This is a genomic window from Streptomyces kryoterrae (assembly GCF_054072135.1).
Genome location: NZ_CM133358.1, coordinates 9,990,950 through 10,071,720, shown reverse-complemented (window position 1 = coordinate 10,071,720; position 80,771 = coordinate 9,990,950). Strand labels below are relative to the sequence as shown.

Sequence of the window (80,771 nt, the reverse complement as noted above, 5' to 3'; positions counted from 1 at the left end):
AGAGTCGTCGGCCGGCTGGAGTGCGCCGAGCGCGGAAGCGTCGAGGAGCAGCGCGGTGCTGCTGCCGGGCAGCGGGGGAAGGTCTCCCTGTTGCCGTGCGGTGGGCAGTTGGCCGAGCGCCAGGAGCACCGGCCGGTCCGCACGGGGAAGGCGCTGCAGGTCGTCCTCCAGTTCGCGCTGGTCGGATGTGGTGCGCAGGTAGATGAACCGGCGCGGTGTGCGGGGTCTGCCGGGCCATTCGAGGACCATGTCGGGGACATGGGTGTGGTTGAAGAACTCGGTCTTGGTGACGGTGGCGCCGGGGTCCATGCGGCGCAGGTGCCGGGCGACGATGTCTTTGAGCCGGGTGAACATCATCCGGTCGTCGGGCTCGTCCATGGCCTGGGAGATCGACTGTTCGACGATGTTCACCACGAGCCCTCTCTGCGGGTGAGTTCGGCGGCGACGATGGCTGCCCAGTCCTTGAGCGGCAGGAGAGTTTCCTGCTTGTCCGAGAGCACGATCAGCCACAGGCGTGCGGCGACCGACTGGGCGAGGTCAACGTCCAGGAGTTTTCGGGCTTCCTCGGGGTCGCTGGTGCCGAAAACGCGGCTGCTGTGCTGAAGGACCGCGGTCTCCACCTGGCCGGGTGAGTTGAGGGTGGACCAGGAGTTCGCGCGGAAGGGTGCCCAGGTGATCCACATGAAGTGGTCGCTGAGGTGGTGCTGGGCCTGGGCAGCTACGTAGCACTTGGCGAGGAACTCGTCGAACTGGGTTCCCTGGTCGCTGGGTTGCGCGTAGTTCTTGACCTCCGCGCAGAACATGTCGTTCTGGTAGGGGTCACCGCGCATGGCGCCCCCCAGATCGAAGGAGAACGTCCGGCCTCCGTATGGCCAGGACAGAGTCAGCCGGCGACCGCAGGACTCCGAGTCCGTGTTCGCGTACGCGCCGAAGATGCGCATCGTGCCCTCGAGCCACTGCTTGGCTCTGCGGGCCCCCGAGAAGCCCTTCACCTGAGCATCTTCGCCAACCACCACAGGCGTAGCTTAGTGCGATCGGATCATCACGATGCGCTCGAACGGGCCAATCCCCGCCACAGCAACGTCCGCAGGCTCCAGAAAAGGGACACCCACGGCCTGGAGAAGCAGCAGACGACGGGCCCAGGACTGGACGGCTACTGCGAAAACACCCGCCCGGATCGGCGAACACGAGACCGTGGTGGAGTGACCCATCGAGGCGCCAGACCCAGGTGAATGCCGAGCTTGGTGTGCCAGACCAGATTCGCCACGCGTCCTCCCCCTCAAAGGACATGCTCGTTTCTCACGGTAAGGCCCGGCACAGATAATCCGGCAGACCGCGCCACGAGATCGGCGTGCGGAAATGATGGCCGACAGATGACCGCGCCCTGGCCCGGAACCGCTTCAGCTGCCTACAGAGGCGGTGCGCGGGTGGGGAAGACACCGGCGGCCGAGGCGCCATCGCACGGAGGTACAACACAGGGCCGTGAGTACGACGAAGGCCGGCGCCCGTGAGAGGGCGCCGGCCTGGTGCGGGCAGCTCACGCGCCAACGTGGATCTGCCGGGTGTCCCTGCCGCGTCGGTTGCAGCCAGTAGCAGTTCAAGGACGTTCGCGGGCCGGATAGAACCGGCCTCGTCGCGTTCTGTGGCCCACCATCACTCATAGACAGGAGCCGCGGCAAGCCGAGCATGGACATGGATGAACCATCCCGGCGCCTGAGGCGAGCGGCCAGGGCGGTGGCGTCGCCGCAGCGCTGTTCAGGCACCGGCACGACACCGGGGCGGGGCCCGAGGGGCAAGACCGCTCCTTTGGACACCACCGAGCCAAAAAACAGTCATTTCACCAGTACGGGGCATTGCGGTCGGCGATCACTCTGCGGGAACAGGCCCGGGACTGAAATGATGGAGGCATGCCCGGCACGGACGACGACGCCAATCGCCCCTGTGCTTACGGGACTTGCAGCCAGTAGCACTTCACCCCGCCCCGGTCCACCGCGCCTTGGCGCCGGGGCGCACCGAGAGGACTTCGCATGCCGACCGACACTGCCCCCGCGCCCCGCACCGAGCCCGGCCAGACGGACCCCCCGCTCCGGTTCGGCGCGCCGCAGGCGTTCACCGCCGTCTCCTTTCCCGTCCTGGGCGTTGCCCTGCACGTCACCGGGATGCCCGTACAGGACATCTTCGTCCTGCTGGGAGGCTGCGGCGCCCTGGGTGCCGCAGCGGTCATGGCCGCCGGTGGAGGCCGCCGCCGCATGGCCTCGCTGGCCGGCGCGATGCTGCGCGCCACCGCCGGGAAGTAGGCGAGGCTCCGCATGGGACGCAAGGACAAGCCCGTCGACCACAGCCGGCCCGCGCGCGGACGGCTGGCCGAACACCTGCGCAGTTGGCGGGAGGCGGCCGCAATCACCTACACGACACTGGCCAGCCGCACCGGGCTGTCGCCGGCCACACTGAAGCGGGCGGCCTCCGGGACCGTGGTGGCCAAGCGCGCCACGGTCGAGGCTTATGTCACGGGCTGCGGCGGCAGCCAGGAAGCCGTGGAGGCGGCGGACGAGTGGTGGCGCCGTGCCCGTGTCGAGGAACGTGGCCGTCTGGCTCAGCTGCATGCCCCGCGGCCCGAACTCATCGCGGACGCGGCCGACTTGAGCAGAGCGCTGGAGGCGGTGTGGGAACAGGCCGGAGTGCCGAGCCTGCGGGAGATCCGGGAGCGCTCGGGCAACCCGCTCGCACTGCCGGTCAGCAGCGCGGCCCGCATCGTCAAGCGTCACGCCATTCCCGCCGATGAACAGCAGCTCCAGGCGTTCCTGACCGGTTGCGGCATCCCGCCCCAGCGGCACATGCCATGGCTGACTGCCTTCAACAAGATCATCAATCTCTCCCCCGCCGCCACGGTGCAGGAACTGGTGGACACCTCGACCGCACGGCAGCAGGCCATCCGCCGGCGGCAGCGCAGCCTGGAAGCGGTGCATGCTGCACGCCAGATGCAGGGGCAGGAACAGGCACTGGCCGATCAAGTCGGCAGCACCTCTTGGAGGCGGCTTCTCGAGCTGCTGCCGGACGCGACCACCGAGCAGATCATCGCGAGCGGATTTCGGGACCATCTGGCAGCAGAAGCCGCCCGCAACGGCACGAGCGCACAAGGCTTCAAGTCCTGGCAGCCGGACTTCTTCCTGGAGCACGACGGCAAGCACGTGGTGTTTGAGCTGAAGAGTACGTCCAGCCCCAACAAGCCGGGGCCGCAAGCCGGCGGAGCGGTGAAGGCACCGCGCGGGCCGTCGGGCGACGGCAGCCACCCCACCGTGCGCAGGGAACCAGGCCGCGGCCCCGGGCTGCCCGCCGGGTCCCGCGGCCACGCGGCCCCCTCCACGCAGAATGCGGCCGCGGACCTGGGCGGGGCGGCGCCGGATCCTGCGGCCACCTGGTGCCTTCTGTGCCAGGAGCATGCCCACGCCGCACGCCGTGCTGCCTGAGCCAGCCAGTGGCCAGCCCGCCCCATCGCCACCGGAAGACCGAGGCCGAAGTGGTCAGCTCACGCCTGTACAACGCTCCCCGTCCATCGGGGATCTTCCGTGTCGCCCCCTTCGAGAGGGAGACGACATCCTCACTAATGGGGCGCGTCGCACATCGCTACGGGCTGCGGGCCAAGGACCTGCGGTCGTGCTGGCAGTGGCGGAACTACCCGCCCACGTACGACGGCGGGGGCGCGCGGGCCGACGCCGAGGTGCTGCTGAACACGCCCGGAGGACAGCTACTGGCGAGCCTGTGCGGCGTCACCGAAGAGGTCCTGGCGCGGGCGTTGCCGTCCTGGCACCAGGAGGACGCCAAGTTGTCGGCCGGAAGGGACGGGGTGCCGGCGGCGGCGTGGCGGACCGGCGGCGCGGTCGCCGGGCCGGTGGCGTTCGGCTGCCGCCTGTGCGCGGCCCGGCGCACGGGGACGGTCGTGCGGGTGGTGCGGTACACGCCGCGCTGGGAGCGGGTGTGTGTCGGGCACGGGCGGTGGCTGATGGACGCGGACGCCGACCAGCCTCTTGAGTATCTGGACGTGCGGGGCGTGCCGGAAGTGACTGCGGCGCAGCGGCGGTGGACGGGTGTGGCGCGGCGGGCGGTACGCGCTGGTGCGGAGCCGGAGAGGGTGTTCGCGCTGGCTTATGCGGTGGTGGCCCGGTGGTGGGAGCAGGCTCTGCACTGGGAGCGGGAGACCATCTGGCCGGGGCGGCTGCACCAGGTCGCGGGTGGCAACGCCGGGACGGAGCTGGAGCGGTGGCGGATCGTGGGCCGGGACGCGGTCGTCTTCCCCGAGGTGGTGGCCGTCGCCGACGCACTGCTGGACCCCGCCATGGCCCAGCTGGTGTGGACGGACAGCGGGGCCGGGCGGCCACGGGCGCTGCCCGCCGACGGAATGTTCTGCCGCCGACTCGGCGAGCGGGTCGGGCGGGAGTGGCTGGGACCTGTGGCCGCCACCGACTACGGCGGCCCGCTGACCTCCTGGATGGGCGCCGTCATCCGTATCCGCCGCGGCGCCGGCGGACCACCCGGATACGACAACGACCCCTGGTGGCTGCGCCAGGAACACCAGCCCGCCACCATGGCCGGACAGCTGCGGGTGCTGGGCAAGGAGAAGAAGGCACCCGGCTCGGGAAGGATGTGGCGCGCGGTGGTGCCCGCCGAACAGCGCACGCTGATCACCCGGGCCATCGAGAGCGCCGAGGAGCAACTGCTCCAACTGCGCGGAGTACAGACCGGACCGACCGCCGACGTCGCCCAGCAGCTCCTGCGCACCCTCCGCCACAGCGCCGCCCTCATCGACAACGCCTGGAAGCGGACCGCCCTGGTGGCGGCGAACGCCGGGATGCCCCTGGAAGAAATCGCCCAGTGGGCGGGAATGCCCGCCGACACCCTGATGGACATGCTCGCGGCCGGCCAGGACGACGACGGCTGACGGATCGGCGGCAGCGTGCGGGCGGCCTCCGAGAGGGCTCGTCAACCGTTAGCGCACGCGGTACCCGTTCGTGGCAGGAATCCCGGAAAACACCCTGCCTGCACGCGGATACGGATTGTCTGAAGCAGGTGATCAACGGTGGTGCAACCGGGCCCGGGGGCCGGGCGAAGCGAGTGAAGGCGGATCGGGGCGCGGGGTACGAGGCGGTCTTCCTCGACCCGGTAGGGCAGGTGGTCCAGCAGCGGTGGGCGGACGCGGCCTTGGCGGTGGCCTTCGAGGACCTGCCGCCCGTCTCCGCGTTCCCGGCAGTGCCGGGGCGGCGGTGGGGGCCTGGGCTGTGGTGGTCGGCGACGACCGGACGGCACGTATCTGCCGGATCGAACGCGATGCGCATCCAGTTGATGGCCCTGGACCGCGACCCGGATGTGACCGCCCTGGCCGGGCGGCCGGTGCGGCTGCTGTGGCGCACCCCCCGCGGGCAGGTCCGCTCCTGGGTGCCGCAGCTCTTCGCCCGCTACACCGACGGCACCGCCCTGCTGGCCGACTGTCCCAGCCACCCCGACGCCGGCGGCGAACGCGCCCTGGGCGCCGCCCAGGCGGTAGCCGAGGCGTGCGCGCACATCGGCTGGACCTACCGGCGCCTGACACCGCTCGACGACGTCCTGGCCGCCAATCTGAAATGGCTGGCCGGCTACCGCCACCCCCGCAACCAGGGCAGGCCCGGTCTGATGACGGCATTCCTTGAGGCCTTCGCGCGGCCGCGGCCGCTGATCGAAGGCGCCCAAGCAGCCGGCGACCCGATCGAGGTCCTCCCCGCCGTCTTCCACGCCCTGTGGCACAGACAGCTGACGACCAACCTGGATACGCCGCTGCACGAACGCGTCCTGGTCAGCCCGTGCGGCTGGAGCGGCCTGGACAAGACGGACGGCGCCGGGTGAGCGCGCGGCGCAATGCCCGGCCTGCGGTGAAGGTCGGGGCGCATGTCCGCTTCCGTGGCGTGAAATGGCAGGTGGTCGCTCTGGCCGGGCAGGACATCCACCTTCTCGGTCCGGACGGCGGCGGTGAGGCCGTGCTCGCCGGGCACCTGTTCGCCGACCCCGGCTTCACCGTCATCGGGGCCGACGTGCCCCAGGCGGCCCCGCAGTGGGGGCTGTTCGAGAGCGCCCCCGCCGCGGCGCGCGAGAAGGCGCTGGCCTGGCAGCGGCACGTCAGGGAAGTCGAATGCGGCCTTGCCGGCGGGCCCGGCAGCGAAGGGGCGGTGCGGCCGCAGTACGACCCCGAGCAGCACACGCTGGCCGAGCGGGAGCAGGCCAAGGCCCAGGAGCTGACCGCGCTCGGCTTCGGCCGCGTCTCGCGCACCACGGTCCAGCGCATGCGGCTCGCCTACCGCAAACAAGGCCTGTGGGGGCTCCTCGACCACCGCAGCACCCGTGCCCCCAGCCCCACCGGGCGGGCCGACGAACGGGTCGTCGCCGCCGTCCGCGAGGCGCTGCGCCGACGGCGCGGCCGCTCCAGGGGCACCATCAACGGCCTGTTCCCCCTGGTCAACCAGATCCTTCAGGACCGGCACGGCCCCAACGCCGTGCCGACGCCGTCCCAGGCCACGCTGTACCGGCTCGTCACCACCCTCGCCCGCCCCGGCGAACTGCCCAGTGGCCCCGTCCGACAGACCTCCGCCAGCTTCGACGGACGCGCCTTCACCCCCACCACGGCACTGCGGCCCGGCGAGCAGGTCCAGGTCGACACCACTCGCCTGGACGTCCTGGCCCTCTTCGACGACGGCACCCTCGCCCGCCCCGAACTCACCATCGCCATCGACGTCGCCACCCGCGCCATCCTCGCCGCCGTGCTGTGCCCCAGCGCGACCAAAGCCGTCGACGCCGCCCTGCTGCTGGCGGAGATGGCCGTCCCGCACCCCGCCCGCCCCACCTGGCCCGACATCCTGCGCATGGACCACGACCGGGCACTCCCCCACCAGCTGCTGGCCACGCTGGATGAGCGTCTGGCCAGTGCGGCGGCCCGGCCGGTCGTCCTGCCCGAGACGATCGTCGTCGACCGGGGCAAGGTCTTCGTCTCCCGGGCGTTCACCGCCGCCTGCGAAACCCTCGGCATCAGCGTCCAGCCCGCCCCGCCGTTCGCCCCCACCGCCAAAGGCATCGTCGAGCGCGCCTTCGGCACCATCAACCACCTGTTCTGCCAGCACCTGCCCGGCTACACCGGATCCGACGTCACCCGCCGCGGCCCCGACGCCGAACAAGAGGCCTGCTACAGCGTCCCCCACCTGCAAGACCTCCTCGACGAATGGCTCGTGCATTACCACCACCGCCCCCACGAAGGCCTGCGCCACCCAATGATGCCCCGCAAAGCCCTCACCCCCAACCAGATGTGGGCCGCGCTGATCGCCGTCGCCGGATACGTCCCCGTCCCGCTGACCGGCCACGACTACCTCGAGCTGCTGCCCGTGCGCTGGCAGGCCATCACCGCCTCCGGCATCCGCATCCACCACCGCACCTACGACGCGGACCTCCTCGCCCCCCACCGCGGCCAGCCCTCCCCGGTCGCCGGCCGAGGCGGGAAATGGGAGATCCACCACAACCCCCACGACGTCCGCCAGATCTGGGTGCGTCTACCCGACGGCGAACTCACCGAAATCCCGTGGATCCACCGCGACCACGTCCACCAGCCGTTCAACGACCGCACCTGGCAGCACATCAGAACCCTCGCCCTGCACGGCAACCACGGCGATACAGAGCAGTACGAGGCCGACCTCGCCGACGCCCTCGACCAGCTCATGCGCCGCGTCCACAGCGGCCACGCCACCAAGACCGAACAGGCACTCGTGGCCCGCACCACCGCCACTGCCCTGCCCTCAGCCCGCCGACCAGACCACGACACCAGCCAGGGCGCCGACGACCCAGCGTGGGACGAGGACGACAGCATCGACGACCTCGACGACCTCCCCGACGACGACACCCCTCCCGCCGCGGCCACCGGATTCGGGCTCTACGACGCACACGAGGAAGCCGACAAATGGTGAACACCAGCCCACACCCCACGGGGCAGGACCCGACCAGCACACCAGCCGGCACGCGCCACGACAGTGCCGACAGCGGCGGGGCGGCCGCACCGCCGTGGCCCCTGACGACCTGGCAGGGCTGGCACCGCTTCGCCACCACCGACCCGCCCGCCCCGCCCCAACCCGGCCAGCCGCCCCGCAGCACCGACGAACGCCTCGCCTACCACTCCGCGTTCGTCACCATCCGCACCCCCGCGATCAGCGAACTCGCCACCCAGGTCCGCACCCTGATGATCCTGGGCCGCCACCAACAGGCCACCGCACGGCCCTCACTGATCGTCACCGGACCCGCCGCAGCCGGCAAAACCACCGCCCTCCTCCACGTCGGCCGCGCCTGCCACCTCGCCCACACCCGCAAAAACCCCACCCCGCCCGGATCAGCACACGCGGCGGTACCCGTCGCGTACGTCCTCGTCCCGCCCGGCGCCACCGCGAAAACCCTCATCACCGAATTCGCCCGCTACCTCGGCATCCCCACCACCACCCGCATGACCCAGACCCAGATCACCGACGCCGTCTGCCACACCTACACCGCCGCCGGCATCCAACTCGTCCTCATCGACGAAATCCACCGCCTCAACCCCCGCACCACCACCGGCGCCCAAACCGCCGACCTCCTCAAAGACCTCACCGAACGCCTCCGGGCCACGTTCGTCTACGCCGGCATCAACCTCCCCGACACACCCCTCTTCACCGGCGTGAGAGGCGCCCAACTCGCCGGACGCGCCACCCTCATCACCTGCGGCCCCCTCCCCGCCCGCCACGGCCAACACCAACCCTTCCGCGACGTCATCACCGACATCGAAAACAACCTCGACCTCCACCACCACAAACCCGGTACCCTCCCCCGCCACACCCCCTACCTCCACCAACGCACCGCCGGCCGCATCGGATCCCTCACACGACTCATCCGCCAAGCCGCCATCACCGCCATCCACGACGGCACCGAACGCATCACCAAGCAATCACTCGACACCATCCGCCTCGACCACCTCGCCGAGCAACACCACCGCCCCACCCGAAGCCGCTAACACCCCACCCATCAGCCAGTACCAGCCCTGACCAGCACAAACCCAAGCCGGGCCTTTTCACGCTAGAGCTACCTTCAACGAACCCAGCCCCGCTCAGCACACAAGACACAACCCCAGCTCACACACCCAAGCCTCCCCACCGAAGCCGCCCACCTCGCCTCTCAGCAAACCAGCAACACACCAGGCCAGCCGCCACTCCGTACACCAACCAGCCCCCCTCCAAGCGTCAGCTGCTCGTGGTTCCCGCCGCGTGGGTCCATGGCATCTCCCGCGTGTCCGGTCAGGTGTGCGGGCTCGTGGTCAGGCGTCCGGGGCGATGATCTTGATCCCGCTGCTGAGGTGCGGGCGGACCGTGTACTCGCCATCCGGAGACGGCCGGTGCGGTCCCCCGTCCTCGGTCTCGCTCACGCCGATGACGGGCCAGAAGATGCCTTCCCCGTCCATGACCCAAGCGGCAATGGGCGCGGTGTACGGCGCGAAGGGCCCGAACGATCGGCCTGCACCTGCCGCCGGATGGCCTCCACTGCGGGCAGGATTCGCCTGGGATGGTCACGCAAGGCGATGTCGAGACGAAGCAGTGCCCGTCGGATGGGATCGGGCTGCCGTGCGAAGGGCGCGGTGCGCGCGACGGAGGGGGTGACGGTCACGATCGCCCGCTCCACCGAAGCGGTCACCTGCTGCGCCGCAGGGGCCGACGTGCGGACGGCGACGGGCTGGTCGTGTGAAGCAGGCTCTCGGGGGTCAGGACGACGTCGTCCAGGCTTCCCCAGGTGGTGCCCTCGCCGGGGAGCTCGGTGCCGAACCGCATGGTGCGGCCGCCCCCGGGGCGGTCGTCGAAGCGGATCCGGTGAACGTAGCCGCGCTGGGCAAGCGCCCCCGGGGTCATGAGTACGCCGGGCCCCAGGATGGTCTCCCATGCGTCATTGTCCCGGGCGACGGGCCGGTTACGGTCGAGGTGGACCAGGAGTGACCGCCCGTCCTCCAAGCCGATCATCACAGCGGACCCGAGAGGCTCGGGGTAGGTGAACTCGGCAGCGATGCCGAGCTCTCGCAGCCAGGACGCCAAGTGGGCCTTGGAGAAGAGACGGTCGGCGCTGTCCTTGCCGCGTTCCCTGCGCCCGCACCTATGGTCGCAGTCGACGCTTCGGTGTGGGCGAAGTGGCAGATCTTGCCGGTGCACCGCCTGGTCATGAGCTGACGGCCACAGCCGCCCTCGAACATGGTGCCGCACCAGATGGTGACGTTCTCGTGCTCACGCCAGAAGGCATCCAACTCCTCAGGAGTTTCGGGACACAGAGCCGGCTCGTCAGAGTCCGGGCTGCCGACATCCGACCTGTCCAAGGATGCTGGTCAGACCGATCAGGATTCACCCGCCTCGCCTGGCCGGCCGTCTGGGCCTTGTACGGCCCGCCTCACCGGGACGCGGGTCGTACAAGGCCCTGCCTCCCGGGCCGAACCGCCCCAACTCGGTCTGCAGAGAGACGCCGGTGTCGATCTCATCCGGCGTCCAGCCGGTGACTTTCAGGAGAAGCCCGTCCAGCGGCCCACCCGTCAGCTCCACATAGACCTGCCCCGGCCGCGCAGCAACTGCTCATCGTCGCCGTTCATCCGCTCACCCTCCCAGCCGTCACTGACAGTGCGTCCCGAGGGGACTGGGTGGCCGCTCTCCGGCCGCCGCACCGGCGGGCGGCCCCGGCGCGGCGGCCCCGCCCGGCGCGCAACTGGCGAGCGCGCCCCGATCCCCGGCAGCGTCCGCCCATCCCGCCCTCCCTCACTCCTCAACTCCAGCCAGGGACAGGGGCAAAGCGGCCGCAACGGGGACGTCAGGGCCCCAACCACACCCGCACGATGGGGCTGACCTGCACAGACGCGGCAACGTCGGGACACCGCGCGCAAGAGAAGACGCAAGAGATCGTGCAGGAGAAGGCGCACGGGTGGGTGCACGAGATGGTGCCGCGCGGCAGACCGGAGCGCGGTTCGAACAGCAGTACCTTTGGCTCGTGGCAGCCTCGTACGACTTCCCCCAGGACCTGACCGACGCGCAGGACGACCTCCGTCAGGTCCGCGCCGAACTGCACACCCTCTACCAGCGGGTGCAGTGGTCGGCCGAACCGCTGGACGCCTGGGAGACGCACGAGAACGCCTGGCGTCCGGCGTCCCGCCCCGCCTCCCTCGGCTGGGACACTCAGGACGCGGCGGAGATGGCCCGGCTACGGGCGCGGAAACTCGAACGCGCCACGGCGATCGTCACGCACGCGTACTGGAGCGAGTTCACCGCGGCCGACGTCCTCGCGGCCCGTACCGCGCTCAAGCATCACACGCCCGAGACGGCCGACGCCGCCAACTAAGCCGCCGACCGCTCGCTCAGCCGGTCGGCCGTCGCGCGCACGACCAGGTCCAGGACGTCGTCCAGGGCCAGGCGCAGGGCCCGCCCGTCCTCGGACACCGCGCGACTGGGGGAATCCCGCACGGCCGCGCACCGCGCCCCGACCACAGCGAGCCGCACGCGCACGATCCCGGGCCGGCCACGCGCAGCCCGGTGAGGACGACCAGGACCTGCGCCCAGTCCTGGGGATCAGGCGCGGGTGGCGGGGGTGGCCGGCAGCAGCGCCGCAGCAGCCCGGACGGTAGCGTGCAGCGAGTCGTGGACGGTCACGTCCGGGCGGGCGAGCCGCAGTTGCTCGACAACGTCCAGGAGGCGCGGGTAGTCCGGGTGCGCGCCGACCGCCAGGCGGGTACCGCGGGCGGCATGCGACCCCAGCTCGTACAGGGCGATGGGCTGGATGGCCTCCGCGCAGAACCAGAAGAGGATCACGTCGGCGACCCGCAGGTGCTCGTACTCCCACGTGGTCTGCTCCCGTGTGGCTTCGGCCTCGCCGACGGGGAACACGGCGCGTCGGGGGTTGATGACGACTGCCGGTGAGCCGATCGCGTCCAGCTGCAGGACGGCCCGGCACTGCCAGTCGGGGCATCCGGTGATCCCACCGCCCAGGAAGACCGACGGGGCGTCCCCGCTGTAGGGGGCGGGGGCCTCGATGTAGCGCAGGGAGCGGGGCGGCAGCAGCGGGAACCCGTCGACGGCGATCGCGTCCAGCAGTTCCCGTATGAGCGTCTGGGCATCGGGACTGCCGGAAGGGTAGGCGCGCAGCGCGGGGGCCAGCCTCCAGGCACCGAGCTCCGGGTGCGGGCGCAGCATCTGCTCGATGGACTCGGCACTCAGGACGCCGCCGGCGGCCAGTCCGTCCGGGCCTCCGTCGGTGCTCGCCTGCGCGGACAGGATCCGTGCCCGGTGTTCCTCGGTCGCCCCCGGCTTCCACCGGCCGTGCACGTAGTCGGCGGTCAAGGCGTCGGCCAGGAACTGCAGTTCATCCGTCACACCGGTCAGCGTACGAAATGGCGCACCCTGCGGATGGCGTTCGATGACGTGCTGCGCCGGATCGGGCGCTGCCCGGCCTGATGAGCCAGCGGTGCCTGGACGTCCGCCCTGCCCTGCCACTTCCAGCCGTGGAGGTCAGGAAGGTGATCAGGGACTGTCGCCGCCCCAGTCCCAGCGGGCCGGGTCGCCGGGGCGCGGGTCGTACAACGCCCTCCCACCAGGGCCGAAGTGCCCCAGCTCGGTCTGGAGGGAGACACCGGTGTCGATCTCGTCCTGCCTCCAGCCGGTGATGTCGAGCAGCAGCCCGTCCAGCGGCCCGCCGACCAGTTCGGCGTAGGCGCGGCCGGGGCGGGGACCTGGGTGAGGGTCGTCTGTGTCGTGACCGTAGACCCGGCCTCGCAGCAGCTGCTCGTCATCGCTGTCCATACCGTTCAGCCTTGCAGCCGCCACTGACAACGCGGGCTTGTCCAAGCGGTCCTGGGCAAGCCCGACGCTACCGGTGTGGCCCGGGTCAGGTCCGGAAGCGGGAGAACCAGCCGCCGGCCTTCTGGTCGGCGTGCGCCGCCTCCGTCCCCTGGCGCTCCTGCTCCTGGCACTCGCGTTCATCCGAGCGTGCCTGCTGCTCCGCTTCGAGTGTCCGGTACCTGCAGTTGTCGCACAGATGCGGGTGGCTGTCCCCGTGATCCCATTCGACCGCGGTGATGGCCTTCCACCGGTCATCGGTGAACTTCTGCCCGCAGTCCCCGCACACCGGGCGCTGCGCCTCACGTTCGGCGGCTTCCTGCGCTAGGCGGCGCCGCGCGTCTTCGGCGCGGCGGGCGAGGAAGGCATCCCGGCGGGGGTTGCCGATCGCGTCCCAGAGGTTCTGGTAGCCCTCGCGGCCGAAGCGCTGGAACGCGGGCCCGGCAGGGCGGTGCTCGCGCAGCAGCTCCAGCGTGGTCGCCACGATCGGCATCTTCCCGTCGTAGATGCGGAAGCCGCCTTCGGCCCACTGGCCCTGCCAGTGCTCGCGGGTGAGGTCGGCGACCCGCTCCATCTGCTACAGCGCGGACCGCTTGCCGACCTGGTGGAAGACGACCAGGACCGGCGGGTGCGTCGCGTCCCCCCACCCGAGATCGGGCGCGGACCATCGGGTGCGCCACATCGGCTTCTCGTGGCCGTCGGTGTCCTTCGCCCTGCGGTGGAAATGGCGCAGGTACTTGTCGAACTTGACCGCGATGACCGGGGCTTCCCCGGTGCAGTCGCCGGCCATGATGAACAGCAGCGACAGCCCGGCCTCCGGGGCAGTGAGGACGACGTCGGCCCACACGCCTCCCACGCCGGGGTTCTTCCACGTGCCCGTCGACGGGAGGGCGACCTCGGTGGCGTAGAAGGTGATGGTGCCGATCCCGTCAGGCGCATCAACGGCTGCCCGGGCGGCGACGGCTCCGGCCGGCTCACCGGCCACCAGGTCCAGATCGGGCTTCGGACGGATCATCGCGATCACCGTCTCGTTAACCGTCATCGCATGCGACGCACCCGAGCAGCCCGCGCTCTTGAGCATGCCGCCCATCTCCTCCAGCCCCCAGTCCAACTCAAGCCCGGCGGCGGACGCGAATCCGGGCCGGAGGCGCTGCAGGCGTACAGGAGGACCAAGTCGGTCGTCATCTCCCTCGGGTGCGGCCGCCATCGACGGACAGACCGTGCCTGCGCAGGTCGTTGAGCGCACCGCGATGAGAGGCGGTGCGCGCCTCCTGCCGTACGGCCGCCGTCTTCTTCGTGGTGTGCCGGTAAATCAGGTGCGGTGAGGACAGCCGCTGGATCTGATCCGCCGTCGCGGCCTTGAGCACCCCGAGCGCACGCAGCACATCGGCGCGCAGGCCGGTCGACGATCCCGCCTCGTTCGTCTTGCGCTTCGCCATCAGCCCCGCCCTCCCCTACGTCGCGACCGGCCACCAGCCGGGCGCCGCCCCCGCCCGGCCGCAGAGGGCACCAGGCGCGCCCTGAACCCGATGATCGCCTCCACCACTGACACCCCACCCCCACCTATTTCCCAGGGCCTGGTCAGTGAGAGGAGGCGAGAAGAGGGTCGTGACGACGCGTCGCCGCACCGAAAAGCCGTCGTGTACTGGGGAAATGTCATGATCGCCGGTGCCGGGCACGGAAGTGGGTACGGCAGTGGGATCGCAAGCGCCGACGGCAGGAGACTGCGGCGACTTGCCCGGCCGACCAACCTTCCCGGCGCTGGGCACGCGGTTCCCCGGTCGGCGGTGCGGTCAGGGTACGGCGGGCGCCTGATGTCGGTCATCATCCCCGGTCTCCTCCTTGTGCGTTGGCGTCCTACACCGGCCTGTGAGGCCAGTGGGGCACCCACGCCGAAGAGAGCGCCGATGGCTCGGTGGCTGCTGCATGCCCCTCCTGCGGGCGCGTGGCGGCCATCGTGCACACCCACCCCCTGTCCGCGACCTGTTCGTGGCTGGCAGCGACGGTGGTCAAGGAGAAACACCCGCCCCGGCAGCCCGTGTCCACTCGCCAGGGGGTCGTGGTCGGGCCGACCACGACCCCCTGGCGAGTGGTTCATCCGTAAGAAACCGCCCTGGGCGCGTGTTGTGCGTCCCGCGCCCGGAACAGACCGTCACGATTCAGCTCCGCCAGATATGCAGCCGGTGCCGAGCTGTCACCATCAGCTGCTATGACCACACCCGTAGCGCCATCCCCCATCGCCCCCGATACCTGCCTTTTAGGCACCGACGGCGTCGACTGGAACCCCATAGCCTCCGCAGAGTCGATGAGCGCCTTCTGTGGCATCCTGGCCGGCTTCGTCTTCGCCGGCCTGGTCACCGTCATCGGTCAGAAGAACCCAAGCAGCGGAGACGGCCACGCCTCACGGGGCCTGAAGCTCCTTCTCTCCTGTTTCATCGGCCTTGCCATGGCGTCGTACCTGTACGCCATCACGTCCGGGGAGTTGGTGTGCACCCGCGCCATCACGGAACAGTTGTTCGCCGGGGCCATCCTCGCCGCGGGCGCTCTGATGGTGATCGTCGCGCTTGCCTGGCTTCTGCCGGCCTACGATCGCAACAAGAACGGCGAAGTCCGCTACTTCCGGGGGCTGATCCAGTTGTCGGCCCAGTTCTCGATGCTGATGCTCATCGTGTCTACCAACGCATTCAACAACTCCGTGCTCCAACGACACGTTCCCGGATGGGCCACCACGCTCGTCATCGTCGGCGGCGTCGCCCTCATGGCGGCCGTCTCCTTCTTCTGGTGGAAGCCCCTTCCTCAAACACCGCCACCACCCGACCCGCTGCCCGGCGGAGTCATCGAGGCCGAATGGCCTGCGTACTGGCGGGACGAAATCGTGCTGGATCGCCGGGTGCGTCGCGCGTCCAAGACAGCCGTGACGGTAGGCGGTCTCCTGGCAGTGGCAGGCGGGTGGAGTGTCGGCGTTGCCTGGGAGCACTGGACGTCGATGCCACCCTGGGAGGCCTACACCCTGAGTGGACTCTCGCTCGTGCTTCCCTCACTCGTCATCATCACCACGGTGCGGTGCGCTCCACGAGCCTGACGGGGCTGCGCCCGACGACTGCACCAGATCAACTTCTGACACTGATGCGGCCAGTCCACGTTGGCAGGGATGGTGTTGGCGACTCCCGAGTGTCCAATCCGGAAACGGGTCTTCGGACGACTCGGGGAATGTCGAGACCAGCGCGTAGACGAACGAATCCCCCACCCAGGCCGGGGCCACGGGTGTGTCCTGCTGGCCGCGCTGGAGGAGTGGACGCGTGGGTGCGTCCCCAGCGCCATCTGGGCATCGCCAACACCATCATCCGGTTCACCAAGAACCGTCCTCCGGCAGGAAGCCGATGACAGCGCGACATCCTGAAGGCGACGCGCACTGAGTTACCTGGAGCGCGCCCTCACGGCGCACTCAGCCGTCGGTGTGCGACATCGGCGCGGGCGCACCGCCGGTCCCAGCCCTGCGCATCGTGGTGCGCTCGATGTGCCGTGCCGGTGCGGTACACATCCACCGCACCGGCCCTGCGCATCGTCAGTCCGCGCACGAATGGATCAGCGCGCAACCCGTTCTCGGTGATTGCGTCGCGAAGAGGGCATACCGCGACTCCCCCCACGGGTAGAAAGCCGGAAATGCCAACCGGGGGGAACATGGCAGACATCTGGACGATCGTCGCAGTCGCATCAGGAGTGGCCGGCAACGCCACCGCCGTCTTCGTGTCCATCGCGAGCCTCCGGCGAGCCGACTCCGCACTCACCCAGACCCGCGAAATCGCCGATCGACATCTTGCTGCAGAAGGCGACTACACCGGCGCGGCCACCAACATCGCCTGGCGCGAACAGATCATCAGCCTTCACGATCGAGGACTAAACCCCGACCAGATCCGGCGCATCATGCACCTCGAAGCCGGTGGCGAAACCTGGGAAGAGTCCGTCGGGCACATCGACGACATCCTCCGCGACATCCCACGCCACTCACACGGCGCCTGAGTCTGCGACCAGTCGCCGGAACCACTCGAGACCGTCCCGCAGGACATCCTCGGGACCCGAGTGGGCGGATCTTCTCACGCCCGCCGACCGGCGCGACCTAACCCCGCTGTTCTGGTCCCACGTCCAGATAAGAAGATGTGCGGAGAAGTGAACCTCGACATGGGTGCACGCCTGAGCCTCACCGCGGTCCACCGTGCCGGGTTCCCGGACGCCGCCGGACGAGGCGCTGCCTTCGCCGGTTGGGCAAAGCGGTAGCGTCGCTGCACGCTCTCGCAGAGTGAGCTCCGGATCCAGGATTGGCGCGCCACCCTGGCCCTTGATGGGCCGATCGATACAGATGGGGCGGTTTGCCTTGCTCGATGGGGTCATGGAGGTTGCGCGCGCCAGGGCGAGAAGCCGTTCCCGGGCGGTCTCCGCAAGCCGCGGCCGGGACTCCTTGCGTCGCGCAGATAGGCAAGGACGTGCTGGCCGTTCCCGGCAACACGGTCGAGGCAAAAGCCTCTGAAGGCAGTCGTGACGCTCGCGGGCCTGCCGCGACCGTGCCGTCGCAGTCCGCGCCTGGCGATCGGACTGCTTCGGGCCGGGGCGGGCACTAGACCCACCACCGCCCGTCCGGTTCCGCCCCGGTCGCGCGCAACCGCTTCGGGAGTCCCCTTGCCGATCAGCCTGTTCGTCGCCCGCCGTCTCCGCAGAGCCGCACGGGTGGCCTTCGGATGGGACGAGTTGCGTCCCGGCCAGCTCACCGCGATGAAAGCGGTCATGCGCCGCAGAGACGCCATGGTGGTGATGCCGACCGGCTCGGGCAAGTCGGCGGTCTACCAGGTGCCGGGCATGCTGCTCCCCGGTCCGACGCTCGTCGTGTCACCGCTGATCGCCCTCCAGCGGGACCAGATCGCCGGACTGCTGCGCAACAGCGGCCAGAGAGCCGTCGCCGTCAACTCATCGATGTCCAGGGCGCAGAACGAGCAGGCATGGGAGAGCGTGCGCGACCAAACGGCCCGGTTTCTCTTCCTCGCCCCGGAACAACTCGCCAAGCAGGACGTACTGGAGCGGCTGGCCGCGCTGAGACCGTCCCTCTTCGTCGTGGACGAGGCGCAGTGCGTGTCCTCCTGGGGCCACGACTTCCGGCCGGACTACCTCAGGCTCCGACAGGCCGCCGAGAGCATCGGGCGCCCTCCCATCCTCGCCCTCACCGCCAGCGCCGCCGCACCGGTGCGAGCCGACATCATCGAGCAGCTCGGCATGCGCAAGGCCCACGAGGTCGTGGCCGGGTTCGACCGGCCCAACATCCGCCTGGAGGTCACACACTTCCTGGACAACACGGCCAAACGGCGCGCCGTGGTGGAGCGGGCGGCGGCCGAGCCCAAGCCGGGCATCGTCTACGTCGCCACCCGCAAGGACGCCGATGCGTACGCCGCCGAGCTGAGCGAACTCGGCCTGAGCGCCGCCGCCTACCACGCGGGCAGCCGTTCGGCCGACCGCAGCGCGGTCCACGACCAGTTCCTCGGGGGCGAGTTGGACGTGGTGGTGGCCACCTCGGCATTCGGCATGGGCATCGACAAGCCCGACGTACGGTTCGTGCTGCACGCCTCGGTGCCCGGGTCCCTCGACGCCTACTACCAGGAGATAGGCCGGGCGGGCAGGGACGGCGAGCCGTCCCGGGCCATCCTGCACTACCGCGTCGAGGACCTGGGCCTGCAGAGGTTCTTCTCCACCGGCCGCCCGGACGCGGACACCATCGCCGACGTCTCCCGCCTCGTACGGGACCGTGCGACCCCGGTGACACCGACGGAACTCCAGGAGGAGACCGGCCTGTCCGCCGGCCGGCTGACCGCCGTCCTCAACCTCCTGGAGAGTGCCGGAGCCCTCACCACGGAACGCGGAAAGGTGGCCCCGGTCCCCGGCGCCGATGCGGAGGAAACCGCCACGCGGGCCGTAAAGTTGGGCCTCGCGCACGAGAGCATGGAACGCTCCCGGGTCGACATGATGCGCGGCCTGGCCGAGACCACCGGCTGCCGACGGCGTTTCCTGCTCGGCTACTTCGGCGAGCGCCTCAACTCCCCCTGCGGCAACTGCGACCGATGCGAACAGCGGCCCACCGGCGCCGAATCCGCAGTCGGCGGCGCCGTCCCTGGCCTGTCCCGCCCCCGGACCGCCTCACCCACGCGCCACGACCACCCGTTTGTGCCCGGCACCGCGGTCCACCACCCGCAGTGGGGTGACGGTGAGGTCCTCAGCGAGGAGGAGAACCGGATCACCGTCCTGTTCGCCTCGGTCGGCTACCGAACCCTGTCACTGCCGGTGATCCTGGAGAAGAACCTCCTCACAGCCGCTTCCTAGACGTAGGCCCGGCCGGCCCGCCGCAACACCGCATACAGCCCCGCGCTCACCACGAACCCGACGGACCAGGCAGGTCACATCCCCGAACAACGGCCACTGCTCGCGCACCCGCCCCACGTACTTCTCCTGGTTCGAGAACAGTGGGACCGATACAACGATGCCCGCCAACAGGGCCGGACCATCCCCACACCCTGTCCACGATCGCCAGGCTCGCCGACAATCTCGGCAAGCAGCAAAGCTGGACGGAAGCCGACGAACTCTCCCGCACGGCCGACGAACACGCGACCACCGCCCTGGGCGCCGAGCACGAAACCGCCCTGAGCTGCCGCCTCACCCCGAGCTGGACGACCATGTCGAGGAGCGCCGCGGACCTCGACTCCGTCCAGCGTCTGCCAGGGGAACTGGTGGCTGAGGCTCGTTGCGGATGAAGGCCGTGAGGCTGAGTGCCCTGGACGACGTAATCAGCGCTCCAGTGCCTGGTGTATCTGTCTGTGCGTCACCTTGTGCCGGACACAGGTGGACAGGCGCTGCAGTTCAGGGAGGCCCAGGTGGTGCGGGAGGCGAGCCAGGGCGCGTACGGCAGTGCCGGTCAACGGGGTTCTCAGGGGTGGGCGTTCGACCAGGGCGCCAAGGGTGCGGATCGACGCGGGGTGCGGCGGGAGCAGGGAGAGCAGCCAGGTGAGGCCGGCGAGGGCGGGCAGGTTGTACGGGTCGTAGTCGCCGTCGCTGGCGCCTCCGCCATCGGCGGCGAGCTCCAGCCAGGGTGTCACCATGTGACGGACCTGCTCAAGGCCGAGAGGGCCGGCCAGGGCGAGCGCGCGACGGTCCCAGATGCGGGTGGGACGCCCCATCGGCGCGTGCAGAGCGTGCTCCACGAGGGCGTGCCAGGGCTTGCCCAGCGTGGGCAGTTCGGTGAGGACGTGGTCGGCCCAGGGGTCACCGGGGCTGAGCACGGGCCCGCGAAGGCGGCTGAGTACGGGCTCCATGCACTCCGGCCGCCAGCACTCCTTCGCGGAGCGGCGCAGCAGACCGATCACCGCGCCGGGCAGGTGCCGGCTCGCGTCCAGCAGGGCGTGGCTGCATGTCCACATTTCGTCGTCCGTCTGCGAGTACCAGAGCCGACGTGCCTTGTCCCTCAGCAGAGCCTCCCACGCCTCGCACCAGGAAGCGTCGGCGAAGCCGCTCGCGACGGCGGCGAGCAGCACCAGCCCGCGCTTCTGGGCATCGGGGCCGCCCTGCGTCGTCGTGTCCTCGACGAACGACCGGGCCAGCGCCTTGCGGTCGGCCTCCGGCAGGCCGCGCAGAACGGTCATCACGCCGAAGCCCTCGTCCTGCCGGCCTTCGGGGAAGAGCAGTGCGCGTGACAGCACGGTCAGGTCGCCCCTGCCGGCCAGCTCCCGGATGTACTCCACTCGTTCACGTGGCTCCCACGGTGACGTCTCCAGATCCATGGCACCGACCGTAAGCGCCGCCACTGACAAGACGGGAAGTACAGCCCGAAAGCATCCAACGAATCGCGCCCGCTTGCCTGTGTGATGACGTGGACGTGCTGGACAGCTACCTGCCGCCACGTGTGGAACTCTGAGTGGATGACTGCGCGCACCACCCGCCCGGAGCGTGGGCGGTAGTCAGGGCGGAGGTCTGACGTGGGTGCCAGCCGGTCCAGGGTGTGGTTGCGCGTCGGGGAGCGCCGGGTGCGGGGTGACCGGATCGTCGGTGTGGACGCCGGTGCCGGGGTGCTGGTGCTGCGAGTGACGGGCATGCGTGAGCCGCTGGAACTGGTGGTGGAACCGACCCCGCCAGCACCGGGCGCAGCATCCGGGCCGGGGGCCTGTGGACGGGACTGGGCCGATGAGCTGCTGCGGGTAATCGAGCGCGCGGCCGCCTGGGACACCGGAACCCTGATCGAGTTCGAGGGCTCCGACCGGCACTTCGCCGCAGGACACTGCTGAGGGTTCGGCCGGGTGTCGCCGGTACGGCAGCAGCGAGCGCTGGACCAGCGGTCGTCGGTCAGGGACTGAGCGGTTCCGCTACCTCGACACGATCTGGTCGGCGATGCAACACGGCCCCGTGCTGCTGCTCGCCGATGTTCCCGACGCCGCTCTCCTGCCGCCGGAGGCGCCCGGCGAAGCCGACTGGCTGCTCGCCGAACAGCAACTCGCCTGGTTCTTCACCACCTGGACCCAGCTCACGCCGACCACGCCGCTGGTGCTCACCGCCCGCCTGCGGTTCGCACTTCCCGGTACCCCCCGAATGCACCGGCATCAAGTCGGGCCTCTGCACCCCGTCGAGGCGCGCCTGCTCGCCCGACGGTTGTCCATGCTGGACGCGAACGCACAGACCCGAGTCCTGCAGGCGGTCGGCGGCCATCCGGGCATCTACCATCAGGTCGCGGTGCGGGCCGGTCAGGCACTGCCAGCCGGGAACGGCGAGGTGGATCGACTCGTTGAGGCTGCCATCGACGAAGCAGCGGACGCCGCTGGCCTGACGCAGCTCGCTATGGACGCTGACTGGCGGCTACTGCTCGATGTGGCGGTGTTCAAGGTGCCGGTCGGCGTCGACACGTTCGATGGACCGAACTCCCGTGGGCAGATTGACACCGCGCTAGTAGGAATCCGTCAGGTTGTTCTGGTTCTTGGGTTTGGGCTGGTGATGGGTGTTCTGGGCAGGGGCGGTGGCAGGTGATGCAGGTGCCGGTCCAGCAGGTCAGCAGGTCCTGGATGGTGTCGAGGATCTGGTAGAGGGTGAGTCCGCTGTATCGGCTTTTGGGGCCAGGCGCTGGCAGGTTCGGCCCGGTGGCCCGACGGCGCTGCTGTGGTTCGCGACGGCGGGCGCCGGGGCGGCTGTGCCGTCCACACACCGGGTGAGCAGCTTCTTTGCGCCGCAGGCGATTTCAGGTCGCCTTACTGGGCATGGCTACGCTTGGTGATGGCACAGGATGCGAACCGCATGCTTCGGTGGAACTCTCGAACTCATGAACAACACGCGACTGGTTCCCCTCCGAGGCAGTGAGCGCAGCGCCCACGCGGATGCGCGCTCGACCGGAGCGGTAAGCGATTCAGAACGCATCGAGGTCACCCTGGTCCTGCGCCGTCGCACCGAGATCCCAGATGAGTTGGTCGAGGGACCCGAGACGATCACGCGTGAGGAACTGGCGGCCCGTTACGGCGCCGACCCGGCCGACATCGACATGGTGAAGCGGTCAGCGGAGCAGCACGGGCTGACGGTGACGCAAACGGATCCGGCCTCACGGCAGGTCAAGATCTCCGGAATGCTCGGCCAGCTCCGGTCCGTAGTGCAGGCCGATTCACTGACCATGGTCACGACCCCGGACCCGGCGGACGAAGCACGCATGGTAGAGCACCGGCAGCGGACCGGCGACCTGCGCATCCTGCCCGAGTGGGACGGCGTGGTGATCGGCGTGACGGGCTTGGACAACCGACCGCAGGCCCGCCCGCACATCCAGCGCATGAAGGCCCATGCCGCCCAGACGTCGTACTCGCCCGTTGACCTCGGCAGGATCTACCGCTTCCCCCAGGGCACGGACGGCAGCGGTCACACGATCGCCGTCCTCCAACTCGGCGGCGGGATCCCGCCAGGCGACCTGGACGCGTACTTCGCCAAGCTGGGCATCCCCACGCCGCGCGTGGACGTCGTCGAGGTGGGCAACGGCAGTAACAGCCCGGGCGACCCGGCCGACGGAGAGGTGATGCTCGACAGCCAGGTGATCGGCGCGCTGGCGCCCGGTGCGCGCCAAGTCGTGTACTTCGCGGAGAACAGCGCGCAGGGCTTCGCAGACGCCATCAGCACCGCGGTGTTCGCCGATCCCACGCCCACAGCAGTGAGCATCAGTTGGGGCCAGCGCGAGGACCTCTGGACCGCCCAAGGCCGCGCGATCCTCGACGCCGCGCTAGCCGACGCCGCTGCCATGGGCGTCACCGTCTGCGTGGCTTCCGGTGACAACGGCAGCAGCGACGGCGACCCGACGGGCAACCGGCACACCGACTTCCCCGCCTCGAGCCCCCGCGCCCTCGCCTGCGGCGGTACGCACCTGGAAGCCGACCCGGCCACCAGCACCGTCAACTCCGAGACCGTGTGGAACAACGGCAACGGGTCCGCCTCCGGCGGCGGCGTCAGCCGCAAGTTCAACCAGCCCAGCTGGCAGGCGAACGTCGGCGTACCCAACGGCAATGGCCAGGACCCCCGACGCGGCGTGCCCGATGTGGCCGCTGACGCCGACCCAAAGACTGGATACAGAGTACTCATCCACGGCCGGGACGAGATCATCGGCGGCACCAGCGCTGTGGCCCCGCTATGGGCCGCGTTGACCGTCCGTCTCGCCGAGGCACTCGGACACCCGCTTGGCATGCTCCAGCCCGTGCTGTACGAGGGTGCGGCACCGGGGGTGAGCCCGGCCGGCTTCCGTGACATCACCCTGGGCGACATCGGCGACTTCGCGGCCACGCCCGGTTGGGACGCCTGCACAGGACTCGGTGTACCGGACGGTCAGGCGCTGCTGGCCCGCCTCGCCTCGGTCTGACAGCTCACACGCGGCGTGCCGTCCACCAGGAAGCCTCTGGTGGACGGCACGGCGAACCCGGGTGTGACACGCCTCGGCGAGTCAGGCGTACGGAGCGCATCAGGACGCGATGGCCATCCGGCCGCGAGTGGAGGGACCAACGCCATGACTTCAGCGGGTAGCCGTTGCCTTGCCGCCGCCACGCTGGTCGCCGCGCTGACGACGACGAGCGGCTGCAAGGAGGATTCTGCTTCGAGCGGAGGAACCGTACATGAGACCAGCGGTCAGGAGACTGGGAACGGCATGGAGACGCCGGACGCGGCAGAGACGCTCGCCTCAGTCTTCCCGGGCAGTGACGACGAGGGTGGCTCCGGGCCTACGATCCACATGTCGCAGGTGAGGGTGAACGAGCCGGCCACAGGCAACGTGGCGATCAACGCCCCGGGTCAACAGCAGCCCAAACCGGAGCAGAACATCGTCTACCGTTCCAACGGCAACGGGCAGGGCGAGGTCAAGGGCACCGACTGCCTTGGTCCGCAGCCACCGAACCCGTGCACGGTGGCCATCGAGCACACACCGACGCAGCCGGGGCAGTACTCCGGAGAACTCGTCGTCACGACCGCGGACGGCGCCACCACGACCTACCCCGTGGTCGGGTTCGCGGTCGGTGACACGACCCCGACCACGCAGCCCCCCACTCCTGAGACCCCCACGACGACGCCGCCCACCCCCTCCGAACCCACGACCCCGCCGTCTCTCACCGAGGACGGCACACCGACGCCGTAGGCCCTCACATCACGCCGCGGATCTCCACCCACACGGTGCCGTCATCGGGCAGCGCGAGGACGACGCGGTCCTTCCATCGGGATGTGTGGGAGACCAGGTAGAAGCGGTTCGGCGCCTTCGCAATGATGCGGAAGCCCTGGTACTCGTAGCGATAGGGGCTGAATCCGGGGCCACGGTCCAAGGGGGTGATGCCCGGTGCCCAGTAGGCCAGGGGCACCCGCGAATGGACCACCACCCACTGGGTACCCTGGTAGCCCTCGTCGATTTCCGACCTCCCGTCGCCGCGGCCGACCGCCCCCACGTACTGCGACATGTCGTAGAACAGGCTGAGCGTCAACAGGGCGAAGAGGAGCGTGCCGCCGGCCAGCCACAACCGGTCGCCATGCGGGAGCCGCCGGTTCTGGGCACCCGCGTGCGCGGCCAGGCGCAGATGGACGGCGAAGACGGCCAGTGTCGCCCCCACGGCCACTGTCAGGGCCGGCAGGAACTGCTGCGCCCGTTGCGTCGGCAGGACCTCCAAGCCGAAGGCCACGCAACCCAACAGCACCACCCCCACCCCGAGGGTGAGCAGCCAGCTGATCGCCGCACGGCGACGAGCAGCACGCCTGGGTCCGTCCAGCCACTGTGCCAGCCAGCCAAGCACCAGAAACGAGATCAGGCCACCGATCAGGAACAGACACACGGGCAAGAAGACCACGCTCGTGCTGTCGGCGACGGTGCCCTGGATCGAGAACCCGAGATCCTCGGCGAAGACGCCGAGGGTGGTGTAGTACTGCTTGTTGTAGACGCTGCCGAAGTAGTAAAGCAACGCGAAGACGATGGTCCCCGGGGCGGCAATGAACGCCGTCTTCCGCAGGAGAGACGCCGCTGGCGATGAGCGCACGGGCTCCGGGCTGGGTGGAGGCTCTGGCGGAGTGACCATGCCCCTAAGTCTCACCGTCACTGGCCTCCACTGCACCCGATGGCGTGCCGCTCGGGTATACGAGGCGGGCTTGCCCGCGCTGTGCGAGTGCCTGGCACTAGGAGCTGTTCGGGGTTCGGATCATGTGGTCGACGTGAGGTGCTTCAGCCACATGATCGAGCCTCGGAGGTGGAGTCCGGCTCGAAGCTGTCCGGGCTCTTGTCGTAGCGGGTGCCCCCCGCGCCAGGTCTTGACCTCCTGAAAGCGGCGTTCGACGGTGTTTCTCTCCTTGTAGAGGTCGGTGTCGTGGCTGACGGGCCGGCCGCCCTTGCTGCCCTTCCTCTTGCGGTTGGCGGCCTGGTCCCTCTTCTCCGGGATGACGGCCTTGATGCCACGCTTGCGCAGGTACGCCCGGTTGCCCTTGGAGGAGTACGCCTTGTCGGCGGCGACCGCGTCCGGTCGGGTGCGCGGGCGGCCGACCGGCCCCGGGACCCTGATCTTCTCCAGCACGGCCTTGAACTGCGGGCAGTCCGCTGCCTGACCAGGTGTCAGGACGAAGGCCAGCGGCAGCCCGGCCGAGTCGACCGCGGCATGGACCTTGCTGCTCACTCCGCCCCGGGACCTACCGAGTCCGGCAGCCTTCGCACGGGCCCTGCGACGCCGCCGCTTCGTGGCACGATCCGCACCCGCCCGGTGTGCACCGGCCGCGTCCGCCTCGGCTTGCGTCGCACCACCCGCCACACCGGCAGCTGGCACGCCAGCGGAACCCCCTTTTCCTCGGTCAGCGCTTGCTCCAGGGCGTCCAGGGTCTCCCCGGCGACGGCCAGCCCTGCAGAGTCCTGGTGCGCGCGCACCACCGTGGAGTCCACGCTCACCAACTCCAGACCGACCAGCCCACGCCCGGCCGCCTCCGCGATCAACGCGTCCATCAGCCCTTGGAACACCCCGGCCCTGGCCCAACCGCTGAACCGGGAGTACACCGTGGACCAGGGACCGTACCGCTCAGGGACATCACGCCAGCCCGACCCGGTACGAAAACGCCAGATCACCCCGTTGAACTGGTCCCGCACCCGCCGGGGCAACGGCCCCGTGGCCGCCACCGGCAAAAGCGGCTCGATCAGAGCCCACTCGGCATCCGTCACATCAAAACGCGCCACACCCGAGTTCTACCAGCACCCAACGCGACAAAGAGATCCGAACCCCGAACAGCTCCTAGAAGCCCGCGCCGCCCGCCGTACCCTGGAGGCCAGTGAGCACGACCATGCCCAGCAGCTCATCGAGAGCGGACCGCACCGCATGCTTGTCTTCCGCGTCCGTCAGGCTCATGGCGTCCAGCACGTAGCCGCTGCGAGTGACACGAGTGCGTCAGTGGTAGCTGGCCCTTCGCGCAGCGAGTGGCCACAAGGCGCCTGCCAGTGCGGCGCACGTGAACTCCCCGTGCAGTCCGCAACGACTCAGCACGTTTCGATGGTGTTCGAAAGGATGGCTGGTGTCCGTGGGAGGCGCCTACGGTGTGGCGCAAAGAGGTCGACTGCGGCGCGTTGCTTCGGTCGACCGAGTGGCAGTCCTCACGGGCGCCTGTTCGAACTGGTGTCACAGTGGGGACCGAGGCAGGGGGAATTCCGGATGCAGTTGCTCAAAAAGTATGTGACCCGTACAGCTGTGGCTCTCGCCCTTGGGGCTGGCACGCTCATCGGCGGCTCCAGCGCCGCTTCAGCTGTCGACGTCCATCCCCAGTACAAGAGCTACAAGTGCGATGACGGGCGAGCCTGCGTATATGACACTTTGGGACAAGTCTGGAACTTGGAACACTGTGGAAATAACTATATCTACGGCCGCTTCAACTATGCCAAGGCCCACGGCAACACCTTCAGGGTGTGGTATTCGAACGACGCGTGGGATTTGGTCCCGGCATGGAGTGAGCGGACCCTGGACGGCGGTAACAGGGTCGTGGAAGTGGACGTGTACTGCTGAGCGCTGACGACAAAAGCAGCCGTCCGTGCTCGCCCGGCCTTCTGCCTGCACCTCCACGGTGAGCACCCGCTCGTACTCATCTGGATCCCACTCGCCGGTGTCGAGATCCTCTCGGAGCTCTGCGATCGCGGCCAGCACCGCCCCAGTCATCGCCATGACCCCAGCCCTACTCGGTCGGGTGAACACACCGGGTGGGAAGAACTTCTACGGGCTACGGAACATAGTGCTGTGCATGAGGCAGATCTATGACGCGCAGGTGGCACGGCGGGTCTAGCTGTGGTGGAGGTTGCGGCCGCCGATGACGAGACCGCGTTCCTGGTCCAGGAACTGCTCGCCACGCACTACGCCATCTCGTCGGCGGACCGTACGACACGGGAATCTGGCGAGCCGGGCGTGCGGCTGCGCTGCTCCCTGGACCTGCGACAGCAACCTGACGCATAGGACCATTGGGCAGTTTCGGTCAGCGGCGGCGGAGTTCCTCAAACCAGTCCCGGAGCTGGTCTTCGAGGGTGAGGTTGTCGCCGCGGGCCACGGTCTGGAGCAGCTGGGCGCACACGGTCGCTTCGACGGCGAGGCCGGCCTGGCTGCCCAGGATGGGGAAAGCGTCGCGGACGCGGGTGGCGACGTCCTCCTGGAGCAGCGTGTAGGCGTAGAGCATGGCGGCGTCGAATCCCTCTGGAGCCTGGCCCCAGCCCTCCCAGTCCAGCAGCCGCAGGGGCGAGGTGAGGTTCGCCCAGTGCAGGTCGGCGTGGGCGGTGGTCCAGCAGGTCACGGCCGGGGCTGGGATGCCCACGAACTCGGGGATGGCCCGGTCCATGGACTGCTGACGTACGGCGACTCGGTCGGTGACAATTGCCGACACCTTCTCCAGCGCCTCCGCCAGGTCGGTCCACCAGGAGCCGGGCAGTTGGAGGTCGTGCTGGAGGATCGGGTCGTCGGACAGGACCGGCTGGTCGACGCGGGCCGACAGCTCCGCCCAGTGGGCGGTGTCGTCGTCGAAGGCGTCGTGCACGGCCAAGAGCGCAGGCCGGTGTCCGTCAAGGTCGCCGAAGGCGTGCTGTGCGTCCGGGCGCCGTCCCACAAGTTCCCCGACGCCTTGACCTCCGGAGCGGACACCAGCCGCAGCCACACGGACGCACCCGTAGCGGTGCGTGCCGGGGCTCCCAGGGTGCGCCCGGCCCAACCCCAGAACTCCCCGCCCGGCTCGGCTCGTACGTCCAGGGCCTGCGGGGCGCGGGTGTGGTGGGCGCGCATGCGCTGTTCGGTACCGGGGTCAGGGGGAGGCGCGCACACCAGTGATCTCCCGCAACTTGGCGGCGGTCAGCGAGGGTTGGGCGACGGCGTCGGCCGCCTGCCTCCAGTGTGGCGCAGCGGAGGCGGCCAGAAGGACGTCCGCCACTCCTGGGCATGACGCTACCGCGAGAACGCACGCCTGTGCGGGGGGGCCCGGCCGGATGAGGTCGGCGAGCTCCTGGTCGACCATGCCGGGCAGTTCACCGCCGTGCAGCGGCGCGGAGGCCATCACCCGCAGACCAGCGCCGGCGGCGGTCGGGAGCGGGCCCCGGCCGTGAAGGGCCTGGACGATCGGCGTCATCATCACCAGGCTCACCGTTATCTGGACCGCGACCAGGTGGTGCCGGCCGCCCGCGGCTTCGGCGGCCAGGGCGAGCAGCTCCCTCACCGTGAACGCTTCCTCTTCCAGGCCAGCCCACGTGGCGATGCCGTACCCGGCCACGTTCCCGGCTGCCACGGCTTCCTCGAGAACAGCGAAGGCGTCCCGGATCGCGCGGTGCAGTGCGGGGCGGTCGCCAGGGTGGGCGCGCTCGGGGTTGTGCAGCAGCACCAGGTCCGGCGCTCCCACCCGAGCTGCCCGCAGTTGCGGCGGATCTGCCAACGCACGTACTCCGGGGCGAGGCTCTGCCGGGTCACCGCTTGGTCCTCGGTCAGGACACCGGCGTTCACGGCGTCGGCACCGGTGGCCACGGTGAAGTAGCCGGCCTGCTTCGCGATCCGCAGGGATGGGCGGGCGGCCAGGGCCGGGGCCAGCAACTCCTGGGCGCGGCCGGTGGCGTAGTTGGGCACGGTGTCGATCCACTACGCGCCGGAGGCGGCTGCCCGTGCAGCCGCCTCCGGGATCGCCCGGCACTGGTAGGTGCCCCAGAGCGAGCTGTGCCGTCACAGGAGGCTCCCCACCGTCGCGGCCTGCCCGGCAATGAGCTCCTGGACCAGCCCGATGACGTCCTCCAGGGCGAGGCCGGCCGTGTAGGCGAGCGTGGCCAAGTCAACGGTGCGGCCGTCGACCAGCGGGCGCAGTACCGCTTCCGCTGCCGGGGCGAACTCGAACGTGCTCCCGGCGGCGGAGAGCGTCACCGTGTCCTCGCCGACGTCCAGCACCGCGCGAGCGGTCGTCAGCCGGACCCGTAGGCCGCCGTCGGCGGGGACGGTGTCGATGTACGGCAGGCTCGGCGCCATCCGGCCGACGGCCTGGCCGTCCATCACGGCCCGGCAGCGGGCGAGCAGCGCCGGGTCGTCCAGCAGTTCGGCGAGCCGCTTGCGCATCCCGTCCACGGCGTCGGCCTGGACGTCCGATGCGGCGAGCAGCGGCAGGTCGCGCCGCCAGTCCTCGTGCCTGAGCAGCTGCTCGGACACCCACGCCATCAGGTCGGTGGTGGTGTGGGTCTGCAGGCTGGTCCACGACGCGTACAGGTTCGCCTGCACGCGGATACGCAGGTCGCGCTCGATCGCTTCGCAGAGGCGGGCGAGGGACGGGTGGAGTTCGTCGACGCTGTCCAGCGCGAGGGAAGCGCCCTCCGTGAAGCGGGCGTGCAGTTCGGCCGGGTGCAGGCGGTGCCACACCGTGTGGCGGCGCGTGGCCACCGGAGGGGTGTAGCCGCCGACCAGCAGCGTCTCGCCGTCGCGGGACAGCCGCATGCGCGGCGGCTGAAGCCGGTGAGTGGCGAGGATCTGGTTGAGGTCGTCCCAGGTCATCATTCCGGCGACATCGAGCGCGCCTGGTACGTGGCGGTATTCGCGGTGCAGTGCCTGGGCGAGGAAGTCCTCGCCCAGGCACGCCGCGATGAACATGCGCGTCATCGCGTCAGGGCTCCCGGTCCGTCAGTCGTTGCCGTCGCTCTTGCCGGTGCCGCCGCCGTACGAAGGGATGGCGTTGCGGCCCCGGGCGGCGACGATCGCCCGGCGGGAGCGGACCAGGCCGCCGGTCGACGGCCCGGACGTGGCGGGCGGGGGCGTAGCGGGACTCTGCATGAGGACCCTCCTCCTGACCGTTCGGCCGGGCCCTGGACGGCACGGCCGCGAACACCGCCAGGACAGCCGCGAACGGCACCGGTCGCCATGGCCCACGACGCGGGGATCTCCTTCAACCGGATCGCCGAAGCGTGCGCGCTCAAAACCGAGCGGGTCAGCCAGATCGCCCGGGGCACCACATCTGTCACCGCCCTCACGACTGTCGAGCGAATCGCTGGCGGACTGCGCATTCCCGGTGCCCTACTGGGGCTTGCTGCGCAACTCTGGGAGGACACCGCCGTTCTCAGCACGGAGTCCGACCATGGAGAAGATCCGATGAAGCGCCGCAACCTGCTGCGCGGCACGCTGGCCGCCAGCCTCACCGCCCCGGCCCTCGCCGCACTCACAGCCGCCCAGCGCGCCCTGCCGCGACCCACCGCACCCGCTCAGCCGCGCGTGGTCCCGTTCCGCAGGAGGACCTCAGCCGTGACGTTCGAAGCCAGTCGAATCACGCTGCCGTCGTGGAGCGGCCTCGTCCGCCCCCGTGGGACCGGGACTTCGTCGGCCCAGGTGCCGTTGGCGGAGCCCTCGTCGCGGAGCCAGACCGCCCCGTCGGAGGTCACGCCGACGGTCGCGTGGGTGCGGGAGATGTTGTCGAAACCGGCCAGTTGCGGGGCGCTGGCCGTGTGCTGGGCGGCGCGTCCCAGTGTGACCTCCTGTCCGGCCCGTACCTCCACCACTCCTCCGGACTTGAACCTCAACTGCACTGCCGCCACCGGGCGTTCGAGGGTGGTGCGGAGTGCCGCGTCAGGAAGGGGCGCGCCGGTCCGGTCGGACGGCCGCAGCTCGCGCAGGCAGCCCATGCAGACGAGATCCGCCGCGTCGACGCTCACCCCGCAGTGCGGGCAGGCCGTACGGTCGGCGGGCACCGTGACAGTGACGGCGGCCTGGGACGGAGCGGGAACCGGCTCGGCCGCGCCGGCCAGCACCGCGCCGTCAGTGGTGAGCACGGCCCGGCACTCCGGGCAGACCACCTCGTCGGCGCCCACCTCCGTATCGCAGGCGGTGCAGGTCAGGCGGTCCATGTGGCACTCTCCCAGTTCACGCCCCCGGCCTCGGAGGCTGTCTGCCATCGGTCCAGTTCCGCCCGGTGCGGGATTCCGATGACGCGCAGTTCGGTGCCGTCCGTCATCACTTGCACGCGACGCTCCGGGTATCCGGCGAGCGCCTCTTCGCCGTAGCGTTCATGCCCCAACTCCGTGAGGGGTACGACTTGTTGGTTGTCGGATCCCCGCAGCGGGGTGCCGGTGTTGCGGCGTGCCACGTAGGGGCCGGCGACTACCGCGTCACACAGGGACAGTGCCCTCCGGTACGGTTCCCCGTCGCGCAGCCGGGGCCAAGCGTAGCCGGAGAACACCAGCAGGTCGCAGGGCGTCCGGGTGGTCGCCCCGAACTCCCGCAGCGAGTGCAGGAGTTCAGCCAGTGCGTGGGGCTGTTGGAAGGGTTCTCCGCCCGAGACGGTGATGCCGTTCAGCGGGCCGGGGAGCCGGCGGACCCACTCGACCACGGCCTCTATGTCCACCTCCGTGCCGGGGCGCTGTTCCCAGGTGTCCCTCGACATGCATCCCGGGCAGGCCAGGGTGCATCCCTGGACCCAGATGCCGGCTCGGACTCCGTGGCCGAGCACGTTGACGGGGTAGTGCAGCCGGTTGACCGCGAGTTGTGTCATGTCACTGCCCCAACTGCCCGGCCTGCGAGCCGCTTTCGGAGCGGTACCGCTCCTCGTCCCTGGTGCGTCCGGTATGCGCGACGGGGGTCGGACGGGCGCCGGGGGCGGTCAGCGAGTGGACGTCCACCTGGACGCCCTCGTCGGCCAGTTGGGCCCGAAGGTCCTCCAGAGTCCCGCACCACTGCTCCTCGCGCTCCACATCGGCCCGCCGGCCCGCCATGCCCTGTGCTCCGTCGGTGCGAACGACCACGGCACGCAGCTCCCGCTCAGCGTCGTCGAAGACCAGGCGTACCTCGTGCTCCCGCCAGGAGGCGTGCGTGACGGCGAAGGCGCCCTGCTCGACCGTGACCGTGGAGAAGTCCCCGCACAGCTCGTACCCCATGTCCTCCAACGACTTGAGCAGTACTTCCCGGACGTGATGCCGTTCCGACGCGTCGCGCACGGTCTCCGCCCAGCGCACCGCCTCGGCCCGCAGCCGCGGTTCGAGGGGGCTCTGCGCCCTGACGACGGCCCGTAGTTGCTCACGCAGCGGCTCGGCCGTCTTGTCCTGGACGTGCCCGAGCACCTGAAGGAAGGCCGCGGCGGCCCGGGCGTCGGCCATGCGGTGCTCGGCCGTGGCGCGGGCGCCCTCGACGCGGGAGCGCAGATCGTCCAGTCGGTTGCGGGCCTCGGTCGGGGAGGCGGCGGCGCTGACGCGCGCCGCGGCCGCCGTGATCTGCAGGCGTTCGTCGTGGGAGACGGCCGGGGTCAGACGGCTCAACACCCGTTCCGCCGCCTCCCGTTCGGCGATCAGGCGGTCCGCAGCCGACACCCGTACGGACTCGCCGTGCGCGGCGGGCGGCGCACCGGGGGTCGCCCGGTCGGGGTGGCGGCCGAGCGGCGGTCCGGAGGCCAGCCAGGCCGCCGCGCGCTGTGCGTCCTGGTCCAGCAGGGATCCATCGGCCTGCGCGAGGGACCGGTCCGCGGCGGCGCACCACGCCTTCAGTTCCTCGACGCTCTGCCGGAACAACACCAGCGGGTCCGGCAGCCCGTCCGCCGTGCGGCCGTACGCGCCGAGCGCGGCCCTGGTCACCTCGATCCGGGCGTTGCGGGCGAGCACCTCGGCAGCGGCCCGCTCCCACACCGCTTCGGCACACCGCTCGCGCTCCCAGTGCTCGCGGCGCTGTTCGAGGACTGTGCCGACCGAGGTGAGGCCAGCGGACACGGCGATGGACACGGCCGCCCCGGCGGCGTACCCGAGGACGGCGCCGACCGCGAGCGGTGCCGCGATCCCGATGGCGGAACCCCCGCTCACTGTCCGTTCACCACCCTCGTGTGGGCGGCGGCGTACTGGTTGGTCCACAACTTCCGCCGGTGGGAGACGGACCGCAGGTGGAGGAGCAGAAACGGCACGTAGGCGAGCGCCGGAAGGCCCACGAGGGCGCTCAGGACGCACGGTGCGGCAAGGATCAGCAGGCAGCCGAACCCCGCGCCCCGGGGGCGGCCCGCCCTGAGGAATCCGGCGCCGGCCTGGCTGAACAGGGTGTACCCGCGGCCGTATTCGGCGCCGACCTGTTGGGCGAACCCGATCTCCAGCCAGAACTGGACCACCAGGCAGATGAAACCGACGACCAGGCACGCCACCGCGGACGCCACCAAGTCGAAGACCCCGCCACCGAGCACGGCGAGGAAGACCATGATCAGCCCGTAGCCCGTCAACGGGCCGAGCGCGCTTCTGGTGGCCGCCGCCACCGCGCCCGGCGAGACGCGTTGCGCCTCCATGTGCTGCCAGCGGACGATCCGTTCCTGGTGGGCCGCCTGGGCGGCCGCGTTCTGGCGGTCGGTCTGCTCGGCCTGGGCGAGCGCCGCGGGGACCAGTTTGCGTACCGTCGCCAGCGCGGCCGGGTCGCGGCCGGCCTGGTGACGCGCCATGGCGAACCAGGGCACGGTGGTGGCGGTCCGTGCGGACACCTGATCCAGCTGACCCACCAGCCGTGCGGTGTCCACCTCGGTGCCGAGGAGCAGGCTCAGCAGCGGAGCGATCGCCGGTCCTGCGTCGGCGCCCGCGGACAGGCCCTGCTGGGCGGTGGCGGGGAGCTGTGGCCACAGCCAGGCCAGGATCTCGCGGCTGCGGGATTCGGCCGCGCGCCAGCTCGCGTCGATGTCCCGCAGCTCCGCTGCCCCTTGATATTGGGCCAGCTCCGTCAGCAACTGCTGCTGCCAGAGCGCTTCCACGAGCCGTACGTTCTCGTCGTCGAGGCGCTGCGCGGCGGCGGCCCGCCTGGCGATGGCGAGGAGGTTCTCCCGGTCGATGGTCAACCCCCGGCACTGGGGCGGTGTTCGGGGGTTCAGCACGCGCAGGAGGCGTATCAGTCGGGCGTCGGGGCCGAGCGCGGGGTCGTGCAGTTCGTGGTCGACCAGCTCCTGCAGGGCCTCGATGTCGTAGGTGTCCGGTTCGTCGAACTGCCTGAGCCACTTGCGCAGGGTGCGCCATCCCTCGGACGGCTGGTGGGCGGGCCCCATGTCGGTGAAGAACCTGCGGGCCGCGGCCTCCCAGACGCCGGGCCGGGTGAGGGCGGCGGCGAGGTCCGAGGGTTCGGTGTAGCGGACCGAGAGCAGCACCAGGGGCTGGATGGGCTTGGTCCGCGTGGGCGGCGCGGGCAGGGCGACGGGGACGGCGACCGCGGGGCTGCCCCCGGCGAGCCAGCTCGTCACCTGGGACGCGCCCCACCGGTCCTCCGGGTCCCGGGTGAGCAGGCCCGCGCACAGCATGCGCAGGCGCGGGTCGGCCACTCCGTCCAGGTCGATGTCACGCAGCATGACGGCCGCGTCGATGGCCGGCTGTCCCATGTCCTCGAAAGGCCTTTGGCCCAGCAGGAGTTCGCGGGCCATCATGCCCAGCGCCCACCAGTCCCTGGCCCGGGAGGTCTGGCCGCCGCTGCTCAGCAGCAGCTCGGGCGCCAGGTAGGCGAGGGTGCCGGCCGCGGTGGCGGCGGCACGGGTCTGGTCCAGGACGCGGCTGACGCCGAAGTCGGTGAGGGCGAGGTCGAGCGGATCGGTCGAACGGACCAGGACGTTCTCGGGTTTGAGGTCCTGGTGGATGATGCCGACCTCGTGCAGCGCGGACAGCGCGGAGGCGATCTGCCGTACCATCTCGGTGACCATGGCCTCGGTGCCGGCGGTCCGTAGCCCGACGAACCGGGCGAGGTTGCCGCCGGGGACGTACTCCATGAGTTCGTAGTCCCGCTGTCCGGCTTCGCCGGTCTCCAGGATCCGGACGACGTACCGATGGTTCAACTGCGGGATTTTCGCCCACACTTCGCGGGAGGCCTGGCGGCCCGCTCGGCGGTAGATCTTCGCGACGAGTTGCCGGGAGTTCTCGTCGGCGACGATCAGCAGGTTGGCCTCCGCGCCCGCGGCGGGGAGTTCCTCCAAAAGCTGGAAACGGGCGGCCAGTTGTCTGGGCAGGACGGTCAGCATCTCCTGCCGCTGCGCTGCCTCCTCCTCCCGCACGGGCGGTGTCCGCGGGGCGGGTTCCGATTCGAGACGGGTGCGCAGGGCTTCCGCGGGGGCCGTGACGGTCGATGGGTCGTGTTCGAGCCGGGTCCGCAGGGAGTCGGCGGGTTGTTCCAGGCGCGTGCGGAGCGGGTCGGTGGCGTCTTCGGGCCTCATCGCAGGGTCACCTGCCAGCCTGTCGCCGCGTGCGTGACCTCGCTGATGCGCTGCTGGGACGCGGGCTGGTAGCCCTGGGCGAACAGCGCGCGGGCCAGCGGGTTGATCAGCGTCGTCTCCAGGATCGATCCGATGCCACGACCGCCGAAGGTGATGTCGGCGGTCGCCGCCTTCCGCAGGGTCTCGCGGGCCTCGGGGGCGATGGTCAGGGTGACCTTCCGCTCCTTGGCGACCAGGCCGAGGATGCGCCCCAGCAGAATGTCGAAGATCTCGTCGGCGGCGGACGGCCTGATGAAGTTGAAGACGACGATGTTGTCGCCGAGCCGGTTGAGCAGTTCCGGCCGGTCGAGTTCCTCCGCGATGTGTTTGCGTACGGCCATGGAGACCAGGCTGACGAGTTCGTCCCGCGAGTTGTCGGGGGTGACGTTCTGCACGAGCATGCCGCGTTCGTCGAGCACCGACATCCCGAGGTTCGAGGTGAAGACGAGGACGGCCTCGGAGAAGTAGACGGTGGAGCCGGTGCTGTCGGTGAGCCGGCCGTCGTCGAGGATCTGCAGGAACTTGTCCAGGATCTGCGGGTGCGCCTTCTCGATCTCGTCGAACAGGATGAGGCTGAAGGGCCTTTCCCGTACGGAGTTGGTGAGTTCACCGCCTGCGTCGTGTCCGATGTAGCCGGGAGGCGCGCCGATCAGCCGGGCCGCCGAGTGCTCCGCGGAGAACTCCGTCATGTCGAAGCGGATGTACGCCCGTTCGTCGCCGAAGATCAACTCGGTCAGCGACTTGGCCAGTTCGGTCTTGCCCACCCCGGTGGGTCCGGCGAAGAACAGCACTCCGCGTGGCCGGGAGGCGTTGGACGCGGCCTGTGCGCCGGACAGGCCCATGACGGAGCGGATGATGATGTCGACGGACTGCTCGATGGCCTCGTCCTGGCCGCGCACGCGCTCACGGATCCGCTCGGCCGCGGTGGTGAGACGTTCCCGGAGGAAGGGTTTGCTCCACGGGTTGTCGGAGATGCCGACCCGGTAGCAGCGGGCGGCCGCCTCGATCGAGTCGACGGAGCCCTCACGCGTGCGGGCGAGCCGGATGATCTCCATCATGCTGCGTACCGTCAGCGATTCGGTCTGTTCCGCGAACTGGTAGGCGATGTCGTCCTGTTCGTCCCCGCCGAGCAACTGCACGGAGAGGCCCTGGGAGAGCAGTTCGGCGGCCACCTTGCGGTCACCGAGGTCCGGCAGCGGAATGGCGATCCGTCTCACGGCCATGGAGTCCGCGGTGAACCAGGCCGGAATGTCACGGTCGTTGTTGGCCACCCACAGCACGGGGTTGTAGCGCGGGGTCGTCCCCCGGTCGCGTACCGGTTTGGAGGTGTGGGACAGCTTCTCGCAGGCGGAGAAGAAGTAGTGCTCCTCGGGCGAGAGTTGGCGGACGTCGCGGACCAGCCGGGACGCGTAGTCCACCATGACCGCGGCCTTGACGTCACGGCTGCCGGCCACGGCGCGCAGGACTCCCAGCAGGGCGTCGAGGCTCAGTGGCCGCCCGTTGCCGACCGGCACGGAGGTGAGCGCGGCGACTCTTTCGAGGACCTCCTCGTCGTGCGCGGGCAGCACATGGAGTCCGTCGACGGGGTCGGCCACGAGCAGGAACGAGTAGCCCAGCGGCTTCATGAGCCACCACAAGGCCTCCCGGATGTCGGGCAGTTGCCACGACTCCCCCTGGGGGACCAGATAGCTGTCCCGGATGTTTCCGTACAACACGAGCTGGGGGTTGGTCAGAAAGCAGGTGCCTGTCTCGCGGAGCCATGCGGGAACGTGTCGGCCCTCGTAGGCGTCGGCGGGGTCCACCTGGGCGGCGGCGTGCGCGCCGGTGGGCTTGTGGAACGAGGGCAGTTCGGGAGCGGTGCTCATTCGTCCGCTCCTTGGTCGTCGGTGCCGTCCTGGACCGCGGGCGCGGGCACGGCGGCTGAATCGGTGATCGTCATGGACGACGGCGGCGCGGGCAGGTCTGTGGCCAACGACCCCTTCGCCATGTATCCCCCTCGCCGACGCACGGTGCGTCGACGCCGGACCGGCGGAACCTCAGCCTGCGGTGCCCCCTCCGGCTGTTCCCTCCCCTGCTGTTTCTTGCCCTGTTGTGCTTTCTCCTGCGTGCGCCCGGCTTCCGCCGTCTCGTCGCTCATCTCTTACTCCCCCTCGACGGACATGACTTCGGCGTACGCGATTTCCTCCCACCGCATCAGTACGCCGACCCCCCTGAACTGCGGCCGCCCCTCCACCATGCGGATCCGGCCCGACGCCGGATCGACCTCCACCGTCTCCGCCAGATAGATGTCCTGGTCGTGCGGGAACCCGGAGGCGTACGAGTGTGGGCCCCTGCGCGCCGGTGCGAAGGCGCCGGCGAACCAGCCGTTGTCCCCGCCGCTGGGATCCTTCAGCCGGATCCGCAGCCATATGCTGCCCTCGTGCGAGAAGACCTGGTCCCAGGCCCGGGGCGCGGGCGCCGGGCCGGTCAGCCAGCGGGTCCACGGGCGCCGGCGTCGGGTCGCGACACCGACCGCGTGGCCGAGCGCGGCGGGCACGAGTGCGTAGACCGCGACGACCGGCCATATCAACCACGGCGATACGTCGGTCCGCAACACCCCGTGTCGGCTCTGCTGCACCAGCCACCAGGTGACCGGCGCGAACGCCAGGTGGAAGAGGACCGAGACACCCAGGAAGCGCAGCACCCGGTCCGAAAGGTTCACGCCCCAGGCGCCCGCCTGCTTCTCCAACTCCCAGGTGTACAGCGCGCCGGGCACCACACCGAGCAGAGTGGCGAGCAGCGCCTCGAACGAGCCCATGGCCGCCCCCTCAGATCCCCATGCAGCTGAACGCCGCCCACACCAGCGGACTGCTGTGGTCGCGCCGGCCGGCCCACTCGGGATCGTCGCCCGACCCGATGTCCACGGATTCTTCGGGGGCGAAGTCGGCGAGCTCGGGGAACGCCACGTGCTTCTGCTCGTTCGTGCTGTCCCTGAGCCATGCCATGGCCGCACCGACCGCGGCCGGCAGGTTCATCCCCTCGCCGAGCCAGTGCCGGTAGGTCTCCGCCATCTGCGCGGCGGCGGGCGCGTCCTCGACCGGCCACTGCGAGGCGATCACCGCCCCGAACCCGGCCTGCATGAACCCGGTGGCGAGTCCGACGACCTCGTCGGGCAGGCTCTCGTCCACGTGGCCGCTGTCGCATGCCGACAGCACGGCGAGCCGGGCCGTCACGGCAGGCCTGGCGAACATGTCCCGCACGGTGAGCCGTTCGCCGCCGGCGAGGCTGAGTCCGGCGTCGAGCGGACGATCGGGCTGCACCTGGGCATGGCAGGCGAAGTGGCAGATGTCGGCGTCCTCCAGGGCCAGTTGGACGTCCTGCCGGGTGGCGGTCACGCCATGCAGCTCACGGACCCGCATCTCGGGCGGCAACACCCCGCGCACACGCTGGATCTCGGCCACGGCGCCCGGCAGCGGCGGCCCGTCGAAGGGCTCCGGGTCGCGCACCGCGAGCAGACGGTTCACCGGTGTGTGGTGGGTACGGGCGACCGCAACGCTCAGGGTGCGGGCGCTGGGCGCGGTCGCGATCGGTACGTCGTCGATGACGTAGCGGCGTCCGGTCGGCGCCTGCGGATCGGGGCGCGCGGCGGCGTGCAGCGGAACCATGCCGAGGAGACCGTCGGGTATGAGGATCGCCGAGGTCCCGGTCCCGACGGCGCCGACCACGGCCGACATCACCGACTTCCAGAGCCCACGGACGAGTTCGTCCATGCGGCGCTCCGCTTCGTCCAGGTCGCGGTGTGTGACGGCACCATGCAGAGCGGCCAAGGCTCTCCGCTCGAACTCCGGGGTGAGTTCCGGCAGTTCGACCGCGCGCACCGACCGGTTGTCGGCGTCGCCCGCGCTGCCCGAGGTCCCGGGAACGAGCACCGCGATCCCACCCCGCTCTGTCGCCGCCAGGTAGACCAGAGTGCTGCGGCAGGCGTTCGCCGGTTCCGACAGATCCGCCACCGAGGGCGGACGCAGGAACGTCGTGAACCCCGGCAGTTTGCGGATGTCCCGGACGACGTCGTCCCATGTGCGCAGTCGTTCCCGGTACGCCTCCCGCAGGCCGTCGACCACCGACATGCCCTGCGGCCCCGCGAGCAACTGCCGCTCCAGTTCTCCCAGTTGTTGCGAGGCGATACGGAAGCGCGCCGACAGATTGCGGTACTCGCTCGACAGCAGCCTCAGCAGATCGGGATGCTCGCGCTGCATGACCTCGGCGAGCATCACCGCCCGCCCGGTCTCCAGCACGGTGGCGGCCGATTCCGCGTCCCCCGTCGCCACTAGTGCGAACGCGGTTCGCGCGGCCAATCCTTCGGCTTGTCGCAGCGCAACGGCCTTGTCCTCCCTGCCCAGTTGGAGAGCCGCGATGTCGTGGAGCTGCCGGAGTGCGATCCGGCCCGCCTCGGCGACTTCGTCCAGTCGGCCGCGCCGCCACGTCGACCCGAACCAGCCGCGTGCCGCGAGGAACACGGCCGTACGGTCGGAGTCCTCGGAGTCGCGGCAGATCTGCCGGCACAGCTCGGAGGCCTCCCGCTGGTGCTCGGCCATCTCGGTCGTCTCGGCGCGCACCAGCAGGATGTCCGCCAGGGTGCCCAGCGCCGCAGCACGCAACGGCGACCCGGCGGGTATCTCCTCGACGGCACAACGTGCCGTGTCCGCAGCCGAGTTGAGGGCGGTCGGGTCGCCCGTCGACCGGCCGTTGATCAACTGACAGTAGGCGAGCCGCAGTCGCACGCCGATCCTGGACCGGTAGTCCAGACCCACGTCGTCGAGGGCATCGTGCATGAGCCGTTCGGCCGCGGCGGGATCCTCGCCGTGCCGAACCGGGTCCGCCACATAGCGGTCCAGCAGCAGCATCCCGCTGAGCGCGATCGCCGCCGCCCGATGCTGCGCGGGGGCGCTCTCACCGGTCTGCTCCCGCAAGAGGCCCAGGGCACGGGTCAGATCGGCCGTCCCGGCTTCGGACACCGACTCGAATACGGCCATGGGTCCGGCCTCGGATCCGGCTGGACCGTCCGGACGGACTCCGTCCCGGCGAGCGTGATGCCGGGCCGCCAGAGTGAGCGCCAGATTGATCACAAGCATGCCGCGCAGCATGACGTCGTCACCGCACTGGTCGAGCGCCTTCTGCTGATCACGGATCGCCTGATCGACATCCGCCTGGCGCGCGTCGGACAGATATCCGAACAGTGCGACGGTGGCCTGGACGTCCGAGCCGATCGCCGCTGCCGCCCCCATCCGAGAACCCGGCGCGACGAATTTTCCGACCGCCCCACCGCCCGCTCCCTCAAGCCCCGCAACTGAACTGTCGGGCACTTTTCCGAGCGCGGAGGCCCGGGCCAGATCGGCGGGATCTCCACGATCCATATGGCGCAGGACCAGAGCCTGCGAGAGATGCGTGGCGGCCCATTCCGCCCGTTCGACAGGTCCGGAATCCGAGGTGCGCCGCAGGAGGTCGTCGAGAATGGCGATGGACTCGTCGAGCCCGTTCGGGTCGGGCCGTACGACCTGGTGCCGGGTCATCAGCAGCACCGCACGGTTGCCCAGGAGAGTGTCCTCGAAGCCGGCGGGAGCGCTGGTCGACCGCGCGCCGCGCACGGAAGGCAGCGCCCACACGGCCTGTTCCAGCAGCGCGTCCGCTTCCTGCAACAGCTCAGCCTGACCGCTCAGGGTAAACAACTCGTAGAGACCTTGGCCGAGTTGACCGGCCGACACAGCCCAGTCCGCGGTACCGGGCCGCGCCCGGGCGAGTCCCGTGCGCCACAGCGTCACAGCGGCGTCCAGGTCCTCGCGGGTCCGGCGCGCCGCCAGCATCATCGCCAGGTTCGCCCGCGCGGTCCCCTGCTCCGGATGCCCCGTCGGCAGCAGCCGCAACACCGTGCGCAGGTGCTCGATCGCGGCGTCGAGATCCAGCTGATCGCCCCGGCATCGATGCCGGGAGTAAAGGGATATCGCGAGATTACCGAGGGCCGTGCAACGCGATTGGAGGTCGTTGCCGGCGAGACGCAAGGTGCGTAAGTCCGCGGCGACTTCACGTTCCACCTCATTGCAGGGAACGAAGTCGTCACGCGGACGTATCTCACCGAATGCGCGCACGCCATGTCCCCCGATTTCTTCATGACCAAGCGACGACCAGGCAAGAATTCAGGCTACTGACCTATTCAGGGCCCGGGAACAGTAAGTCCGTTCATGACCGCTTTTGCCGCAAAGAGGCCACAATTAGGACGCCGATGACCGCCGCTTCGGTGTGGTCGCCGTCCACCTGACCGACGTCACGGAGTGTGCCTTTGTCAGTCAGCGCCCGTCGCTCGCTGTGGTCGCGACGCTTGCACTGCGGCCCGTGTGTTCCCCAAGTCCGGGCAGGCTTAGGGCTCGCAGAGAATCAACATGCGGGTTTGATCTCCTTCAGGGAGTGGGTTCCGTACTGGTCGAGGTGGGCGGCCACGTCAGTCGGGGTGCGGAATCTGGCGGTTGAGGGGTGGATGGCGTGATCGTGCTCGGCCAGTAGCGGGCGTGCTTCCTGGACGGCCCGTGTGAGAGTGCTTCCGGTGACGCCGAAGAGCCGGGCGAGCAGGTCATGGGTGCCGATCTTGCGGAGGCAGAGCACGGTGGCCAGGATGCGGTCTGCGTCGGAGAGCTTGTCCTTGGCGCCGGCACCTCGCCTCCGCCGGCGCTCGCCGCCCCGGTGCTCGTGGCGGGTTTGCTCGCGTCGTTGCGCGAGCGCGGGGAGCAACGCATGCACCAGAGAGTCGAGTTGGGCAGCGGTCATGCCGGTCAGCTCCGGGTCGCGGAGAGATTCGGCGTCAACGCCGTCCGGGGGCGCGGCCGGGCGGGCGGTTGGGGCGATGGCGGCATCCGGTTCTGTCTCATGGCGTGGGGCTGGGAGAGAACCGGCGGGGCGGAGCGTGTAGTTCCAGTCGCCGTGGAAGCGGTGTCGGCTCATTGCCAGTGCGTCGATCTCGGCGTCGGTGACCTTCACGCCGGTGTCGTAGGTGCCGGCGTCGAGCTCGGCTTCGACTTTCAGACCGGTGCGGGTGGTGGTCGCCGCGATGCTGTCCACGATGACTTCATGGCTGGTCAGCGGTCTGCCGCGCCAGTTCATGGTGATGTGGGAGAACAGCCGGTGCTCGATCTTGTTCCACTTCGAGGTCCCGGGCGGTAGGTGACAGACAGTGATCTGCAGGCCCGTCCCGGAGGCGAGAGCGGCCAGTTCACTCTTCCAGGCCCGGGTGCGGTAGCCGTTGGAGCCGCCCGCGTCCGCGGTGATCAGAACACGGGTGGCGTGCGGGTAGTCGTGTCGGCCACGAGCCTGCCACCAGCGCCGGATCGAGGCGACAGCGAATTCGGCGGTGTCGTGGTCGGTGCCGACGTTGACCCAGCCGGTGTTCGCCGCGAGGTCGTAGATGCCGTAGGGGATCGCCTTGCCCGGTCCCTGCCGGTCCAGGAAGTCATGCGTTTTGACCAGCACGGGTTCGCCCGCGGGCCGCCACTGACGCCCGGCGTTCTTGTAGTCGCCGACCAACTCCTTCTTCTTGGTGTCCACGCTGATCACCGGGTCCCCGGCACGCATGTGTTCCCGGGCCTGGTCGTTGATGTAGCGGAACTGGGCATCACCGTCCGGGTGTTGTGCGCCCTCGATGGTCTTCGCGTTGGCCTGCAGGCTGAAGCCCTCCTCCCGGAGCAGGTCCCCGACCGTGTCCGCGCTCACCTTGTGCCCCTGGCGGGTGAGTTCGGCGGCAAGGTTCCTCGTCGACTTGGTTGTCCAGCGCAGTGGCGATATCGGATCCCCGCGTACGTCCGGCTCGACCAGTGCGAGCAGGGCCGGCCGCAGCCCCGGGTCCACCTCGGCGGCCTTCTTGCGCCCGCCGCCGGGACGGCGAACCCGCCCCAGCGGTCCCTCACCCGCCTCCAACTCGTCCACGCCCTTGCGAACCGTGGTCTCGCTGACCTGAGCCGCCTGCGCGACCACTCGGACACCACCGTGCCCCAGGACCCGGGCCTCGGCTCCCATCAGCAGCCGGCGCTGCCGCTCGTCGAGATGCGGGAACAACACCCTGAACTTGACAGCCAGTTGATCACGCGTCGCGTCAGGGATGCCCATACCAGGTGAACGAGCCCGGATGCGTGAAGCAACACGTTGAATTCTCTGCGAGCCCTAAAGAGGGCACGGCCGTGGACCGCGCCCGAGACCGCCGTCTTCCGCCGCGACCTCGCCCGCACCGACCGGCGTGTGCACACCGAACTGGGCGGCGGGGACCGGCGCCTGGCTGTACAGCGCGACAGCGAACGCGCGGCCGCCTGATCCGAACCGGTCCGCCGCATCGCCCCTAGGCTCGTCATCACCGCTCATCGACGCACAACCTCAGCCAGTTCATGACTCCGCACCCCGGGGACGTCATCAACACCGGCACGCCGGCGGGTGTCGCGCTGGGGCGGCCCGAGCCGAAGCCGTTTCTGCGGGCCGGGGACGTCGTAGAGCTGTAGATCTCCGGACTCGGGCGGCAGCGGCAGGAGTTGAAGGACGCGTAGCGAACGGGAGAGGTGTGGCGTGAATCACTGAAACACCCGCTGTCCTGCGGACAGTTCCAGGCATGACGCACCCTCCCACGACCGACGGGCCGCCCCGGGACACGGCGCCCGCCCGGCGGCCTGACGGATCACCACCTGACGGGCGCCGCCTCACCGCGAGGCGGCCCGTCCGTTCGTCGAAGCCGCCCCTCCGGCCCGACATCCAGGGCCTGCGCGGCCTGGCGGTCACGCTCGTCGTGCTGGCGCACGCCGGAGTCCCGTATCTCGTCGGCGGCTACGTCGGGGTCGACGTCTTCTTCGTGATCTCCGGATTCCTCATCACCACGGGCCTGCTCCGGGAGGCCGACCACGCCGGATCGCTCTCCCTGCGGCGCTTCTACGCCCGTCGTGCCGTGCGCATCCTCCCGCTGGCCACCCTGGTGTCGCTGGTCACCATCGCGGGCTGCCGGCTCTTCGCCTCGAAGATCCGCTACGCCGAGTTCATGCACGACGCGATGGCTGGCGCCCTGTACTTCGTGAACTTCACCCTGGCGCGGTCGGGCACCGACTATCTCCGCGAGGGAAGCTCGCCGTCGCCCTTCCGGCACCTCTGGTCACTGTCCGTGGAGGAGCAGTTCTACCTCCTGTGGCCCGTACTCCTGCTCGTCAGCTGGAAGTTGATACGCCGTCCATGGCTACGGGTTCTGCCGTTGGGCGTGTTGTGCCTGGTGTCGTACGTCCTGGGTGTCCGGGCGACCGGAACCTCGCCCTCCTGGGCGTACTTCGGTCCGCACACCCGGCTGTGGGAGTTGGGCGTCGGAGCCCTGCTGGCCTTCGGCGCCGGGGCACTTGACCGCCTGCCGCGTCAACTGGCCACCGCGAGCGGGTGGTTGGGGCTGGTCGGCATCGCCGCGGCGGCGACCCTGTACGACGCCGACACTCCCTTTCCCGGCCACTTCGCACTGCTACCCGTCCTCGGCGCGGCCCTGGTGATCGCGGGCGGCTGCCGGGCCGCGTCCCCCTCCACCACCTCCCGGCTGGTCGGTCTGCGTCCCGTGGCCTGGCTGGGCGACCTGTCGTACGGCTGGTACCTGTGGCACTGGCCGCTGCTGGTGATCGGCCCCGCGGCCCTGGGACGCGCGGCCGGGCTCCGGTTGAACCTCGCGCTGTGCGCGGCGGCCCTGGTCCTGGCCTGGGCGAGCCTGCACCTGGTGGAGAACCCGATCCGGTTCAGCGCCTCGCTGCGTCGCAGACCTACGACGGCGGTGGCCCTCGGCCTCGGACTGTCGGCGACCGTCGTGTCCGTCGCCCTCGTCTCGACGTCCTTCCCGCCACCGATCAGTTCCACCGTCCGCGTGCCCGGGCTGGCCGAGGCCCTGTCGACGGCACCGGACCCCGAGTCCCGGCTCGCCGACCTCATCGCCGGGGCCGCGACCGGGCTGCCGCGCAACCTGTCACCGTCGCTCGCCGCCATCAAGACGAAGCGCTCGGCCGTCTACCGCGACAACTGTCACGTCGACTACACCGGTACCCGCTCGCCCGCCTGCGTCTACGGCGACTCTTCCGCCACCAAGGTCGTCGTCCTCTATGGCGATTCTCATGCCGCGCAGTGGTTCCCGGCGCTGGAGCAGCTGAGCCGCCGGTACGGCTGGAAGCTGGTGTCGCTGACCAAGTCGTCCTGCAAGACGGCCGACATCACGACCGTCAACGGCCATGGCCCGTACACCTCGTGCGACACCTGGCGAAAGGATGCGCTGGCGCGGATCGCGAGGTTGCACCCGATGCTGGTCGTGGCCTCCTCCTCCGAAGCGGCCACGCCGCTGAAGCCGATGCGGAACCCGCTGCGGGACTGGACGGCGGGCTACGCACGCGTCTACGAGCGGCTGGCCCGCGCCGCGGACCACTTGGCCGTCCTGCTCGACACCCCGTGGCCGAACGGCGACCCCGTCGAGTGCGCTGCGACGCATCCCCTGCGCCTGGAGGAGTGCGAGCCGGACCAGCGCGACGCGATCAAGGACCCCACCCTCCGGGAGGCCAACCGGCAGGGCGCACTCCGTGCCGGTGCCACCGTGATCGACCCCAAGCCCTGGCTGTGCCCCCGCTCGGGATACTGCCCAGTGGTCGTCGGCGACACGTTCGTCTACCGCGACGAGAGCCACATGGCGGAGACCTTTGCCGGGGCGCTGGCCCCGGTGTTGCAGCAGGAGTTGGGGAAGGTAGGGCTCGTCGGAGGGTGACCCCGGTTCAGCCCAGCAGTGAGGCCCTGAAGTCATGGGTCAGTCCCACCAGAGCACGAGGAGAAGGTGCCGTTGGGATGCAGCAAGGTAGAACTCGCGCAGGGCGTTGACGTGCCCCAGCGGGTAATTCCTCGGGCCACCGACGGTCTTGTCTGCTCCATGACCGATCAAGGAAGCGGCCTCGCTGTCTTCGGTCGGCAGGCCGGCCAGAATGCCCAGAAAGTCGATTTGACCGAGCAGTTCCGAGACGCGGGCCACTTGAGCCGCGGAAAGGGCGGTGGGAGGCGGTCCGAAGGGACCAATGGCATGCGGGTGCGTGTCGAGGAAGCCCAGATCGATGACCGAGTCCCCCTCGGTGGCCTGCCGAAGAGCATTCAGGTGGACGCTGTCGAGACCTGCCCGCTCGCAAACCCGTTCCAACACGGTCAGCGCCCAGTCCAGGTCCAGGACGTCCGCCGACGGCGGATCCCCGTTGGGATCTCCATCGGTTGATGTTCCGGCTGACTGGCGGCAGGCGGCGAGGCAACAGGGCGTCATCCCGCACAAGCCGAGGCGCGGCAGGTCAGCACCACGGTGCCTCAACTCATCTGGGGCTTGGCAATCGCTATTGCCTGTGGAAAGGCGATGTTCCGGAGGTTCACAAGTACTGCTGGAGCCAATACAGGATGAGTCCGGCCGTGCCCCAGCTATGCACCCGACCTCAATCCGGCCGAGTTCATCTGGTCGTTGCTCCGGCGTGGCACTACCGCCAACGTAGTCTGCCTCGACCGCGACCACCTTTGTCCAAGCAGTCCGCAGCGGCCTGTGCCGCATCCAACGACGCACCGACCTCATCGAGGGTTGCCTCGCCGAAACCGGCCTCTCGCTCAACGCGACAACTGAACAGAAAGGTCAATTGGACCAGTTACCCGAGTGGGCTTTCTGCGTCCTGGTCGAGCAGGGCAGCAGCCCGTGTCAGGGCCTGCCGCCGGTGCTGCCAGACCTCTTCCAGGCGGGCCCGCGTCTGTGCGGGCTGGTGTCGCAGGAAGGCGTCGCGTTGCGTGACGCCCGTACGGCGCAAGTCGCTTTCCGCGTCGCAGCGTTGATCGGCCGCAGCGGCAGCGCGCTGCTCGTGCGCCAGCATCGAGGCGCTCGCACCCTTCACGGCCTCGGCCTGAAGGCCCTGAATCAGCGCGGCGGGCGTCTTCGCTGCCCGGCCGGCGTCGGCCATGCAGCGCTGCCATCGCCTCAGGGCCGTCTGGTACGAGGGGGCGGTGGCCAAGTACCGCTCGAGGAGCTGGTCGACGTCCTGCGGTACGAGCGTGTCTTCGAGCGCGGCCCGTACGGTGCCGTACAGCCGGGCCCGAGCCCGGGCCACGCAGCCGCCTGTGGCGTAGGACCCACTCGCACCGCTGGGCAGGGTCAGCGCTGCCACCTGTTCGGCGGGGCCGTCGAGTGCGGCCGTGTAGCGGGCCTGGTCTGTGGCGGACAGGGAACGGACGTATCGGTCCTGGGCCGTGGGGCCGTTGTTTATGCGGTGCAGCGCTGTGGAGATGCCGTAGCCGGGCGCGGATCGGGAACCGATCGACTCGGCGGTGGTCGCCCCGGCCGGTGGCTGCGGGCCCACGCTCGTGACCAGGTAGCTCACTCCCCGGTCGCGCATGCAGCGCTGGGTGAGGATCTGCAAGGCGCCGAAGAGCTGCCAGCGTTGGCGCTGGGCGGTGGCGTCGTTGGTGAGGACGGCAGCGGACTGACCGAACTCCCGCGCCGACGGCGCCGCCTTGGCAGGTGCCGCCGTGCCCGTTGCGGTGCACGCGGTCGCGGCGACGCAGACCAGGCCCACCACAAGGACCAGCAGGGCCGGCAGGCGTGTCGGTGTGCGCCCGACGCAGCGGCGCGAGAGCTCTGTCATGGGTGATCGCCTGTCATCCAGTGACCGGAGAGTGCCCGGTCAGCAGGCCGAGGTCCAGTAGTTGCTGCTGATCGAGTCGTTGAAGCTGGTCGAGGTTCCCGGCCAGACGAGGTTCGCGAAGTTGCTGTTGGACCAGTCCTTGGGCAGGCAGGCGGAAAGCCCGGTGTAGCCCGTGCCGCTCCACACCTCGACGCCCAGGCCGCTCGAGCCGTGGTTGTAGCCCGAGGAGGCGCAGTCGCTCCAGGTCCCGTTGGCGCAGGCGGAGTGGGCGTAGGCGCCCCAATTGGTGTTGCTGCCCGAGAACTTGCCCGGCCCGCCGCTGTAGCCGGAGTTGACCCAGAAACAGAAGTAGGTGCTCGGGCAGTCCCCGATGGCCTGCGGGGAGAGCGCGGCGGAAGCGGTCCCCTGTACCGCTTGCGGAGCGGCGGCGGCCAGCTTGCCGGCGTGGGTGGTGTGCGCGTCGGCGGCGAGGGCGTTACCGGGGAGGGCGAGGCCGAGGAGAGCGGCCAGGGCGGTGGCGGCGAGTGCCGCTGCCAAGCGGAAGGATCTCATGCGGTTTCCCTCTTTCTCGGACTTTTCGTACGTGGATTTTATTTATGCGTTGCCATCCTGTTGCCCTTGCGTGGCATTACGGGAAGACGATCTCGCCTCTCTACTCGCTGCGCCTTTTGAGAGATGGCGAAATTTACTTCCCTGAGCTCGTGGGGCGATTGCAACGCCGGTGAGCGATATTGCCAACCGGGGCTTGAGTTGGCCATCATGTTTCACCGGGATGAAAAGCCCCAGGTGCAGAGGGGGAACCAGGTGCTCCGCATTCACTTCACCGACGTGGACCTGGCGAGAACGACGGTCGCCGCGCGGTGCGACCCCCTCTGGGAAGTCGCCATGAGCCTGCACCGGTTCCAGACGCGGTCCGGCCGCTGGGCCTACGCGGACTGGTACCGCGCCACCCGCCTCCGGCTCGGCGAACAGCAACTCGGCCACCTTGTCCGCGAGATCCTGGTGCCGCTCTTTCCGCGTGCCGCCTACTTTCCGGACTTCCTCACGCCCCGGACGGCGGTGAGCGACTGCCTCGATGCCGGACTCGATAATGTCATGGCCACGCCACGTCAGCGGGTGCTTGACGAACTCGCTCTGCTCGACCGGGTCGCGGGTGCTCCCCCGTGGGCGTGGCGGCTGGCCGGAACGCGGGAGCGCGGAGAGTTCGTGGAGGCGGTTCGCGTGTACTACGCCGCCGCCGTCGCCCCGGTGACCGATCTGATGCAGAAACGTGCGCAGGCTGAACGATCGGCACGCACCCGTGACCTGCTGGACGGCGGGGTCCAAGGGATGCTTGCCGGGCTCGGGCCCCCTATGCTCTGGCAGCCGCCGGTCCTGACGGTCCACTACCCGGCCGAGGACCGGGACCTCTACCTGGGCGGCCGAGGCCTGCGTCTCGTTCCATCCCACTTCTGCTGGCAGAGTCCCGTCGCCCTCGCCGACCCAGAACTGCCGCCGACCCTGGTCTACCCCATGCTGCACGAACCGACGGCTCCGACCTCGACCGCCCCGCTGAGCGCCCTGCTCGGGCGCACCCGGGCGACCGTCCTGTGGGTCACGGCCGTGGGAGCGGGCGCCACCACCTCCGAGATCGCCCGCGCGGTGGGGATCTCCGCGCCCTCGGCCAGTAAACACGCGGCGGTGTTGCGAGAGGCCGGGCTGCTCGTCAGCAACCGCCATGCCGTGCACGTCCTGCACACGCTCACCCCGGCGGGCGCGTCACTGCTACGTGCGAGCCGGGGGCGCCAAGAAGGGCGCCCCACACAATTGCCATAGGCGACATGTGCATTTCCGTCGAATCGAAGGACGCGGCGGGGCTCCGCCGTCGTACAGGGTGGGGCCGGTTGCTTTCCCGGCTATTTGGGTGGCGGATTCGCCGGGATCGGGTGGTCGAGAATTCCCCATGCCCCGGTAAAATCGGCTAGTAACCCTGCCTCGCGGGCTGGCGATGCGTCCCCCGGTGCTCCCAGTGAGCCTGGCGGTGACCTTCCTTCGCGGTATGCCCAAAAATTGACCAAGGGCCGGAACGAACCGCACTGACAGGACGCTGAACTCCCGCATGAACGGGGTCTGTTCCCGCGGCCACGTCAGGTTCCGGCGAGTGAAGTTCACCTATTCCGTGATCGGCATTGGCGCTGCCCGAAACCGCGCACGCCCGAGTCCGCGGACCGGTGGACCTGGCTCGTCATCGCTGCCCACACCCAGCTCCGGCTCCTCCGCGCAGCTGCCAATCTGTACTGGCCGGCCTGGACGCCGACAGCCCGGTGGAGCTTCACCGCCAGGTCCGCGCCCTGGACCGGCTGCCGTGAACCCGGGCCTGGCGGCCGATCGGGGAACGCCGATGGAGCGGACGCCGTCAGTCCTGCTCGCCGCTGCGCAGATCACCTCTTTGGCGGGAGTTTGCGAAGACGGCTGTACTCCTTGGCCAGCTCGCCTCGTGAAGGGTGCGCCGCCCGGGCTCTCGCCGGGTGCGTCGTAGCCCCATGCCACAGTCCGGGCAGGTCACCTCGCGCACGCGCCACGGTGGAAGCGCTCCTCCGCCGAGCCGGGCTGGCGGTCAGATGCGCCAGGAGCGGATCCGGTCAGCCATGTCGTACCCGTTGGCGTGGCCGGTGTCGATGTCGCGGGCGAGGTCGATCAGCGAGCCGTACGGCCCTGTCCTCCTATGACTACGGCGAACGGACATGTAGCGCTGTGTGACGCTCGGAGCTGGATCTGGCGCGAGCGGCGACGGTACAGCGGTTGGCGATAGCGCCAGATCCGCTCCGAGGTCGGCTTATCAGACTTCTGTCACCTGACGGCCCACCAGGGTGGTGCCGCAGTAAGAGCCGGATTTACTGCGGCAAAGCCCCTACGGTGATCACCGCGACCTGCGGCGGGCTGTCCGGCCGCCGGGGCGAGGTGTACGCATTTACTGCGGCAGTGTCGGAAGAGCAGGGTGTGGGCATGACGGGGCCTTGACCCATTTCGAGAAACGCTCTGCCGTGCCTCCTGCCACCAGCTTCGGTGGTCGAGCCAGCAACGGCCAGAAGATGCTCAAAATATCGCAAGGTGGAATGATTTACCCATGATAGGTACGCGTGCCCCGGCGTACCCCACTGACCATGAAAAGGCAGATCGAACCATGTCGAAGAAATCACGTTCGTCCGAGCCACCGCATGGAAAGGGCCCCGGTCGTCATCATGGCCCCGGGGAGCACGGCTGGTCGCCAGACGTGGATGAGACACGTCAGCAGGACAACCCGAGCGCCCACCGCTCCTTCCATCCGGCTGAGCACGCCGACGAAAGAGGCCGGGGCCGGACGAAGTCCCCGGAGGAGTCGAAGTCCGTTCCAGGCGACACAGCCAAGAGTCTCGGTACAAGGGGCGAGAAGTACGGCGACACGGACGAGAAGGGCAGACACGACACCGGACGCAAGGGCCGCTCCCAGCGCCCGAGCGGCACCAAGGACGCTTCTGCCACAACCGGCGTGGACCCACAGGACCCGCCGTCCGGGCGTTGATCGACCCGATAGGTCCTGTCCGGCGGATCATGCCGGAGACCCGGCGGCCTGGCGCGCCGACCTGCGGCGTTCTCATCTATTGCCCGCACCGCGTCGCCGCCACGCTCGAAGCAACCTCGTGCAGGGGCACCCTCATGCCCCGAGCGGGGGCGCCGCCACGCCCCCGCTCGCCTCTACTGAAGAGGCACCGCGGGTCTCCTCCGACCTGATCCGCCGGACAGGCCGTGGCTGTCCGATCGTCGCCTGTACGGCCGCCTCTTCGACGCGCCAGGCCCGTGTCAGCAGATCCGCGGCAGTTGCTCCCCGATCGGCAGATCGACCACCCGAGTTCCCCCCAGGCCGGTCCGGGCCACGACCATGCCGGGATGCGCCTCGACGGCCTCACCGATGATCACGGAGTCCGCGCCCAGTGGGTGAGCTCGCATCGCCTCCAGGACGGCGTCGGCGTTCTCGCGGGGGACGAAGGCCACCAGCTTGCCCTCGTTGGCGATGTACATGGGGTCCAGTCCGAGAATGGCACAGGCATTGGCCACGGCCGGCGGGACCGGAACGTCGCGCTCCCGGATGACCACCCCTGTGCCGGAGGCCTCCGCGATCTCGTTGAGCGTGGCCGCCAGGCCGCCTCGGGTGGGATCGCGCAGTACGTGCAGATCCGGGGTGACGGCGAGCATGGCGTCGACCAGCCCGCCGAGCGCCGCACAGTCGCTCTTGATCTCCACTCCGAATTCCAGGCCCTCGCGAACACTCATTACCGCCACCCCGTGGACACCGATCGCGCCGCTGACAATCACGACGTCGCCAGGGACGACCCGCTGAGGACGCAGATCGACACCCGCGGGGACGAGACCGATGCCCGCGGTGTTGATGTAGATCCCGTCGCCGTGACCGGCCTCGACCACCTTGGTGTCGCCGGTGGCCACCTCCACACCGGCGGTGCGCGCGGCCGCGCCCAGCGCCTCGGACACCCGTGTGACCACGTCCAGCTCGATGCCCTCCTCCAGGATGAATCCGCAGGAGAGGTAGGCGGCACGGGCGCCGCTCATGGCGAGGTCGTTGACGGTGCCGTTGACCGCCAGATCGCCGATGCTGCCACCGGGAAAGAACAACGGCCGCACCACGTAGGAGTCGGTGGAGAACGCAAGCCGGGCACCGCCGAGGGAGAGGACGGCGGCATCACCCATCTGGGCCAGCACCTCGCCCCCGAAGGAGGGCGCGAAGATCTGCTGGACCAGTTCGGCGGAGAGGACTCCACCGCCGCCGTGGCCCATGACGACGCGGGGCAGGTCGCGTACCGGTGCCGGGCACGTCCACCCTTCGAGGTCCAGGGCGGGGACGGGGAGATCGGTGGTGTCAGACAACGGGGCTCGCCTCCCGAACCGTCGTGGTGGTGGGCATGTCCAGACGCCGGTAGAGGTAGTACGCCGCGCAGGCGCCCTCGCTGGAGACCATGGTTGCCCCCAGCGGAGTGCGGGGGGTGCACAGGGTGCCGAAGGCCTCGCACTCGTGCGGTTTGAGCAGCCCCTGCAGGACCTCTCCGGCGCGGCACTCGGCGGGTTCGGCCGTCCGGATTCCGCTGACCGAGAAGCGGTGCTCGGCGTCGTGGTCCCGGTACTTCGACGACAGCCGCCAGCCGCTGTCGGGGATCACCCCGATACCGCGCCAGGCACGATCGGTGACCTCGAAGACGTCCTCCAGCATGGCCCGGGCGGCCGCGTTGCCCTCCGGGCGGACGGCACGGGCGTAGGCGTTGTCGACGGTGTGTTCACCGTGTTCCAGTTGACGGACCGCCCGGCGTACGCCTTCGAGGATGTCCAGTGGCTCGAAGCCCGTCACGACGATCGGGACACGGAAGCGCTCCGCCAGTTCCGGGTACTCCCCCACGCCCATCACGCTGCAGACGTGCCCGGCCGCGAGGAAGGCCTGTACCCGGCAGCTCGGCGACGACATGATCGCCTCGATGGCTGGGGGTACGCGGACATGGGACACCAGCATGCTGAAGTTCTGGATGCCCAGTTTCCGGGCCTGATGGACCGTCATGGCGTTGGGGGGTGCCGTCGTCTCGAAGCCGATCCCGAAGAACACCACCTCGTGGTCCGGGTTCTGCTGCGCGATCCGCAGCGCGTCGAGCGGCGAGTAGACGACGCGCACGTCACCGCCTTCCGCGCGGACCTGGAACAGGTCCCGTCCCGTGCCCGGCACGCGCAGCATGTCACCGAAGGAGCAGAAGATCACCTCCGGCCGGGAGGCGATCTCCAGTGCCTTGTCGATGACCTCCAGCGGGGTCACGCACACGGGGCATCCCGGCCCGTGGATCAACTCGACCTCCTTCGGGAGGAGTTGGTCGATGCCGTGCCGGATGATGCTGTGCGTCTGTCCTCCGCACACCTCCATCAGGGCCCACGGCCTGGTCACCGTGGCGTGGATGTCGTCGAGGAGCCGTCGCGCCAACTCGGGGTCCTGGAACTCGTCGATGTACTTCACTGGTTGCGCACCTCTTCCACCGGGTCCACGCCCGCCTCCGCCGCCGCCGTCTCCCAGGGGTCGCCGAACTCCTCCTGCAACAGGCCGAGTTCGGCGAAGAGTTCAAGCGTCTGGCGCGCCGACTCCTCGTCCAGCCGTTGCAGGGCGAACCCGACGTGGACGATGGCGTACTCGCCGACCTGAAGGTCGGGCAGGTACTCCAGGCACACCTCCTTGACCACGCCGCCGAAGTCGACGGTGGCCATCCGGGTGCCGTCCCGTTCCTCGATGTCCAGCACTCTGCCGGGTACCGCCAGGCACATGAGCCTCTCCTCGCTATGGGTCGCGCGTTGCTCAATCGGTGGGAGTGGCGCGGGCGGCCACCATCAGCTGGCCCAGCGCCAGGCCGCCGTCGTTGGGCGGCACCAGGTGGTGCCGCAGGACCGTGAAGCCGTCGTCGCGCAGGACGGCGGCGCAGGCCGCGGAGAGCAGCGTGTTGGCGAACACGCCTCCCGTCAGGGCGACCGTGTCCAGTCCGTGCCGCTCTCGCGCGAGCGCGCAGATGCCGTGCACCAGGCCGGTCACTCCACGGTGGAAGCGAGCCGCGATGAGGGCCGGCTCGACACCCGCGCGCAGGTCGCCGACGATCGCCGCGAGCACGGGCGCCGGATCGGCCCGTACGACGCGGCCCCGGCTCTCCTCCGACTCGTGCAGGGCGAAGGCGTACCCGGTGGTGTCCTCGGCGGGTGCGAGCAGAGCCGCGCTCTCCAGCTCGACGGCGGCCTGTGCCTCGTATCCGGCCTGATGGCACACACCGGCGAGAGAGGACACGGCATCGAAGAGCCGACCCATGCTGGACGTGGGGACGCAGTGCAGGTTGCGCTCCAACTGCCTTTGCAGGAGCAGGAGTTCGTCGGGCGGGCAGGCGGCCGTGCAGGCGAGGTCGTCGGACCAGTCGATCCGCGCTGCCCTCAGATGGGCCAGCGCCATCCGGTACGGTCGGCGCACCGCGGCGTCACCACCGGGCAGCGGGACGTACGCGAGGTGCCCGAACCGGGTGAAGCCGTCATAGTCCGCGAGCAGGAACTCCCCGCCCCACACGGCGCCGTCGTCGCCGTGACCCGTGCCGTCGAAGGCGACACCGATCACCGGCCGGGTGCCGTCCAGCCCGTGTTCGGCCATCGCGGCGGCGACGTGCGCGTGATGGTGCTGGACGCGTACGACAGGCCGGTGCGCCGCGTTCCGGTCGGCCCATCGGGCGGAGCGGTAGCCGGGATGCCGGTCGGACACCAGGGTCTCGGGCCGCACCCCCGTGATGGACTCCAGCTGCGCCGCCGCGCGGCCGAAGGCCCGCTGCGTGCCGACGTCGTCCATGTCGCCGATGTGCGCCGACAGCCAGGCGCGGCGACCCGACCCCAGGCAGAAGGCGTTCTTCAGGTCTCCGCCGACGGCGAGGGCCGAGCGCACGGGCAGCGGGAGGGAGAGCGGCAACGGGGCGTAGCCACGCGAGCGGCGGATCACCAGCGGCTCCCCGTCGCAGACCCGGACCACGGAGTCGTCGCACGGGACGTGGATCGGCCGGTCGTGCGTGAGCCAGGCGTCGGCCAGGTGCGCGAGCCGCTCCAGCGCCTCGGTGTCGTCGGTGACGATCGGCTCACCCGACACGTTGCCGCTGGTCATGACGAGCAGCCGGGGGCCGTCCGCGTCGCCGGGCAGACCGAGCAGCAGATGGTGCACGGGCGTGTACGGCAGCATCACACCGAGGTCGGGGCTGCCGGGCGCGACGGCCACGGCGGGCCAAGGATCCCCGGCCGCGTGGGAGGGGTGCGGACGCCTTCTCACCAGGACGACCGGCCGGGCCCGGCCTTCGAGCAGGCTCCGGTCCTCGGGGCTCAGCCGGACGAGGTGACGGATGTCGTCCGCGGTCCTGGCCATGACGGCGAACGGCTTGTCCCCGCGCGCCTTGCGCCGGCGCAGGCGGGCGACCGCTCCCTCGTTCGCGGCGTCGCAGGCCAGGTGGTAGCCGCCCAGGCCCTTCACGGCGAGGATCGCGCCGTCCGACAGCAGTGCGCGGGCCTCGGTGACAGGGTCCGCCCCGGTGACCTCCTCGGACCCCGGGACCAGCAGCCGCAGCCGTGGCCCGCAGGCCGGGCAGGCGACCGGCTGCGCGTGGAAACGGCGGTCGGCCGGATCCGCGTACTCTCGGGCACAGTCGGAGCACATCGCGAAGGCGGCCATGGTGGTGTTGGCCCGGTCGTACGGCACGCCGGTGACGATCGTGAAGCGCGGGCCGCAGTGGGTGCAGTTGACGAACGGGTGGCGGTACCGGCGGTCCGTCGGGTCGGCCAGCTCGGTGAGGCAGTCGGCGCAGGTGGCGGAGTCCGGGGAGACCAGGGTGCGGGCCGGGCCGTCGGTGCGGGAGGTGAGGATGGTGAACGCGGTGCCGCCGGCGGGAGGCATTTCGCGATGGTGGACGGACTCGACGCGGGCCAGCGGGGGTGCCTGTGCGGCGATCCGGTCGCAGAACCGGGCCACGGCCGAGGCGGCGCCCTCGACCTCCACGACGACGCCCTCCGGGGTGTTGGTCACGTGTCCGGCCAGGGCGAGTTCGGTGGCGAGCCCGTACACATAGGGCCGGAAGCCCACGCCCTGCACCACGCCCCGGACGGTGACCCGGCGGCGTCGCTGCGTGTCCTCGGCAACGGCGGCCTGTACCCGAGGACCGCTCACGATTCGGTGTGGGCCATCATGCCGGTGGCCTCCGGGTGCGCGTGTGTGTGACCGTCGTCCGCGTGCGTGTGACCGTGGTGACGGGGCTGCCGGGCCATGACCGGCGCGTGGACGGGCTCGCCGTCCGCGGCTGCCATCGCCCGGTCGAGCAGCACGCCGACTCCCTGCCCCCGGCGTGCCGAGGTCAGGACCACCTCGACCCCCGGGTTGACCTGCTCCACATTCGCGCGGAACGCGGCCTCGTCGAACTCGACGGCCTCCGCGATGTCGGTCTTGGTGACCACGACCAGGTGTGCGAGGCCGAAGGCGGTGGGGTACTTGAGCGGCTTGTCCTCGCCTTCCGTCACGGAGGCGAGGGTGACCCTCAGCGTCTCCCCCAGGTCGTAGGAGGCCGGGCAGACCAGGTTGCCGACGTTCTCCACGAACAGCAGCCGGGTGTCGTCGGGCAGCCACCCGTCCAGGTGCCCGGCGAGCATCCCCGATTCCAGATGACACAGTCCGTCGGTGAGCACCTGCTTGACCGGGACACCGGAACGCGCCAGGCGTGCCGCGTCGTTCTCGGTGGCCAGGTCGGCGGTCAGCGCAGCGACGGGAACCGACCGCTCCCGTGCGGCCAGCAGTTCGCGTTCCAGCAGCGCGGTCTTGCCACTGCCCGGACTGGACAGCAGGTTGACGACAGCGGTGCCTCGCGCCGCGAGGTGTGCGCGCAGTTCATGGGCGCTCGCGTCGTTCTTCGCGAGTACGGCCTGGCGCAGGTCGACGACACGACACATGATTCAGCGCTCCTCGGAGATCGGTTCGCGGGTGGGCGCGTGCCGGGGGCCGCCGTCCTCCCAGTACACGTCGACGATCTGCAGCTCCCGGCCCGCGAGCAGATCGGTACACGCCCTGCCGCACTCGGGGCAGGTCAGCCGGGGTGGCATACCGACGGCCCATTCGAGCGCGCAGGGCGTGCAGCGGGCCCGTCCCGGCACCTCTTCGGTGATCAGTTCGGCGCCTTCCAGCAGGGTTCCGGCGCAGGCCAGTTCGAAGCAGAAGGCGAGGGAATCGGGTACGACACCGGCCAGTTCGCCCACCTGGAGCCGTACCGACCGCACCGCCGTGACGTCACCGGCCCGCGTGGCGGCCTCGGCCACCTGGTCGACGACGGCCAGCGCGACGGACATCTCGTGCATGGGTCTCCGTCCTTCTGCGGCCTGCCTCTGCTCGGCCTCATTAGAGGTGCGCGCACCCGGATCGCGCGGCCCGGCACGCCGTCACCGGCCGGCAGGTACGCCGTTCGACGCAATCGCACGGCACACCGAGTGGCTCCCACGGTTCACATCCGTCGGATCCGCAGATAGCGCCTGACGTCGGGAAGCACCCCGGCAACGAGGGCGCCCAGGGCGGCCAGGGCCGCTCCGCCGATGACGATCTTCTTCATCGCGTCTCTCCTCATGTCGAGATCCCACGGGCCGTGGCCCGCGGCGCGGACTCTCCCGGCTCCCCGTTGTGCAACAGCTCTTCGATCAGCCGGACAGCCTCCGGTACGGCGTCGGAGACCGGCGCGCTGAGACCGATGCCCTCGTCCACCGAGGCCGGTTCGCATCCGACGACCAGGACGCGGCGTGGTGGTTCGCCGCCGGTCCCGGCACAGAGGATGCCCAGCAGCGCCAGAACGGCATCGGGGGTCATCCGGTGGCCGTCCAGCGCGGGGGTGCCGGGCGAGGTGCTTCCGCCGCCGACGTCGTGTTCGATCACGTACAGCGTGCCGGGAGCCTCGCCACGTGCCGTGGCGTCCACGATGACGAGCGTGTCGTAGCCGTCCAGGAGCTGGTAGGCGAGGTGCACCCCGCGCACCCCGATGTCCACGACCTCGATGTGGCCGGGCAGGTCGCGCTCGGCCAGCCGGCGCGCTGTCTCCACGCCGAAACCGTCGTCGCCGAGGAAGATGTTGCCGATGCCCGCCACGAGAGTCCGTGGGCCTGCCGGTGGGGGAAGATTCATGCGCCGCCCTCCAGCGGTGTGATCTCGTCGGGCTGGAAGTACAGGAACCGTCCCTGCTCGCGGCGGATGTCGGCGCCCGGGTCACCCTCGACCGTGACCGCCAGGTGCACCCCGCCGTCGACGTCGTGCAGCACCGCCTCGACCTTCGCGGTGCGGCCCCGCAGGAAGATGTCCTGGGCGTCGGTGCGCCGCAGGCCAGGGTGCAGCTCGACGCAGCTGCCCCTGCCCACCGACCGGCCGTCCACGACGACACGGTCCCGCTCCGGATCGAAACCCGCCTCGCTCGCGGGGTCCCACCAGGGGGTGTCCGGACGCTGCACCCCGTACTCGTCGGGGAAGCCGCCGTCCGAGGCGGCGGGGCCCGGACCGGTGACCTCGCGCAGACTCCTCACCGCCCCGTGCAGACGCTCCAGAACCTCGGCCGGCATCGAGTCCGCCAGCTCGATCACTGCGGCCGCCCGCTCGTCGGTGCCCCGGGCCTCGCGCTTCTCCTCGTCGGTGAGGGCCGCTGTGCGCAGCGCGAGGATCTCGTCGATCTCGGTGGCGTCGTAGAGCGCGCCGGGGCTCTCCGGCGCGATGGCCGGATGGTCCTCCAGGATGATCGGCGAGGACAGCACGAGGTCGGCGCTGCCGGGTTCGCCGGCGAGTACGGGCCAGGTGTGCAGGTTGCGGCAGGCGGCGACCGCGCCCTTCGCCCACTCGGGGGGATCGGTCATCGACAGGAACGATCCGGCGCTGAGGGCCATGAGGAGGTGGGTGGCCACCAGGGAATGCGGCAGCGCCGCGTCCCGGTCGCCGGCGCGGCCCTCGGGCGGTGTCCAGTCGCTGGTGTTCTCGACGACGGCGGTCAGCCGCATGGCCCGGTACGGGCCGTCGAGCTCGCGGGCGGACAGCCGGACCGTGCCGCTGATCTCCGCACACCGCCGCACCAGCCGGCCGACGGTTCGGCCGGCCGCGTCCAGGACCGGTGCGGTGTCCTCCCGGGCGGGGAGTCGGAAGGGACGGGTGACGCCGTCGCCGAGGAGCTCGTCCACCGACGCGACCACCTCGACCCGCTCCTCGCCGCCCTCGTCCCAGGGCACCAGCACCCGGTCGTCGAGGCGGAGCTCGGCGACCGTGTCGAAGCCGCCGTCCGGGCGGGCGCGTTGGACCGTGCGCCGTCGGGCGTGCAGGAAGCGCACCTCGACCGAGAGGGTCGCACCCTCCTTCGGTTCCATCAGGCATTCGGTGTGCTGGAAGTCGTGCTCCTCGCACTCTGCGCCCCAGCCTGGCGGCACGAGCACCCCGAACTGCCAGCGCATCCGGTTCTTGGCCGCCGAGGCGCGGTACGGGTAGAGCACGTAGCCCTCGAAGAGGACGGCGTCAGCGACCTGCCGGGCGAGAGTGAACCTCTCCTCCGTCTCGGGGACGAACGCGGTCACGGTCACGGATCCGTCCTTCCGGTGGTGCCGGTGAGCGCGCGGAACGGATCGTTCCGGGGTGGGTCCGCGGCGCCGTCGGCGTCGAGCAGGGCCTTGAGGGTCGCCTCCCAGGAGGGCAGCGCGCGTCGGGAACGGTAGGCGAGGAGGGCGTCCATGGTGTCGCCCGGCAGCCGAATCCAGCCGCACCCGGGGAAGTGCTGCTCGACCATCTCCCGCCAGGTGGCGACCGGCATCCGGAAGGCCGCCTCCCGGTCCCACGGGACCGGCTCGACCTGGAAACCGCCTGCTCCGGTGAACGCCGTACCGGAGAAGAGCATCAGAAGGGGGACCTCGCCGTCGGTGAGGGCGGTGAGGTAGCGGGTCGCAGCGATCTCCATGTCGTAGGTGCAGGGCACGACGAGGTCGGTTTCGATCTCTCCGGTGAAGCTCGGGACCATGACCGGGACCTGGGCGAACTGAACCGGTTGGAGCGTGCTGCCCCAGCGGGAACGCTCACCGAAGAGGTCCGCCAGGCCGTCGGCCTCGGCGGGCTCGTAGCCGCGGCGGGCGGGTTCGATGCGGATCTGGCAGCGCAGCGCGAGGGCGTGCACGCGTGCGTTGTCGGCGACGGTGACGCGCAGCCGGAAGACGAGGGTCGGTCCGGCGGCGTACCGGTCGGCGCGGACGCCGGTGCAGGCGAAGGCGAACTCCGTCATGGCCGCACCGCCTCGCCCACGGGCCGGGCGCGTCGCGAGACGTCCGCGAAGAACGCGTCCAGCGCGGCGCGGGCCTCGGCCCCACCGTCGAAACCCTTCCACAACAGGCGCATGCGGCCGACGAGTTCGTAGCAGATGTCGATCGGTACGAGGTGGCACTCGCAGTGGCCGTCGGTGCGGCGCAGCAGCAGCGCCTCCACGTCGGGTTCGAGCAGTTCGGCGAGGCGGCTGCCGCCGAGGACGTCCGTCCACGTGGCCGGTTCGAGTTCGCTCTCGGTGGCTCCGGCCGGGCTCGGGTAGAGGGCGACCAGCCGGTCGAGCGCCGCGTTGCGGAAGAGGAAGGCGACGCCGACCGGGATCTGCAACGCGTCCCACGCACTCTCGTCGAGACGATGTGCGGGGTCGGTGAGATAGCGGGCCGGGACCGTGCGGAAGCGGCCCGCGGCGGCGCCCGGCTGTGTCATCAGCAGCGCGCAGGGGGCGCAGGCGCAGGCCAGGGCGCGTTTCTCGGTGTCGACGAGATGACGGTGGTCCGCCTCGACGGCCACGGCGCACAGCTCGCACCGCTCGGGCTGCGGAGGTCTCTCGCCGAGGAACCTCCGCAGGCCGGGTGTGCGCGTCGCCGGGGACGTCGTCATCGGGCCCCCGTCGGTGCCGTGCTGATCTGGAGGAGCGTGGGCCCCGGGGGCGGGGTCTGTACGTCGACGGCCCTGACCTCCGGTGCGAAGCACGCGAGCGCCGCCTCAGCGGCCTCCTGGGCGCCCGCGCCGGAGCCGCAGCCGCAGCCGCCGGCCTCCCTGGCCCGCAGCGTCAGGGTGCCGCTCTTCTCGTCGAAGTCCACGACGTCCAAGGTGTGTTCCCTGACGCTGTCGAGGGCCCGGGCGATGCGGGTGTCGCGGTCCTCGGGGTGCAGGTCGTGCAGGACGAGCAGGCTCGCGACCAGTTCGTCACCGAGCAGTCCTGCCGACGGTTCGCCGGGAGCGGAGGACAGCAGGCGGAGGATGCGGGCCAGGCCGGCACCGTAGAAGTCCATGAGGGACCGGACGAGTTCCTCCGCCGCCGCGGCGGCGGCCGGGTCGCCGCTCGCGGCCAGACGCTCCAGCACCTCCTCGACACGGCGTCCGGTCTGTTCCGCGTTCGCCGGCGCTGCCGCCGTCGCCGCGCTCATCCGCCCAGTCCGCTCAGTCCGGTGGGCACGTGCATCGACTTCACCGTCTTGCCGCCCCCGACGTACATGTGGACACCGCAGGGCAGACAGGGGTCGAAGCTGCGGACGGCCCGCATGATGTCGATGCCCTTGAAGTTCTCCGGGGTGTTCTCCTCGAAGATGGGGGTGTTCTGCACGGCGTCCTCGTACGGGCCGGGCGTGCCGAAGGTGTCCCTGGTGCTGGCGTTCCAGGGGGTGGGCGGGTACGGGTGGTAGTTGGCGATCTTGCCGTCGCGGATCACCATGTGGTGGGAGAGGACACCGCGGACCGCCTCGGTGAAGCCGACGCCGAGCCCCTCGTCCGGGACCTCGAACTTCTCCCAGGTCTGGGTGCGTCCGGCCCGGACCTCTGCCAGGCCCTTCTCCGCGAAGTGCAGGGCGACGGCGGCGGCGTACGCCTGGAAGTAGGTGCGGGCGCGGTTGCGCTCCAGCGCGTTGGACCACTTCGGGATCTTCCACTCGAAGGTGGTCTCCGGCTTGGTCATGGTGCGGGGCAGGTTGATGACCACGCTGTGACCGGTGGCCTTGACGTACCCGATGTCGACGAGACCGGACAGGGCGGTGGACCACAGCCGGGCGATGGGGCCGCCGCCGGTGTCCAGGGCGAGGTGGTCCTTGCCGTCGAACCAGCGGGGCGACATGACCCAGCTGTACTTGTCGTCGAAGTTCCGCTTCTGCGGGGCGGGGATGGTGTGCTGGTTCCACGGGTGGCGCGGGTCCACCGGGTTGCCGAGCGGGTCGTGGGTGACGAACTGTTCCTGGCCCTGCCAGTCCTCGTAGTAGGAGCTGCCCAGCAGAATGCGGATGCCGAGGTTGATCTCGGTGAGGTCGTTGGTGACGAGCTTGCCGTCGACGACGATGCCGGGCGTGACGAACATGCGCCGGCCCCAGTCGGTCATGTTGGCGTACGTGAAGTCGCAGTACTCGGGGTCGTTCAGCGCCCCCCAGCAGCCGAGCAGGACCCGCCGGCGGCCCACTTCCTCGTACCCGGGCAGCGCCTCGTAGAAGAAGTCGAACAGGTCGTCGTGCAGGGGTACGACGCGCTTCATGAACTCCACGTAGCGCATCAGACGGCTGAGGTAGTCCGTGAAGAGCTGTACGGAGGCGATGGTGCCGACGCCGCCCGGGTAGAGCGTGGAGGGGTGCACATGGCGACCCTCCATGAGGCAGAACATCTCGCGCGTGTAGCGGCTGACCTGGAGGGCCTCGCGGTAGAACTCGCCCTCCAGGGGGTTGAGCGAGCGCATGATGTCGGCGATCGTGCGGTAGCCGTGCTCCGCGGCGTGCGGGGCCTCGGTGCGCTCGGCGAGTTCGAGGACGCCGGGGTTGGTCTCCCTGACCATCTTCTCGCAGTAGTCGACCCCTACCAGGTTCTCCTGGAAGATGTTGTGATCGAACATGTACTCCGCGGACTCGCCGAGGTTGATGATCCACTCAGCGAGGTGCGGGGGCTTCACGCCGTACGCCATGTTCTGTGCGTACACCGAGCAGGTGGCGTGGTTGTCGCCGCAGATCCCGCAGATGCGGCTGGTGATGAAGTGGGCGTCGCGGGGGTCCTTGCCGCGCATGAAGACGCTGTAGCCGCGGAAGACCGACGACGTGCTGTAGCACTCCGCGACCCGCTTCTGCTTGAAGTCGATCTTCGTGTGGATGCCCAGGCTGCCCACGATCCGGGTGATTGGGTCCCAGGCCATCTCCACCAGGCCGCTGCCGTCGCCGGCCGCCTTCGTGTTCGGTGCCATCTGTGTGCCGTGCCCTTCGTTGCGCGGGAGGTTCGTGTGGGGGGTGCACGAAGCGGGGAGCGGACTACTCGCGGCGGATGCTCACCACGGGGGTCGGTAGCCGGTAGTGATCCTGTCTCCGGTGCGGCGCCACTTGGGCTCCTTGTCCACCGTCCTGGCCGTGATCGACCGCAGCTTGCGGACCACGGCGCCGTACGCTCCGCTGGCGTTGCTGGACAGCTTGGCGCCGGGGGGCTCATCCATGAACGGCATGAACTTGTCGGGGAACCCGGGCATGGTGCAGGCGATGCAGATGCCGCCGACGTTGGGGCAGCCGCCGATCCCGTTCATCCAGCCGCGCTTGGGCACGTTGCACTTGACGACCGGGCCCCAGCAGCCGAGCTTGACCAGGCACGTCGGCGAGTCGTACGACAGGGCGAACTGGCCCTGTTCGTAGTAGCCCGCGCGGTCGCAGCCCTCGTGGACGGTGGCCCCGAACAGCCAGGTGGGACGCAGCTTGTCGTCGAGCGGGATCATCGGGGCGGAGCCGGCCGCCTGGTAGAGCAGATAGGTGAGCGTCTCGGAGAAGTTGTCGGGCTGGATCGGACAGCCCGGGACGCACACGATGGGGATGCCGGCGTGGGACTTCCAGTCCCAGCCGAGGTAGTCCGGCACGCCCATCGCGCCGGTCGGGTTGCCCGCCATGGCGTGGATGCCGCCGTAGGTGGCGCAGGTGCCGATGGCGACGACCGCCAGTGCCTTCGGGGCGAGCCGGTCGATCCACTCGCTGGTGGTGATCGGCTGGCCGGTCTCCGGGTTGTCGCCGAAGCCGCACCAGTAGCCCTCGGGTTTGATCGCCTCGTTGGGGATGGAGCCCTCGACGACCAGGACGAACGGGTCGATCTCGCCCCGCTCCCCCTTGAAGAACCACTCGATGAAGGTGTCCGAGCCGCCGATCGGACCGCACTCGAAGTCGATGAGCGGCCAGTGGACGGCGATCTTCGGAAGCCCCGGCAGCACACCGAGCACGATCTCCTCGATGCTGGGCTGCATGGCCGCCGTCAACGCGACCGAGTCGCCGTCGCAGCTCAGGCCTGCGTTGATCCAGAGGATGTGGATCGTGGGTGTCTCGTCGGCGGACGCTTCGTTGGCGTCCGGAGCGACGGCTGTGCCCGGCGTCGCCTCAGTCATGGGACCGCCTCCTGGGGAGGTAAGGGATGAAGGCCGGTATTTCGGCCGTCGCTTTTCTTCGTATCAGGCGTTCGGCCAGGATGAGATGCCATCGAGGGCCGTTCCGGTGACATCCGCGGCGGAGGGGATCGGAGCGGTTTGCGCAACCGCGGCCGGACCGAGGTGCGGCGGGGTGCACGCCGGTCGCTCCTTGTGGACGAAAGAACGACGCAGTGCGTGATACGGGGCGTCCGGGTCGTCGAAGGTCCGGCGCATCCGGGCCAGCTCCCGCTCACGGAAGCCCGCCAGCGGAGTCGTGCTCTCCAGCAGGTCCAGCTCCGTCTTCTTCGCGGTGATCCGTGCCGCCGTCGCCGGAAGTGACGCCAGCCGGGCCGCCAGGCCGCCGACCTCCCGCGCGAACTCGTCGGGACCGCGGTCGATCACCCGGTCGACGAGCCCCAGGCGCAGTGCGCTCGCCGAACTCACCGGAAGAGCCTCACGCATGAGCCGTTCGGCCGTCGCGGGACCCACCCTGCGCGGCAGGGTGTGCGTCCAGTACTCCGAGCCGTACAGGCCCATCAGACGGTAGTGGGCGTTCAGCACGGCGCCCGAGCGGCACCACACCTCGTCGGCCGCCAGGGCGAGCATCGCTCCGCCCGCCGCGGCGTTGCCCGCGACCGCCGAGACCACCAGGCGGTCCGTCGTCGTCAGGACCGCCTCGACCAGATCGTCGATGGCGTTGATGTTCGCCCAGGACTCGCCGGCGGGGTCGGCGGCGGCCTCGATGACGTTGAGGTGGATCCCGTTGGAGAAGAAGTCCCGTTCGCCGCCCAGCACCAGCACCGACGTGGGCCGCGCGCACGCTTCCCGGTAGGCGTCCAGCAGACGTCGGCACTGCTCCGTGCTCATGGCGCCGCCGGGGAAGGAGAACGAGAGGAAGCCCACGTTCCCGTCCTCCCGGTAGCGGATGTCGGTCCAGGTACCGTGCCGCACCTCGGGCAACAGGGGCAGGGCGTGCTCGGGCAGCGGCGGCAGCAGGTCGCCCAGGGCCCGCACGGCAGGCAGTTTGAAGGTGGGCTGCCGGCCGGGTCCACGCCTGGGCCGCAGTTCGGGGATCCACACGGCGCCGTCCTTGGTGGCCCGGCAGAGCGCCCCGGCCCGGGTGGCCAGCAGGTCGCCCGGGTGGCCGCGCAACACGCTCTCGGGATGACCGCCGTGCAGATACCACTCGCCTCCGAGCAGCACGTCCAGCACACCGGGCTGCGAGTCCGCCGCTCTCAGCTTGCGCAGGACCTCCTGTGTGGAATCCTCGGCCCAGTCGATCCGCCGGACGCTCTGGTCGAGGTACGGACGGGGGCGCGCACGAGCGTCGGCCGTGCATGCCGTGTCCTGCTTGCGCGGTACGTGGTTCCCCCCGGCGAAGCGCTCCACCGCGAGCATCACGGCCTCCAGCGCGGCGTCTGCGATCTCCCCCCGGTACAGCTCGCTCTTGGAGACGGGAGGGACCCGGCACGGTACGGAGGCCCACACGTCACCGGCGTCCAGCTCCTCGTCGGCCTGCAGGACGGTGACGCCCCACCGGTCGACGCCCTCGTGAATCGCCCAGTCCAGGGAGGACGGTCCTCGGTCGCCCACGGGCCCCGGATGGACGACGAGGCACGTGTGCGCCGCCCACACCTCCTCGGGAATCGCCGTCTTCAGCATCGGCGCCACGATGAGATCCGGTGCATGCCGCCGCACCGCTTCCGCCAACGGGCTGCCGGGCAGGGCGAGTTCGACCGCCACGGTGTGGCCGCGGTCGCGCAGTTCGACGTAGGAGCGCTGGGTGAGGCTGTTGAACGCGCTGGCCAGGATCAGGATGTGCACGGCTGCCTCCGGGCGGACGAACGGCAGGCAGGGATGGCCGCCGACCGCGATCCTCGGCCAATGCGGCCTGCCGTTCCCGGCGACAGACGGTGAGGTCACCCGAAAGCGGGCGCCGATCCGCCGTCCGGCCTCATCGGCCATCGCCCGCGTCGGCACCGGCGACCACGCTCACCGAGTCAGCCGTTGTCGACGGTCACTGTCGTCGCAGGCCGCTGGTCATGCGCTCCCACGGAGAGCGGGTGGCACCGAAACGGGTCTCGTGTGTCCAGATGTGGGTGCACGACCGGCACTGCAGGTGGAGCAGGCTACCGACGTTGGAGAGCAGGTAGCGCCAGTGCTCGGAGCAGGTGCGCCCCTGCTCACAGGTGCCGCACCCGCGACGGTCGTCACAGTTCGGGCAGGCCACCCAGGCGCGCCGCCCGATGTCGGCCTGCGGGTCAAGCGGCAGCATGGCCGTCCCCCCTCCGCGGAAGCACACCGGCCGAGACCAGCTCGTCGTACACGCGCTGCTGCTCCGCGTCGAGGCCGGAATAGAGCAGCTCGTACGCCGCTTCCTCGCCGCGCAGTGCGGCGACGGGGTCCCAGTCGGAGCCGAGAGCGTCCAGAACATGAGCGCGCCGGAGAAGTTCGTGCGAGGTCAGATCGACGTCCAGGTGGACCAAGGGGAGGGCGCCAGGCCGATCCGCCGCGGGCCTGCTCGCCTCAGCGGGTTCGTCCGGTTCGCCGGGAAGGGTGCGGCCATGGGAGGACATGCGACCGAACGTAGGTAAACGTTCCTCGCCCCGGCAAGAGCAGGTGGGAGAAGTCACAGCAGGTCCGCGACCCCGGGGCGCCCAGAGGCGGACCCCACATCGGCCGGGTGAAGCTGGCCGATATTCCTCGCACAGCACGGCTGCGTCCCCGGGAGAAGGCCCGCAGCGAGCCTCGGCCCGGACCCCGTAGTAATCGCGGAAAAAACAACGGATATCAGACACCCAAGTTGATGGGTGAGCTTGACGGCCCGCCGAGCGTGGCGAGCCCGAACAGACCCCCGGCCACGGCCGGAACGCCCCCTCCGCAGCCCCTCCATCACCCCCTCCGCGCCCCGACGCCAAGATTCCGGCGTTTCCGCAGGCCAGCCCCGCCAGGAAAGGGGCCGCCGTGTCGGTGTCGGGGGATCGCCCGGGCCATCATCCGCTTCGTCGAGGAGACGCCTCGGAAGGGGTGTGAGGACCTCGTACGCCACGTCCGCCGCGCGATGCCGACAACCAAGCGCGGGCCATGACTTGACCTCCGCCGGTCCCTCCGTATTCAAACATTCAACAAAGGGATCTTCGTGACCGGCAAAGGGCTCTACCCGCATAGACGATTCCGGTGCTGTCATGCTCACGACCGCCCGGAATTCCTGCCGGGCACCGCTCCGGGAGACCACCCATGCCCCGAATATCCCGCCCTCTGGTCACCACCCTCTCCTCCCTCGCCCTCGCCGCCGCCGGCCTCACGGTCGCAGCCGGCACCGCGCACGCGCAGAGCTGCAGCCAGGACTACCTCCCCCTCCCCGACCCCAGCTGCCAGCCCGGCGACTTCAACCCGGACGTCACCCAGTCCACCATCGACTCCACCATCTGTGTCTCCGGGTGGACCGCGACCGTCCGGCCGTCCAGCTCCTACACCACCGCGCTGAAGAAGAAGCAGATCGTCGAGTACGGCTACACGGACACCAGCACCTCGGACTACGAGGAAGACCATTTCGTCCCCCTCGAACTCGGCGGTGCCCCCAAGAGCGCGCTCAACCTCTGGCCCGAGCCGCAGTACGGCACCAAGACCGCCTCCAACAAGGACACCGTCGAGAACAAACTCAAGAAGGCCGTCTGCGCCGGCACCATCACCCTCACCGACGCCCAGGACGCGATCGTCACGGACTGGACGACCGCGCTGTCGAACCTCGGCCTGAGCTGACCCCGTCCGCTCGACCTAGGGGTCGGTCTCCTGCTCCGGAAGGAGTCGGCCCCTCTCGGCTCCGTCTCGGGAGACAGACCAAGTGCCTCCACAAGGGCGATAGTTCGAGCGCATGCTCGTCGCACTCCATGGCCTGGCTAGGGCGGCGTTCAGCTGCCCCGGAAGTGTCTACTGTAATCAAGGGCGGATCTGCTGATCAAGGAGATGCGTGATGACGGAGACCGCCGTGGAGAACGAGCAGGCCGAGCAGGTGGTCGCCGTAGGCGCAGTCGGCGGCCACGGCGCGGAAGGTCATTCCGGCCGCCTTCGCGGCGCGGGCGAGTTCGACGGCGATCTGCAGTTTCGTGCGGAAGCCGGGTCCTTCCTGCCTTGGGGAAAGTGGTGGGCGGGGCTGTAGGGAACGGCGTGCAGCGGATAGTAAAGGTTTCCATCCGCCCAGCAGGTGGTCACGGTGACGATGCCGTTGTCGGTCTTGCCCAGCCGACCCAGCCACTGGCCGATGTGCGCGGTCGCCTTCCCGTCCTTGCGGTCCCCGGAATCGTCGATCACCAGCACCCCGCCTGGGTGCGGCGCGGTCGCCGGGTCGGAACGCAGCAACTCCACCCGGCGGGCGTTGCCCCGCTCGTGGTCCCACGTCGACTCGGACAGGAGGAACTGCAGCCGCTGTGCTGCCAGGTGGTGGGCGCCGACGACGAGCTCAGTGCCTGCCAGCCAGCCAGCCAGGTCAGCGTCTTGTTGCGGTCCCGCGGCAGCAGCGGCCCCGCGAGGTACTCCCGGAACCCGCAGCGTTGTGCCAGTGTGGAGAAGAGGTCATCGAAGCGTGCGGCGTAGGCTTCCAACGGACCCGGAGCGGGTGGACACCGCACACGACGGGTCATCAAAGCTCCCCGGGCAGCGAAGCGACGTTCCTCTGCCACCGGCCTCATACGAGTCTGGCCCGCCGTCAACAACCCACCGCTAGCCATCAGCCAGCAGAGCTCCGGCCCCGCGGCGGTCAGCGGCGGCCGGTGGCCAGGATGACGAGGAACTGGCCGCCGCCCGCCTCGATGTCAGCGGTCACCGACAGCCCCGGTATCAGTCGGGAGAACCGGTCCACCAGCCAATCCGCCGCCTCCTGGGCATCCCGCCTGGTCGGACAACGGCCCACCATCTCGCGGCCTCCCTTGCGCTCCAGCCTCCCGGCAACGGTGACCAGCGGCGCGGGTTCGACCACGTACAGGCGGTCCGGCCAGGCGATGACCACCTTGACCGCACCCTTACGGCTATTGCAACCACGGTGCGCGAGCCGCTCGGCGACCTTGGCCTTGCGGTCGGCGGTCCGGCTGTCGACGCTGGGCCCCCGCGGGTCGTTCACCGACTCGTCGGGGTCGACCGGTTCGTCACACACCCAGCAGCGCCAGCCGTCGCGCTCAGCCACATCATCAAGGAGACTCACCCGAGCAACCTAGCCTGCCCGGCCACCACCCCGCACACCAGGTGCTCGAGGAACGGGGCAGCCCGCCAGCACCCGGCACCGGCACCACACCCAGATCTCCCGGCTGCCCGCTCCACGACGGTGGTACCCAGGCCGGGACACCACCGGCCGCGCGGGCCCCGGCGGGCCTTCACCGTGAGCGTGGCGGCGCAGCAGGGCGGGCGGCGGAGTTCTGGTCCAGGGGTGAGGTCGGCTTCGCCGCTCAGGTGCACCGGTCTGGAAACGACCGCAGCCGGCAAACCCCCACGGGCGTGATCCGATCACTGCGACCCAGCCCAGTACTTTTTCCCTCACGCATATCGACGCCGGAGGTTGAACCGCGGGCTTGGCGAAGGTCGATGACGGCGCGGTAGCGGGCCCGGCCGTTCGTACGTGGTCGATGGCCTGGTCGATCTGGTCGCGCGGGAAGACCTCGGCCTTGGCCTGGATGTGGTGCCGGGCGGCGAAGTCCATGAGTTGCCGGGTGACCGCGGGAGGCCCGACCAGGGCGGAGACGAGGGACTTCGAGGCCGGCAGGATGCTCATCCGGCTGATGGTGAAGGAGCTGGCCGGGACGCCGACAACGCACAGTTCGCCCCGGGGGCGCAGGGTGGCGAAGTAGTCGTCCCAGGGCAGGTCGGCGCCGACGGTGTCGAGGATGAAGTCGAAGCGCTCGCCGGCCTGCGACACCTGATCGGAGATCAGGAAGGTGTCGGCGCGATGGGCGTCGTCCTTCTTGTCCGTACTGGTGGAGATGGCGGTGACATGGCAGCCACCGCTCACGCCTGGCTCCGCGAGCAGGTCCGGGCGTCGTTCGAGGCGATCACCGCCCGCTGACCACTGCACCTACTCCGCCAAGGGCAGGGCCACGGCACCGGGAAAAACGGGCGCCTCGGCCTCGTCGAGCATCGCCGCGGCGACGGTCTCCCGGCTGACCTTCGCACCCAGGTCGAAGGGAGGCCCGGCCTCCAGACCCACCGTGCGCCGACGGGGACTTTCCGGCCCGTCAGCGAGCATCCCGGCGTGGAAGACCGTGCCCCCGGCCGCGAGAACGGTGCCGTCGGCTTCCACCTTGTCCGCGAGCCGGTCGCCCAGCACCCTGGCGAGCACGCCCGCACCCTCCCCCGCCACGTCGGCCGACCTGCCCGTGCCGTAGGCGCCGAGCCAGATGACACGCCGTGGACCGGCGGCGACGACGGCCCGGGCGCCGGTCAGGAGAATCCCGGCCCGGTCCGTTCCGAGCGCCGAAAGGACCACGGAATCCCCGTCCACGACGGCGGCGACACCGGCCGCGTCGTTCACGTCGCCCGCAACTTTCCGCAGGTTCGGGGAGTCGGGCAGGTCGATCCGCTCGGGATCACGCGCGATGGCGGTCACGGTGTGACCACGACGCAGCGCCTGTCGGGTGAGGGCGATTCCGGTCCGGCCGGAGGCCGCGAGGACGGTGAGGTTCATGCCGAGAACGCTAGAGACTTCCCCACTTAACATCAAGTGCAAGTAACTGACTTGATGAATTACCCAGACGAAATTATGCCAGCCGGAGAAGGAGCGCGCCACATGGGAACCCGTGTGGCATTCGGGATGAACACCGGTACCTGCCACGGGTATTCGCCGTAGCCGAGATGAACCTGTTGCAGTTTGGGCTTTTCCCAGATGTCAGAGTTTGGGTGGCTGTTTCGCGTAGCCAGGTATGGGCGGGGTCGTTGTCGTGGCGTTGGCGCCAGAGCAGGTGCAGGGGTACTTCGGGTAGGTCGAGGGGCACCGGCAGGGCGGTCAGGCCGAGCTGGTGGCGGGCGGAGCGGGTGACCGCGCCGGGGAGGGCGACCAAGAGGTCGGTGTCGCGGGCGAGTTGGAGTGCGGTGACGGTGGTGGGGGCGGAGGCGATGACGCGGCGCTTGTGGCCGAGGGCGCTCAGGGCGTCGTCGATCCGGCCGTGGAGGAGTCCGCGCCGGGAGACGGTGCGGAGTTGCACCCCGGGGGTCTGGCGGTGCACTGCGGCGATCAGGGTGGTTGCACAGGTGGTGAGGGCGTCGTGCCGGCGGACGGTGAACACTCTCTCCAGTTTCGCGAGGTCGAGTTCCGTGTGAGCGGACAGCAGGTGGTGGGCCTCCTGCGCCAAGGCGTGGACCTGGGTGCGCACGCCAGGGCGCGAGTGGTGGGAGTCATGTGGCGTCCGGTGCGGACCAGGATCTGGCCGCCGGGGCTTTGCGGATACGGCCCAGAGAGCGGCTCATCGCCGGGGAGGTGACATGAAGGCGGGCGGCGGCACCCCGGACACTTCCTTCCTCGAGGAGCGCTTCCAGGGCGGCGAGCAGGTCCAGGTCCAGTTGCGCGTCGGTAACTATATAAGTAACAACGATGCACTTGCTGTTAACAGTGGAGGCTTCTACCTTCGAGGTGCGGGGCTGGGACAGGGCCCGTGAACACCCCGCTCGCCCGGTTGAAGAAGTGGCTCGGGTCCTCGCGGATCACCAGTGCATGCGTGGCGCCGGTGCGACGTGCCGAGCCCCGGGGCCTCCTGCACTGATGCCGGGCGCCGGTCGCGAAGTCGACAGGCCTGACGGCCGCACACCGCATGTCACCCATCCGTCCAGGGCGGGCTCCGTCACAGGCTCCGACTGCTGAGCCGTAGCCGATACGATCCACAGACTAGGACAGCCATGACCACGCTTTCCACAGCGCCAACCACCTCACCGCAACGGGCTCGCCGGGTCCTGTGGAGCATCCCGGTCCGGCTGCGCAAGAGCATCCTGGTCACGCACGTCGCCTCGGCGGGAGCCTGGATCGGCATCGATGTCATCTCCATCGTCCTGGTGGCGATCGGTTGGGCACGCGCAGGCGCGGACCGCACCACCGTATATCGCGCACTCGCGGACTTTTTCGTCGTCCCTCTTCTGCTCTCAGCACTCACAGCAGGGGCGGTCTGCCTGCTCACCGGTGCCCTACTCGGGTTGGCGACCAAGTGGGGCCTCGTACGTTACTGGTGGGTCGCTGTGAAGCTGGTCCTCAACGTCATCGCCTGCGCGATGATGCTGGCGTTCCTGGGTCCCGTCACCGAACTCGCCACGGGCGAGCAGCCGTTGCAGGACATCTGGTTCGTCTCGTTCCTCGCCGCCACCGCCATGGCGCTGTTGAGCTTTGCCATGGTCCTCTCGGTCTTCAAACCGTGGGGTCGAGTTCGCAAGTAGTACAGCCCCCGACGATCGTGGCACAGGTGCCTTGGTCAGCGTGGTGCCGCGTGCGGTCCTCTACGGGCGTATGCCCGTGCCGGTCATCCACCGGCTGTCTCGGGTCGCCGCAGGACGTATGCACATGCACTGGCAGTACGGGGAGCGCGCGGTCTGGCTTGGGCGGGATGGTGTTGCTCGCCGGAACCGGCGGCATCATCACCGGCGAAGGGCCGGCCATCGGAGCTGGCTGACGAGCATCGCGTCAGCACGTCGGCTCTGCACGCCGACGCCCTCGCCCGGCTCGCCGTAACCCTTCGAACCCCGCTCTCGGCCGCCTCGCGGGCCGACCTCGGTGGCCCCTGGCATCACCCGTACACGAACAACCACCGCTGAAGTAGCAGCTTTGGCTCATGTCCCTTACCTCTTGGAGGCCCCTGCCATGTCTACTCCTGCCAAGTCCGCTCCTGCCGTGCCGAGCACGGTCTCCGACGACTCCGCAATGCTCCCCGCCGTCGTCGAGGTCGCCGAACGGATCGGCGCCCGCGTACTTGCCCGCTACTCACCAGATGCCCGACCGGCCACCCGTGAGGACAGCATGAGCCGCTTCGGACCTATGGAAGAAGAAGCCGCCGAGGGCGTTCAGGCTGCCCTGGCCGCGATCCGGCCGCAGGCCACCTGGCTGGGCGAGGATGAGGAGGAACAGCACCAAGGCGACCTGCCCGCCGGCGAGTGGTGGGTGAGCGACATCGTCGAAGGCGCGATCAACCACCTGCACGGGCTGACCGAATGGGGCACCACCATCACCTTGGTCCGCGACAACGAGCCTGTACTCGGCGTGGTGCATCAGCCCATCGGCAACGTCACCTATACCGCGGTGCGCGGTGGCGGTGCCTTCCGCACCGGAACTAGGCTGCAGGCGTCCGCCAAGACCGACCTCAAAGTGGCGATGATGACCACCAGCCAGGACGGCGGCGAAGACCAGGCGCAACGCCGGCACATGGCGAACGCCTTCGCCGCCATGCTGGGCAACGCGTTGCTGGTACGCAGCACCATCCCCACCACCTTCCCGCTGCTGGGCGTGGCCGCCGGCCAGTACGACGCCTACTGGCAGTTCCAGCCCGAGATGTCAGGGGTGGGCGCTGGCATGTTGCTCGCTACCGAAGCCGGCGCCATAGCCACCGACCTGTACGGCCGGCCCTGGCGGCCGGGCGCCGACCTGCTGGTCGCCGCGCCAGGAGTGCACGCCGCCGCTCTGAACGTGCTGGCCGGCACCACCTGAACCGCCGCGGCGTCCGTCACCCGGCAGAAAATCGCCAAACCCCCGATCACCACCTGCTTATAAGGAGTTCAACCATGTATCTCACTGTTTTGGGCGCTTCGGGCGCCACCGGGCAGCAGCTGATCCAGCAGGCCCTTGACCGTGGCCACACCGTCACAGCCGTCGCCCGCAATCCCGACCGCCTCCCGGCCACCGGCCATGACGACCAGCTGATCAGAGTGCGCGCCGACGTACGGGACACCGACGCCATCGGCCGTGCGCTCAAAGACGCCACCACCATCATCTCCACACTGGGTATCCCCAGCCGTGACCAGGTCGGTGTGCTGACCGCGGGTGCTCGTGCCGCCGTGGCCGCCACCCCCGAGCGCATCATCTGGATGGGGGCGTTCGGCACCGGCGCCTCCGCCGCCGCGGCCGGCGCCCTGACGCGCACCCTGCTGCGGGCCATGGGTGCCGAACTCACCGACAAGGTCACCGCCGACACCACCATCCTCGACGCTGGGGGCACGGTCTTTCACTGCGGGCCGCTGTCTGCCGGACAACTCAGCGAACACCGTCGCACCGTGGACTTGAGCCAGGCACCCCAGCGGCTCTTCCCCGCCCGCGTCAGCCGCGCCACCGTCGCCGCCGCGTTGCTCGACGCCGCCGAAACACCGGACCTACCCGGCGGCACCTACGTGCCCCTCGACCGCTGAGTGTCTGCCTGGCGTACACGCTGCTCCCTTTTGCGCCTGGCCTGGGCTGACCCGAATCGACGGACGGCGCGAGATGCTACTGACTTAGTCGGAGATGTACGGGTCAGGATCCCTGAGGGTCCCGCCTTCGCCATGCGTCAGGGTCGGCGCCTCGCCAGTGCTGTTGCTGTTCTTCGGTTGAATGGTCCACCAGCCAGTCGTGCAGGGCGTTGCTGTCCTGGGCCATTTCAGTTCCTGTGGGCACGAGCATGGAGCAGAACGTCGTGTCGTACCAACAGGAGAAAGTGTCTCCGAACAGGCGCGGCACGTAGTCCTCTTGCAGGACGCCGAACTCGAGCGCAAGCCATAACCGCTGGAAGAAGTAGATGACCTGGTGGAGGTCGGACATCCCGGTGAAGCCCAACAGTTCTCACAGTTCCTGGTAGTCCAGGTCCGGGTGCTGTGCGATCTGCTCGGCTGCGGCGTGCCGTGCACGCATCATCTCGGGCCCGTGCAGTTCCCGGTGCAGGTCGAAGGTGACGGTTAACCGGCGCTGGTTGTCGGAGGCCCGGCGGGCCAGGCTGACGCCTACGACGACACCGACGAGACCCGCCACGACGGCTCTCGCCCGCCGCGAGCCGGTCACGGCGCCCCCTGACACCCCACCGCCGACACACCTCCGGAAAACGCCGTCGCCGGCCGGGCCACTGGAAAGTGCAGCCAGTCGCCGGTGGTGTCGGGGCGCGGCGGGCACCGCACGGGATGGTCACGGTGACGGGCCGGCCGCGCTGGAAGTACACCCGGCCGGTCATGCCACTCACGGACGGGGCGCTGTCTCGGGGGTGGGGTGGGTGTAGCGGATGGGCTTGAGGACTTCGTCCGCGGAGCCGCCACTACCATCGGCGCCCTCGCCACCACGGACCTCATCGCATGGCTCACCGACCACCTGTAACCCGCACCACCGCGGCCTGCGCAGTGTTCCCGGCCCGCTACGGCGACCAGTTCGGCGCAGGCACGGCCGGGGCGTGGGGCGTGCGGGCTGACGGCCCGGCGGCGCCTCGACCTGGTGGCCCAGGACGGAGGACACTTCGGGTGCATGGTCCCGATCGTTCCTGACGGAGGTTCCGTATGCCGGCTGTTCCCCTGCGCGTCGACGCCGAGACCGCAGCATTCCTGCATGAGGCGTACCACAAGATCACGACAGGGTTCGGGAACGACCACTACGGGCTCTACGACTACGTCCGCGCGGTCACCGGCAAGTTCGCCCATTTCGACTCGTTCTACATCGGGTTACTCCACGGTACGAACCGGGTGCGTTTCCCCTACGGTTTCGAGGGCGGCCGATTCGACGATCCGGTGTCGCACACCTTCGGTCCGAACAGTCCCACGGCCTGGCTGCTCAGAAACCGGCAGATCTACCGGTTCGGGTACGACAACGGCGCGGTACTCCAGGCGGGCGTGGCGTTCGGGGATCTGGGGCGGCCGTCCGCGGACGCCATCACCGCGCCGCTGTTCCGGTTCGAGGGCACCACACGGGGGCGGATCTTCGGCATGGTGTCGATGCACAGTTACCGCGCCGGCGCCTTCGACGACAACGCCGTGCGGGCGTTCGGATGGCTGGCTGACCTGGTGGCACGGGTGCTCACCCGGGAGGCGGAGGACGCCGACGCCCTGCGGCTGCTCCCGGCGGGAGGCGACGCGACCCCGCAGGCCCTCACCTCCGACCACGTCGTCGAGTACCTGGCGTCCAGGGTGGCTGCGTTGCGTGAGATCGCGCTGGAGGACACCGAGCAGAAGGACGCCTCCCCGTCGGCACCGCACGACCGGCTGAAGAGGATCGTCAGAGCGTGCGAACAGATCCAGTCGGAACTCATCGAGATGACGCTGCGAACCGACGATGGTCCTGAACGGCGTTTCCTCTCCCTCACCCCGGCCGAGCAGCGCCTGGCTCTGCTGCTGGTCGACGGGTTGAACAACCAGCGGCTGGCCGAGGAGCTGGGCGTCTCGCAGAACACGGTCAAGTCGCACCTCAAGGCCATCTGCCGCAAGTACGGCATGGACCACCGGTCCCGGATCGCCGACGACATACGCAGGCACCTGGCCCGCTGATCCGGCCACAGGTGGCGGTCTCTCACCTCTCGGGTGAGAGAGAACAGCGCCTCGCCTGCTCTGGCGGGCGATCGGCACCGCGCGGGCCGCGCGACACAGTGAGCGGTGGGGCCGGACGGCGGCGCACACGGCCACGGTCCCGCTCACCGACGTCACCAACGGCGAAGCAGGAGAGACCGTATGAACAAGGCCCGGCAGCATCAGAACAGCGCCCCCACTTTCCTCGTGAAACGGAGGACGGCGAAGGCTCGCGTCGCACGAGGCGCCGCGGCGGTGATGGGGGCGCTCGCGCTGACCGCCACCATGTCAGCGGGGTCGGCGAACGCCGGTCCCCAGCACCACGGCACCGACCCGGCCGCGACCGGATGCAACGCGAACGCGTCGGCGATCGCGTCGCGCACGATCACCACAATGAATGGGGCCACCACCACGGTGGTGCTGTACTACTCCTACTCCTGCCAGACCAACTGGATCCGGGTGGCCAGCAATCCGCTGGGCGGCGCGGCCGTCAAACGGATCTCGGCGGACGGCCAACCCGCGCTTCCGGACGAGGTCGACTTCGGGTACGGATCCAGCTACAGCATGCAGGTGTACGCACCCGGCTCCACGTGCGTGAACTTCTCCGTCACCCTCCTGGACCCGAACGGGTTCGAGTGGGCGCAGTCCGGCAGCCACCGGATCTGCTGACAGGGAGGCTGGCGCGACCGGGGCCGCGCCGGCCTCGCTGGTGAAGGAGACGGCGAAGAAGGCCGCCGCGGCGTGAGCGGGCGCCGCCCGGGTGGGGGATGACAGCTATACGGTTCGGCAGACGCTCAGCAGAAAATCGAGGACACCCAAGTCCACTTCAGGGCCCGGTCGCTCAGCGCGGCCGGGCCCGCGCATTCGCGGCGGCGCGACTGTGGCGCAGCAACTGCGCCGCCCGGGCCGCCTGCTGGCAGTGCGGGAGTACGCCAGCAGGCGGCCATCGTCCGTACCTCCGGTTCGAGGCAGAGTTCAGTCCTCGTCCTCGTCCTCGTCCTCGTTCTGGTACTGGTACTGGTACTCGGTGCCGTCCACGTCCGCGATGAGAGCGAACAACGACCACTCCGGGGCAATCGGCAGGGACAGGGTTCCTTGAGCGGTTCCGTCCATGTTCGTAGCCGTGGCTGTCCAGGACACCGTCAGCGTCCCGGACAACGGCTGTTCGGTCACGGCCACGAACGCCACCGTGTCCTCAGACAGCCCGGCCCGATCACTTCCTGAGCAGCACGAGCTGCAGGAATGTGAGGTACTTGGGCAATCCGACTCGGGACGTTGCGGTAGTCGCGCACGGCCCGACGGTCCTGCGCTGCCGGTACTTGGGTGGCGGATCAGGCTGTCTGTGGCACGGACAGGCACGCTCCACTCGCGTGCCCGCGGCCTCGGCGAGTGAGCCGAGCGGCGACCGAGGGGCTCTGACTCTTGTTCTTGCCGAAGGTGATGACACGATTCTGGGCGATCTGCGCTACGGGCACACCCTGGCGGTCGCCGCGTACGTGTACGTAGTCGGCCACGCCAGTGATCGGCACACCCCGAAGCGAGCCGAGGCGGTTGCCTTCACCCCTACGTCCGACATTACTTGGCTAGCCACATGATTACTGCTACCTTGATTATGTGGCCAGCCACACTTTTGGTGGCCGAAGGGAATGGAGTCATCATGAAAGCAATCGTTTTCGACCAGTTCGGCGGCCCGGACGTGCTGCACGAGGCGGACATCGACGTCCCACAGCCCGGCTACGGCCAGGTCCGGGTCCGCGTGAAGACCGCCGGGCTGAACGCACTGGACGGCAAGATCCGCGCCGGGATGCTGGAGGCCGTCCGCCCGACGACCTTCCCCGCCGTCCCCGGTGGCGAGCTCGCCGGCGTGGTCGATGCACTGGGTGAGGGCGTGAGCGACGTGCAGGTCGGCGATGAGGTGCTCGGCTGGTCGGACACCGGCTCGTACGCCCAGTACGCGCTGGCCACCACCGTGGCCCCCAAGCCCGCCGGCCTCGACTGGCAGCACGCGGTCGCGCTGCCGGTGGCCAGCGAGACGGCCGAGCGGGTCCTGAACCAGCTGGGGGTCGCCGCCGGGGAGACCGTGCTGATGCACGGCGCGTCGGGAGCGGTCGGCACGCTGGCGGTCCAGCTCGCCACGGCCCGCGGAGCACGCGTGATCGCCACCGCGGGCCCCTCCAACCAGGAATACCTCACCTCCCTCGGCGCCACCGCGACCGTGTACGGCGAGGGCCTGGTCGAGCGGGTACAGGCGTTGGCCCCCGACGGTGTGGACGCGGTGTTCGACCTGGCCGGGAAGGGAGCCCTGGAGGACTCCATCACCCTGCGGGGCGGCACCGAGCGCATCGTCACCATCGCCGACTTCGGTGCACAACAGCTGGGCGTCACCTTCTCCCAGGGGTCCCGGGAACGCTCGACCACCCGCTTGGCCGCCCTGGCCCAGGACGTCGCGGCCGGAAAGCTCGTCACCACCGTCACCGCCTACCCGCTCGATCAGGCCGCCACGGCCCAGCAGGCCAGCGACGCCGGGCACGTGCGGGGCAAGCTCGTCCTGACCGTCGACTGAGCACGCCCGCCCACCGCCTCCCCAC

At 69.9% G+C, this 80,771-nt stretch carries 80 protein-coding genes and 6 pseudogenes; 29 read left to right on the top strand and 57 right to left on the bottom strand.

Annotation, left to right across the window (positions count from 1 at the left end; all coding sequences use genetic code 11):
- Positions 1 to 407: 407 nt before the first annotated feature.
- Positions 408 to 1,016, bottom strand: coding sequence for a hypothetical protein (locus tag ACW4TU_RS44925; protein ID WP_371572151.1), 609 nt, complete (start codon positions 1,014 to 1,016; stop codon positions 408 to 410).
- A gap of 1,011 nt (positions 1,017 to 2,027) precedes the next feature.
- Here ACW4TU_RS44925 and ACW4TU_RS44920 point away from each other — a divergent pair.
- The 6 genes from ACW4TU_RS44920 (at position 2,028) to ACW4TU_RS44895 (ending at position 9,043) form a co-directional block, all read left to right on the top strand.
- Complete coding sequence (locus ACW4TU_RS44920; protein WP_457423302.1) at positions 2,028 to 2,297, top strand: hypothetical protein; 270 nt, start codon at positions 2,028 to 2,030, stop codon at positions 2,295 to 2,297.
- 12 nt (positions 2,298 to 2,309) lie between these two features.
- Positions 2,310 to 3,467, top strand: a complete 1,158-nt coding sequence (locus ACW4TU_RS44915; RefSeq protein ID WP_457423300.1) for a helix-turn-helix domain-containing protein — start codon at positions 2,310 to 2,312, stop codon at positions 3,465 to 3,467.
- A 137-nt stretch (positions 3,468 to 3,604) separates the two neighbouring features.
- Entirely contained in the window at positions 3,605 to 4,936 is a 1,332-nt protein-coding gene (locus tag ACW4TU_RS44910; protein ID WP_457423298.1) for a DNA-binding protein, read from the top strand.
- A gap of 173 nt (positions 4,937 to 5,109) precedes the next feature.
- A complete protein-coding gene (locus ACW4TU_RS44905; protein ID WP_457423296.1) occupies positions 5,110 to 5,874 on the top strand; it encodes a TnsA-like heteromeric transposase endonuclease subunit in 765 nt (254 codons plus the stop codon).
- The gene (locus tag ACW4TU_RS44900; protein ID WP_457423294.1) at positions 5,871 to 7,973 is read left to right on the top strand and encodes a Mu transposase C-terminal domain-containing protein; all 2,103 of its coding nucleotides are present in this window, start codon (positions 5,871 to 5,873) and stop codon (positions 7,971 to 7,973) included. Before ACW4TU_RS44905 ends, ACW4TU_RS44900 begins: the two co-directional genes overlap by 4 nt.
- Positions 7,974 to 8,074: 101 nt before the next feature.
- Complete coding sequence (locus tag ACW4TU_RS44895) at positions 8,075 to 9,043, top strand: TniB family NTP-binding protein (protein ID WP_457430616.1); 969 nt, start codon at positions 8,075 to 8,077, stop codon at positions 9,041 to 9,043.
- A gap of 300 nt (positions 9,044 to 9,343) precedes the next feature.
- Here the strand turns inward: ACW4TU_RS44895 and ACW4TU_RS44890 are convergent, their stop codons facing one another.
- The 3 genes and pseudogenes from ACW4TU_RS44890 to ACW4TU_RS44880 form a co-directional block, all read right to left on the bottom strand.
- A complete protein-coding gene (locus ACW4TU_RS44890) occupies positions 9,344 to 9,487 on the bottom strand; it encodes a hypothetical protein (protein ID WP_457423292.1) in 144 nt (47 codons plus the stop codon).
- Between the two features lie 226 nt (positions 9,488 to 9,713).
- Positions 9,714 to 10,223: a hypothetical protein gene (locus ACW4TU_RS44885; protein ID WP_457423290.1), complete on the bottom strand. Its 510-nt coding sequence runs from the start codon at positions 10,221 to 10,223 to the stop codon at positions 9,714 to 9,716.
- Between the two features lie 186 nt (positions 10,224 to 10,409).
- Positions 10,410 to 10,622 (bottom strand): annotated as a pseudogene (locus ACW4TU_RS44880) (hypothetical protein); the annotation flags it as partial.
- 421 nt (positions 10,623 to 11,043) lie between these two features.
- On the opposite strand from ACW4TU_RS44880, the gene ACW4TU_RS44875 reads away from it, so the two are divergent.
- Positions 11,044 to 11,391 carry a hypothetical protein gene (locus ACW4TU_RS44875; protein WP_457423288.1) on the top strand — a complete coding sequence of 116 codons (348 nt, stop codon included), beginning with the start codon at positions 11,044 to 11,046 and terminating at the stop codon, positions 11,389 to 11,391.
- Here the strand turns inward: ACW4TU_RS44875 and ACW4TU_RS44870 are convergent.
- The 6 genes from ACW4TU_RS44870 to ACW4TU_RS44845 all read right to left on the bottom strand — a co-directional run bounded on the left by ACW4TU_RS44870 (position 11,388) and on the right by ACW4TU_RS44845 (position 14,320).
- Positions 11,388 to 11,549 carry a hypothetical protein gene (locus ACW4TU_RS44870; protein WP_457423286.1) on the bottom strand — a complete coding sequence of 54 codons (162 nt, stop codon included), beginning with the start codon at positions 11,547 to 11,549 and terminating at the stop codon, positions 11,388 to 11,390. The genes ACW4TU_RS44875 and ACW4TU_RS44870 overlap by 4 nt on opposite strands.
- Before the next feature lie 69 nt (positions 11,550 to 11,618).
- Complete coding sequence (locus ACW4TU_RS44865) at positions 11,619 to 12,419, bottom strand: nucleoside 2-deoxyribosyltransferase domain-containing protein (protein ID WP_457423284.1); 801 nt, start codon at positions 12,417 to 12,419, stop codon at positions 11,619 to 11,621.
- 147 nt (positions 12,420 to 12,566) lie between these two features.
- Positions 12,567 to 12,845, bottom strand: a complete 279-nt coding sequence (locus ACW4TU_RS44860) for a hypothetical protein (protein ID WP_457423282.1) — start codon at positions 12,843 to 12,845, stop codon at positions 12,567 to 12,569.
- An 85-nt stretch (positions 12,846 to 12,930) separates the two neighbouring features.
- On the bottom strand, positions 12,931 to 13,455 hold the full coding sequence (locus tag ACW4TU_RS44855; protein ID WP_457423280.1) for a hypothetical protein: 525 nt from the start codon (positions 13,453 to 13,455) through the stop codon (positions 12,931 to 12,933).
- A gap of 3 nt (positions 13,456 to 13,458) precedes the next feature.
- A complete protein-coding gene (locus tag ACW4TU_RS44850; RefSeq protein ID WP_457423278.1) occupies positions 13,459 to 14,088 on the bottom strand; it encodes a hypothetical protein in 630 nt (209 codons plus the stop codon).
- Positions 14,063 to 14,320, bottom strand: a complete 258-nt coding sequence (locus tag ACW4TU_RS44845) for a hypothetical protein (protein WP_457423276.1) — start codon at positions 14,318 to 14,320, stop codon at positions 14,063 to 14,065. Before ACW4TU_RS44845 ends, ACW4TU_RS44850 begins: the two co-directional genes overlap by 26 nt.
- 770 nt (positions 14,321 to 15,090) lie before the next feature.
- On the opposite strand from ACW4TU_RS44845, the gene ACW4TU_RS44840 reads away from it, so the two are divergent.
- From ACW4TU_RS44840 to ACW4TU_RS44825, 4 genes are all read left to right on the top strand, one after another.
- Positions 15,091 to 15,963, top strand: coding sequence for a hypothetical protein (locus tag ACW4TU_RS44840; RefSeq protein WP_457423274.1), 873 nt, complete (start codon positions 15,091 to 15,093; stop codon positions 15,961 to 15,963).
- Positions 15,964 to 16,562: 599 nt separating this feature from the next.
- Positions 16,563 to 16,901: a hypothetical protein gene (locus tag ACW4TU_RS44835; RefSeq protein WP_457423272.1), complete on the top strand. Its 339-nt coding sequence runs from the start codon at positions 16,563 to 16,565 to the stop codon at positions 16,899 to 16,901.
- A gap of 747 nt (positions 16,902 to 17,648) precedes the next feature.
- Positions 17,649 to 19,241: a RecQ family ATP-dependent DNA helicase gene (locus ACW4TU_RS44830; protein WP_457430615.1), complete on the top strand. Its 1,593-nt coding sequence runs from the start codon at positions 17,649 to 17,651 to the stop codon at positions 19,239 to 19,241.
- Between the two features lie 140 nt (positions 19,242 to 19,381).
- Positions 19,382 to 19,669: a hypothetical protein gene (locus tag ACW4TU_RS44825; protein WP_457423271.1), complete on the top strand. Its 288-nt coding sequence runs from the start codon at positions 19,382 to 19,384 to the stop codon at positions 19,667 to 19,669.
- 33 nt (positions 19,670 to 19,702) lie between these two features.
- Here the strand turns inward: ACW4TU_RS44825 and ACW4TU_RS44820 are convergent, their stop codons facing one another.
- Positions 19,703 to 20,692, bottom strand: coding sequence for a hypothetical protein (locus tag ACW4TU_RS44820; RefSeq protein ID WP_457423269.1), 990 nt, complete (start codon positions 20,690 to 20,692; stop codon positions 19,703 to 19,705).
- Between the two features lie 195 nt (positions 20,693 to 20,887).
- Between ACW4TU_RS44820 and ACW4TU_RS44815 the strand changes: the two genes are divergently transcribed.
- From ACW4TU_RS44815 to ACW4TU_RS44800, 4 genes are all read left to right on the top strand, one after another.
- Positions 20,888 to 21,193: a hypothetical protein gene (locus ACW4TU_RS44815; RefSeq protein WP_457423267.1), complete on the top strand. Its 306-nt coding sequence runs from the start codon at positions 20,888 to 20,890 to the stop codon at positions 21,191 to 21,193.
- Between the two features lie 118 nt (positions 21,194 to 21,311).
- Positions 21,312 to 21,926 carry a hypothetical protein gene (locus ACW4TU_RS44810; RefSeq protein WP_457423265.1) on the top strand — a complete coding sequence of 205 codons (615 nt, stop codon included), beginning with the start codon at positions 21,312 to 21,314 and terminating at the stop codon, positions 21,924 to 21,926.
- Between the two features lie 289 nt (positions 21,927 to 22,215).
- Positions 22,216 to 23,781: a S53 family peptidase gene (locus tag ACW4TU_RS44805; protein WP_457423263.1), complete on the top strand. Its 1,566-nt coding sequence runs from the start codon at positions 22,216 to 22,218 to the stop codon at positions 23,779 to 23,781.
- Between the two features lie 144 nt (positions 23,782 to 23,925).
- Positions 23,926 to 24,546, top strand: a complete 621-nt coding sequence (locus tag ACW4TU_RS44800) for a hypothetical protein (RefSeq protein ID WP_457423261.1) — start codon at positions 23,926 to 23,928, stop codon at positions 24,544 to 24,546.
- A gap of 4 nt (positions 24,547 to 24,550) precedes the next feature.
- Here the strand turns inward: ACW4TU_RS44800 and ACW4TU_RS44795 are convergent, their stop codons facing one another.
- The 3 genes and pseudogenes from ACW4TU_RS44795 to ACW4TU_RS44785 form a co-directional block, all read right to left on the bottom strand.
- Positions 24,551 to 25,429, bottom strand: coding sequence for a hypothetical protein (locus ACW4TU_RS44795; RefSeq protein ID WP_457423259.1), 879 nt, complete (start codon positions 25,427 to 25,429; stop codon positions 24,551 to 24,553).
- Between the two features lie 159 nt (positions 25,430 to 25,588).
- Positions 25,589 to 26,604, bottom strand: a pseudogene (locus ACW4TU_RS44790) (IS5 family transposase).
- A 556-nt stretch (positions 26,605 to 27,160) separates the two neighbouring features.
- Complete coding sequence (locus tag ACW4TU_RS44785) at positions 27,161 to 27,577, bottom strand: hypothetical protein (RefSeq protein WP_457423257.1); 417 nt, start codon at positions 27,575 to 27,577, stop codon at positions 27,161 to 27,163.
- 120 nt (positions 27,578 to 27,697) lie between these two features.
- Here ACW4TU_RS44785 and ACW4TU_RS44780 point away from each other — a divergent pair, with 120 nt between their 5' ends.
- A complete protein-coding gene (locus ACW4TU_RS44780; RefSeq protein WP_457423255.1) occupies positions 27,698 to 27,862 on the top strand; it encodes a DUF6207 family protein in 165 nt (54 codons plus the stop codon).
- 19 nt (positions 27,863 to 27,881) lie between these two features.
- On the opposite strand, the gene ACW4TU_RS44775 is transcribed toward ACW4TU_RS44780, so the two are convergent.
- From ACW4TU_RS44775 to ACW4TU_RS44715, 13 genes are all read right to left on the bottom strand, one after another.
- The gene (locus ACW4TU_RS44775) at positions 27,882 to 28,433 is read right to left on the bottom strand and encodes a hypothetical protein (RefSeq protein WP_457423253.1); all 552 of its coding nucleotides are present in this window, start codon (positions 28,431 to 28,433) and stop codon (positions 27,882 to 27,884) included.
- A 261-nt stretch (positions 28,434 to 28,694) separates the two neighbouring features.
- A complete protein-coding gene (locus ACW4TU_RS44770) occupies positions 28,695 to 29,264 on the bottom strand; it encodes an aldo/keto reductase (protein ID WP_457430613.1) in 570 nt (189 codons plus the stop codon).
- 332 nt (positions 29,265 to 29,596) lie between these two features.
- A complete protein-coding gene (locus ACW4TU_RS44765) occupies positions 29,597 to 30,514 on the bottom strand; it encodes a winged helix domain-containing protein (RefSeq protein ID WP_457423251.1) in 918 nt (305 codons plus the stop codon).
- A 21-nt stretch (positions 30,515 to 30,535) separates the two neighbouring features.
- Positions 30,536 to 30,685, bottom strand: coding sequence for a hypothetical protein (locus tag ACW4TU_RS44760; protein ID WP_457423249.1), 150 nt, complete (start codon positions 30,683 to 30,685; stop codon positions 30,536 to 30,538).
- 425 nt (positions 30,686 to 31,110) lie between these two features.
- Entirely contained in the window at positions 31,111 to 31,749 is a 639-nt protein-coding gene (locus ACW4TU_RS44755) for an FHA domain-containing protein (protein WP_457423247.1), read from the bottom strand.
- Positions 31,737 to 32,393, bottom strand: a complete 657-nt coding sequence (locus tag ACW4TU_RS44750; RefSeq protein WP_457423245.1) for a 4Fe-4S single cluster domain-containing protein — start codon at positions 32,391 to 32,393, stop codon at positions 31,737 to 31,739. The genes ACW4TU_RS44755 and ACW4TU_RS44750 overlap by 13 nt, the downstream gene beginning before the upstream one ends.
- Before the next feature lies 1 nt (position 32,394).
- The gene (locus ACW4TU_RS44745; protein ID WP_457423243.1) at positions 32,395 to 33,687 is read right to left on the bottom strand and encodes a hypothetical protein; all 1,293 of its coding nucleotides are present in this window, start codon (positions 33,685 to 33,687) and stop codon (positions 32,395 to 32,397) included.
- Entirely contained in the window at positions 33,684 to 36,044 is a 2,361-nt protein-coding gene (locus ACW4TU_RS44740) for a protein kinase domain-containing protein (protein WP_457423242.1), read from the bottom strand. Before ACW4TU_RS44740 ends, ACW4TU_RS44745 begins: the two co-directional genes overlap by 4 nt.
- Entirely contained in the window at positions 36,041 to 37,948 is a 1,908-nt protein-coding gene (locus ACW4TU_RS44735) for an AAA family ATPase (RefSeq protein ID WP_457423240.1), read from the bottom strand. Before ACW4TU_RS44735 ends, ACW4TU_RS44740 begins: the two co-directional genes overlap by 4 nt.
- Positions 37,945 to 38,220, bottom strand: a complete 276-nt coding sequence (locus ACW4TU_RS44730; RefSeq protein ID WP_457423238.1) for a hypothetical protein — start codon at positions 38,218 to 38,220, stop codon at positions 37,945 to 37,947. The genes ACW4TU_RS44735 and ACW4TU_RS44730 overlap by 4 nt, the downstream gene beginning before the upstream one ends.
- 3 nt (positions 38,221 to 38,223) lie before the next feature.
- On the bottom strand, positions 38,224 to 38,880 hold the full coding sequence (locus ACW4TU_RS44725; protein WP_457423236.1) for a DUF6338 family protein: 657 nt from the start codon (positions 38,878 to 38,880) through the stop codon (positions 38,224 to 38,226).
- 10 nt (positions 38,881 to 38,890) lie between these two features.
- Positions 38,891 to 42,151 (bottom strand): CHAT domain-containing protein, encoded by a 3,261-nt coding sequence (locus tag ACW4TU_RS44720; protein ID WP_457423234.1) that lies wholly within the window; start codon positions 42,149 to 42,151, stop codon positions 38,891 to 38,893.
- Positions 42,152 to 42,491: 340 nt separating this feature from the next.
- Positions 42,492 to 44,210: an ISAzo13 family transposase gene (locus tag ACW4TU_RS44715; protein ID WP_457423232.1), complete on the bottom strand. Its 1,719-nt coding sequence runs from the start codon at positions 44,208 to 44,210 to the stop codon at positions 42,492 to 42,494.
- Positions 44,211 to 44,246: 36 nt separating this feature from the next.
- Between ACW4TU_RS44715 and ACW4TU_RS44710 the strand changes: the two genes are divergently transcribed.
- From ACW4TU_RS44710 to ACW4TU_RS44700, 3 genes and pseudogenes are all read left to right on the top strand, one after another.
- Positions 44,247 to 44,411, top strand: a complete 165-nt coding sequence (locus tag ACW4TU_RS44710) for a hypothetical protein (protein WP_457423230.1) — start codon at positions 44,247 to 44,249, stop codon at positions 44,409 to 44,411.
- Positions 44,412 to 44,470: 59 nt separating this feature from the next.
- Positions 44,471 to 44,593, top strand: a pseudogene (locus tag ACW4TU_RS44705) (fumarylacetoacetate hydrolase family protein); the annotation flags it as partial.
- Positions 44,594 to 44,700: 107 nt separating this feature from the next.
- Positions 44,701 to 46,854: an acyltransferase family protein gene (locus tag ACW4TU_RS44700; RefSeq protein WP_457423228.1), complete on the top strand. Its 2,154-nt coding sequence runs from the start codon at positions 44,701 to 44,703 to the stop codon at positions 46,852 to 46,854.
- Positions 46,855 to 46,893: 39 nt separating this feature from the next.
- Here the strand turns inward: ACW4TU_RS44700 and ACW4TU_RS44695 are convergent, their stop codons facing one another.
- Entirely contained in the window at positions 46,894 to 47,391 is a 498-nt protein-coding gene (locus ACW4TU_RS44695) for a DUF1877 domain-containing protein (RefSeq protein ID WP_457430611.1), read from the bottom strand.
- Between the two features lie 144 nt (positions 47,392 to 47,535).
- Between ACW4TU_RS44695 and ACW4TU_RS44690 the strand changes: the two are divergent.
- Positions 47,536 to 47,722, top strand: a pseudogene (locus ACW4TU_RS44690) (IS630 family transposase); the annotation flags it as partial.
- A gap of 36 nt (positions 47,723 to 47,758) precedes the next feature.
- On the opposite strand, the gene ACW4TU_RS44685 reads toward ACW4TU_RS44690, so the two are convergent.
- On the bottom strand, positions 47,759 to 48,745 hold the full coding sequence (locus ACW4TU_RS44685; RefSeq protein WP_457423226.1) for a hypothetical protein: 987 nt from the start codon (positions 48,743 to 48,745) through the stop codon (positions 47,759 to 47,761).
- 39 nt (positions 48,746 to 48,784) lie between these two features.
- A complete protein-coding gene (locus ACW4TU_RS44680) occupies positions 48,785 to 49,297 on the bottom strand; it encodes a peptidase inhibitor family I36 protein (RefSeq protein WP_457423224.1) in 513 nt (170 codons plus the stop codon).
- Between the two features lie 252 nt (positions 49,298 to 49,549).
- On the opposite strand from ACW4TU_RS44680, the gene ACW4TU_RS44675 reads away from it, so the two are divergent.
- Positions 49,550 to 50,560, top strand: coding sequence for an ArsR/SmtB family transcription factor (locus tag ACW4TU_RS44675; RefSeq protein WP_457423222.1), 1,011 nt, complete (start codon positions 49,550 to 49,552; stop codon positions 50,558 to 50,560).
- A gap of 781 nt (positions 50,561 to 51,341) precedes the next feature.
- On the opposite strand, the gene ACW4TU_RS44670 is transcribed toward ACW4TU_RS44675, so the two are convergent.
- On the bottom strand, positions 51,342 to 51,470 hold the full coding sequence (locus ACW4TU_RS44670; RefSeq protein ID WP_457423220.1) for a hypothetical protein: 129 nt from the start codon (positions 51,468 to 51,470) through the stop codon (positions 51,342 to 51,344).
- 438 nt (positions 51,471 to 51,908) lie between these two features.
- Between ACW4TU_RS44670 and ACW4TU_RS44665 the strand changes: the two genes are divergently transcribed.
- Positions 51,909 to 52,286, top strand: coding sequence for a hypothetical protein (locus tag ACW4TU_RS44665; protein ID WP_457423218.1), 378 nt, complete (start codon positions 51,909 to 51,911; stop codon positions 52,284 to 52,286).
- Positions 52,287 to 52,564: 278 nt separating this feature from the next.
- On the opposite strand, the gene hypE is transcribed toward ACW4TU_RS44665, so the two are convergent.
- From hypE to ACW4TU_RS44580, 17 genes are all read right to left on the bottom strand, one after another.
- Positions 52,565 to 53,644: a hydrogenase expression/formation protein HypE gene (hypE, locus tag ACW4TU_RS44660; protein WP_457423216.1), complete on the bottom strand. Its 1,080-nt coding sequence runs from the start codon at positions 53,642 to 53,644 to the stop codon at positions 52,565 to 52,567.
- Positions 53,637 to 54,767, bottom strand: a complete 1,131-nt coding sequence (gene hypD, locus ACW4TU_RS44655) for a hydrogenase formation protein HypD (RefSeq protein ID WP_457423214.1) — start codon at positions 54,765 to 54,767, stop codon at positions 53,637 to 53,639. The genes hypE and hypD overlap by 8 nt, the downstream gene beginning before the upstream one ends.
- Positions 54,764 to 55,069: a HypC/HybG/HupF family hydrogenase formation chaperone gene (locus ACW4TU_RS44650; protein ID WP_389349590.1), complete on the bottom strand. Its 306-nt coding sequence runs from the start codon at positions 55,067 to 55,069 to the stop codon at positions 54,764 to 54,766. The genes hypD and ACW4TU_RS44650 overlap by 4 nt, the downstream gene beginning before the upstream one ends.
- 31 nt (positions 55,070 to 55,100) lie before the next feature.
- Positions 55,101 to 57,476 (bottom strand): carbamoyltransferase HypF, encoded by a 2,376-nt coding sequence (hypF, locus tag ACW4TU_RS44645; RefSeq protein WP_457423211.1) that lies wholly within the window; start codon positions 57,474 to 57,476, stop codon positions 55,101 to 55,103.
- Entirely contained in the window at positions 57,473 to 58,249 is a 777-nt protein-coding gene (gene hypB, locus ACW4TU_RS44640) for a hydrogenase nickel incorporation protein HypB (protein ID WP_457423209.1), read from the bottom strand. The genes hypF and hypB overlap by 4 nt, the downstream gene beginning before the upstream one ends.
- Positions 58,250 to 58,252: 3 nt before the next feature.
- Complete coding sequence (locus tag ACW4TU_RS44635) at positions 58,253 to 58,651, bottom strand: hydrogenase maturation nickel metallochaperone HypA/HybF (protein WP_457423207.1); 399 nt, start codon at positions 58,649 to 58,651, stop codon at positions 58,253 to 58,255.
- A 143-nt stretch (positions 58,652 to 58,794) separates the two neighbouring features.
- Complete coding sequence (locus ACW4TU_RS44630) at positions 58,795 to 58,899, bottom strand: DUF6893 family small protein (RefSeq protein WP_389349594.1); 105 nt, start codon at positions 58,897 to 58,899, stop codon at positions 58,795 to 58,797.
- Between the two features lie 11 nt (positions 58,900 to 58,910).
- Entirely contained in the window at positions 58,911 to 59,462 is a 552-nt protein-coding gene (locus tag ACW4TU_RS44625; RefSeq protein WP_457423205.1) for a hydrogenase maturation protease, read from the bottom strand.
- Positions 59,459 to 60,889, bottom strand: coding sequence for a hypothetical protein (locus ACW4TU_RS44620; protein ID WP_457423203.1), 1,431 nt, complete (start codon positions 60,887 to 60,889; stop codon positions 59,459 to 59,461). The genes ACW4TU_RS44625 and ACW4TU_RS44620 overlap by 4 nt, the downstream gene beginning before the upstream one ends.
- The gene (locus ACW4TU_RS44615) at positions 60,886 to 61,578 is read right to left on the bottom strand and encodes a DUF6084 family protein (RefSeq protein WP_457423201.1); all 693 of its coding nucleotides are present in this window, start codon (positions 61,576 to 61,578) and stop codon (positions 60,886 to 60,888) included. Before ACW4TU_RS44615 ends, ACW4TU_RS44620 begins: the two co-directional genes overlap by 4 nt.
- Positions 61,575 to 62,216 (bottom strand): DUF5947 family protein, encoded by a 642-nt coding sequence (locus tag ACW4TU_RS44610; protein WP_457423199.1) that lies wholly within the window; start codon positions 62,214 to 62,216, stop codon positions 61,575 to 61,577. The genes ACW4TU_RS44615 and ACW4TU_RS44610 overlap by 4 nt, the downstream gene beginning before the upstream one ends.
- Complete coding sequence (locus ACW4TU_RS44605) at positions 62,213 to 62,746, bottom strand: hypothetical protein (RefSeq protein ID WP_457423197.1); 534 nt, start codon at positions 62,744 to 62,746, stop codon at positions 62,213 to 62,215. The genes ACW4TU_RS44610 and ACW4TU_RS44605 overlap by 4 nt, the downstream gene beginning before the upstream one ends.
- Positions 62,743 to 64,527: a nickel-dependent hydrogenase large subunit gene (locus tag ACW4TU_RS44600; RefSeq protein ID WP_457423195.1), complete on the bottom strand. Its 1,785-nt coding sequence runs from the start codon at positions 64,525 to 64,527 to the stop codon at positions 62,743 to 62,745. Before ACW4TU_RS44600 ends, ACW4TU_RS44605 begins: the two co-directional genes overlap by 4 nt.
- A gap of 81 nt (positions 64,528 to 64,608) precedes the next feature.
- On the bottom strand, positions 64,609 to 65,697 hold the full coding sequence (locus ACW4TU_RS44595) for an NADH-quinone oxidoreductase subunit B family protein (RefSeq protein ID WP_457423193.1): 1,089 nt from the start codon (positions 65,695 to 65,697) through the stop codon (positions 64,609 to 64,611).
- Between the two features lie 63 nt (positions 65,698 to 65,760).
- Positions 65,761 to 67,542 carry an enoyl-CoA hydratase-related protein gene (locus tag ACW4TU_RS44590; RefSeq protein WP_457423191.1) on the bottom strand — a complete coding sequence of 594 codons (1,782 nt, stop codon included), beginning with the start codon at positions 67,540 to 67,542 and terminating at the stop codon, positions 65,761 to 65,763.
- 193 nt (positions 67,543 to 67,735) lie between these two features.
- Entirely contained in the window at positions 67,736 to 67,993 is a 258-nt protein-coding gene (locus ACW4TU_RS44585) for a hypothetical protein (RefSeq protein ID WP_457423189.1), read from the bottom strand.
- Positions 67,980 to 68,294: a DUF6400 family protein gene (locus tag ACW4TU_RS44580; RefSeq protein WP_457423187.1), complete on the bottom strand. Its 315-nt coding sequence runs from the start codon at positions 68,292 to 68,294 to the stop codon at positions 67,980 to 67,982. Before ACW4TU_RS44580 ends, ACW4TU_RS44585 begins: the two co-directional genes overlap by 14 nt.
- A gap of 661 nt (positions 68,295 to 68,955) precedes the next feature.
- On the opposite strand from ACW4TU_RS44580, the gene ACW4TU_RS44575 reads away from it, so the two are divergent.
- Entirely contained in the window at positions 68,956 to 69,480 is a 525-nt protein-coding gene (locus ACW4TU_RS44575) for a hypothetical protein (protein ID WP_457423185.1), read from the top strand.
- A 253-nt stretch (positions 69,481 to 69,733) separates the two neighbouring features.
- Here ACW4TU_RS44575 and ACW4TU_RS44570 read toward each other — a convergent pair.
- The 5 genes and pseudogenes from ACW4TU_RS44570 to ACW4TU_RS44550 all read right to left on the bottom strand — a co-directional run.
- Positions 69,734 to 70,358, bottom strand: a pseudogene (locus tag ACW4TU_RS44570) (IS701 family transposase); the annotation flags it as partial.
- Between the two features lie 116 nt (positions 70,359 to 70,474).
- Entirely contained in the window at positions 70,475 to 70,915 is a 441-nt protein-coding gene (locus tag ACW4TU_RS44565) for a hypothetical protein (protein WP_457423183.1), read from the bottom strand.
- A gap of 9 nt (positions 70,916 to 70,924) precedes the next feature.
- On the bottom strand, positions 70,925 to 71,716 hold the full coding sequence (locus tag ACW4TU_RS44560) for a zinc-binding dehydrogenase (protein ID WP_457423181.1): 792 nt from the start codon (positions 71,714 to 71,716) through the stop codon (positions 70,925 to 70,927).
- A gap of 63 nt (positions 71,717 to 71,779) precedes the next feature.
- Positions 71,780 to 72,388: an NAD(P)-dependent oxidoreductase gene (locus ACW4TU_RS44555; protein WP_457423180.1), complete on the bottom strand. Its 609-nt coding sequence runs from the start codon at positions 72,386 to 72,388 to the stop codon at positions 71,780 to 71,782.
- A gap of 73 nt (positions 72,389 to 72,461) precedes the next feature.
- Positions 72,462 to 73,260 (bottom strand): annotated as a pseudogene (locus ACW4TU_RS44550) (LysR family transcriptional regulator).
- 333 nt (positions 73,261 to 73,593) lie between these two features.
- Here ACW4TU_RS44550 and ACW4TU_RS44545 point away from each other — a divergent pair.
- From ACW4TU_RS44545 to ACW4TU_RS44535, 3 genes are all read left to right on the top strand, one after another.
- Positions 73,594 to 74,121 (top strand): hypothetical protein, encoded by a 528-nt coding sequence (locus tag ACW4TU_RS44545; protein ID WP_457423178.1) that lies wholly within the window; start codon positions 73,594 to 73,596, stop codon positions 74,119 to 74,121.
- A gap of 451 nt (positions 74,122 to 74,572) precedes the next feature.
- Positions 74,573 to 75,382 carry an inositol monophosphatase family protein gene (locus ACW4TU_RS44540; RefSeq protein WP_457423176.1) on the top strand — a complete coding sequence of 270 codons (810 nt, stop codon included), beginning with the start codon at positions 74,573 to 74,575 and terminating at the stop codon, positions 75,380 to 75,382.
- Between the two features lie 74 nt (positions 75,383 to 75,456).
- Entirely contained in the window at positions 75,457 to 76,077 is a 621-nt protein-coding gene (locus ACW4TU_RS44535) for an NAD(P)-dependent oxidoreductase (RefSeq protein WP_457423174.1), read from the top strand.
- A 103-nt stretch (positions 76,078 to 76,180) separates the two neighbouring features.
- Here the strand turns inward: ACW4TU_RS44535 and ACW4TU_RS44530 are convergent, their stop codons facing one another.
- Together ACW4TU_RS44530 and ACW4TU_RS44525 are read right to left on the bottom strand one after the other, a co-directional pair.
- Positions 76,181 to 76,465, bottom strand: a complete 285-nt coding sequence (locus ACW4TU_RS44530) for a hypothetical protein (RefSeq protein WP_457423172.1) — start codon at positions 76,463 to 76,465, stop codon at positions 76,181 to 76,183.
- A 21-nt stretch (positions 76,466 to 76,486) separates the two neighbouring features.
- Entirely contained in the window at positions 76,487 to 76,702 is a 216-nt protein-coding gene (locus tag ACW4TU_RS44525) for a hypothetical protein (RefSeq protein WP_457423170.1), read from the bottom strand.
- Positions 76,703 to 77,184: 482 nt separating this feature from the next.
- Here ACW4TU_RS44525 and ACW4TU_RS44520 point away from each other — a divergent pair, with 482 nt between their 5' ends.
- A complete protein-coding gene (locus ACW4TU_RS44520) occupies positions 77,185 to 78,165 on the top strand; it encodes a LuxR C-terminal-related transcriptional regulator (protein ID WP_457423168.1) in 981 nt (326 codons plus the stop codon).
- Between the two features lie 200 nt (positions 78,166 to 78,365).
- On the opposite strand, the gene ACW4TU_RS44515 is transcribed toward ACW4TU_RS44520, so the two are convergent.
- Positions 78,366 to 78,566 carry a hypothetical protein gene (locus ACW4TU_RS44515; RefSeq protein ID WP_457430744.1) on the bottom strand — a complete coding sequence of 67 codons (201 nt, stop codon included), beginning with the start codon at positions 78,564 to 78,566 and terminating at the stop codon, positions 78,366 to 78,368.
- Here ACW4TU_RS44515 and ACW4TU_RS44510 point away from each other — a divergent pair.
- Positions 78,469 to 78,852, top strand: a complete 384-nt coding sequence (locus tag ACW4TU_RS44510; RefSeq protein WP_457430609.1) for a DUF2690 domain-containing protein — start codon at positions 78,469 to 78,471, stop codon at positions 78,850 to 78,852. The two genes, ACW4TU_RS44515 and ACW4TU_RS44510, sit on opposite strands and share 98 nt — an antisense overlap.
- Before the next feature lie 306 nt (positions 78,853 to 79,158).
- Here ACW4TU_RS44510 and ACW4TU_RS44505 read toward each other — a convergent pair whose 3' ends face one another.
- Positions 79,159 to 79,362, bottom strand: coding sequence for a hypothetical protein (locus ACW4TU_RS44505; RefSeq protein ID WP_457423166.1), 204 nt, complete (start codon positions 79,360 to 79,362; stop codon positions 79,159 to 79,161).
- 478 nt (positions 79,363 to 79,840) lie between these two features.
- Between ACW4TU_RS44505 and ACW4TU_RS44500 the strand changes: the two genes are divergently transcribed.
- Positions 79,841 to 80,746 (top strand): NADP-dependent oxidoreductase, encoded by a 906-nt coding sequence (locus ACW4TU_RS44500; protein WP_457423164.1) that lies wholly within the window; start codon positions 79,841 to 79,843, stop codon positions 80,744 to 80,746.
- The last annotated feature ends 25 nt before the right edge of the window (positions 80,747 to 80,771 follow it).

Coding starts and splice junctions, on each gene's coding strand:
- ACW4TU_RS44520 (WP_457423168.1), top strand. CDS start 77,185: ATGCCGGCTGTTCCCCTGCGCGTCGACGCCGAGACCGCAGCATTCCTG.
- ACW4TU_RS44535 (WP_457423174.1), top strand. CDS start 75,457: ATGTATCTCACTGTTTTGGGCGCTTCGGGCGCCACCGGGCAGCAGCTG.
- ACW4TU_RS44735 (WP_457423240.1), bottom strand. CDS start 37,948: ATGAGCACCGCTCCCGAACTGCCCTCGTTCCACAAGCCCACCGGCGCG.
- ACW4TU_RS44890 (WP_457423292.1), bottom strand. CDS start 9,487: ATGGACGGGGAAGGCATCTTCTGGCCCGTCATCGGCGTGAGCGAGACC.
- ACW4TU_RS44850 (WP_457423278.1), bottom strand. CDS start 14,088: ATGGCGGCCGCACCCGAGGGAGATGACGACCGACTTGGTCCTCCTGTA.
- ACW4TU_RS44665 (WP_457423218.1), top strand. CDS start 51,909: ATGTCGAAGAAATCACGTTCGTCCGAGCCACCGCATGGAAAGGGCCCC.
- ACW4TU_RS44915 (WP_457423300.1), top strand. CDS start 2,310: ATGGGACGCAAGGACAAGCCCGTCGACCACAGCCGGCCCGCGCGCGGA.
- ACW4TU_RS44500 (WP_457423164.1), top strand. CDS start 79,841: ATGAAAGCAATCGTTTTCGACCAGTTCGGCGGCCCGGACGTGCTGCAC.
- ACW4TU_RS44585 (WP_457423189.1), bottom strand. CDS start 67,993: ATGCTGCCGCTTGACCCGCAGGCCGACATCGGGCGGCGCGCCTGGGTG.
- ACW4TU_RS44650 (WP_389349590.1), bottom strand. CDS start 55,069: ATGTGCCTGGCGGTACCCGGCAGAGTGCTGGACATCGAGGAACGGGAC.
- ACW4TU_RS44595 (WP_457423193.1), bottom strand. CDS start 65,697: ATGACTGAGGCGACGCCGGGCACAGCCGTCGCTCCGGACGCCAACGAA.
- ACW4TU_RS44635 (WP_457423207.1), bottom strand. CDS start 58,651: ATGCACGAGATGTCCGTCGCGCTGGCCGTCGTCGACCAGGTGGCCGAG.
- ACW4TU_RS44755 (WP_457423247.1), bottom strand. CDS start 31,749: ATGGACCGCCTGACCTGCACCGCCTGCGATACGGAGGTGGGCGCCGAC.
- ACW4TU_RS44555 (WP_457423180.1), bottom strand. CDS start 72,388: ATGAACCTCACCGTCCTCGCGGCCTCCGGCCGGACCGGAATCGCCCTC.
- ACW4TU_RS44575 (WP_457423185.1), top strand. CDS start 68,956: ATGCCCCGAATATCCCGCCCTCTGGTCACCACCCTCTCCTCCCTCGCC.
- ACW4TU_RS44610 (WP_457423199.1), bottom strand. CDS start 62,216: ATGACGACGTCCCCGGCGACGCGCACACCCGGCCTGCGGAGGTTCCTC.
- ACW4TU_RS44530 (WP_457423172.1), bottom strand. CDS start 76,465: ATGTCCGACCTCCACCAGGTCATCTACTTCTTCCAGCGGTTATGGCTT.
- ACW4TU_RS44800 (WP_457423261.1), top strand. CDS start 23,926: ATGACTTCAGCGGGTAGCCGTTGCCTTGCCGCCGCCACGCTGGTCGCC.
- ACW4TU_RS44820 (WP_457423269.1), bottom strand. CDS start 20,692: ATGGATCTGGAGACGTCACCGTGGGAGCCACGTGAACGAGTGGAGTAC.
- ACW4TU_RS44545 (WP_457423178.1), top strand. CDS start 73,594: ATGACCACGCTTTCCACAGCGCCAACCACCTCACCGCAACGGGCTCGC.
- ACW4TU_RS44670 (WP_457423220.1), bottom strand. CDS start 51,470: ATGTCCGTTCGCCGTAGTCATAGGAGGACAGGGCCGTACGGCTCGCTG.
- ACW4TU_RS44695 (WP_457430611.1), bottom strand. CDS start 47,391: ATGACGCCCTGTTGCCTCGCCGCCTGCCGCCAGTCAGCCGGAACATCA.
- ACW4TU_RS44835 (WP_457423272.1), top strand. CDS start 16,563: ATGGCAGACATCTGGACGATCGTCGCAGTCGCATCAGGAGTGGCCGGC.
- ACW4TU_RS44580 (WP_457423187.1), bottom strand. CDS start 68,294: ATGTCCTCCCATGGCCGCACCCTTCCCGGCGAACCGGACGAACCCGCT.
- ACW4TU_RS44740 (WP_457423242.1), bottom strand. CDS start 36,044: ATGAGGCCCGAAGACGCCACCGACCCGCTCCGCACGCGCCTGGAACAA.
- ACW4TU_RS44605 (WP_457423197.1), bottom strand. CDS start 62,746: ATGAGCGCGGCGACGGCGGCAGCGCCGGCGAACGCGGAACAGACCGGA.
- ACW4TU_RS44760 (WP_457423249.1), bottom strand. CDS start 30,685: ATGCAGAGTCCCGCTACGCCCCCGCCCGCCACGTCCGGGCCGTCGACC.
- ACW4TU_RS44715 (WP_457423232.1), bottom strand. CDS start 44,210: ATGGGCATCCCTGACGCGACGCGTGATCAACTGGCTGTCAAGTTCAGG.
- ACW4TU_RS44785 (WP_457423257.1), bottom strand. CDS start 27,577: ATGGCGATGACTGGGGCGGTGCTGGCCGCGATCGCAGAGCTCCGAGAG.
- ACW4TU_RS44700 (WP_457423228.1), top strand. CDS start 44,701: ATGACGCACCCTCCCACGACCGACGGGCCGCCCCGGGACACGGCGCCC.
- hypB (WP_457423209.1), bottom strand. CDS start 58,249: ATGTGTCGTGTCGTCGACCTGCGCCAGGCCGTACTCGCGAAGAACGAC.
- ACW4TU_RS44855 (WP_457423280.1), bottom strand. CDS start 13,455: ATGGAGCGGGTCGCCGACCTCACCCGCGAGCACTGGCAGGGCCAGTGG.
- ACW4TU_RS44630 (WP_389349594.1), bottom strand. CDS start 58,899: ATGAAGAAGATCGTCATCGGCGGAGCGGCCCTGGCCGCCCTGGGCGCC.
- ACW4TU_RS44765 (WP_457423251.1), bottom strand. CDS start 30,514: ATGACGCGCATGTTCATCGCGGCGTGCCTGGGCGAGGACTTCCTCGCC.
- ACW4TU_RS44805 (WP_457423263.1), top strand. CDS start 22,216: ATGAACAACACGCGACTGGTTCCCCTCCGAGGCAGTGAGCGCAGCGCC.
- ACW4TU_RS44625 (WP_457423205.1), bottom strand. CDS start 59,462: ATGAATCTTCCCCCACCGGCAGGCCCACGGACTCTCGTGGCGGGCATC.
- ACW4TU_RS44845 (WP_457423276.1), bottom strand. CDS start 14,320: ATGGCGAAGCGCAAGACGAACGAGGCGGGATCGTCGACCGGCCTGCGC.
- ACW4TU_RS44680 (WP_457423224.1), bottom strand. CDS start 49,297: ATGAGATCCTTCCGCTTGGCAGCGGCACTCGCCGCCACCGCCCTGGCC.
- ACW4TU_RS44830 (WP_457430615.1), top strand. CDS start 17,649: ATGAAAGCGGTCATGCGCCGCAGAGACGCCATGGTGGTGATGCCGACC.
- ACW4TU_RS44730 (WP_457423238.1), bottom strand. CDS start 38,220: ATGAGCGACGAGACGGCGGAAGCCGGGCGCACGCAGGAGAAAGCACAA.
- ACW4TU_RS44750 (WP_457423245.1), bottom strand. CDS start 32,393: ATGACACAACTCGCGGTCAACCGGCTGCACTACCCCGTCAACGTGCTC.
- ACW4TU_RS44615 (WP_457423201.1), bottom strand. CDS start 61,578: ATGACGGAGTTCGCCTTCGCCTGCACCGGCGTCCGCGCCGACCGGTAC.
- ACW4TU_RS44840 (WP_457423274.1), top strand. CDS start 15,091: ATGACCACACCCGTAGCGCCATCCCCCATCGCCCCCGATACCTGCCTT.
- ACW4TU_RS44510 (WP_457430609.1), top strand. CDS start 78,469: ATGTCAGCGGGGTCGGCGAACGCCGGTCCCCAGCACCACGGCACCGAC.
- ACW4TU_RS44920 (WP_457423302.1), top strand. CDS start 2,028: ATGCCGACCGACACTGCCCCCGCGCCCCGCACCGAGCCCGGCCAGACG.
- ACW4TU_RS44725 (WP_457423236.1), bottom strand. CDS start 38,880: ATGGGCTCGTTCGAGGCGCTGCTCGCCACTCTGCTCGGTGTGGTGCCC.
- ACW4TU_RS44860 (WP_457423282.1), bottom strand. CDS start 12,845: ATGGACAGCGATGACGAGCAGCTGCTGCGAGGCCGGGTCTACGGTCAC.
- ACW4TU_RS44600 (WP_457423195.1), bottom strand. CDS start 64,527: ATGGCACCGAACACGAAGGCGGCCGGCGACGGCAGCGGCCTGGTGGAG.
- ACW4TU_RS44685 (WP_457423226.1), bottom strand. CDS start 48,745: ATGACAGAGCTCTCGCGCCGCTGCGTCGGGCGCACACCGACACGCCTG.
- ACW4TU_RS44910 (WP_457423298.1), top strand. CDS start 3,605: ATGGGGCGCGTCGCACATCGCTACGGGCTGCGGGCCAAGGACCTGCGG.